The sequence below is a fragment of the Schaalia sp. lx-100 genome, assembly GCF_021083625.1.
Taxonomy (GTDB): Bacteria; Actinomycetota; Actinomycetes; order Actinomycetales; family Actinomycetaceae; genus Pauljensenia.
This window is the reverse complement of sequence record NZ_JAJNRP010000001.1, coordinates 1-115,343: the sequence shown is the minus strand read 5'-3', so window position 1 is coordinate 115,343 and position 115,343 is coordinate 1. Positions and strand designations below refer to the sequence as shown.

The following is a 115,343-nucleotide window of genomic DNA, read 5'->3' as shown; positions in this document are numbered from 1 at the left end:
TGCCGTGGTGTCTCACTAAAAGTACAGGCACCACGGCATATGTGTCATATATACGACTGGAGAGGCCGTCGCTTATCAGTCTTTCAATCCCTGATTGTGAACAACAGAAACCGAACGGGCACGTATAAGGCGAGCAACACCTACAGCAACTAAGAGAGCCGCTATACACCAACCTGCCATATGTGCCCACACAGACTCAGCAACGAAAACAAGTGCCATAGCTACAAGAACTGGAGCAAGCAAAGACAGAGCATGAACGATGTAACGGCCAAAAGTAGGCATTGGAACACCATCAGCTTCAGCTACTGATTTCACCATGAAATTAGGTCCATTACCTATATAAGTGAGAGCTCCGCAGAAAACTGCTCCCAAAGAAATAGGAACAAGGTAAAGGAGCGGAACCCCTGCAATAAGAAGGTGATCTGGTGTTGCAAGAACTTTCGCCATCTCAAAGAAAGTGAGGTAGGTAGGTGCATTATCTAAAACAGAGGACAAACCACCGGCGAATACAAAGAACGTCACACGGTTCAAAGGTAAAGAAGGAGCGACTTGTTCGAGGAATTTCAAAGCGGGTGCCATAGTCGCAAAAATCCCAATAAAGAGGATGCCGACCTCTGCTATTGGGGTCCAAGTAAAGCCATTATCACGGAAACGAATGTCACGTGAACCAAAGACATAGGAAGCCCCGGCAGCAGCAAGCATGACAATTTCACGCCACGGTATAAGGGCAAGGCCGTGGACATGACCTGCAGCCGCCTCATGTGCATCAACAGAAGGAATAAAAGCGACAGAAATGATAATCAGAGCAAAAAAGATGAGATTAATTTTTCCGTCTAGGCGTAGAGGAGTGATTTCAGCACGGTCCTGTTGGATGGCTTTTTTAGTTTCAGCAGCGTAGTACAAAGAATCTATTGAATAGTAAGTGAATAAGAGCAAAGCGAGGACAAAAGCCCATTCTTTCCACAGGTTGAATGTCCACGTGAACGGCACGCCCTTGAGGAAACCCAAGAAAAGAGGTGGATCACCAAGTGGGGTGAGTAAACCACCGCAGTTAGCGACAATGAAAATTGTGAAAAGAACAGTGTGAACCCTATACGCGCGTTCTTTATTCGTTGCCAGGAGCGGGCGAATCAGGAGCATAGCGGCCCCTGTTGTGCCAATGAAACTGGCAAGGAAACCGCCAATAGCCAAGAAAATAGTGTTATTACGCGGTGTAGCCTGAATGTCACCTGCCAAGTGGATTCCGCCAGAAACCACAAAAAGTGCAAAAAGCAGCGTAATGAACTGGAAATAGTCAATTGCAGTTAAGGTGAAGGATTCAGCTCCTGCGTGAAAAACCATCCAGAGAGTTGTTGGGACACCTAAAGTTAACGCGACGATCAGCTGACTAGAATTACGCTCCCACCAGTGCGAAGTAGCAGGAATGATAGGGAACAAAGCAATACTTGCCAGCATAAAAATGAAAGGGAGGAGAACCCACCACTGATACGTCACTTCATCTTCCTTATGTCTACGAATATGAACTTCATTAACTCTACGGGTTGTCGCAGTCCATGCCCGTACTGGTCCGTGAGTTGGTACCACAGAAGATCAGCGGTACGGGGAACGCGTTAAAGCAAAGAACAAGCAGCGCTACAAGAAAACGACCCACAGTAAGAACGCAAGTTAGCCCCTTAGGTGAGTTTACGGCCAGACACGTTGAGTTTACGGCCAGACACGTTGAGTTTACGGCCAGACACGTTTCAAGCTGAAAAAAGAAGTGCCCCGAACAGGATTCGAACCTGCGGCCTTTCGCTCCGGAGGCGAACGCTCTATCCACTGAGCTATCGGGGCCAACGTCGGGTTAGTTTATCAGTCTTTTTGCTTGAAAGTACAAAACCACGTCACAAAGTTCATTTTTCCTATGAAATCTTTTTCGGATCGATAAGGAAAATAAATACTGCAGGTGCTGCCTGAACAATACTCATGAGCAACACGAGGAACGAAAATGGAATGAATCCTTAAAAGAACTGTGAATATTGACATGCCACAGGCTCGTGTACGTGGATGTAGTAGCCAGAAACGGGCGTATCATTCTACGATTTACAGGTGACTCCTGAAGAACTTGCTGCTTTAATTCGTATAACACTTGTCGATGCCCTCCACGCGGGGACGCTTTCTCTTGACGAAGATGACATTCCTGCCGCGGTAAAAGTTGAACGTCCACGCAACCGCGATCACGGTGACTGGGCCACCAATATTGCTATGCAAATGGCAAAGAAAGCAGGGATGGCTCCCCGCGATTTTGCAACCCTCCTTGCAGATATGCTTTCGAGCCACGAGGGAATTGACAGCGTAGAAGTCGCAGGACCAGGTTTTATCAATATTCGTCTTGCCGCAGCATCAGCTGGTGAACTTGCCCGCACAATTGTCCAGCTTGGCAACGAATACGGGCGCAACGAAAGCCTCAGCGGTACGCATATTAACTTAGAATATGTGTCCGCAAACCCCACAGGACCTGTTCATTTAGGCGGTGCACGCTGGGCAGCAGTTGGTGATTCACTGGCCCGCTTAATGATGGCATGCGGCGCGCACGTGACCCGCGAGTATTACTTTAACGATCACGGGTCACAAATTGACCGCTTTGCCCGTTCACTTCGCGCTCGTGCTTTAGGACAAGACGTTCCTGAAGACGGATATGGCGGACAATACATTACGGATATTGCCACCCGAGTCCAAGCTGATGCAGCACAGGCTGGTGAAGCAGACCCCGCTACTTTGCCTGAAGCAGATTCTATTGAAGCTTTCCGTCGTCGTGGTGTGGAACTCATGTTTGATGAGATTAAAGAACGTCTGCGCACATTCAATTCAGAATTCGATGTGTTCTTCCATGAGGATTCTTTACATGAATCTGGTGCAGTAGCACGCGCAATTGATGTGCTCCGTGAACGCGGAGAAGTTTTTGATAGTGAAGGTGCTGTCTGGTTGCGCACAACGACATATGGTGACGATAAGGACCGAGTCCTCATTAAATCCGATGGACAAGCAGCCTATTTTGCCGGTGATGTCGCCTACTACTTGGATAAGCGCTCGCGTGGTGCAGATACAGCAATTTACCTGCTGGGAGCTGATCATCATGGGTACATCGGGCGAATGATGGCGATGTGTGAAGCATTCGGTGACCAGCCGAACGTCAATATGCAGATCCTCATTGGACAAATGGTGAACCTTGTGAAAGATGGGGAACCTGTCCGTATGTCTAAACGTGCGGGAACAATTGTGACCCTTGATGATCTTGTAGATGCTGTGGGTGTAGATGCGGCACGCTACGCCTTGGTTCGCGTATCAATGGATTCAAATTTGGATATCGATGTCAATCTTTTAGCATCGCGTACAAATGATAATCCGGTGTATTACGTTCAATATGCTCATGCGCGTACCTGTAATGTGGCGCGTAATGCTGCTGAACATGCTGTGACTCGTTTAGCTGGTTTCGTTCCTGCTGCTTTGGACACGGCAGCGGATGCTGAGCTGCTGGGGGTTTTAGCGCAATTTCCTGCGCAGATCGCGCAAGCCGCTCAACTACGGGAGCCTCATCGTTTAGCTCGATACTTAGAATCTGTCGCAGCGACCTATCACACATGGTATGGGCAGTGCCGTGTAACTCCGCGTGGTGAAGACCCTGTGGAAGATTCTCATGTGGCACGCCTGTGGCTTAACGATGCGGTGACGTGCGTACTTCGTTCAGGTTTAGATTTATTAGGTGTGAGTGCTCCTGAGCGAATGTGACCAACTGACGGATGGTACTGACCGGTGAAATAATTCTGACCTCCTGAAAGGGATGAACCATGGGTGAGGCTCTTACCGACGGTGATCAGTTTCCTGTAGGTTCCTTAGTGTGTCCAGAGCCGACAGAGCGCCCTGATCTGTGGCCTTGGAGCGCTGTACGTGATTCCGAGGGCGTACTTTCCATTGGTGGAGTGCGTGTGAGCGATATTGCGGAAAACTTTACGACCCCCGTTTATGTGGTTGATCGTGCTGATGTTCGTGAGCGTGCACGTATGTGGGCGCATGTCATGGCTGAGGAATTCTGGGAAGGCTACGGCATGAATGGAGGTGATGCTTTCTATGCGGGGAAAGCATTTCTGTGTGCCGATGTTATCCGTGAAGTAACAGCAGTTGGAATGGGCGTGGACACTGCTTCCTTAGGGGAACTCACATGTGCTTTGCGTGCAGGCATTCCTCCACAAAACATTGGATTACATGGAAATAATAAAACGGATGAGGAAATTCGTGCAGCTTTATCTGCGGGGAATTTATCCGGTATTGAGCGTATTTTCATTGATTCTTTGCATGAAGTGGAACAGGTGGAACGTATTGCCAGTGAACTTCACGTAAAAGCGCGAGTCATGGTTCGTGTGAAAACAGGTGTTCATGCAGGTGGGAATGAGTACATTTCAACCGGTCATGAAGATCAAAAATTTGGTGTTGGAATTGCTGACGGGCAATTAGATGCGGTGATTGAAGCAATCCAAGCGAGTTCTCATATTGAGCTGCGCGGCTTGCATAGCCATATTGGGAGCCAAATTTATGGTGCAGAGGCTTTTGTGGAAGCTGCACGTATCATGTGTGCATTAACTGCACAGGTCAGTAAGCGTGTGGGCTATCCACTGCCTGAATTGGATTGTGGTGGGGGAGTTGCTATCGCTTATTCGGGACATGATGCATGTGCGCCGTCTGTTGCTGAGGTTGTGCGTGCTTTAGCGATGGCGATACGTGATGAATGTGCGCGGCATGATATTCCTGTTCCGCGTGTATCCGTTGAGCCGGGGCGTTCTGTTATTGGGCCGACAACAGTGTCGGTGTACCGTGTCGGTGCGACAAAAGATGCGACCATTGATGATTCTGGTGCGGTGCGCCGTTATGTAGCGGTTGATGGTGGAATGTCTGACAATATTCGTCCGGCTTTATATGGTGCGCGCTATACGGCAACATTGGGTCAACGCGTATCGGATGCCCCGCTTGTGCGTTCCCGTGTGGTGGGGAAGCATTGCGAATCCGGTGATGTCATAGTATGGGATGTTGATTTACCTGCGGATGTGCGTGCTGGCGATCTGTTAGTTGTTCCTGTAACTGGCGCATATGGTTACTCGATGGCTTCAAATTACAATATGATGACTAAACCGGGGGTTCTTGGTGTAGAGTCCGGTCACGCACAGTGGATGATATTTCCGCAGACTTTAGATCATATGCTGTCCTTAGATGCATCTATGTAAGTTTTTTTAAGGAATTAGATAAGGTCTTTCATGGTGAAAGAATAATCGCCGCATTCCCGTGCGATTTTTGTGTGAGGGAGGCTGTTTCACACGTAGTTCCTTAGTGAATATGGCCGCGGATACTGAAAGAAAGTGTGTGACTTTCACCTGGCTGCAATTCGATGACATCTATCCCTGAGTTAAAGGCATTTGGAGGGCAGGTCATTGGTTCAACTGCAATGCTGCGGCGTCCGAGTTTCTCAGCAGAATACACTTGGACCCATGGTGTTGCCGCTTCAATTTCAACCCATTCATCCTTTTCCGGTAAAGCCAATCGCACGGCCCATTTTTCGTTGGGAAGTCCTGTGAAAGCATGGTCGATAGATTGAGTGCTCACCAGACGTGGAGTGCGATAATCAAGGTCTAATTGCTTGGCTGCGCACAGGCCAACAGGTATGAGGTTGTCATCAGTTTGCGCTACGTGGGTTGCTGGGATTGACAGTACGTACTCATCTGCTGGTGTCAGTCCAATTGTGAGGTAGGGGTGCGATGATACGCCATAAGGAGCAGTTTCCTTACCCGTATTTTTCGTTGTGATGGAAACAGATAATCCAGTATCTGCGTGCAGGGCATAGGTAACCCAGCATTGCAGTGTCCACGGGTATTCATATCGAGGGGCAATGAACGCTCCAAGGGTTGTTGAATCGTGGTCGGAATGAATGATGTGCCAGTCAGTCCACGCCATGAGGCCATGTAAAGCGCATCCTGTGGTCGGTTCATTGATGGGCACATCGTAGCGCGTGTTTTTCCAAGTATATGAGCCCCCTGCAATACGGTTAGGCCACGGAACCAGTGTTTTTCCGAGATAGCCGAGAGGAACTTCATCAACGGAATGTGGGTGGACCAGATCTTTTCCGTTGAGTGTGAGTCCAGCAATGCCTGCGCCGACACTGACAATACGGGCAGTGTATTCACCTGAAGTGAGTGTCACTTCTGTTCCTGAAGCAGCGGGAGTCATTTTTCCTCCAATGGATACGTCCTTTCCTTCTAGTGTCTCATGTCACCCTTGCGTTTGAGTGCAGCTAAGTGATGTGTGCTGAGAAGCTACCGTACTTATTTCTTGAGAAAAGTCTTATTTTTTGTTTTTGCCTCTCTTGACCTTCACCCTAGTATGTGATTCTCCTCATTTTTTCTTTGTGTGGTGAGGATCTGCATATCACATCATCAGCATATGGCCGCTATTGTCGGAATATGACCATTCTTCCCATCACGATTGTTGGTGAACCAGTTCTGCATACGAGCGCACAAGAAGTGTCCTCTATCGATCAACAGATACATACTCTTATTGACGATATGCAACAGACGATGCACGCTGCGCCAGGAGTGGGTTTAGCTGCTCCTCAGGTAGGAGTAGGGCTGCGAATATTTACGTGGCATTATTCTGGGTCACACCCTTATGATCGTTTTTTACGTCGCCATGCTGGTATTGATATTCCAGATCAGGGCCGTTCCGGAGTAGTTATCAATCCTTCACTTGAATTATCTGATTTTCGTGAGGAGGCGCTTGACCGTGAAATTGAACGAGAAGGTTGCCTATCGGTACCCGGTTATTCTTATCCTCTGAGACGCGCAGATCATGCTATTTTGACAGGATGTGACGAGCAAGGAAATCCTCTGCGTATTGAAGCCTATGGGTGGCTTGCACGCATTTTTCAACATGAATTCGATCATCTCAACGGTACTTTGTACTGTGACCGTGTGAACGCGCCCTACGATGAGGTGGTAAGTCGTGCCATTACTCGTGAAGGCTGGGGAAAACCCGGTTTGACGTGGGTTCCACCCAGCCACTGAGGAAATATTTCACTGCGCAATACTTGGATACGCGGCCGGGATGATGTGACAGATCCTGTTTAGTAGACAGTAAAACCCCGGTTACGGAAGATACGACGAACCTGATCGGTGCGTTCAGCTGAAGGGGGACGCACATCTGTGAGTGCGTACTCTAAACCTAAAGAGGCCCACTTATCCATACCCATTTGATGGAAAGGAAGCACTTCAACGCGGCTGACAGATGACCAGCGTGAAATAATGTCGGCAACTGCTTCAATATTTTCAGGTGCGTCTGTGAGGTCAGGAACAAGGACGAAACGCGCCCAGATTTCAATTCCTAAAGAGGAGAGACGATCACCGAAATCAATGGTGGGTTGCAATTGTCGACCGGTGACTTGTGTATATGTTTCTGGAATGCCGGATTTAACGTCTAAAAGAACTAAATCAACATCCTGAAGCATTTCATCGGATGCGGCAGCACCTAAGAAACCGGATGTATCAATTGCTGTGTGTATCCCCATTTCTTTTGCGCCGCGGAGAATACGCGCTGCAAAAGCTGGCTGCATGAGGACTTCGCCACCAGAAAGCGTAATGCCGCCTCCTGTTGTGCGAAAAATACGACGATAACGACGGATACGCCCTAAGATTTCGTCGGCTTCGACAGGATGACCGTCACGCATGCGCAAAGTGTCAGGATTGTGACAGTACAGGCATTGGAGGGGGCAACCATTGAGGAATATGGTCAAACGTGTACCGGGGCCGTCAACTGCAGTGACGAGCTCCCATGAATGAACTGACCCGAGGGTTCCGGCCCGCATACGTTCAAGTCGTTCGGTGCGTTCAATATCGGTCAGTTCAGTAAGGCCTTGTGTTCCAGCACCGGAAAGACGCGCTGTCGGTGCTTGGAAATTCTGGTCGCCCATAACAGCTGAAGCATCAATAAAAGTGGCGGTCATATTTACGGAACTTCCCTCAAAAATACGGACGGGATGAGTGTGGCGCCGACCCACTCATAGGACGGCGCCACGAGGATATCATTCAGAAATCAGGCTGAGTGATGGAAGGTACGGGACAGAACATCCAGTTGCTGTTCGCGGGTGAGCTTAACGAAGTTCACTGCGTAGCCTGAGACGCGAACAGTGAGGTTCGGGTACTTTTCGGGGTGCTCAATAGCATCCTCAAGTGTGGCGCGATCCAGCACATTGATGTTGGCGTGGTATAAGCCAGCACGGTGTCCGCGTTCTTCACGAGCAGCACGCATTGCAGCAAGGCGTTCTTCGTAGGTCTTGGTAGCCATGATTTTTCTCTTTTCTTCAGTGGGTGTATAGGGAATGAATATCAGTTTTGGACGGTGCATTCGCAGCTGTCGTCTGGGACGAAACCTGCATCGAGAATTCCCACGAGGTTGGTTACTTGTTCGTCTTTTGTGCGACCAAGACCGGAGGGAGTAATCGTGTTGGTGAGCGAAATTCCGTCAAGAGCATCGTTGTAATCAAGTTTACCGACGGACAGCATAGAAGCGACCATGCCGTGCGTGTCAATGCCATTTTCAGGGTTTGCACCGGGCGCGAAAGGTGTTCCTGCGCGGTGTCCTGAAGGGAAGTTACCTGTTGCTTTTCCGTAGACAACATTGGATGTAATCGTCAGAACGGACTGCGTGGGAATGGCATCGCGGTACATGGGGATAGCTTTGATCTTATCCATAACGGTATGGACAACTGTCGCGGCAATATCGTCAGCGCGGTCATCGTCATTACCGTAGGTTGGGAAGTCGCCTTCTGTCACGTAGTCAACAATCAAACCGGTTTCATCACGAACCGGTGTGACCTTCGCGTATTTGATAGCAGAAAGTGAATCAGCAACGATTGATAGACCTGCGATACCGCAACCCATGGTGCGAATGATCTCAGAATCGTGCAGGGCCATTTCAATGGATTCATATGCGTACCGGTCATGGCAGTAGTGGATAATGTTGAGAGCTTCAACATAGGTGCCAACTACCCAGTCAAGCATTTCTTCGTACTTGGCCCAGACCTCATCAAAATCAAGTGGCCCATCGCCTTCAACAGGTGCGTATCCTGTGACGATTTGCTTACCTGACATTTCATCACGGCCACCATTGATGGCGTATAGCAGTGTCTTTGCTGCGTTTACGCGAGCGCCAAAGAACTGCATTTGCTTGCCGACGCGCATCGGAGAAACACAGCAGGCAATGGCTGCGTCATCGCCCCAGTGTTGGCGAATCTGTTCATCTGCCTCGTATTGGATGGAGGAGGTTTCAATGGAAATTGCTGCGCAGAATTCCTTGTACCCATTTGGTAGATTTTCGTCCCAGAAAATCGTGATATTCGGTTCGGGTGCAGGGCCGAGGTTGCGCAGTGTTTGCAGCAGTCGGAATGAAGTCTTGGTGACTAGAGTACGTCCGTCCTCACCAAAACCAGCATCTGACCATGTTGCCCAGTAGGGGTCACCAGAGAAGATCTGATCGTAGTCAATGGTGCGCAAGAAGCGTGTGATACGGAGCTTAATGACAAGAGCATCAATGATTTCTTGAATATCAGATTCAGTTACTGCTCCGCTGGCTAAGTCGCGTTCAAAGTAGATGTCAAAGAATGCTGAGAGGCGGCCGATAGACATGGCTGCACCATCTTGTGATTTCACAGATGCGAGGTAGCCAAAGTACGTCCACTGCACAGCTTCTTGGGAGTTACGAGCTGGTCCAGAAATGTCGAAGCCGTAATCAGCGGCCATTTTCTTGAGTTTCTTCAGGGCTTTAATTTGCTCTGAGTGTTCTTCACGGTAACGTGCCCAGTGTTCTGAGAATGGTTGATGAGCAACAGCATCTTTATCTTGTTGCTTCCATTCAATGAGCTGGTCAACACCGTAGAGAGCAACACGGCGGTAGTCACCGATGATACGGCCTCGGCCATAAGCATCAGGTAAGCCGGTGATGATATGTGAGGAACGTGCCGCACGGATGCGGGGGGTGTAAATGTCGAATACCGCGTCGTTGTGTGTTTTGCGGTACTGGGTGAAGATTTTCTTGACTTCAGGATCGACTTCTTTGCCTGCTTCTTTAATGGCGGTTTCCACCATGCGCCAGCCACCGTTTGGCATCATTGCGCGCTTGAGAGGGGAGTCTGTTTGTAAACCAACGATGACATCATCATCTTCGCTGATATACCCGGGAGCAAAAGCGTCAATGTCTGCAGGTGTGTGGGTGTCAACGTCGAGGATACGTACTTTACGTTCAGCGCTGAGGTACTTGTCTTCAAGAGTTTGCCATACGCGCTGTGTCTTTTCGGTTGGGCCGGATAAGAAACTGGCGTCGCCTTCGTAGGGTGTGTAGTTGCGCTGAATGAAGTCGCGGACATCCACTGATTCTGTCCATGGACCGTATTCAAAGCCTTCCCACGCAGCGGCTGTGTCTGCTGGAGCGGTCTGCTCTGTCATGATTCCTCTTCTCAGATGTTCCCACGTTCTATAGGTGTAAACGTCGGTACGTGTGGCCGGTCGGCACTTGTAACGTCCTGTAAGACGTCTATTCCAGTGTGGCGCTCTTTCAAGGTAAAAGAGGGAGAAAAAGGGAAAAAAATCTATGCGATCGGTCACCGTCGTTGGAAGTGTTAAAACAAATAATTAACCGCAGGGACATTAGTCCTAATATGTGTGTGAGTTGTTAATCTTTACAGGAAAATATGCGCATCGCTACTTGAGAGAACAAAAGCAAAACACTCACGCACACTTACATGGAAAGAGTCTAATATCATGGCGTAGATCGCTTGATATGACCGTAAATAGTGACCTGGAGGAAAACGATGTCTGAGACTTCACCTGTGCTGGATGTAGCTGTCCTTGGCGCCGGAACAGTGGGATCGCAGGTTATCCGCATACTGGGGGAGCAAGCTGAAGAACTTGCAGCACGTTCGGGTGCTCGTATGCGCGTAGCATCAGTCCTCGTTCGTCGCCTCGATGCTCCTCGTGATGTCACTATTGATCCAGCTCTTTTAACAACAGATCCAGCCCAAGCAATTGATGGACGTGACATTGTTGTTGAACTTATTGGCGGCATTGAACCTGCGCGCACATATGTTCGTCGCGCACTGGATCAAGGTATTTCAGTGGTGACAGGCAATAAAGCGCTTCTTGCCGCTCACGGTCCTGAACTGTATGAGGCTGCTGCTGCCAATGGTGCCGATTTGTATTACGAGGCCGCTGTTGCCGGGGCAGTTCCTGTGGTCTATGGTCTGCGAGAATCGCTTGCAGGGGACCGTATCACTCAAGTGATGGGCATTGTTAATGGCACAACGAATTTCATTTTGGATGCGATGAATTCTACGGGTGCTTCATATGAGCAGGCATTAGAACAGGCACAAAAACTTGGTTTCGCTGAAGCGGATCCAACTGCCGATGTGGAAGGCTTTGACGCTGCAGCGAAATGTGCAATTCTTGCTTCCTTGGCTTTCCATACTCGCGTCGGTATCGAAGATGTTGCTGTGGAGGGTATCACCTCAATTACTGCCGATGATATGGCACAAGCACGTGAAACAGGCCAGGTTATTAAGCTCCTTGCGATAGCTGAGCGCCATGTGACAGCAGAAGGAACAGAAGGAATTATTGCTCGCGTTCATCCTGCTCTTATTGGTGCTGATAATCCGTTGTCAACGGTGTCAGGGGCCTTTAATGCTGTGGCGATTGATGGGGAAGCAGCAGGACGTTTGATGTTTTACGGGCAAGGTGCCGGTGGTGCTCCTACCGCCTCAGCAGTTTTGTCTGATCTTGTAGCGGCTGCTCATCATCGTGCTTATGGTGGTCATGCGCCGCGTGAGTCTGTGTATGCGCAATTACCGATTCTTGAACCTGGTCTGGCTCATACCCGTTATCACATGCGTATTGAAGTGGAAGATCGTGTGGGGGTTCTTGCTGAAGTTGCCGGCGTATGCGCACGTTATGGCGTATCAATTCAGTCGGTGAATCAACGCTATGATTCTGCTGATGCATGTACGACAATTACTCTGGTTACTCACAGTGGAAAAGAATCAGATTTACGAGCTGTGGTCAATGATCTGAAATGCTGCGACGCGGTACGTCAAGTAATTTCAACATTACGTGTTGAAGGAGAATAGTCCACATGCAATTACGCAATGATTTCGTTGCAGTTCAAGTTCCTGCAACAACTGCGAATATGGGGCCAGGTTTTGACAGTATGGGAATGGCCTTAGATGTGTGGGATGACGTTTCTGTTCATGCAACATCAGGTCCTACAGAAGTTGTCATTGAAGGAGAAGGTGCCGGCACTGTAGAAACCGGTGAAGACAACCTCATCGTGCGTGCTTTGCGTTTTGCTCTTGATCGTATGGGAGCGCCACAGGTGGGTATCCGCATGCGGTGTATGAATAGGATTGCGCACAGCAGAGGTTTAGGTTCTTCTGCTGCTGCGATTGTTGCGGGTTGCGGTCTTGCTCGTGCTTTAGTTGGTGATCCAGAGGCACTTACCGAAGCGGATATGCTTGATATTGCAACAGAATTAGAAGGTCATCCTGATAATGTGGCGCCTGCGCTTTACGGGGGTGCCACGATAGCTTGGATGGAAAATGGGCGTCCGGGTATGGTTTCTGTTGGTGTGCCACAGCGCCTACAACCGGTGGTCTTTATCCCAGACTTTGAGCTTTCTACATCACGTGCTCGCGCTGCTTTACCCGCCACAGTGCCGCATGGGGATGCGAGCTACAACGTGTCTCGCGCTGCGCTTTTAACTGCTCTTTTAGGCACAAATCTTGTGGCCTCAGCAAGTGGGGGGCGTATGTCACCAGATTTCCACGAATTGTTGATGATTGCTACAGATGATCGACTTCATCAAGAACAACGGCGCTCAAATATGGAACCCTCTTTGGCGCTTGTGGATTGGTTACGTGCAGCTGGTATAGCGGCTGTGATTTCTGGGGCTGGGCCGACAGTGATTTCTTTGGAATCAGTGCCAGCAAAAATTTGCTCAGATGCGCGAGCAGCAGGGTGGCATGTGGTGAATGTAGGTATTCCTCATCGTGGTTTAACGGTGACACGTGGGCAACTGAAAAGCACGTCGCATGAACGTTAATTGATGCGTGTGCCTCAGTAATAAAAAGAGGGTATTGCAAACGGCGGGCTGACAATTTGGGATATTCATCCCCAGTGTGTGCGTATGAAATAAAAAGGTAGGGCTTTGAAGAAAAGCGCTCCTTTACTTCGCTTTGCCTGTGTGGTGCGAGGTATGTTTTTCGTAAAAACGCACGTATTTTGTCATTGTGATGTATTTGTGACGTATCTGTATTTTTGAATATTTTCCTATAAGCAGCACTCAATAAACGTGTGCTGCGTGATTTCCTCCGCGTAGGCCGTGAATAAATCAAAGCGCATAAACTGTGAAAAATTCAGATAAAACACGCAAACACTACTCGACAAAGGCGAGTAGTGATGAATGCGATAAGGAAGTTTTCGTGTCCTGCCTTACTCATTAAAAGAAAGATGCGCTGATTTTTGGTCAGAAGAAGGGCTTGACTAAATCGGTCGGGGGGGGGGTAGCGTCATTGATGAGCGCTTTGCGCTTCCCTTTACCACTGTGCGTATGTACATAGATCGAAGCTAGGAAATGACATGAAACAACTGAAACGCTCATCAGCAGCTTTAGCTGCTGGCGCTGCTCTTGCGCTGGGAGTTTTTACTTTGCCCGCTTTCGCTGATGGCGAGCCACCTGCACCGGGACCAGAAGCTGCGGAAGAAGTACAGCCTCCAGCACCTGAGGATTTTGATTCAGGTTCTTCTATGAATGACCAGGATGGTTATGGCAGGGCATCTGATGCTGAAGCAACACACTCATCCGCTGAGGAAGAATTCAGTTCAGGTCCTTCTGTAAATGACCAAGATGGCTACGGGGCTGACTCTGATGCTGCTTACCGCGCTGAGCATGACATTGAAGCAAACTGGGATTCAGGTCCGTCTATGAACGATCAGGACGGTTATGGCCTTAACTCTGATGCTGCTTACCGTGAATCTTTGATGAGTACAGAAGATGAAGCAACTGAAAGCGACGAAGCGCAGTCTGAACCCATGCAAGCTCCCGAACAAGAAGGAAAGGGCGGTAAGCTCGCGGAAACCGGTGTGGCTGCAGGAGTTCTCGGCGGTGCAGCGGCTATTTTAGCTCTCGGCGGAGCTATGGTAGTTGCACGTCGTTCATACATTCGATGAGTGAGGAAGAATCCTGAGGGATTTTTATTTCATCACACTCGCATGCGGTGGTTTTGTTTATGCGAAGCCACCGCATGAGTATCAGTTGAATATGGTTGAAGAAAAAGATCTAAAGTAAAGATTTATGCGAGTAAACCTCGTGTGTAATTTTAGAATATTTAGGTATGTTAAGGTATAAAGTCAGATTTTTGAAAAATATCTTTCGTTAGAGTATGCCTTATGTAAAGATATTGCACATTATTAGTCACATTCGATGAATGTGTGCTGTAGTGCATAAAAACCTTCTTTTTGTCGATGTGGACAACAAGGGGGTTATTGTTGCTAATATGTGGACATACAGGTCGAACGTGACCTTGCCGATTGTCGGTAATTCAAGGTGACCTGATTTCATTACATTCTTGGCTTACTATTCTCACAGTGCGTGAGTGTAGAAGCTCCCACATTCCCCTGAACGGGGCATATCCAGATGAGGATTAATCCTTGAGCAATGACACAAGCGCCGCAGTGACTGGAAAAGACCTGCAGGCCCTCAAACTGTCAGAATTAAAAGCACTCGCATCCCGTATGGGACTTAAAGGTGTTTCCACTCTGCGTAAAGGTGAGCTCGTTGCTGCACTTGCGGCAGCACAAGAAACACGTGCCCCCTCTGAAAAGCCTGTTGCACGTCGGCCGCGTCGCGCGGTTTCGATGCCTGAGGCCGAACCGGTTCTTGACCTTCCTCAAATAGAGGAAAAAACTGAATCAGAACAATCGGTCCGTAAAGGCCGTCGCCGTCGCGTAGTTTCCACAGAATCCGCCGAGCCAGCACATATTACTTTGGATCTTCCGGCTCGCGTATCCCATGAAGATGACGGCGGCGAGCAGCTTCCTGAGCTGGAAGAAAAAACCCAGCGCAGCCTTGACTCTATTGAACTTCCTGAAGGGGACGATACGGAAAACCGTGGTCGTCGTCGCGGCCGGGATCGTCGTCGCGGCCGAGAGCGTACTGATCGGACCGAGCGCCGCGATAACCGCGATCGAACTGATCGGCGTGAGCGTCCCCGTGACAACATGGAATTCCAATTACGTGAAGACGACGTTTTAGCGCCTATTGCCGGTATTCTTGACATACAAGAAAACCATGCTTTTGTTCGTACATCCGGGTACTTACCTGGCCCAAATGATGTATATGTCACATTGGGTAATGTGCGCCGTTGGGGTCTGCGTGCAGGCGACGCAGTTGTCGGTGCAGTACGTCAGCCACGCGAAGGTGAACGTCAACGTCAAAAATACAATGCTCTGGTGCGAGTTGATGCTGTCAACGGCATGACCACAGAAGAAGCTGCAGCTCGACGTGAATTCGGTAAGCTCACTCCTTTATATCCCAATGAGCAACTGCGAATGGAAACCTCCGCTAAGGCTTTCACACCGCGTGTTATTGATTTAGTTGCTCCAATTGGTAAGGGACAGCGCGGTCTTATCGTTTCCCCGCCTAAAGCAGGTAAGACCATGGTGATTCAACAAATCGCCAAAGCAATCGAAGTGAATAACCCTGAAGTACACCTCATGGTTGTTTTGGTTGATGAACGCCCAGAAGAAGTGACCGATATGCGCTCAATCGTTAAAGGTGAGGTGATTGCCTCCACCTTCGATCGACCCGCAGCAGATCACACAATTGTTGCTGAACTTGCAATTGAACGCGCGAAACGACTGGTCGAACTCGGACAAGACGTTGTGGTTCTTTTGGACTCACTGACCAGACTCTCACGCGCCTACAACCTGGCAGCCCCAGCCTCGGGCCGTATTCTTTCCGGTGGCGTGGACGCCTCAGCACTGTACCCGCCAAAGAAATTCTTCGGCGCAGCTCGTAACCTCAAAGAAGGCGGCTCATTAACGATTATCGCCTCTGCTTTGGTGGAAACCGGCTCCAAGATGGATGAAGTCATCTTCGAGGAATTTAAGGGCACTGGTAATATGGAACTCCGACTTTCACGTCAACTGGCTGATCGTCGTATCTTCCCTGCAATTGATGTGAATGCTTCAGGTACACGACGCGAAGAAGTTCTTTTCCGACCCGAAGAACTCCGCATTATGTGGAAACTTCGTCGCGTTTTGGGCACACTTGACCAGCAGAGTGCTTTGGAAATCATCCTTGAAAAGCTCAAAGAAACTCAGTCAAATGCAGAGTTTTTGATGCTTGTGCAAAAAACAACACCGACAGTTGACTAAAGCCTAGGCTGAAGTAAGAAAATACGTGCGAAAGCTTGTGAGGTATCCCGAAAAAAATCGAGAACCTCACAAGCTCACCACTTTTAGACTGTATGTCGGTGTTACGTTTCACTGCGCATGATGCCTTTCTCTGTGGACCTGACGGCTCAAGAGTGGCACAATATCAACTGGTTCCGGTTCACCTCTTGGTAAAGTCCTTGGGGACCCGGCATCCTCGAATTCCTTAAGGAGAACACCATGAAACAGGGCATTCACCCTGAATACGTTGAGACAACCGTTACCTGCACATGCGGTAACTCTTTCCTTACCCGTTCCACCATCACCTCAGGTGAAATGCGCGTGGACGTGTGCTCAGCTTGCCATCCTTTCTATACCGGTAAGCAGAAGATCCTCGATACAGGCGGTCGTGTGGCACGCTTCGAGGCTCGCTACGGCAAGCGTGTGCGCCCCAGTAAGTGACTTTATCAGCGGTGCCGGTAACCACTACGGTTACCGGCACCGCTGCGCATAAGCCTATGCATCATGATTCTTTATCTGTGAGTTCTCTAGCCAGAACAAGACAGCATAACCTTTCGCAAGGGAATAATGAGTCGTGATAAAACACTGCGATCCCTATAACCTGATGAGACTGCGAAAATATCTGTAGACCATACGGACCGCATGAAATAAAGAAAAACTACCTGCAGCTTACTTGCAAGCGGCATAATTGTATGACGGCACTTTTCCTTCCCAACTTGTTTTTGCCTGAGGAGACATCATTCCTATGCCAGCAACACCTACACCAGAAAGTACTTTTACAGCACTGGAACCGCTGCTGGAAGAATACGCTCAAGTCGAAGCGCAAATGTCAGATCCTGCAGTACTTTCAGATTCTGGAATGTTACGTAAAGTCGGACGACGTTTTGCTGAACTCTCACGTGTCAAAAGCACCTATGACCGCTATTGCGCGGCCCTCGCCGACCTCAATGCCGCCGAAGAACTTGTCGCAGAAGACGAATCTTTCGCAGAAGAACTACCAGAACTACGTGAAGCCGCGGATAAAGCAAAAGCAGCGATTATTGACGTCCTTGCCCCCCGTGATCCAGATGACGCACTTGATGTAATTCTTGAAGTAAAAGCTGGTGAAGGCGGTGAAGAATCAGCACTATTTGCTTCAGATTTAGCACGTATGTACGCGCGATATGCCGCAACGCAGGGATGGACCGTTACTGAACTTTCCGCTACTCACACTGAGCTGGGTGGATATAAAGACATCACACTTGCTATCCGAGCGAAAGGAACGCCAACCCCAGAAGAAGGCGTATGGGCACACCTGAAATATGAAGGCGGTGTGCATCGAGTTCAACGTATCCCAGTCACTGAATCACAAGGTCGGATTCATACGAGTGCAGTAGGCGTTTTTGTGATGCCGGAAGTAGAAGACGACGAGGAAATCCAGATTGATCCTCATGATCTACGTATTGATGTTTTCCGCTCCTCAGGACCCGGTGGGCAAAGCGTGAATACAACTGACTCTGCAGTACGTATCACCCATATTCCCAGTGGCATTGTGGTATCCATGCAGAACGAGAAATCGCAGTTACAAAATAAAGAGGCAGCCTTGCGCGTTTTAGCCTCTCGTTTAGCTGCTGAAGCACGAGCAAAACGTGAAGCAGAAAACAGCGCCCAACGCCTCAGCCAAGTACGTACAGTTGATCGTTCTGAACGTATCCGTACGTACAATTTCCCTGAAAATCGTATAGCTGACCACCGCACAGGTTTCAAAGCGCATAATCTTGACCACGTACTTGAAGGTGCTTTAGGGCCAGTCATTGCTTCAGCTATCGAAGCAGATGAAGCTGCGCGACTTCAACAGGACCACGTCCAGTGAATGACAGGTCATTTTCGACCGGACATAGTGTGCCTATGCGAGAACTTATGCAATGGGCACGACAACAGCTCACATCTATTGAGGGGGCACAACCAGCGCGCGAAGCCTCAATCCTCATGGAATGGGCTTTAGGGACCGATAATTTGTGGACAGCACCGCAAATCCTTTCCCCCCATACGGCAGAACGTTTTCGTTCCGGTGTGCATCAGCGTCGTGCGCGTATCCCACTGCAACACATTATCGGTCGTATGTGGTTTAGAAATCTCGAACTGTACGCTCGGCCAGGAGTTTTCATTTGCCGTCCTGAAACCGAGGTTGTTGCCGGTGCTGCTATTGATGAAGCTCACCGTTACTCATCCGCAGAGCATGAAATACGTGTTGTGGACTTATGTACGGGTTCAGGTGCAATTGCTTTGGCCTTGGCAACGGAAGTAGAACACGCTCATGTCTATGCTGTTGAGCTCATGCCCACGCCCTATGACACTGCTGCACGTAATATTCATAAATATTGCCTAGAGCACCGTATCCACTTACACCAAGGTGATGCAACAGACCCTCAAGTATTACGCGAGATAGACGGAACAGTAGATGTACTGATCTCCAATCCACCATACATTCCTGAACGGGAACCCGTGACACAAAAAGAAGCACTCTACGATCCATCAACAGCGCTATACGGCGGAGGAGAAGACGGTATGGTTCTGCCGCGAGGAATTATTCACCGCGCATGGAACCTACTGAAATCTGGTGGAGCTCTTTTCGTCGAACATGCCACCAGCCAAGCACAGGAAATGCGTGAGAGCGCGAGAAGCTGTGGTTTTATTGATGTGCATACGGGTGTCGATCTCACAGGTCGTGACCGCTATCTTTGTGCGCGTAAGCCATGACTGTAAACTATGGAAAAGAAAACCTGCATGAGCAGCACAGGGCCTGGCTGGCTAGATACACGCATCCAGACAATGGATACCATGCCAAAGCTGGCACCCACACGTGCATCGACACAGATAAAACGTGAAAAACACACGATAGCCTCACGAGAGGACCAATCGCAATGAGAATCATTGATTCTTCTGCACAGTGGGATGAAGATGTGCGCGACAGCATCGCTGCTGAAATTACTCAGGGCGAACTTATTGTGATCCCTACAGATACCGTATATGGCATCGGATGCCGGGCCGATGACCCTCATGCGGTGACTCGTCTACTGGCCGCAAAAGGACGTGGCCATCATATGCCACCTCCCGTTCTCATAGCGGATCCAAGTGATATACAACGGATAGGCACAAATGTCACTGATGTTGCTATAACCCTTGCACAGAATTTTTGGCCGGGTGCTTTAACTTTGATCGTGCAGGCACAGCCGGAACTTGGATGGAATCTGGGACAAACCCGCGGAACCGTCGCTTTGCGTATGCCTGATTTGCCACTGATGTGTGATTTACTGCGTGTGACAGGTCCTCTTGCTGTTACTTCAGCAAATCTCACAGGACAAGAGCCTGCAACTACCATTACCCGTGCCTGTGAGTATTTTGGCGAAAAAGTAGCAACGTATATTGACGGTGGACCATCTGGCTTAGCAATTCCCTCAACAATCCTTGACGTGACCGAAGAAACACTTCGTCCAATTCGTGAAGGAGCCATATCCTTAGAACAGATTATGGAAGTCCTACAAGGCTGATCCAGTGAATAGCAACGATACGAAAAGGGACGGAGGATACAAAGCGGCATGAAGGTTTATATCCTTTTAGCGCTCATCGCAGCCGCTTTAACACTGATCCTCACTGCTTTGGTGCGGTGGTGCTGTCTGCGGTGGGGGATTCTTCCGCCTCTACGTAACCGCGACGTACAATCTGTCCCTATTCCACGCCTTGGCGGGGTCGCAATGACTTTGGCGTTGCTGCTCACGATGCTCCTGGCCAGCAAAATTCCCTATATGACTCCCCTTTTTGCAACGACAGTCCCGTGGGCCCTGATGGGTGGAGCCGCGGCGATGTGTATTTTAGGTGTCGTTGATGATCTGATAGAGCTGGATTGGGTTGCAAAACTTTCCGCGCAGGTCCTTATTGCTGGTCTTATGGGACTTGGAGGCGTACAGCTTGTTTCGTTTCCGATTTTTGGCCTGACAATCGGTTCGTCACGTCTATCTTTAGTTCTGACAATTGTTGTTATCGTCGGCATTATCAACGCTGTGAACTTTATTGATGGTCTTGATGGTCTTGCAGCTGGAATCGTTGCTATTGGTGCTGGCTCTTTCTTCATATACTCCTATATTTTGACCAGGATTATGGGAGCACCTTCCTATGCGACCACTGCTTCGATGACCGTAGTGATTTTAATGGGCGTATGCGTTGGCTTTTTGTGGTACAACTTCCATCCCTCATCCATCATGATGGGAGGCGGGGCTGAGACTTTAGGTTTGCTTCTCGGCGGTGCAGGTATTGTTGTGACAGGACAAATTGACCCTGCGCTTTTGGGGGATGGGCAAGTATTTGTTGGCTTGTTACCAATTATTTTGCCAATTTCTGTCATCCTTATACCAATCGGTGATCTGGTAGTAACATCCATCCGGCGAATGCTCAAGGGGCGTAGTCCCTTCCATGCAGATCGTTCACATTTTCATGATCGATTATTAGCGAGGGGACGCGGGCACCGTGAGGTAGTAGCCATTTTATGGTTATGGACTGCGATTATTGCACTCCCAGCAGCCGCTTTACTGGTTTTTTCTGTATATAAGGTTGCTGCGGTTGCCCTACCGGTTCTTGCAATCACAGTGTTTTTAACATTCTACGAATTTCCGTTTTTGCGGGGGAGACGGCGAAAAAACCTCCAGGAGGTACCTGCTCATGACAAGTCATGATGGCAATTTTTTATCTGATGACCACCGGAAAATAACAGCAACTTTGTTGCCGGTCATTGCAAAGGTATCCCGCGTATTGTGGCTTTGTGCTGTATGCGTGATCTGCACTGAGGTTATGGCTGCTTTTCTTGGAAAAGTACATTGGAGTTCACTTGTCTTATCACTGGGAGCTACGTTCTTTTTGGTGGGAATTCAGGTATTTACACTCCGTTTTATCGCACGTGATCCACAGAGGATAGTGCTCGGAATCGGTGCCGGATATATTCTGAAAATTACAGTACTTCTTACCTGCGTGCTTTGTGGGCGTGCCTTGGATCTACATACGTTTTTTATTGGCTTATCAATCATTGTGACAGTGATTATTGTCATGGTCGCAGAATTTTTTGTTTTTATATCACTGAACAAGTCGGCAGCGGGTAACTAAAGGCATTTCTTTTTCTGTTTACCTCACAGTTCTGGAGTCACTTTTCCTCTTTCTTCCTGCTATTATTAACGGGTTGGTTTGGCCAGCTGCGACCGTTTATCGATGCTGAATAACGAATCTGTGGAGGGCATCCTGTCTACTTCGACTGTTACAGAGGCAACGCCTCGTCGCGTGTATAAGACACCTGTCTGGTACTGGGTGCTTGTCGGTATTTTGGTATGCATCATGCTGGTGACAGCAATACCGGCTTTTACCATGGCTCCGCACCAGCCAAGTGTGGAGGATTTTTTCCCGACACCCATCTTTGGGGGAGGGACTGCTTTTTCCTTTAACCGCTTGGCGCTTGCACGAATCATCATGGCGACTCTCCTGTGTGTGGTTGTTGTGATTGTGGTGCGTTCGCGTTCACTTATACCAAGCAGAGGTCAAGCCCTTCTTGAACTTGCCGCTGAATTTATCCGCGGTGACATAGCTATAAATATGCTTGGCCCGGTGCGTGGGAAACGTTTTGCTCCGCTGCTCACCACCATTTTCTTTGCCATACTGTTGATGAATCTTTCGGGTGTGATCCCCGGAATCAACATTGCAGTGACTTCTGTGATCGCTGTACCTATGGTTTTTGCCGCGTGCGTCTATATCACATCTATAGTTGCAGGTATCCGTGCTCAAGGCCTTGGCCATTATCTACGTTCGCAACTAATGCCCCCAGGTGTTCCGAAGATCATGTACGTGATCATCTCACCGATTGAGTTCTTATCGAATTTTGTTATTCGTCCTTTCACGCTCACACTTCGTATCTTGTGCAATATGATCGCGGGGCACTTGATTCTTGCGCTCACATACTTTGGAACGGCTTTGCTGCTTTCTCAGGTGAATGCACTGAGCTCTTTAGGTTTGCTCACAGGAGCTGCCATGTTCATCATGACCTTTTTTGAGGTCTTTGTGGCTTTCCTGCAGGCCTACATTTTCACGATCCTATCCACTGTCTACATTAAGCTGTCCGTCGAAGCACACTGACGGTTCTCTCACCCACAGACACCTTGCCGGTGTCCCGAATGAAAAGGAAACCTACATGGGTATATCGCTTGCCTACATTGGCTACGGCATTGCAACTATCGGTCCTGCTATCGGCATTGGTTTGCTGGTGGGAAAGACTCAGGAAGCAACTGCGCGTCAGCCTGAGGTTGCTGGCCGTTTGTTCACGAATATGATTATTGGCGCTGGTATGGTTGAAGCTCTTGGCCTTATCGGATTCGTCATGCCGATGATTATTAAGTGATGAATACACTGCTCGTTGCTGCAAGCAGCCATGCGGCAGGGGAAAACTCGGTTCTGTTACCGCCGTTATTTGAAGTTTTTCTGTCTGCCTTTGTGCTGCTCATCCTTGTTTTAGTTGTTGGTAAGTACGGCTTACCTAAGATCTATGCAATGCTTGATGAACGTGCACGCCTCATCGAAGAAGGGCTTCACGCAGCGGATAAAGCAAAAGCAGATGCTGCTGCCGCTGAACGTGACCGTGAGGACTTACTTCGTCAAGCAGCGGTAGAAGCACATGCAGTACGTGAAAAAGCTACCGATGATGCACGTAACATTATTGCGGCCGCACGTGCTGAGGCCAGTGCTGAAGCAGCTCGCATACTTGATACTGCTCAACGTCAGATTTTGGCTGAGAAACAAGCCGCTCAAATTACCTTGCGTACAGATGTTGGCTTGCTTGCTACTGAGCTTGCCGAACGCATAGTAGGGGAGCATTTGGCGGATACAGCTCTTACCGCTCGTGTGGTGGATCGTTTCTTAGATGATCTGGAGTCGCGTACAACGGTCACGGAGAATATCTGATGAGTGATCTCACGGAGTTGCTGCCTATCACAGTTCGCACGACACTGGATGATGTCCTTTCGGCTTCGGAAGTGGATGTGATGCGCCTTGCGGAGGATCTTTTCGGTGTAGCTGACATACTCCGCGCTGATTCTCGACTGAGACGTGCCCTGTCAGATCCAGCGCGCACAGTTAGTGACAAAGAGGATTTGGTATCACACGCATTTGCAAGATCAGTGGAATCTTCCACATGCTGTGTTCTCAACTCCATGTCAGCCGTGCATTGGTCACAGCCAGATGTGTTACCAGATATCACTGAAATGTGCGGTATCTACGTGACACTGATGGCTGCCAAACGTGCTGATGCTCTTGAAACCGTTGAAAATGAGCTACTACGTGTTCAAGAGATTCTTTCAGATAATCGTCAGTTGCGGATGAGCTTGTCAGATATGGGCACAGGAACGGCACATGAGCGTGCTGAACTTGCACACGCAATCTTTCATGCGCATCTGTCGCCTTATACAATGCGTCTGATTCGTCGTGCGGTAGGACGTACTGTACATGGGCGTCTCTTATCGAAACTACGCATGTATGCTGAAACGGCAGCGCTCGTTGATACGCGCGTACTTGTCACTGTGGATGTTGCTGCTCCGTTGAGCCCAGAACAGGCTGCACGGTTACGTAAAGTTATGTCAGAGCGTCTAAAATCTGACGTTACTCTTGCTGTAACGGTTGACCCTCAGGTGATGGGTGGGTTCCGTTTACGTGCAGGAAATGAATCAGTCGATGCGACAATCTCTGCACGTTTAACTGAACTACGACGCGCTCTTGCTGGCTCGTCATCTTTTTAGAATCACCCCGTTTAACAAAAGGAAGACTCAATGGCTGACTTATCCATCAGTCCCGAAGAAATCAGGGCTGCTTTGGACTCTTTTGCCCAGTCCTACCGTCCCTCGGAGGTTGCCACCGAAGAAGTTGGTCGAGTGACGGAAACCGCTGACGGTATTGCTCATGTTGAAGGTTTACCTGGCACTATGGCCAATGAACTTCTGCGTTTCGCAGATGGCACCTTGGGCGTAGCAATGAACCTTGACCAGCGTGAAATTGGTGCTGTTATCCTCGGTGACTTCGGCAACATCGAAGAAGGCCAAAGCGTTCATCGTACGGGCGAGGTCTTATCAGTGCCTGTGGGTGATGGCTACCTCGGCCGCACAGTTGATCCACTGGGTCGGCCTATTGACGGTCTGGGCGATATAACAGATCTTGTTGGTCGCCGTGCTTTGGAATTACAAGCCCCCGGTGTTATGGCACGTAAATCTGTCCATGAACCGCTGCAAACGGGTTTGAAAGCAATCGACTCAATGATTCCTATTGGTCGTGGGCAGCGTCAGTTAATTATTGGCGACCGCCAGACCGGTAAAACAGCGATCGCTATTGACACGATCATGAATCAGCGCGAAAACTGGTTGTCAGGTGACCCCAACAAGCAGGTGCGTTGCATTTATGTGGCAGTCGGTCAAAAAGGCTCCACGATCGCGGCCGTACGTTCAACACTTGAAGCTGCCGGAGCCTTGGAATACACAACAATTGTGGCTTCCCCCGCATCTGATCCTGCAGGCTACAAATATATGGCTCCCTACACAGGTTCAGCTATTGGTCAGCACTGGATGTATGAAGGTAAGCACGTTCTGATTGTTTTTGATGACTTGTCAAAACAAGCGGAAGCCTATCGAGCTGTGTCATTGCTTTTGCGTCGTCCTCCGGGGCGCGAAGCCTATCCTGGCGATGTTTTCTACTTGCACTCACGTCTGTTGGAACGTTGTGCGAAACTTTCCGATGAACTGGGTGGCGGTTCGATGACAGGCCTACCGGTCATTGAAACAAAAGCAAATGATGTGTCTGCTTACATTCCGACGAACGTTATTTCCATTACCGATGGTCAGATCTTCTTGCAATCCGACCTATTCAATGCGAACCAGCGTCCAGCGGTTGATGTTGGTATTTCTGTGTCGCGCGTTGGTGGTGCTGCACAAATTAAAGCAATGAAGAAAGTCGCCGGTACATTAAAGCTCACCTTAGCTCAGTACCGCTCGATGGCTGCTTTTGCGATGTTCGCTTCTGACCTAGATGCGGTTACACGTCGTCAGCTCACACGCGGTGAACGTTTAATGGAGCTGCTTAAACAGCCTCAGAATTCGCCATATCAGGTGGAAGATCAAGTAGCCTCTATTTGGGCTGGTACACATGGTTTCCTTGATGATTTGGAAGTTTCAGATGTGCTGCCCTTTGAAAAAGGCTTACTACAGCATCTGCGTGCGCACTCAGCCGTTCTTGACACTATTAAAGAAACCGGTCAGCTGAGTGATGAAACTGAAGCTGAGCTGCAAGAACAGGTGAGTGTTTTCCATGACCAGTGGATCAGTGCTGGTCGTGGTATGGATATGGCAGATAATGACGAGGTTGAAGCTGAGTTTTCGCGCGAAGAGATTACTCGTTCACGTCCCGGTGGAAAGGCCTGATATATGGGAGGCCAGCAGAGGATCTATAAGCAGCGTATCGCTTCAACGCGTACGCTGGGTAAGGTCTTCCGCGCGATGGAGATGATTGCCGCATCGCGTATCGGTGCGGCGCGTCGTGCAGCGACAGAAATAGGCCCGTATGAAAAGGCACTTTCTCAGGCCGTGGCTGCTGTGGCTGTGCATACAGATATCGATCATCCCCTCACGAGAGAACGAGAAGATACTTCACGAGTTGCTGTCCTTGTCGTTGCCTCAGATCGAGGTATGGCAGGCGCATATTCTGCGACGATTCTGCGTGAAACAGAAAAGTTGCTTGACAACCTACGCACTCAGGGAAAACAGCCTGTACTCTACACCTGTGGTCGACGTGCTCAGTCATATTTCCGCTTCCGAAATGTGCCTATCGAGCACTCATGGGAAGGTGAATCTGATTCACCTTCACCACAAATGACACGGCACATCGCCTCAGAATTACTGGGACGCTTCTTACACAAAGACTTGGAACAGGCTGTATCTGAAGTGCATTTGGTATACACACGTTTCAAGACGATGGTGACTCAAATTCCTGAGGTACGCCAGATGCTGCCGCTATCTGTGGTGGATGCCCCAAGCTCTGATGAAGAACGCCAAAAAGAGCGTGGTTTTTCTGATGAACCAGATCAGGCTTTCCCAGAGTATGAATTTGTGCCATCTGCTGAAAGGGTTCTGGATGCTGTTCTTCCACTGTATGTGGAAAGCCGTATTCACAACGTTTTGTTGCAATCAGCAGCTTCTGAACTTGCGGCTCGTCAGCGTGCCATGCACACCGCAACAGATAACGCTGAAGAACTCATTACGAAATACACGCGCCTGGCCAACTCGGCCCGTCAGGCGGAGATCACGCAAGAAATTAGCGAGATCGTCGGTGGGGCCGACGCTTTGGTTCAGGGCTGAAAGCCCACGCTCATGGAGAGAGAAGATATGTCACATACATCCACTGGCGGTCAAGGGCGCGTCGCGCGAGTCGTCGGCCCTGTTGTCGATGTTGAATTCCCGCCAGACAATATTCCGCCCTTATACAACGCACTGCACGTTGACGTTGATTTGTCAGGTCAAGGAGATGCCGCCGGCACCTTCACAATGACCCTTGAGGTCGCTCAACACTTGGGTGATAATTTGGTGCGCACAATCGCGTTAAAACCCACAGACGGTCTTGTGCGTGGTGCTCTTGTGACAGACACAGGATCCCCGATTACCGTTCCCGTTGGTGACGTGACCAAAGGACATGTATTTAATGTGACCGGTGAGCCTTTGAATCTCAAAGAAGGTGAAACACTGGAAATCACCGAACGCTGGCCAATTCACCGTCAGCCTCCGGCTTTTGACCAGCTGGAAGCTCGAACAAAAATGTTCGAGACAGGTATTAAAGTTATTGACCTACTCACACCCTATGTGCAGGGCGGAAAGATTGGTCTTTTCGGTGGCGCTGGTGTCGGTAAAACCGTTCTGATTCAGGAAATGATTCAGCGAGTTGCTCAAGATCACGGTGGCGTGTCGGTTTTTGCTGGCGTTGGTGAACGTACTCGTGAAGGTAATGACCTCATTCATGAAATGGAAGAAGCTGGTGTCTTTGACAAAACAGCTTTGGTCTTTGGTCAGATGGACGAGCCACCAGGGACTCGTCTGCGTATCGCTTTGACGGGTCTGACAATGGCAGAATACTTCCGCGATGTGCAGCATCAGGATGTTTTGTTGTTCATTGATAATATCTTCCGTTTTACCCAGGCAGGTTCGGAAGTATCAACTTTGCTTGGTCGTATGCCCTCTGCTGTGGGCTACCAGCCAAATCTCGCTGATGAAATGGGTCAATTGCAGGAACGTATTACATCTGCTGGTGGGCATTCCATTACCTCACTTCAAGCAATTTACGTTCCGGCAGACGACTACACGGATCCTGCTCCCGCCACCACATTTGCGCACTTGGATGCTACTACAGAGCTTTCACGTGAAATTGCTTCTCGTGGTCTGTACCCTGCGGTTGATCCATTGGCTTCAACCAGTCGTATCCTTGATCCTGCTCTGGTGGGACGTGAACACTACGATGTTGCGACACATGTGAAAGCTATTTTGCAGAAAAACAAGGAACTCCAGGACATTATCGCCATCTTGGGCGTGGATGAATTGTCCGAAGAAGACAAGATTACGGTGGCACGTGCCCGTCGTATTGAACAGTTCTTGTCGCAGAACACATATATGGCTGAGAAATTCACCGGCGTTCCTGGGTCAACTGTTCCTTTGTCTGAAACAATTGAAGCATTCAAACGAATCGCTGAAGGTTACTACGATGAGGTTCCTGAGCAGGCATTCTTCAATATCGGTGGTATCGACGATCTTGAACGTGCTTGGCACGAATTGCAAAAGGACGCCTGATGACCAAGTCTCATCTACAAGTCGAAGTTGTTTCGCACGAGGGACGTTTATGGCACGGAGTGGCTTCGCAGGTTCAAGTTCCTGCAGTTGATGGGCTTCTCGGTATTTTGCCGGGGCGTCAGCCTCTACTTGCTATGTTGGCGCAGGGGCAAGTCATTGTGCATACATCTGAGGGACAACATTCATTCACAGTAGATAACGGGGTTGCCTCTGTTGATTCAGGCTTCGTCACTATTGTGGTAGATCACGGTTCTATTGCTTAGGGAAAGGCAGGTGAAGTTATTCTTCACCTGCCTTTTTCGTTGCGCGTACGAATAGCGGTAACATACAAAGAAAGAATCAGAAGGAAAGAGGTGGAAGGAAAATGAATATTTTCCTAACCGTGTTGCCACGGGTTTTTCTGTTCCTCCTCATTATTGCATTGTTATTATGGATAATTCTTAATATTCGTGCACGTAAGTTATCCAATGAATTCGGTTCTTTCCGATGCTGGGCTCGCCCGGATATTCAAGCGGGATGGACCTCAGGGATCGGAATGTATGGAACCGAAACTTTGACTTGGTATCGTCTGGTTGGTTTTTCCCGTAAGCCTGTGTACACATTGCCACGTCGTGGTTTGGAAGTATCTGCGCCACAGCCTCATTGTGCAGATGGAAGTATTGTTGAAGTTCGTCTTGTTGCAGACGAGGAACGTTTATTCGTATTAATTGAGCCGAAAACGTATAACGGCTTGGTATCGTGGGTTGAATCGGGGCTACCTGCTGAACATCGGTAGCAGCTGTGCTTTTGGGGAAGCTACTGGTAGTCTCGTGCCGTGCGTATTCTTATTGCCACCTGTACGGTTGATTACTCAGGACGTTTAAGTGCTCATTTAGATCCGGCTCCTCGCGTCATTATGTGGAAAGCGGATGGATCAGTTCTCATGCATTCTGACGGCGGCTCATATAAGCCTCTGAATTGGATGACTGCGCCATGTGATCTCACTATTACGCTCCTGAATCCTGAAGAAGAAGCGGATAGGGCTACGCAAATATGGACAGTTCAAGCAGCAAAAACGGATGATCGTCTGGATATTCGCATATATGAAATTTTCAGCGATGTATCACATGAACTAGGAATTGATCCCGGCCTTGTAAAAGACGGTGTGGAAAGTCATCTTCAGGCGTTACTTTCGGAACAAATTCCTCAACTTTTAGGAAAAGGATGGGAGCTTGTTCGTCGGGAATATCCCACGCCTGTAGGTCCTGTGGACCTCATGGTTCGTGACCCGCAGGGACTTCCTGTTGCAATTGAAGTCAAAAGACGAGGAGGAATCGAAGGGGTCGAGCAGTTGACCCGATACCTCCATTTGCTCTCACGAGATCCCTTATTAGAAGGGCTCCGAGGAATATACGCTGGACAGGAAATATCTCGGCAAGCACGAACACTTGCGCACGACCGTGGAATCGAATGTCTGATATTGGATTATGACGCGATGAGGGGTCTCGACGATCCTCATTCACGTCTTTTCTGAATTCGTATGTCATACGTGTTCTTATCGCGCTCAAGCACAGAAAATATGATTCTCTTACACGGGGAGCGTGTCTTTGCCTTATGGAACCTGATAGCTGCCTGTAATGATGAGTCGTGATTCCAGTCATTTCCTGCGTGAAACTCTGCGATTTATGACATAAAAAGAGAGAATAGCACTATGACAATTTCAATGATCCTGCGCGGCCGCATCCTTGTGGATGATCGCTTTATTGACGATGGTGTTCTTTTATGTGAGGGGGATCGGATCAAAGCTGTAGGGGAGAGGGCTGATATCGAGAAGCGTTTCCCACAGCTAGTTCCTGATATTGACCAAGCGGATCAGTATGAGGGTACTTTCATACCGGGACTCGTTGACGTCCACTGTCACGGAGGGGGAGGGGAATCTTTCCCCAATGCTGAAAGCCGTGAACAAGCGATGACAGCAATCATGGAGCATCGCCGTCACGGGACGACCTCTTTAGTGGCTTCATGTGTGACAGCTTCGCCACAAGTCCTGATGAAACGAGGGCGCTTACTTGGGCAACTGGCTGCTGAAGGGCAACTCGCCGGTGTGCATTATGAAGGGCCTTTTGTTTCTCATGAACGTAAAGGCGCGCAAGATCCGACGTATATTGCTCAGCCCGATCCGGAACTCACCCGTCAGCTTATTGAGGTAGGCCAAGGATATGTTGTCACAATGACATTGGCCCCTGAAAAAGAAGGTGCGTGGGGTCCAAACTCGGTTGCGGAAGTATTGATCGAAGGGGGAGCTGTACCTTCATGGGGGCATACAGATGCGGCTCCCGAAGCAGCACGTCACGCCTTAGAGTTTTCGCGTCAGAGCTTGGCTCGTGTCAGTGAAGAAGTACGTCGGTGTGGTCGAGCGACAGTGACACATCTTTTCAATGGGATGCGGCCGCTGCATCATAGAGATCCAGGGCCGATTATGGAATTTATCTCTGATGCTGCTCGTGGTGGCGCCATTGTGGAGATGATTTGTGATGGCGTTCACTTAAATCCGCAGATTGTTCGCACTGTATGGGAAACAGTTGGGCGTGATTCATGTGTGTTAATTACTGACGCTATGGCTGCGGCTGGTATGGCTGATGGAAGCTATGAGCTGGGATCTCAAGCAGTTACCGTAGCGGATGGGGTTGCTCGTTTGACACATGGCGGTTCCATTGCCGGAGGAACCGCGCACCTGATTGACTGTGTACGTACAGCCGTTCAGGTTGCTCATATTCCTTTGGAAGATGCGATCTATATGGCTTCCGCTCAGGGAGCGACCATTGTGGGCAGTAATGATATCGGTGCTTTACGTGAGGGAACATATGCCGATATCGTTTTGATTGATGAGGACATCCGACCGCTTGCAGTATGGCATAGAGGCGAAAAGGTCGAATGAGTCGACGTTCATCTAAACGTCGCTGGTCTGAGCGTCATCGTGAATTAGATCTTTCACGTATTGCCGGGATTCGTCACAGTGAGATGGGGCCAGGAGGCGTGCTCTATCAAGTACAACAGGTAGCTGCTTCTCAGAAAAGTTACATATGCCCTGGCTGTTCTGGCACGGTACTTGGAGTTCCGCATATTGTGGCCTGGCCCGAGGAAGCTTCCTGGGGACATGAATATGGCCCTCAATCGCGTCGTCATTGGCATAGTGAATGTTGGCGCAGACGTTTGCGACCGCAGTAAGTGCCTGCAATGAGTAAGATAGCGACGAAGGGTTTCGTCTTGGGCACATTCTTCATATCCTTGATGGGTAGTGTGTGCCTCTCATGTGAGGGGGATTTGTGAAACGCTTAAAGCAGTTCTCTGTGGCCGCCATTGTTACTCTGATGGCTGTGGTGTGTGTGCTTACTGGGGTTCTTGCTGTGACGGTTTTGCGTCCTTCACAGGAAGTACGCGCCCAAACGACAGCTTCTGCACCTTTTGTGACGACACGTGATGGTGTTTTTACTTTAATTGGTTCATCAGCAACGGTAACTGTTACTTCACCTTCGGGTGGTCCTGTGGCTGTGGCCTTAGGCAGTGTGACAGATGTTAATGGTTGGATTGGCAGTGACGCTTATACGGAGATCATCGGTGTTGCTTCTGATCGAAAAAGTCTGAAAGTAGAAGAACATCCACAAATCCCTCAAGTGCAACACGAAAGGCGCGATACTGGTCAATCAGATGAACAAGAAAGTGCTGCTGAAGCGGAAGAAACCTCAGAATCTTCCGCTGAAAGTACGCAAAGTAGTTCCTCATCTGTAGAGATTGGCCAATCTTTTGATACAGCACAGTCTGCTTCGATTCTTTCTTCTGACATGTGGCTTCAACAGGCTTCAGGTACGGGAACTGTAAGTTTGGATATTGCCAATATTGGTCAAGGTAAATCTGTCATTGCCTCTGCTGACGGGAAAACGACAGCACTGACTGTGGATATTGTGTGGCATATACAAAGGACAAATTTCCTTGCCTTGTCAGCTTTCTTCATTGCAGGTGTTTTGCTTCTTATCGCAATCATTGCTTTGATACGTCAACTGGTTGCTCAGCGTGTGCCTACAGGAACTGAAAGTGTTGCCCTTGCTTTGGGCATGCAAGAACAAGAAACGGAAGTTGAAGATGCTCATGACAATGAAGATCATGAGGCAATGCCGTTCTTTGTTCAGGAGGCGACGGAAACCTTCAAAGAATCAGATCATGAAGGATCTGAGAATGCTGATGAGCAGACCTCGCATATTTCTGAGATTCAAAATGAGGGAAGCTCCGATCAGAAAGTTGAAGAAACGGTGGAGCCTTCCGAAGAATCTGTTGAATCTTTTGCTGAAAAAGAAACAGAAATAAGTGATGGAATCTTAGATAAAGAAAAGAGTGAACCTCAAGGCCGTCATGCGGGCGCAAACGCAGATGACAAGCCGTACACTCGTGCTCCATCAACTGATACGGGAGTGATCGATCTGTCGGCTGTACGCCCAGGGGCGGTTTTCCCCAGCCGCCGTGCAATACGTGAAGCCCGTGAACGAGGTGAAGAACGACTCATCATTAACGGGCATGAATTTGATACGGGTCTTATTCCGATTCTTCCTCAGGCCGCCGATAAAAAAGAGGAAAAAACTGAAGAATCTTCATGGGCCTCAATTATGACAGCGTGGCAAGACCGTAAAAAGAGGGATAAACGATCATGAGACGTTCACTTGTTGCCACCTTTGCGTGCGTATGTGCCCTTATGCTTTCAAGTTGCGCAGGTCAAGATATTGTGGCGCAACCTGTGCAAACACCTCAATCAGGGCCTGTCATTGAAACGGGCAAGGTCGAAAATATTCTGAAAGAAATACAAAGTGTTGTTGACCATGCAGATGCGACCGGCGAATTAGGTCCATTGAACGGGCGACTTCTTGATCCTGCTTTGCGTATGCGACATGCTCAGTACTCACTGGCACAGTCAATGAATTCAACGGTGACACCGTTAAAAATGGCTGCTGGTGATATTGCTTTAACGGATACAGCAACATGGCCGCGTGCGGTAGTCAATATTGTCAATAATGGGGAAGCATCCTTACCTACTGCATATGTGCTTATGCAGGATGAGGCCCGTTCGCCATACCGTTTGCATTCATGGGCGCGTATTTTGGGGGGAACTACTTTCACAATTGCTTCAGTGAAGAAAGGGTCGCCCACACTTGCTGAGGATTCTCCAGGTTTTGTTAGTACACCAAAAGAAGCAATTGAAGCATATGTGAATATGCTGAATGAAGGTAACGCAGGAAACACTGTTTTTGCTACAGATGAATTTGCCTCAAATTACCTTCAGGATGCACGAACACTTAATGAAGCAGTCCAAGCGGCAGGTTCTGTGAGCGCAAAAGCTACCCTCACAGATGCTCCAATTACAGGGGTGGTACTTGAGGATGGATCTGCACTGGTGGCAGCTTCTTTCACATACACGCTGACCTATGCGAGGACAATAGCTCGATCAACAATGCGTTTAGGCGGAACAACAGCAGCTATTGCACCGCGCGAAGACGTGAACGTGAAAGGGAGCGCAACTTCCCATTACATCGCCACCTTGCTACTGCGAGTACCAACAAAACAAACCGGCGGCAGTATTTCTGTTGTCGGAGCTGAACGAGTCATTGAATCTGTAGACTTTGACGATTCAACCGATCCCGATAACTAAAATTTCACCTCATCCATACAGAAAAAATTGGAGGAACGGTGTCTATTCTTGACCCCTCATCTGCATCAGCGCATCAGCCCGTATCTGATTCTCAGCCAGAGGAAACCCAGTCGGCTCAGGTGTATCTTGAGGTCCCGTTAATTCGAGAAGCTGATGAATCCTCTTTTGATGATGTGGTATCAACATCACGAGCGGTACCAGTCATCATGGTTTTATGGGCAGGACAAGCATTGGAGTCTCGACCTGTTCTGGACATGATGGCAGACCTTACGCGTGAGCGTGCCGGGCAGTTTCAGCTCGTAACAATTGATGTAGAAAAAGCTCCTGCACTTATCCAAGCGTTACAAATACAAGCCTTACCAACGGTTATTGCTTTACTGGGAGGACGACCTGTTCCGCTTTTCCAAGGTGAAGCGACAAAAGAGCAGGTACGCGCTCTGTTGGATCAATTACGAAACGTTGCCGAACAATTGGGAGTTACTGCTCAGGTAGCAGTCAAACCTGAGGATACGCAAGAACCTATTCCTACGGAACATATTCCTGCACGTGAAGCGCAAGAAGCAGGAGATTTAGAAAACGCACGGAAAGCATGGGAAAAAGTTATTGAACTCAATCCTCGTGATGAGGTAGCGAAAACCGAGCTAGCAAAAGTGCTTCTCTTGTTGCGTTCGCGTGAAAATACGGCAACTGATGACCCTCAATCGCAGGCAGATGCTCTTTTTGCCGCAGGGCAACATGAGGAAGCATTTGACATCCTGTTACATGCTCTGCGTGACGCTTGTGACGATGAGACTCGTGACGCTGTCAGAACACATGCATTAGATTTATTCCGTGTTGCTGGTAATACGCCACAGGTGCGTGCAGCTCGTCGTCGTTTAACCACATTACTGATGGTCTAGTTCGATAACTGACATCATGCTGTGACGGAAAACGGAAGTACGAATATCCTGATTTTTCTGTCATATGACAGTGAATCCGCCTGTGGAATTGCTATGTGCTCCACAGGTGGACATTATCTGTCGTAGAGGTCATCCTCACGTAGCCTGTATATATGAGTCATATTCCTGCGCGCATTTTCGGTTCACTGGCACCAGCCCTTGTTACGCCTTTCCATAAAGATGGGTCTATCGACGTGGACTCGGCTGTGGCTTTAGCTGTGCGCCTTGTCGAAGATGGATGTGACAGCCTCGTATTGTCAGGGACGACAGGTGAATCACCGACCACCCACCAGCCGGAAAAAAATGAACTTACGCGCGCAATAGTTGAAGCTATTCATGATCGTGCACGCATTATTTGCGGCGCTGGATCAAATGACACAGCTCATGCGGTTCGTATTGCCGAAGGCGCTCAGGAAAGTGGCGCTCACGGTCTTCTTGTTGTCAGTCCGTACTATAACCGTCCCAGCCAGCGCGGACTATGCGCTCATGTACAGGCAATTGCTGAGTCAAGCGACCTACCAATTATGCTTTACGATATTCCGGGACGTACAGGTCTAGCTTTTTCTGATGGCACATTAGATATTTTGGCTGCTCATCCTCGAATTGTCGCTGTTAAAGATGCGACGGGTAATGTTGAACAAGGTGTTGAACGCTGCCATCGTACAGGCCTTGAATACTACTCAGGCGATGATGCACTGAATTTTGCGTGGATGACAGGTGGAGCATCGGGTTTTATATCTGTCGTTGCTCATGTTGCCGCACGTCAGTATCGTCAGATGATTGACTTATTGGACGCGGACCAAGTGTGGGAGGCGCGCGAACTTTCTCATTCACTGCGACCATTGGTGGCTGCCATCATGGGAAGTGGTCAGGGAGCAGTATTGATAAAGTGGGCTTTGTACATGCAAGGGATCATTTCGACACCAACGGTTCGATTGCCTTTGGTTGAACCTGAAAAAGAAGAAATGACACGCTTAGAAAAAGTTCTGCGTTCCTACGATTTACTGTAATACGCCTTCCAAGACCGCGTTCTGACTGTCATTCACCTGAGGAACATGGGACACTGGAATTATGAAGCCCCTGTATGAAAATTTAACTGAACCTGAACCATTAGCGCCGGGTGCCCTGCGAATCATTCCTCTAGGAGGACTAGGGGAAGTGGGGCGCAATATGAATGTAGTTGAATATGAAGGAAAATTACTCGTTATTGACTGTGGAGTTCTTTTCCCAGAGGAATATCAACCGGGTGTTGATCTGATTTTGCCTGATTTTTCCTGGATCAAAGACCGTATGGATGATGTGGTTGGTCTTGTACTGACACATGGGCATGAGGACCATATAGGTGCTGTTCCTTACCTCGCAATGCTACGCGAGGATATTCCCACGTATGGGTCAGAGCTGACGTTAGCTTTTACAGAGCCAAAACTGCGTGAACATAAACTACCGGTACCGTTATTCCACGTGGTTACTGGGGGGGATCGTGTAAATATTGGTCCTTTTGATGTGGAATTTATATCGGTTACCCACTCAATTCCCGATGCCTTAGCGGTATGTGTACGCACAGGAGCAGGGACCGTTTTGGTGACAGGCGACTTCAAAATCGATCACGTGCCATTAGATCACCGGCCGACAGATCTGCAACGTTTGGCGCGTATTGGTTCTGAAGGCGTGGATCTTTTCATGGTGGATTCAACGAATTCAGAGGTTCCTGGTTTTATTCCGGCAGAACGTGAAATTGGTCCAGTCCTCAAAAAAATAGTTGCAGATGCTACAGGGCAGGTAGTTGTTGCTTCTTTTGCTTCGCATGTACACCGTGTACAACAAGTGGTGAATGCAGCGGCAGCAGCAGGGCGTAAAATTACTTTCGTTGGTCGTTCAATGGAACGAAATATGCGTATCGCGCAAGAAAAAGGCTATTTGACGGTTCCAGAGGGCCTTATTGTTGATGCCGCACATGCCCAAGAACTTTTGCCGCATGAACGTTTGTGGATGGCAACTGGTTCACAAGGCGAACCAATGGCCGCTTTAGCGCGTATGAGTGTCGGCAACCACCGTCATGTTTGCCTTGATAGTGGGGACACTGTTATTTTGGCGGCTTCGCTAATCCCGGGTAATGAGATTGACGTGAACCGCGTAATTAATGATTTGACTCGTTCAGGAGTCCACGTATTCCATCAGGGTAATGCTCGGGTTCATGTGTCGGGCCATGCATGCCAAGGCGAATTACTTACTTTCTACAACATTGTTAAACCTCGTCATGTTATGCCGATTCACGGTGAAATACGGCATTTGATTGCGAATGGGAAATTGGCTGCAAGTACCGGTGTTCCTGAAGATCATGTCATCCTTGCTGATGCTGGCCTCACCGTGGATCTGTGTGATGGTCAGGCGCGTATCAGTGGACAGGTTCCATGTGACAGGGTGTATGTGGATGGTCGTTCTGTTGGTGAAATATCTGAGGATGAATTGGCTCAGCGTCGCACTTTAGCGGCAGAAGGTTTTGTCTCAGTTTTTGCGGTGGTAGATAAAGAAATGGGGCAAGTGTTGTCAGCGCCCTATATTCGCGCTATCGGGATGGCAGAAAATCCGGAAGTATTTGATGAAATACTGCCAGATTTGACTGCTGCTCTCGAAGAAGCCGCCGCGCCAGGCGGAGTGGATTCATACACTTTGCAGCAGGTGATGCGTCGTGTCCTTGGCCGTTGGGTAGCACGTCGGCTGCGTCGCCGTCCAATGATTGTTCCTGTGATTGTTCAACAATGAAAGGACCTGCAATGAGCGGACGTTTTATTTCTACGCACTCAGTAGTGCTTGTTCTTCCTTTGAATATTCATACATTGCCTGAACGTGGTGGCTCCGTGAAAGCTGCTACAGCTATGTCGCGGCCAGGTGGTGGTTTCACCACTTTATCGGCTGCTGCATCTATGGGAGCACATGCGGCCCTTGCTTCTCCTTTGGGTACTGGACCTAATTCATCAACCGTTCGCCAACAGTTAGCTTCTGCCGGTATTCAACTGCTGACTCAGGAACTGGTAGGTGATATTGGGGTTGCTATTCAACTGTTAGAAGCTGACGGCTCAATGACTTCTGTGGTGACCGCGGGGGTAGAATCTGAACCTTCGCGCGCAGCTTTGGACTCGTTAGTATTGAAACCAGGCGATGTTATCCATATTTCCGGTGCAGACCTTGCAGTGCCTTCCGCTGTTTCTGTTCTTGCTGGCTGGGGAGCAGCTTTACCTGCTTCAGTGACCCTTGTATTATCCATTGCCCAGGCAGTAGAGCAAGTCCCTGTATGGGCATGGAAACAGCTACTGCGTCGCGCAGATGTGGTGACAATGAATGTTCGTGAATCACATGCCTTACAACGAAATTTGAATGCAAGCGAACCAGGAACAGATATTCGTCATCTGATGCGTCCAGATGCTTCATTGGTGCGTCGAATAGGTGCGAAAGGCTCCCAAGTGCATGTTAACGAGGACGCGCCTTTTATTGACATTCCTGCATTTTCAGCAGTTACTGTTGATACGGCAGGTGTGGGTGATACGCATATTGGAACAATGTGTGCGGCCCTTGCGCAAAAACACTCTCTGGAAGAAGCATGTCGCTGGGCTAATGCTGCGGCTGCTATTGCGATCTCTCATGAGTCAGCTTTACCGGTTCCTAGCCGCGCTCAGGTAGAGGACGTGTTGAATACCGGAAAGGTACAGCCGCTCAACCTATGAGGCCAAGAAAATCACCGCGTACCTATGTTGTGAAGGGAACATGCAGTGTTTTGTGTGAGCCTCAGTGTCTTTCATAGGTATGAAAGCGCACTTGTGTAGTTATAAGAGGTGATTTTTTGCATCCACATACTCACTTACGGCGAGGTGAGTAGAATCTTGCACGTGCGCCGCGTAGCGTGAAAGTATCATGGCTCAGAAGTCTTCATCGAAAAAAACATCACCTCGACAGGGGGCATCTTCTCGTGAGATGGCACCCGGAATGCTTGCACGTATTTTCTCTGCTATTGGCCGTGCTTTTATGAGCGCAGCACGTGCATGGCGTGCAACTGACCCTCAAATTAAACGTGATGCGCTCGCATTTGTATGTATTGCTGCGGCCATACTTGTGGCTTTACGTGAATGGCTGAATATTTCAGGTCAAGCAGGGAATTTTATCCACCATATTTCTGCCGGGGCAGTGGGAATTTTCTCTATTGTTTTACCGTTGGGACTGGTAGGTTTCGCAGTTGAGCTTTTCCGTGCTCGATCGGGTAATTCTGCGCTCCCGCATCATGTTGCAGGCGTGACAGGTGCGCTTGTTGCTGTTGCTGGTCTTGTGCATGTTACTCAGGGTAATCCTGCTTTGGATAGCCTCGAATCAATTGAAAAAGCTGGGGGACTTATTGGTTGGTTTATTGCTCGCCCACTAACACAGCTTTTATCTGCTTGGGGAGCGGGGGCAGTTCTTTTACTGCTGTTCATTTACTCGATTTTATTGGGAACACGTACTCGTGTTGCTGAAGTGCCTGAAAAAATTCGTTTTCTTTATAGCCGTTTACGTGCGCCCTATCATCGTGACGACGAAACAGAAAACTTGGATGAGTCTGAACGTTCGGCACGTGACCGTGGTCGTGACATGCTAGCAGCGGGGGATGATCCTTTCCTTGATTCTTATGAGGCGGATGAATCTTTCCGTTCTCCAGTTGAACAAGGAACTCAGGCACTTCCAGTAGCTCCGCATACAGCTTTGCCAGAAGAAAGTCATGAAGCTGTGCAGCCGATCCTACCTCCTGTTGTTGACAGTATGCCCACAGAGGCGCTGGCACCTATTCCTGTGCCTGTGCCGCAATCTGAGGAGCCTCATCCTTCTGTGCCTGCACATGAACTTGCAGCACCACCACAAGAGGAAGTTTCTGTACCTGCGCCGGAAATGACGGCAGATACGGATCAGCCTTCAACGTATATTTTGCCTGCTGGTGATCTTTTGTTGCGTGGGGCGCCGCATAAAACACGTTCTGCTGTGAACGATCAGGTCGTGCAATCATTGCAGCAGGTTTTTGCTGAATTTAATGTTGACGCGCAGGTAACAGGATTTTCGAGGGGTCCTACGGTTACTCGCTATGAGGTAGTCCTTGGCCCTGGTGTCAAAGTGGATCGCCTAACTAACCTGTCAAAGAATATTGCCTATGCGGTAGCTTCTGCGGATGTGCGTATTTTGGCGCCTATTCCAGGTAAGAGCGCCATCGGTGTTGAAATTCCTAATGCTGATCGTGAAATTGTGGTTTTAGGTGATGTCTTATCTTCAGGGGCAGCAAAACGTAATCCGCATCCATTGGTTGTCGGTGTGGGTAAGGATGTTGAAGGCGGCTACGTTGTAACGAATTTAGCAAAAACACCGCACTTATTGGTTGCAGGCCAAACCGGTTCAGGTAAGTCAAGTTTTGTAAACTCGATGATTACCTCCATTATGATGCGGGCAACTCCGCAGCAAGTTCGTATGATTTTGGTTGATCCTAAGCGTGTGGAACTGACAATTTATGAGGGAATTCCTCATTTGGTCAGTCCTATCATCACTGACCCTAAGAAAGCGGCTGAGGCTTTGGAATGGGTGGTACGCGAAATGGATCGTCGATATGACGATCTTGCGACATACGGTTTCAAACATGTGGATGATTTCAATAAAGCAGTGGAGGCAGGGCAAGTACAGGCATTACCTGGCTTAGAGCGTAAACTTCGGCCGTATCCTTACCTCCTTGTTGTTGTGGATGAGCTTGCTGATCTTATGATGGTTGCCCCACGTGATGTGGAAGCCTCAGTTCAAAGGATTACACAGCTTGCACGTGCAGCAGGTATTCACTTGGTACTGGCAACCCAGCGACCATCAGTTGATGTGGTGACAGGTCTGATTAAAGCGAATGTGCCTTCTCGTTTGGCTTTTGCGACTTCTGCTTTAGCTGATTCACGAGTCATTTTGGATCAACCTGGCGCAGAAAAACTGATCGGGCAAGGTGATGCTTTGTATTTACCTGCTGGTCAGGGAAAACCTTTACGTGTGCAGGGTGCGTGGGTGACAGAAAGCGAAATTCATCAGATCGTGCAGCATGTGAAGTCGCAAATGCAAGTCTCCTACAGGGATGATGTGGTTTCTGCTGCTCCGCAAGTGAAAGTAGCTGAAGATATTGGTTCAGATCTTGATGACTTGTTGCAGGCGGCAGAATTAGTTATTTCCACGCAACTTGGTTCAACATCGATGCTGCAACGCAAACTGCGTATTGGCTTTGCGCGTGCAGGTCGTTTGATGGATTTACTAGAGTCGCGCGATATTGTCGGCCCTTCTGAAGGCTCAAAAGCTCGTCAAGTTCTTGTTCAACCTGAACAATTACCGCAGATCCTGGCTATGTTACGCGGGGAAGCAGCCCCTCCTGAGCAGCCTTCAGTATCACCGGAACTTCCTGCACCTTCTGTGGAAAATAAGTCGGATCATATTCCTGAGGGAGTAAATACTGCTCCGATTCCACCTTCTCATGGGGAAAATGAACCGCGTGTAATGACGGGACTTCCTGTACCTGTTATTCCATCAGACAACGTGGTGGCTGACGATGATCCTGACCCCTATGCTGGCCATGATTTTGGAGGTCGTGGTCATGGCAATTGGGATGATGATGAGGAAACAGATGAGGATGCGTGGCAACTCACCGGACGATAGTGTTGATTTATCTTGTGAACGAGTAGGATCAAAACATGGCAGGCAATGTTTCACGCGCACAAAGTAAGGATGAACAGCGTTCGCCACTGAATCTTCCCAATGCGCTCACGGTTCTTCGTTTGATTCTTGTTCCGATTTTCCTTGTCCTTGCTTTGCAGGACAATAGTATTGCGCGTTGGACAACATTGATTGTCTTTTGTGTGGCGGCAGCGACCGATCATTTTGACGGTAAAATTGCCAGGTCTTATGGAATAGTGACTGATTTTGGTCGGATTGCTGACCCGATTGCTGATAAGGCGTTGACACTGGGGGCATTTGTCATTCTTTCGGTGACTGAATTTGTGCCGTGGTGGTTTACTGTCGTTATTGCAGTACGTGAACTGGGTATTACTGTGATGCGCAGTGTTTTTTTGCGCCGAGGTATCGTTGTTTCTGCGAATATGGGCGGCAAGCTCAAGACTGTTTTGCAGATGTTCTTTATTTTCTTACTTCTGATTCCGTGGGATCTTTTCCTGTCTTATTCTGTCGTTGAACTTCTTGCCATATATTTCATTTATCCCGTAGGCGGTGCTGCGCTCTTTATGACCGTGTGGTCTGGAGGAGTTTATGTGTGGGAAGGCATTGCTTTACGGAAGAAAAATCATTCAATGATCTGAATTCCGGTACGCACGTAGCAAAAACGCGTATGAATACGACGAATGCTGAGGCAGAGGATCATGCTCAGGTTCTTCCTGCTCAAGCCCGTGAGAACGATCAGTAAACTGCCTGTGAAAGGGATAAAGAACTTCCCTCATGTGTGGAGCCTTATGCTGATGCTCATTTCAGAGTGATACTGGACTGCTCATTCGTTCCTTATCAGTTTTATGTGTGGCTATCGTGCGTAAATGACAATGCGATGTGTTGCACTCGCTCATACAGTGATTCACATATGCGTGCTGGCAATGAGTATCTTAAAGTAGAAGTATGAAGAGCCTTTACACCACTCAGCCTTTACTGCGTACCGTAATAGGTGACGTGCTTCGTGGGCTGCGTCAAACGCAAGGTCGTACTTTGCGTGAAGTGTCATCGCAGGCTCAAGTGTCTTTGGGATATCTTTCCGAAGTGGAACGTGGGCAAAAAGAAGCATCATCTGAGTTACTTGAAGCAATTTGCACAGCACTGAATGTGCCTTTGTGGTGCGTGTTGCGTGAAGTTTCGGATCGGATGTCGCTGACAGATGGATCACTAGTTCCTGAAGCTGCTCCGGTGCCTTTTGTTCCGGTGACTTTGATTTCCTGAGTTACACGTGATGCGTCTCTTTGAGTTCTGGAAAGCTGTAGATGACGTATATGGAGTAACTTACGGTCGCTCTTTAGTTGCTGATCTGTATTTGACTTCGCTCAAAGGAACAGCACAAGAAGCCATTGACCGAGGGGATGATCCTGATAGCGTGTGGGCTGCCCTCATCAGTGAAACTGAACAGGATGAACGCGCACGTTGGGTGCATCGGATTGACCCGAAAGAACGTAAAAAACGTGCCTAAAACTTATTTTCCACATACGTGTGCGGTGAAATTGACCTCACCTGCCCATCGCTTTGGCAACTCTCCTGCACCCTGACGTAGAATTAGTGGGTTGTCGTGTGCCTACCTGAGGTACACCCGCTGATAAGACGTTGGAGAGTACCCTGTGAAGAGCACCGTTGAGACTCTTGAACCCACGAAGGTTCGTTTGACCGTTGAAGTTCCCTATGAGGAACTCGCTTCTGAGATGACCAAGGCATATAAAGACATCTCCAAGCAAGTCTCCATCCCCGGTTTCCGTAAGGGGCACGTGCCCGCACGTATTATCGATCAGCGTTTCGGTCGCGCTGCTGTGATCGAACAGGTCGTCAATGAAGTTTTGCCGCAGCATTATTCTGCCGCTGTTGCAGAAAATGAGCTTCGCCCTATGGCTCAGCCAGATGTTGAGGTTACTGAAATCCCTCAGACAACCGGCGAATACGGTGGCATCCTTATTTTCACCGCTGAAGTAGATGTAGTTCCTGATTTTGAACTCCCAGAATTAGGTGAAGATATTACTGTTCAGGTTGATACAACCGAAGTAACCGATGAAGATGTTCAAAAAGAACTCGATGATCTGCGCGGGCGCTTTGCGACTCTGAAAGTAATCAATCGTAAGGCTAAAACCGGTGATTTTGCGACTATCGACCTGGTCGCCACAATTAATGGTGAGCAAGTTGATTCGGTTTCTGATGTGTCCTACGAAATCGGTTCAGGTTCGATGCTGGATGGCCAAGACAAGGCATTGCGTGGAACAAAAGCTGGTGACGAAGTAACATTCACTTCTACCCTGAAAGGCGGCGAGCACGAAGGGGAAGAAGCTGATGTGACATTGACTGTGAAATCAATGAAGGCTCGTGAACTCCCAGTAGCCGACGATGATTTTGCGCAGATGGTGTCTGAATTTGACACGATTGAAGAACTTACCGAGGACCTGCGTAAACAAGCTGGCGAACGTAAATTGGCAGATCAAGCGCTGCAAGCTCGTGATCGTCTCGTTGATCTGTTGCTTGAAAAAGCTGAAATTCTTTTGCCGGAATCTGTTGTCACCGCAGAGGTTGATCGTCGTGCAGGTGAAGGAGCTTCTGCAAAGGCAAAGAAAGAAGCACGTCAAAATGTTGAACGTGAGCTGCGCACAGAGCTGCTTTCTGAAACTTTGGCAAAGAAACTGGATGTTCAAGTTGGACAGCAAGAACTGATTGATTATGCCATTCAGATGTCCCAGACATATGGTGTGGATATTAACCAGCTTTTCTCCTCTCCTCAGCAAATGTCTGCTGTTGTTGCTGACCTTGGCCGAGCAAAAGCGCTGATCGAAGCCTTGCGTCAGATTACAGTCACGGATACCACAGGTGCTCCAGTGGATTTGTCTCGCTTCCTTGGTGATGTTCCTGAGGAAACTGCGCAAGACACGCAGGAAGAAAGTGAAGACGGCACGCAAGATGACGCTCAGTAATGGCGTATGTGTGACGTATAAGCCTTTATAGGCTGAAGGCTCGGTACTGGCATGATACGGTGCCGAGCCTTTTTGCTGCGCCGTCAGCGAAATATTCTTTTTCAAGATGAGGACTACAGGGGAAAACCGCTAGGTTTATACCAGTGATACATCATTGCCTATAGGGAACATGAAGTGGAGGAAGCACATGAGCATTGAGCCAACTGCACACGAGGGCCAACAAGTTGGAATCGGTTTAGGAGATGCTGTGTATCAGCGTCTTTTACAGGAACGTATTATTTGGCTCGGCGGTGAAGTCCGTGACGAAAATGCGAATGCTATTTGCGCGCAGATGCTTTTACTTGCCGCAGAAGACCCTGACAAAGATATTTACCTGTATATCAACAGTCCAGGTGGTTCAGTCACTGCTGGTATGGCTATTTATGACACGATGCAGTACATCAAACCTGATGTGGTGACAGTTGGCATGGGTTTGGCTGCTTCAATGGGACAGTTCTTACTGACCGCTGGCGCTCCAGGTAAGCGTCTTATTACGCCGCATACACGAGTGCTTTTGCATCAACCTCTTGGCGGAGCAGGCGGCTCTGCAACGGAAATCCGCATCAACGCTGACCTTATCTTGAAGATGAAACATGAGTTAGCTGCGATCACTGCTGAACGTACAGGTAAATCTGTGGAGCAAGTGGAAGCTGACGCTGATCGTGACCATTGGTTCAGTGCATATGAGGCTTTGGAATATGGATTTGTTGATCGCGTAGTGGAAAATCCCCAAGAAATCGGTCGCCGCGCGGAGAATGGAGAGAACTGATGAGCACAGGTGCATATTTTGAAGCTATCGCTCGCCAATTACCTGAAGCTCGGTACATCTTGCCGAATTTTGAAGAACGCACAGCCTATGGTTTTAAGCGACAAGACCCTTACGCGAAACTCTTTGAAGATCGCATTGTATTTTTAGGCGTACAAGTGGATGACGCCTCAGCAGATGATGTGATGGCTCAGCTTCTGGTCCTTGAATCACAAGACCCAGATTCCCTCATCACAATGTACATCAATAGTCCGGGTGGATCTTTTACTGCAATGACTGCCATATATGACACAATGCAGTACATTAAGCCACATATCCAGACAGTCTGTTTAGGGCAAGCAGCTTCTGCAGCAGCAGTACTACTTGCCGCAGGATCAAAAGGGAAACGTTTAGCATTACCTAACGCGCGAGTTCTGATTCACCAGCCAGCGATGGAAGGAATGCACGGACAAGCAAGTGACATTCAAATCGTGGCAGATGAAATTGACCGTATGCGCCTGTGGCTAGAAGAAACTCTAGCAGCACATTCAGGGACACCGATTGAGCAAGTACGTCGTGATATTGAGCGCGACAAGATTCTCAGCGCCGGACAAGCCCTCGAATACGGTCTGATCGATCAAGTTCTTGCTTCACGTAAGAACAACAACAACTAAAACACTTCAGCGGGGTGACTCTTTCACTGTGAGTCACCCCGCTTGTGCATATGCGCATGTGGAGATTGATACGCAAAAGACGGGGTGGACTTGGTGTGTCTGCGCGTGCCGATGAGTGCGTATACGTGAGGCGTATTATGCTTGACTCCACAGTGAGATCCTTGTAATCGCAATGTCCCATCAGGAGGAAACCTGTGAGTCGACTGACTGACGGAGCCGAACTGCTTAAATGCTCTTTTTGCGGTAAAAGTCAAAAACAGGTACGTAAACTCATCGGTGGTTCAGGTTCATACATTTGTAATGAATGTGTGGAATTGTGTAATGAAATTATTTCTGAGGAATTACACGATGAACCGGTGACAGACCACACGCCTTTACCTAAGCCAAAGGAAATTTATGCCTATTTGGATTCATGGGTGATTGGGCAAGAACGCGCAAAGCGAGCACTTTCTGTTGCCGTGTATAACCATTACAAGCGTGTACGTTCACGTGAAGCCGGTAATGAAGAAAATATGTTGGGAACTAAATCCAATATTCTTTTACTTGGCCCCACAGGAACAGGGAAAACACACCTTGCGCGATCATTAGCATCTTTACTGCGTGTTCCTTTCGCTATTGTCGATGCCACAGCTTTAACTGAAGCAGGTTATGTAGGTGAGGACGTAGAAAATATTTTGCTGCGTTTGATCCAAGAAGCAGGAAATGACATTAAAAAAGCAGAACGCGGCATTATTTATATCGACGAAATCGACAAAATTGGTCGTAAGGCTGAAAGCGCTTCTATTACACGCGACGTCTCAGGTGAAGGTGTACAACAAGCACTGCTGAAAATTATCGAAGGCACAGTTGCCTCAGTACCTCCACAAGGCGGGCGTAAGCATCCTCATCAGCAGTTCTTAGAAATTGATACGTCCGGTATCTTATTTATTGCTGCAGGAGCTTTTGCCGGTATTGAAGAAGTCGTGAAAACGCGACTGGGACAACGTTCAACAGGCTTTGGTACTAATTTGAAGTCAACAGCTGAAATGGGAGATCTTTACGAAGCTGTTACTCCAGAGGACTTGCATAAGTTCGGTATGATTCCAGAGTTTATCGGTCGTTTGCCTGTACTAACTTCAACAAAAGAACTATCTGAAGAAGACCTCACGCGGGTACTCACAGAACCACAAAATTCTTTAGTAGGCCAGTACCAGCATTTATTTGAATTAGATGGGATTGAACTCGAATTCACCCATGATGCACTTTTAGCAATTGCTGCTCAAGCAAATGTGCGTAAAACAGGAGCGCGTGGTTTATCCGCTGTGATGGAAAAAACCCTAGCGGACCTTATGTTTGAGTTACCGAGCCGTCAAGATATCGCACGTGTCGTCATTACACGTGAGGCCGTAGAAGAAGAAGCTCAAGCGAATGTGTACACAACCGATGATTCGCATATGCGTAGCGCCTGAGAGAAAGAATACTCGATGAATGAGCATACTCGTACCTCAGAAGGAACATCCGTAGCTTCAAGTGAAGAAAACACGCAGTTACCTGCTGAGCTTGTCAGAGCGCGCGCTACCATCGACAATATTGATGCGGCGTTAATTCATATTCTGGCGGAACGTTTCCGCTGTACCCAATCTGTCGGCCACATTAAAGCACAGTATGACCTACCTCCTGCTGATCCTGAACGTGAAGCCTACCAAGTAATTCGGATGCGCACTTTAGCGGAACAATCAGGGCTAGATCCAGATTTTGCGGAAAAATTCCTGTCATTTATGGTGACCGAAGTGATTCGCCACCATGAAGATATTAAAGATTCGTATTCGCGGGACACAAAACACGTTAACGGATAACAATAGGGGAGTGGGGACACTCCGTTTTCTACGCTGATCTTCCCAGATTCATAGCCTGACTTCTCTGTGAAATATGACCGTATAAACAGAGGAGGGACACCCTTATGCGAGTGCCCCACCTGTCATGACGAAAAGTATTTACCCTTGCATATCTTGCACAGGTCCACCGTAAATTTCATCAATCGCTTCAGAAAAACGTTGTAATACGAGGGAACGTTTCACTTTCAATGAAGGCGTGAGCAAACCATTTGCCTCTGTGAAATCTGTGGTTAACACCTTGATTTTACGAATTGCTTCCGCACGGGACACATGCTGATTTGCTCGCTCCACAGCCTTTTCAAGAGCCGTGAGAACTTCAACATGCGTGGATGCCTCACTGACCGACATTGCCGGCAAACCATGGTTTTTCAACCAGCCTTGAAGCATATCTGCATCCAAGGTGATAAGTGCTGAAATGAAAGGACGCTGATCGCCAACTACAACAACCTGAGAAATCAAAGGATGCCCCCGCAGAGGATTTTCCAAAGACGCTGGAGCAACATTTTTCCCGCCGGCTGTCACAATGATTTCTTTCGCGCGACCAGTGATACGCACATAACCATCACGATCCAAGGCGCCTAAATCACCTGTTTTGAACCAGCCGTCAGGGGTGAAAGCTTCAGCAGTTGCTTCAGATTTATTGTGATAGCCCTGGAAAATAGAGGGGCCTTTCACCAAAATTTCACCCTCATCACTGATTTTGACGGAAAGAGGAGGAAGCGGAGGTCCTACCGTACCTATTTTTGATAGGCGAGGCGTATTCACTGAAATAGGTCCAACAGTTTCTGTTAAACCGTATCCTTCAAGAACAGGTAAACCCAGACCTGTGTAAAAATGCGCGAGATGAGTAGAAAGAGGAGCGCCACCAGAAATAATAAATTTCGCATTTCCTCCGACAAGCTGCAAAATTTTTGAGAAAACAAGTCGATCAGCTAACGCCCGCTGCGCGCTGAGGGCACGTGAAGGACCTTCAGGGGTTTCGAGAGCATGCGAATAGGCAACTGCAATGGATGCTGCCCAACGGAAAAGTTTCTTTTTAACACCGCTCCCAGCTTTCGCATCTGCAGAGTTGTAAATTTTCTCAAGAACACGAGGAACAACAAGCAGGTAGGAGGGGCGGAAAGAAAGTAAATCAGGGAGCAGGTTTTTTGTATCAGGCGTATGCCCTAGAATGCCTTCGCCTGACATTTGGAAAACCTGCAAGAAACGTGCAAAAACATGTGCAAGAGGTAAAAAGAGGAGAAGACGTGAATCCTTCCCCATAGCAACTTCAGGCATCCACGCATGTGAGTTCACGGCAAGCTCTGTGAAATTCCCATGTGTGAGTACTGTGCCTTTAGGCTGACCTGTAGTTCCTGAAGTATAAACAATCGTGGCAATTGAGGATGTGAGGAGCTGATCTGTACGTGCTTGTACTGCCGAACGCGCAACAGTCATACCCGCGTCTTGGATAGTTTGAATAGCTTCAGTATCCAAGGAGAAAAACTGCATATCATCTTGTTTCAGACGCCGACATGCATCGCGTGCAAGTTCAAGCTGAGTAACAGTTTCTGTCACGATGGCGCGCACATGCGCATCCTTAATGATGAATTCAATTTGCTCGCCTGAAGAAGTTTCGTAGATGGGAACAGGAATTAAACCTGCAGCCCATGAAGCAAAATCAAGTAAAGTCCATTCGTAACGTGTACGCGCCATAATCGCAATAGCATCGCCATGTTGTAAGCCAAGAGCAATAAGGCCAGCAGCTGTGGAACGTACTTCGTCATAAAAAGCTGCGGCGGTGATATCACGCCACGTGGTGCCCATGGAATCTTTAACAGCGATGAGAGGGCGTCGAGGGCTGCGTTGTACTCGTCGTTGTAATAGGTAAGGGATAGTCGTATGTTCGTCAATACGCACAAGGACAGGGGCATGCCATTCAAGCGCCTGTGTATGTCCATCAGAGTCAACAGAAGCGCCTTCAGGGGCACTTCCTGTCAATCCTGCTGCTGACAAAGTGCGACCATCGGTTGCTTCATGAACGTCAAGAGGAGTGTCATCACTCATGGGAGGTAACCTCATCTTCCTTTCGTAGTGGCCCGAGGGCTTACGCGACTACTCTAAGCACAAAAGAGACACTCATAGAAATAAGGCTCGCCTAGGGAGAAGAAAACAAAAGAGTCCCTGCTCACGAAAAAAAGAAGCATACAAGAGAAGGAAACGCGCTCACATAGCTCCAATATAAGGCGCATGTGGGGCCACAATAAGTGTTTAACTTACCTGACCCACACATGCGCCTCATTTGAGCCGATGTGAAAAGCACTCACCCTTTGTGGCGAGCTGGTGCTTCACCTAGTTCATAAGCCGATACGACAACGTGAAGATCATCATGACCCGCAAGTGAGCGGAATACGGGGCGTGATTCCATGCGGGTGGCAGCTGACAAATCTTCAACAATGCTTTCGAGTAACGGCAGCGCATGAGCTGATACGTCAATCTGAGTAGAAAGGAAAGGCGTACGCGGTGAGACTTTTGCTTCGGATTTTACGCGACGTAAAACAATCAAAGCCGCTGAAGCTGCCGACAAAACCTCCCGGTCACCGTCAATTCCATCAAGCTCATCCACATGAGGCCAAAGCGTCGTGTGGACTGATCCTTCACGGTACCAGGACCATACTTCCTCTGTAACGAAAGGCAAATATGGGGCGAGCAAACGCACAACTGTATTGATAACAATTGCTAGAGCGGTACGGGCCGATTGTGCCTGAGCAGCGCTCCATTTACCTTCGTGGTTATAAGCCCGTTCTTTTACAAGCTCCAAGTAATCATCGCAGAAGGTCCAGAAGAACGATTCAGTTGTTTCCAAAGCCTTCGTATGATCGTAGGCTTCTAAAGCCTCACTTGACAGGCGAATAACATTGCGAAGCTCAGCAAGGATTGAACGGTCCAATGCCTCAGTCACATGCTGCGGATTGAGGTCAACAGGCGTGTCCTCCCCACCCATTGATAAGGCGAATTTTGAGGCATTCAAGACTTTAATGGCTAGGCGGCGTCCAATTTTCATCTGCGCTTCATCAAAAGTAGCGTCAAGACCCAGACGTGCCGAAGCAGCCCAGTAACGCACAGCATCCGAGCCGTACTTTTCGAGTAAGCCCATGGGGGTAACAACATTACCTTTAGACTTCGACATTTTCTTGCGGTCAGGATCAAGAATCCATCCAGAAATACCCGCATGTTTCCACGGTAAACCATTGTGTTCTAAATGAGCACGTACAACCGTTGAGAAAAGCCAGGTGCGAATAATATCTTGACCTTGTGGGCGTAAATCCATGGGGTAGGTGCGGGCAAATAAATCATCATCTTCAAGCCAGCCACAGGCAATCTGCGGTGATAACGAAGACGTGGCCCACGTATCCATAATGTCGAGTTCTGCTGCGAATCCACCTGCGACACCGCGCTGATCAGCAGTGAAATCTTCCGGAACATCAGTGGAAGGATCAATGGGTAATTGATCTTCGGAAGGAGTCAAAATTTGTTCGTAGTCAACTTCCCCATGCTCATTGATGCGGTACCACAGAGGGAATGGGACACCGAAGAAACGCTGACGGGAAATAAGCCAGTCATTGTTCAAACCTGTGACCCAGTTTTCGTAGCGCACTCGCATGAAATCTGGATGGAACGATAATTCATTCCCACGGCCAATGAGTTCTTCACGTAAATCCTGCCCAGCATTGGGACGGGTCCACTTCTTACCGCCATTTCGGATATACCACTGGCGTGAAGTGACGATCTCTAAAGGTTTATCGCCTTTTTCAAAGAAGTTTGTTTGACGAACAGTTTTTACTGGTTCGCCTCGCATTTCACCGCTGGCTTTCAGACGTGAAACGACTGCCTCGCGTGCAGAAAATGTTGTTTTACCTGCGATTTCCTTGTAGGCTTCCACGCCCTCAGCGCAGGTAATCCAATCAGGAAGCTCAGTATGAATACGACCATCTTTACGTAGAATTGCACGCAAAGGCAGGTCCAGATCGCGCCACCAATCAATATCAGTGGTATCGCCAAAAGTACAGCACATGGCAATGCCAGCGCCCTTATCCATTTCTGCTTGAGGATGAGCTAAAACAGGAACTTCCACACCGAAAACGGGTGAGGTCACTGTGGTTCCGAATAAGGGGGCATAGCGAGGATCATCAGGGTGAGCAACAAGAGCCACGCATGCAGCCAGTAATTCTGGTCGAGTGGTTTCAATGCAGACATCAACACCGTTTTCAATAGGTGCTCCCGCTGCGGCTGCCGTAGCAGCAGCTTCAGGATCACTCAGATGGAAAGCAAGACGATGGTAGAAACCAGGGTATTCGCGTGATTCCAGCTCAGCTTGAGCAACGGCTGTTTGGAAAGTGACATCCCACAAGCCAGGGGCTTCGCTTTGATAGGCCTCACCTCGGGCTAGATTACGCAAGAAAGCAGCTTGAGCTACTTTACGAGCTCGTGAGCCAATGGTTTGGTAGTGCTGTTTCCAGTCAACAGACAAACCAAGGTAACGCCACAGGGCTTCAAATTGTGCTTCATCTTCCACGGTGAGGCGTTCGCACAGCTCAACAAAGTTTTTACGTGAAATTGGGAGCTGATCTTTCGCTTTAATAGATTTACCTTCGCCACCAATATGCGGAGGAACAAAGTCAGGGACATAAGGCAATGTCGGGTCAACACGGACACCGAAATAATTCTGCACGCGGCGTTCTGTTGGTAGCCCGTTATCGTCCCAACCCATCGGATAGAAAACAGATTTCCCCTGCATACGTCGATGTCGCGCAATGACATCAGTATGCGTGTAAGAGAACACATGCCCTACATGCAGTGAACCAGATACGGTTGGGGGTGGCGTGTCAATGGAGTACACCTGCTCCCGTGTGGCGCTGCGATCAAATGCGTAAGTGCTGTGTGTTTCCCAAGCGGTTCCCCACTTATTTTCGAGGCCTTCGGCACCCACTGTGTCAGGCAACGTGGGAGCAGGAACAGAAAGGGGAGTTGAGGGGGTACTCATTGTGAGCGTCTCCATCCGAGTCGTGGACATCCAACCTTCTAAGGGTACGTGTTGAGCCTATGTCAACACAATATGAAAGAAACGAATGCGGGTATATCTCACGTGCATATACGTTCTTATGCGCCTCTGATAGATAAAACAGTGCATAAGAGCGTATGCGTGCGTTAATTCACTTCCGCGTAGGTAACGAAAGAAAAAGAAGGAAAACCTTAGGGGAGAATATGTGAATTAATGATATGAACAATAACTTTTTTCAGTAAAACATAAAATCTAGGCTGACTGTGCTTGCAAGTCGTATCACTGAATATTCTCAAAGAATCTGTTCACATACGACCAACAAATGATTCATCGTGCAGGCGATACAGATATGATTATGCTTTTCCTTGGCCTTTCATGGTCACACACAGAACGATCAACGATCTGTCAGAAAATACACACGACACATTTTCAGGAGGTCGAAGCATGTCCGGTTCACGTAAATATGTGCGTCATTTGAGCACTCTCGTGACATTTTCAGTTGCCACACTGGTCGTAGCCGCTTGTGCGCCGACCTCTGCACCATCAGGAGCTGTGGCACAAAGCAATCATACTGATTCAGTGCTCACCGTCGGACTACCCGGATCCTTGTCCACTCTTGACGTAGCCCACGAAGCAGGAATCCTCAACTACTACGTTGCTCAAGTGAGTTCTGAAGGACTTCTGGGAGTCGATACAGAAGGAAAAATAGTTCCTGCACTCGCTGAAAAATGGGAAACAACAGACGGTCGAACATGGGTTTTCACACTGCGTGAAGGCGCAAAATTCCAAGACGGAACGCAGGTCACCACAGACGATGTCCTCTTTTCACTCGACATAGCGCGTGACCCTGAACGTTCACCCTCAACTGCGGTGTACTGGGCTGAAGGAACTCAAGTGGAAAAAACAGGGGAACGTGAAATTACTATTACCCTGCCTGAACCATCCGTGAACTTCGACTGGACCGTGACAGCCAGTGGAGGACTATGGATTACTTCACGCGCCTTCTACGAAGCCGCACAGTCATATGGTTCCTCCTCAGATCTCATTATGGGAACCGGCCCCTACCGTGCCGTGGAATTTCAAGCAGATTCACACGCCACTTTTGAACGCGTCGATACGTGGTGGGGAAAAACAAACGAAAAAGCTCCGAAAAAAATCGAATTTGATTTCTTCTCTGATGAATCCACTCGGTTACTAGCCCAACAATCAGGAAAACTTGATATTTCCTTGCAAATTCCTGCCTCACAGCAACCTCAATATGAGGCACTTTCGAACACACAAGTGACAACAGTGACAGACCGCTCCTATGTCGGTCTTACTTTTGATACGGCTGTGGCTCCATTTGATGACATCCACGTGCGTCGCGCCATTGCCTATGCTGTTGACCGTAACTCCATTGTCTCATCTGTTTTGAATGGGAAAGGTGAAGTCGCAACATCAATCGAATCACCTGAACAATTAGGGTCACACATTGGTGTTGAGAGTGCGCGAAGCTTGATTGCGCAAAACCTCGCAGACATTCAAACCGCCTCTTTCGATATGGAAGCTGCCCGGGCAGAACTTGCGCAATCAGTGGTGCCACAGGGCTTCAGCGCAGAACTGTTGTACCCCACTTCTATCCCAGAATTAGGGACTGCGGCCTTAGCGATCGCTGAAAATCTCAAATCTTTAGGGATTGAACTGACAGTTACCGGTAAACCTGTGGAACAGTGGATTACGACTTTAGGAACTGGCGAATATGGTCTTTCCTACATGTCTTACACACCGACAACTGGTGATCCTGCTGAAATCACAGGATGGTTACTGGGAGAATCCAACCCAGCACGCTATAGTCAATCCGATGTGCGTCAGCTGATTACAGAGCAAGCAGGCGAAGTAAATGATGCTGCTCGCGCCACAAAAATCCTTGAAGCAACAAAGATTGCGCTCAATGATGTGATTTACTCCCCAATCTGGTGGGGTAAAAACACGACCGCATTTGCTTCACGTGTCCTACACCCAGAAATAAACTCATATTTCTTTATGAGCGGATGGGCCAGCCAGATCGGCCTGACAGATTCTCAGAACTAAAACTCTGAGCATGTTTCTGCACTCCCTTTTTCTGTAGGACAATACGGGTTTCCCAGTACGGCCTACAGAAAAAGGGAAGAAACGTGATGATCGTCCCAACCCATTATTTTGAGGGAAAATTACTCTAAGACCTGTCCTAGTCTTATCTGTATCCCTAAAAACCACTTCCTTGAGATATGCAGGAAGGAGTCGGATGGCACTGAAGCAGGTGATGTCACGCATCGCGCAATCACTGGTCGTTTTGTTTATCCTGTCGTTCCTCGTTTTTTCCTTGGCACACCTTGTTCCAGGCGACCTCGTGAAAACGCTGGTAGGGAACCGTAAAATAACAGAAAACGTGCGTGCGGCCATTACCTCGCAATACCATCTTGACGAACCGGTATTTCTTCAATACCTACACTGGCTTGGCAAAGCTGTGCGCGGTGATTTTGGAACATCCATTCGCTCACAAGTTCCCGTGATGACCCTCCTGTATGAACGTACCCCTTTGACACTCATCCTTACGATGATGGCTTTTGCTATAGCCTTACTTATCGGTATTCCTCTGGGAATATATGCGGCCCGAAGGACAGGCAAAGCTGCAGATCGCATGATCGTTGGATGGGCTGTTGTTGGAATTAGCGCCCCAGGTTTCGCATTAGGTCTGATTCTGCTGTACGTATTCTCAGTCATGCTGGGATGGTTCCCCATATACGGTACAGGTGAAAGCCTACTTGATACCTTGTGGCATCTGACCTTACCTGCTCTCGCGCTTGCTGTCGGCGTGTGCGCCATGATTATCCGTGTCACACGTGCATCTGTCTCCTACGAAAATACGCAAGATTACGTGACTTTTGCTCACTCCCGTGGGTGCGAACCTGCGCGCATCAGGTCCCTCATTATGAAAAATGCTGCAATACCAATTATGACTTCAGCAGGCCTGATTCTGGGAACCCTTTTCGGTTCAACGATCCTTGTTGAACAGACATTCGCCCTTCCTGGACTTGGACAGCTACTTGCTGATTCCATTACGTTCAAAGACATACCCGTTGTTCAAGCCATCGTATTACTTGTTGCCGCAGTGATCGTGATAACAACCCTACTTGTGGATATATCTGTGCTCATTGTGGATCCCTCAACTTCCCAGCGTAGGACAAAACTCTGATGAATACTTCGCCTACACACACCCCTCACGCTGAAGCTTCATCGCAGAAAAACCAGCCCCATCCGAGCGAAACTACCCGAAAAGCAACAGCAGGAATGGCAGATACCATTGATCGGCGCAGCATGCGTACACTATGGCAAAAATATCTACGTAAAGTGACAACTTCACCCCTATCAGTTGCAGTATCGGTGCTCATCCTCGTATTTTTTACCGCAATTACCCTCATGACTCCGCTTATTGAACCTATCGGATTGGCACAAAATCTTGCTTTAGGTGTGAGCCCTGCCGGAAGCGCAGGACATATCCTTGGGACAGATAATTTAGGACGAGACGTACTTTTCCTTTCTCTGGCAGGAACACGATCGGCTCTGATCGGTCCTTTAGTTATTGCTGCAGGATCAATGTTGATCGGCTTATTTTTTGGCGTCACCGCCGCTTGGCGAGGAGGACTATGGGACAGTACAGTTTCACGAACCTGTGAAATTCTTTTGGCAATGCCGGTAACTTTGCTGGCAATAGTTGTAGCAGGCATTTTAGGAGGCGGCTACTGGGTGACAGTCGCTGTGCTCATCCTTCTTTTTGCTCCCTCAGATATCCGAATGGTACGCGCTGCCACACTGCAACAAATACCTAAACCATACATCGAATCTGCACTTTTACTTGGAATACCAACACGTCGTATCCTCGCCGTACACATCGTTCCAAATATCACCCCGATTGTGTGGGCAAATCTTTTCCTTAACGTGGCTTTCGCTCTTGTATCTTTGTCAGGTCTGTCATACCTCGGCTTCGGAGTTTCCGCACAAGCAGCTGACTGGGGACGACAATTAGCAGATGGTCGCGCATTCATTTACCAAAATCCCGCAGCAACGCTAATCCCAGGAATCCTTATTGTCCTAGCAGCAGCGGCAATTAACATCGCGGGTGATTACTGTGCTTTACGCGCTGAAGAAAGGACAAAAATATGACCCTGCCGGCGCTTGAAGCACATGACGTGACCGTATCTACTATTGACGGAAAACTGCTGGTTGACCACCTGAATATACGTGCCTACAGCGGTCAAACCTTGGTGATTGTCGGAGAATCAGGTGCAGGTAAATCTTTACTCTCACGCGCACTGTGCGCACTTTTGCCTCCACAATTAAAAGTAACAGGTAGCCTCACCTTAGCCGGTATCACCAGTGACCTTGCGACACAAAAAACACATGTACGTAAGCAGCGTGGACACGGTATTGTGTGGCTCCCGCAGGATCCTTTTACCTCCCTATCACCAGCTCATACATGTGGCCAACAGATTCTGACTCATCGACCACGTACAGCACATGACCACGCCCGCATCAGCGAACGACTAAAAGAAGTAGGACTGCCACCGCGTGTTGCGCATATGCGTCCTCATGAGCTTTCTGGAGGAATGCGTCAGCGCGTCGCTATCGCCGCTGCCATTGAAACTCACGCTCATGTCCTCATTGCTGACGAACCAACAACAGCATTAGATGTGACAACACAACGTGAAATACTTGAGCTGCTAACAGGTTTATGCCGCGATCATGGGATGGCACTCATTCTGATTACTCATGATCTTGCTGTTGCGCGTGAATTCGGTGATGACGTCCTCGTGATGCGTGCCGGTCGCATGATTGAGTACGGGAATATCACTGAGGTTTTACGCAAGCCCCAACACGCATATACGCGACATCTTGCCGCTATGGAACCACGTTTAGACGGCGAAAATCCGCGAGCACATATTTCTGCTCCTGCACTGCAACAATCGAGAACCGATCCCGCCGAACCAATTCTTTCTTTACGTGGAGTGACAAAAATCTTCCGCTCATCGCGGCATGAAATACATGTCGCACTTGAAGGTATTGATCTGGATATTTATGCCGGAGAAGCTGTGGGACTTGTCGGTGAATCTGGATCCGGTAAAACAACACTTGCGCGTTGTATCGTTGGCCTGGAACGCCCCGATTCAGGCCAGATCCATACTCATATGGCGCATGATTATCAGAATTTTCCGCCCCTGAAAACTTCACGTCGTGGATGGAAAGTGCCACCGGTAGGCTTAGTTTTTCAAAACCCGTATTCTGCTTTGAATCCTGCGTTGACAATAGGACGTACCCTATCAGAAGCATTACAGGCGATAGGTCGTGATAGCGGGGAAATTGATGATCTATTAGATTCTGTAGGACTCCCAACAGCATATGCGCGTAGGTTGCCGCGTGATTTATCTGGAGGCGAACGCCAACGTGTAGCTATTGCACGTGCTATTGCTACGCAGCCACGTCTGCTTGTATGCGACGAACCTGTTTCTGCTTTGGATGTGTCCGTTCAAGCACACGTTCTTGAACTTCTTGAATCTTTACGTCAAGAACGCGGGTTTTCTTTGCTTTTCATTACTCACGATCTCGCTGTTGCGCGGGCAGCATGTGATCGTTTAGCGGTAATGAAAGACGGTGTGATCGTTGAACAGGGAGCAACCTCTGACATACTTCACCATCCGCATCATCCCTACACTCGACTCCTCCTTGAAGCTGTTCCAGGACGAGCAAGGAATGATATCGAAGAAAACTCACCCTCCACAGCACAGGGAAATGAGCAATGATAGAAGAAAAAACAGCAGCACAATACCTCATACGTCATCATAATGTGTCTGTTGAAAAGGAGGCGACAGAATACCTGATGAGTCTTGGCGTACCTGAACACTATGCGAAAATCTGGGGTCAAAGCGGAGGTAAACGACAAGCAACGCTGTGGACTGCCGCAGGCCTGTCACCGCGTCTACCTGCACAAAAAGATGCTGCTGAAGTGCAAAAACTGCAAAACGAGTATTCGTATGAGGGTCCTACGCGTGAGGAATTCCCCGGAATAAGTGCGTTCCCTCATGCGGAATCTGAAATACTGCCGCAGCTTTTCTTATGGGAAGTTCATCGACGTATCGCCGAGCAACGCACAATAGTTGCTTGGTGCCTTAACAGTGCGGAGGGATTCACGGAATCTGAAATATCGGATGCTTTGAGAGCGCTTATCCGTGAGGTTATTCGGGAAGCTGAAAATCAAGGCGCATGTGTGGTGAAAGCTGCCTGTATGCCACAGGATCACATCCTGCGTCATATTGTTGAAACAGAAGAATTTACCCAGCTTGCAGACCCTTTACGCGCTTTTTCTGCTGCTGCGAAGCAGGAAGGTCGAATCCTGCCAACTGGGTGGATACGTCCATGCCAAGGGCTGAGCATAGACGAATGTGGGATTTCAATTGCGCCTCCCTATGAAAGACAGCAAAGTGATTTCACCTGCGGGCCAGCAAGCCTTATTATGGCGCTGAATTCTGAGGAGTTCTTGGGAACAGCCGCAGCGACAACAAGCGATCATTTTGCGGATACGTACCGCGGTGGTGGATTTGCTGCTGAAATGAAAATCTGGCGGCAGGCAACATACACCTACGGCTCGGGTCATTATGGTCTGACCGCTGTAGCAGCATCGTTGGGCGTACCGGTTCTAGTGAAATCTTCCGCGCCTGGACCTTTAATTGGCTGTGAAGCGCCACATACCATGGTGGATACTTTTTTACGTCAAAAAATTTATGACGATCATCGGAAAATTGCGCTTGAAGCGGGGGCGCAAGAATACATTGGCCCTTTGAGTTGTACTGATATGAGTGACGCATTACGCGAAGGTAAACGAGTCATTCTGTTGGTTGATTTACAGCCCCTGAATGGTGAAGACGTACCGCATTGGATACTTGTATGGCGTGAAATACCTGATTTTTACTTCATACATGATTCATGGTGTGACGAAAATGAGGGTGAATTGTGGGTCGAAACAGCTTATATGCCGGTTGCTGCTCGCAAGTTGTGGGATGAGTGTGCCTCATGGTCAGAAAAACCTGGTAGTAATCGTGAAAGAGCAATGATTATTTTGTGAGGCATACACTGCAGATCCCTTGTAGTTATAGGCATGTACATGTTCCCCGTACCCTGCGAAATGGATACGGGGAACATGTATAAAGGGCAGTGTTGGCTTTATTTACAAAACAAGTGCAGCAAGCCATCCTGCAAGCAACAAAGGCACATTGAAGTGGAGGAATGTCGGAATCACAGTGTCTTTCATGTGATCGTGTTGCCCGTCAATATTAAGGCCAGAGGTTGGGCCAAGAGTGGAATCAGAGGCAGGTGAACCAGCATCCCCTAGAGCGCCAGCTGTGCCGATAAGAGCAACGGTTGCGGTGGGGGAGAACCCCAAGGCAATACAAAGCGGAACGTAGATAGCAGTGATAATTGGCAGCGTGGAAAAGGATGATCCAATCCCCATTGTGATAATGAGGCCAACTAGGAGCATGACAAGAGCCGCACCTGCACGATTCCCGTTAAAAAGTGCGGCAGATTGAGCGACAAGAGGCTCAATTGCTCCGGTAGCTTTCATTACTGAAGCAAAGCCATTAGCGGTAATCATGATGAGGCCGATAAGGGACATCATTTTCATACCATCTGTAAAAACTGTGTCCGCTTCATTCCATTTCACCACGCCGGTAGCGATGAAAAAGAGTAAGCCAATGAGTGTGCCCACAAGCATTGGATCAGCGTCAGAACCGTTGAGGGCTAACCATGTTTGCAAAGCAACACACACAATAATTGCTATGACAGCAACGATAATTTTGCGCGTATCAATGCGCTGCTGTTCATGACGATCATCAACTGCACGGTATGTGTATTCACGAGGAGCACGGTAGGTGACAAAAAGGGCAATGAGTAGGCCTGACAACATACCTGCTGCTGGAATGGCCATAGCGATCAGTGGGTTAACCCCTGATACGTCAAGACCTGCCTCTTCAATAAATTTGTAGAGCAAATCGTAAATGAAAATACGGCCAAAACCGATGGGAAGAAACATGTATGTGGTGACTAAACCAAAAGTCATTGCACAAGCAACAGCGCGGCGATCTACTTTCAGTCGTGTCATGACGATCAAGAGAGGGGGAACTAAGAGGGGAATAAAGGCAATGTGAATAGGAATGAGGTTCTGGCTCAATATCGCCATGACAACGGTTCCTGTGAGGATGCCCCATTTTGTCCACCGTAAGGTTTTATTTGAGGTTGATTCTTGTTCCCGATCAAGACGACGAATAATCCAGTCTGCAAGTAAAGCAGGTAAACCAGAGTGGGCCACAGCCATAGCGAAAGCGCCAAGTAAAGCGTAGGATAAAGCAATTTTTGCTCCGCCAGCAAGGCCATCCTGAAAAGCAACCATTGTAGCGTTAAGGCCAAGGCCTGCAATTAATCCGCCAACGAGAGCGCCGATAAATAAAGAAATAACAACATGGACGCGAAGTACTGCCAGAAGTAACATGACAAGGACCGCGATAACAACAGCATTGACAAGCACAAAAACTCCTACATGGAGGTTAAAAAGGGTACAGGGGAAAGAAAAATGACGCTGCCGGAAAGGGTTCAGGCAAGTTCAGCATCGCGCGCAACGGCAGCGTCGACGGCGTGGAGAAGGGCCGTACTGAGGCCCGCCTCCTCTGCTGCCAGTAAACCGGCAATAGTTGTGCCACCGGGGGAGGTGACGTAATCGATAAGCTGGGTGGGCACTATGCCTGATTTTTGAGAGTGAAGTACAAGCTCAGCAGAGCCGCTGAGAGCTTGTGCGGCAATAGTGACAGCGTCGTATTTTGTGAGGCCGTATTTGAGGCCAGCGCGTGCAAGTGCCTCAATGATGGAGTAGACCCAAGCGGGGGAGCATCCGGCAAGAGCTTGGAAAACAGGGAAATCTTTTTCGTCAAGAGTGACTGTTTTGCCGATGCTATTCATGAGGGTGGTCACGGCTTCTACCTGTTCATTGGTAGCGCCGCGCGCATATAGTGCTGTCATGGAACGGCCTATCTGAGCATTCACATTCGGCATGACGCGGATAATAGGGATAGGGGCGACAAAATCAGCGGCAATGGAGTCTGTGGTGCGGCCTGCGGCAATCGAAACAATGCACACGTTACATTCGATAACGGTGGGCGCAATCATTTCAATGACTTCGGTCTGCATATGCGGTTTAACGCCAAGAACAACTATGTCAGCTTCGTGAACTAGCTGCGTATTGGTGGGAACGAGACGAAGCCCTAGTTCATCGGCAAGAACTTGCGCTTTATCAATATGACGATTTGTTACAACGAAATCTGCAGGGTTCATCCCATTGGTAACAGCGCCGCGCACGATAGCCGATACCATGGAGCCGGTACCGATGAAGCCTATGCGCATGGTGTCCCCTTGAAGTCGTTGTGTTCTTAACGGAAGAACACTTGTACTTTAATAACTTTTTGCCAATAGTGAAAGCGTGTACGTCATATGTCTCAATATGCAGTATGCGGCATATATAGCAGTAGATATGACATGTAGCTGTCTCATCCACAAAAGGCATCGCATAGACATAAGTTATGCACAATTCACTGAGCAAAAGAGTTAATGCTGCCCCTGCTTCTTATAGTTCACATATGGGCTACATTGATGATCTGAAGCGACGCTTATCGACACATGCGGTGTATGGTCTTGAGGATCAAAAACAGGAAAATATCCTTCACGACCGCATATCTTCATTCAGTAAAGCGTCTTTACATGGGCGATGGCGTTTACTTCCGACAATGCCGATTGTTTTATTTATTTGTGCCCTGCTGCTGATATGCGTAGCTATTGGTATATGGAGACACCACAGCAGTGTTTTGAGTGCTGATTTACTGAAAGAACAATCATCTTTCACAGAAAATTCTGCTGCAAATGATGAGGAGACCTCACAAAAAGATGATGAGCACGTTAGTCAGAGCTCAGATGTGCCTCAATCTGATGGGAAAATATTCCCCTTAGGATATGCCCATGAGGTGGCCTCCCGTAATGCCAATGGAAAGCAAGATATTACGGTTTATGTCAGCGGAAATGTGATACACCCAGGCGTGGTGACGTTAGGTGGACATGCTCGTGTCTATGAAGCAATTGATTCTGTAGGAGGATTAGACAGTGAAGCAGACCCTTCCAGTGTGAATCTTGCGCGGGAATTGGTCGATGGAGAGCATATTATTGTTCGTCCCAAAGGGTACGCGGGTGCGGATAGTGGCTCAAAAGAAAATGAGTCGGGGACGAAAGAAACTTCTCCCTGCGTGGACCTGAACAGTGCCGATGCGAGGCAACTTGAAGAACTGGACGGGGTAGGCCCTGCTCTTGCACGCCGAATAGTGAGTTATCGTCAAAAGAACGGAGCTTTTTCTGCTTTAGCTGATGTCGATGCTGTTCCTGGAATTGGAGCAGCCATGTTGGAAAAGATTGCTACCAAAACATGCCAACGATGATGCCTGTGCAGGTAGGCAAACCTACAAAAGCAACACGTAATATACGGCATAAAGACCACGTGAACACATACGATATTCGTCTTTTTCCGGTTGCTATCAGCGCATGGATTGGAAGCTGGTGGGGAACTTCCTCCTTTGCTTTGTATATGAAGGAGCAACCTGTCATCCATATATGTATCGTGACTGCTATTGTCTTGAGTATCCTCGCTTTGTTTACGTCGTGGCGCTGTGGATATCAGCAGAAAAAAGGCCGACACCTTCGTGCCCAACCCGGATCGACTCGTTTAGCCCTTGCGGTAGTGCTCCTGTGCGTTTTAGGAACATATATTGTGGGATACTGCGCATTATCGGCACGAAATAGCGATCCACTTTTTATACAGGCGCAAACACAAGAAAAAGAAAGGGTGAATGTAGAAGCGACAGTGCTCACTGACCCACAAGAACGAAGCTTAGCTTGGGGCGGTACGTACTGGACTGCATGGGCACGTAGTCACCTCATTCATCATCCTGTGCAGCAGGAAAAGGGAAACTGTTACACGCATCCTTCCTCTCACACAGATGAATGTGTCAGTTCAGCATTATTTATTCTTCGAGGCAGTGGCACACCTCGTATTCTGCGTGGCGACACGGTACACATTCGCGGGCGCATCATACCTGCTGGTCTTTCAGGAACTCAGGCTGTAGGAACCATATTTGTCTCACACATATCTGTTACCTCGGTGTCGACCGGTTGGGACGCATATGTACGTCAACTTCGTGCGGGCTTACAGGAAGTGACACGTGTTTTTCCTGCGCATACACGTGCTTTGGTTCCAGGAATGTCTGTGGGAGATACCCGAATGATGGACGAAAAGCTCCGAGCAGATATGCGCACGGCTTCTTTAAGTCACCTTGTTGCTATTTCAGGTAGTCACATGGCAATCATTATGGGTGTATTATCAGGGATTTTACCTGCACGTGGACGTGTGCGCCTCATTGTATGTGCCCTAGCTGCTGCTGTGATGGTGTCAGTGGTCGGTCCACAAGAATCACTGGTGCGTTCAGCTTTGATGACAGGCATTTCATTAGGGGGCATGTGGATGAATCGAGCAGGACAATCACTGGCTTCATTGTGGTGCGTGTCAATCGCCATGCTTGCTGAAGATCCATGGAATTCACGTTCTTTTGCTTTTGCTCTTTCAGTTATTGCAACGTGGGCGGTAATTGTTCCTGCCCAAAGGATTATGAGCGGGATACGTCAGCACGGAGGAAAACGCAAAGGATGGAGGGGGCGGCTCATTGGAAGTGTCTGTGAAGTTCTTGTGGTTTCTGTGTGCTGTCAGATTGTGACAGGGCCACTGATTGTTCACATGACGGGGGAATGGCCCCTTTGGGGTGCTGTTGCAAATATGTGTGCGGCTCCAGCGGTTGCGCCTGCCACTTTGCTGTCTTTAGGTGCGGCTGTCACAGCAATTCATCTGCCGGGCCTGTCACAGGTTTTTGTCTGGTGTGCAAGTATTTTTACCGGATGGATCGCTTATGTTGCGCATCTTGTGTCACAAGCGCCTTGGGCGCGTGTGAATATTCCTGGAGGATTTATTACATGTGGAGTATTCGTATGCGGTATGGGGATTGCCTGGTCAGGATGGCTGCTGGCTAGCGGGCGACGTGTTCTTATGTAAAAACAACGGAACACACGCATATGGGGGAGCAGTTTCTCGTAGCGTGCCCCGGCTTTTGAGGCCCTGACGGAACATGCATACGGGGGAGCAGCACTCTGGTGAGTTTAAGGCCTCACAGCACATGAGAGCAGGGGTTGATAGCGCTGCTGTCCGTTACTTGGGGTTTATTTTTGTGAATCAGAGCGCTTATCGCGTGAAATCGCTCGTATACGCATAAACCAGAGAACGCAAAAAGCTAAGAAAGCTCCAGCGGCTGCGATAAGTAAAAGTACTGAGAAAACCTGCGCAACGATTGTCTGTGAAGCAAATGTATGCAAAGCCTTAAGGCCGAACAGTAAAACCATTGATACAAGCAAAGCCAGTAAAGCAGAATTACGCAGACGCGGATACTTATCGCCAAAAAGGGAGTTCATTCCTCCATCCCCTCAATACTGCGCAAAAATTCTGAGAGTCTATTCGCTGCTGCAACTACTGAAGGGCCATGCTGACGTCCGGGTTGACGTCCCATACGTTCAATAGGCCCAGAAATCGACAAAGCTGCAATGACACGTCCAGAGGGGCCACGTACCGGTGCAGATACTGAAGCCACGCCAGGCTCCCGTTCACCTACGGACTGTGCCCACCCTCGCCGACGTACTTGGGAAAGCATCGTTGCATTGAACGAAGCAGAGTATAAGCCTCTGTGTAAACGATCGGGTTCTTCCCAAGCTAGGAGCACTTGGGCAGCAGAACCAGCTTTCATAGAGAGCGCAGCTCCGACGGGAATGGAATCACGTAGTCCCATTTCACGTTCTGAGGCTGCCACACACACTCGATGTTCCCCTTGACGGCGGAACAGTTGAGTGGATTCTTTCGTATGATCGCGCAGGGCCACAAGGACAGGCATTGAAGCTGAAAGTAAACGATCTTCACCTGCCGATGAAGCGAGTTCTTGTAAGCGTGGGCCTAAAACAAAGCGACCCTGCATATCACGTGCCACCATTCGGTGGTACTCTAAGGCAACCGCGAGACGGTGCGCAGTCGGTCGTGCTAAACCTGTGGCGGAAACGAGTTGGGCAAGTGTCGCAGGTCCGGCTTCGAGTGCGCCAAGGACCATTGCGGCCTTATCCAAGACGCCTACTCCGCTTGATGACGAATCCTCCATGCCTGACATTGTGTCATCTCATGGAGTGAGATGGCAAATCTTCACATCGTGGAACTGGTAACGATTGATATGGATGCGGTGCAATAGAGAGAATTTTTCTGTTTCATGCTGCCGCTGAAAGAGGAGATTAAAACCTGTTTTATCAGGGAAAACGAAAAGGAGGACTGAGTCGCATGGCCGGAACAATGGCAGAAAAAGTCTGGCGAGATCATCTTGTGAAAAAAGGTCAAGACGGTGCACCAGACCTCCTATACATCGACCTGCATCTCGTCCATGAAGTCACAAGCCCGCAAGCATTCGAAGGCTTGAGACTTGCAGGGCGGCGCGTGAGACGTCCCGACCTGACGATTGCCACCGAGGACCATAACACCCCGACAGTCGATATTGATTTACCTATCGCTGACGAGACTTCACGTATCCAAATCAATACTTTGCGTTCCAATGCCAAGGAATTTGGCATTCGACTGCATTCATTAGGTGACGCCGATCAAGGTATCGTCCACGTTGTCGGTCCTCAGCTTGGACTTACTCAGCCAGGCATGACGATCGTATGTGGTGATTCTCATACATCAACGCACGGGGCTTTCGGTGCCCTCGCATTCGGTATCGGCACCTCGCAAGTCGAACACGTTCTTGCGACACAAACACTCCCCATTGCCCCTTTCAAAACAATGGCAATCACTGTGAATGGGCAACTACCTCCAGGATCAACAGCAAAAGACATCATCCTTGCTGTTATTGCCAAAATCGGCACAGGCGGAGGACAAGGATACGTCCTCGAATACAGGGGCGAAGCTATTCGCAGCCTGTCCATGGAAGGACGTATGACAATCTGCAATATGTCCATTGAAGCTGGTGCGCGCGCAGGTATGGTGGCTCCGGACGAAACAACCTTTGCCTACCTCAAAAACCGCCCTCACGCTCCCGAAGGAGAAGAATGGGATAAAGCCGTTGAATATTGGCGCTCATTAGCAAGTGACGCAGACGCTACCTATGATGCGGAAGTCATCCTCAACGGCCCCGACATTGAACCCTACGTCACATGGGGAACAAATCCAGGACAAGGCGTGCCACTATCATCTTCGGTACCGGTTCCCGCAGACATCGCAGATGAAACTGAACGCCGTGCAGCCGAAAGCGCCCTCGCATACATGGGACTGGAAGCTGGTACCCCCATGCGCGATATTCGCATTGACACAGTTTTCCTTGGTTCTTGCACCAACGGTCGTATCGAAGATCTGCGTGCCGCCGCTGAAATCCTTCAAGGCCGAACGAAAGCTGAAGGCCTTCGTATGCTCGTGGTACCAGGATCAGCGCGTGTACGCCTACAAGCCGAAGCTGAAGGACTCGATAAAATCTTCCGTGATTTTGGCGCAGAATGGCGTAATGCCGGATGCTCCATGTGTTTAGGTATGAATCCTGACACCTTAAAACCAGGTGAAAGATCCGCTTCGACTTCAAACCGCAATTTTGAGGGCCGCCAAGGAAAAGGCGGACGAACTCACCTCGTATCCCCGCTGGTTGCCGCTGCCACAGCTGTGAAAGGCTCCCTATGTGCTCCCGCTGACCTGCAGGCCCTTGAAACACACTGAAAACGACGTACAGGAAGGTAAGAAAATGGAGAAATTTATCACCCACACCGGTATTGGTGTTCCTCTGCGTCGTTCAAATGTCGATACAGACCAAATCATCCCAGCTGTGTACCTTAAACGTGTCACCCGCACAGGTTTCGATGACGCGCTATTTGCTGGATGGCGCACAGACCCTGATTTCGTCTTGAATCAGGAAGCCTACCGCTCGGGTTCGATCCTTGTGGCTGGACCAGACTTTGGTACAGGCTCCTCACGTGAACACGCGGTGTGGGCACTGAAAGACTATGGTTTCCGAGTGGTTCTGGCTCCAAAATTTGCTGATATTTTCCGAGGAAACTCAGGGAAACAAGGTCTGGTAACTGGAATCATCACACATGAAGATTGTGAACAACTGTGGAAAATGATGGAAACAGACCCAGGAATCCAACTCACTGTTTCCTTAGAAGATTGCACTGTCACATGCGGTTCCTTTACCACCACATTCGACATTGATGACTATGTGCGGTGGACCCTCATGGAAGGACTTGATGATATTGGTCTGACTCTCCGTGATGAAGAAGCAATCAACACCTATGAAAAAGAACGCTTCTCATTCAAACCGCAGACATTACCTGCACGAAGCCTGCCAGCTGTTGAAGTGGTATCCGCACGTCCGGTGACTGCGTTGGGTATGCCGACTGTACGATAGTTCCGTATTCTTTATCCCATGCGGTTTTATGTCTTGAGGCATAAAAATCGGATAAAACAACGACACATACACATATGTCACCTACAGCAGGAACCAAGTGAAAAATGCGAAAGCCTGAGCTGATCCTGCAAGATGAGGAATGTGTGTCACGGTCAGGAGCTGCACGATGCATTCGGTTCTTTCCGTTGAGGGAGGACACCCCCTCCAAGGGACGATTACCGTCCGAGGAGCAAAAAACTTTGTTCCCAAAGCGATGGTAGCCTCACTGCTAGGCGAAACACCCTCACGGCTTGCAAATGTTCCTCTGATACGAGATGTGGATGTAGTTTCACGTCTACTGGGATTACATGGAGTTACCGTTGATTTTGACCAAGATCGTGGGGTAATGACACTTGATCCCAGTAAAGTGCAGTATGCCCGCAGATCCGATATTGATGCACTAGGCGGGACTTCGCGTATTCCGGTTCTTTTCTGTGGCCCGCTTTTACATCAGCTAGGCGAAGCATTCATACCGGAACTTGGCGGTTGCGCGATTGGTGGCCGTCCCATCGACTTCCACCTCGATACGCTACGTAAATTTGGTGCCATCGTCGATAAACAAAGTGATGGTATCCACATTACTCGGCCAGCTGAAGGCTTACATGGCGCGGTTATTGATCTACCATTTCCTTCCGTAGGAGCAACAGAACAGACGCTGCTCACAGCAGTACGCGCAGAAGGAATAACAAATCTGCGCGGCGCAGCAGTTGAACCAGAAATCATGGATCTCATCAATGTGTTACAGAAAATGGGCGCCATTATTTCTGTAGACACAGATCGCAGTATCCGAATCGAAGGAGTCGAATCACTTCGCGGATATACCCACACGGCTTTACCTGACCGTATCGAAGCAGCTTCATGGGGTGCCGCAGCCCTTGCTACAGGGGGAGACATCCGAGTTCTTGGCGCGCACCAGCCGGATATGACTACTTTCCTCAACGTGTTCCGTAAAGTCGGTGGCGCTTTCGATATTGAAGATGACGGTATTCGTTTCTATCATCCAGGTGGCGAGCTTCGTTCCATAGCCTTGGAAACCGCAGTACACCCTGGATTTATGACAGACTGGCAACAGCCACTGGTTGTTGCACTCACCCAAGCCAATGGCCTGTCGATTGTCCATGAAACGGTGTACGAAAATCGTTTCGGTTTTACAGGCGCACTGCGACAAATGGGTGCCCACATTCAACTGTATCGTGAGTGTTTAGGCGGAACCCCGTGTCGTTTTGGGCAGCGAAACTTCTTCCATTCAGCAGTTATCTCAGGCCCGACTCCGCTGCATGCAGCCTCTATTGAAGTTCCCGATCTACGCGGAGGCTTTTCTCACCTCATTGCAGCACTCGCCGCTGAAGGAACCTCAACAGTGTCAGGTATTGACGTGATCTCACGAGGATATGAGCACTTCACAACGAAACTTCGTCAGCTTGATGCTCGTGTGGAATACGTAGACTAAGGTGAATCGGTATGCGCGAAATGCCACATATACCTGATGAAAAGATCGACAGCGCAGATACTGACGGCACTGCTGAAAAGGAAACATCCCTAAAAGCGTCCGCGCTCGCTCAACCACAGCATATGGAATTGCTCGTATCCTCCATGTCAGCGCATGGAATCGCAGTTACCGTTGGACGGAAAGTTGTGTCATGTTTACGTGAAGGCGGATGGGATGTTTCCGTTCGCGTCACAACCCCAGATGAGGACCCTGAAGAAGTCGCCGCCGCATCCCAAGCGCCCCTGCTTGGAGCATTAGGAGGAGACGGCTACCTGTCAGCAGTAGCTTGTGGTGTGCATCGCTCAGGAGCGCTTTTTGTCCCATTCCCAGGGGGACGAGGTAACGATTTATGTCGCGCTCTGGGGATTGGGACAGATGCGGTAGCCCGCGCACGTTCTTTACTCAAAGGTTTTACTGAACAAGAACTTGACGGCATACGGATTACCGATCCTCACGGAAACAGTCGTATTGTCCTTGGCATTGTTTCTTTCGGCTTTGATGCGCTGGCAAATCGGATTGCCAATGACACCTCATGGCTACGCAGAGGGAGTTTAACTTACGCTTACGGAGCCTTATCTGCTTTACGTACGCACCGGCCCACCCCGCTTCTTGCGACGGTAGATGGTGTAGAAGAAGATTTGGGTGGCTGGCTAACCTCTGTTTCCAACTCTGGATGGTTTGGCGGAGGAATTAACCTTGTTCCCTCATCACGTATCGGTGATGGGCAGATCGAACTGGTGCATATCGGCCCGCTACCTATGCGACAAGCCATTCGAGTCCTCGCTCAAGTACTTGTGACACGTGGTGAAAACCCCGCAATGACGGTGCGGTCCGTACGTGAAATCACCGTACATACACCGGAAGGTGTGATCGCTATGGCTGATGGTGATTACGTAGGTGAAACTCCTCTAACAATGACTGCTGAACCGCATGTTGCGCGAGTCCTTGTGTAATTTTCGCTATCCTTGCCGCTACACTCACACAGTATGACGCAATGTGCAGACCCGGTGAGAGGTTTTCATCGTTTCTCCCGTGGGGTCCTCAATATTTTTCTTACACCGTGGATTTGCCTGCGCGTGCGCGGTGAAGAAAATCTTCCGCAATCGGGTGGATATGTACTGGCATGTTCGCATACCTCCCCTTTAGATGGAATTTTAGCTTTTTGGTATATGGCTCGCCGCGGGGTGCCACTGCGTATTATGGCTAAAGCCGAACTCTTTCGCCTTCCTGTCGTGGGGGCGATTTTTCGTGCGCTTCACTTGGTTCCTGTTGATCGAAAAGCACAGAACCGTTCAGATGCTTTAGCGCCCGTATGTCGTGCTATTGATGAAGGCCAATGCGTTGCTATTTACCCTGAAGGCACTTTTACTGAGGACCCTGACGTGTGGCCGATGCGCTTAAAAACAGGTGTTGCACGTGTAGCTTTGGATACGCGAGCACCGGTTATTCCTTTGGCGTCGTGGGGCGCGCACATGATTATGTCCTCTGGAAGGATTGTTGACCTACGACCTGCGCGGACAGTGAATTTTCTTATAGGCGAGGCAGTAGACCTCAGTGACCTGTACTCCGAGCTCGGATCAGCCGACAGGAAAGCTGTTGAAGAAGCAAATCGCCGTATCTACCGTGCTCTCTGTGAAGGTCTAGCGCAGTTGCGCGCTGAAAATCCGCCTGAAAATATGTGGTGGGATCCGCGAGAAGAACGCAGAATCCCCCTCATTTCTTCAGATCAATGACAATGCGTGTTGGTTGTGTCAAAACGGCAATTTGATGTGGGCGTTGTGAGTCCAAGCCCAAAGCAATATGCGTATGTGATTCAAAAGTGCCGTCAACAGCAACAGTGACACCGTTTGACGTGAATGTGCGAGGTCCTGAATAGTATTGCGCTTGCTGTGCCTGGTCGATAGGCATAACGGTATTTGTGAGGACAACGTCAAGAATTGCGGGATCTTTCAGAGGCAAAGGCATGCCGCGACCCTGCTCATGAGCCTGAGTAACCCATTGAAGCATCCAACCCGTATCGCCTTCACCTGCAAATTCAATGACAACACGATCAAAACCCTCATGGTGACCAACACGTACATCATGGAGAACTAAAGAGCTTTCGTGGTCACTTACTTCTCGTGAATCTGCCAGAGGCTTCCAGTCATTGCTAGCAATAGGGGAAGCGTCGGCTTCTGAGTGAATAGATTGCGCACCAGAAGCACCACTTTGCAGCAAAGATGCTGATGATTGTGTGGCAGAAGTCGAAGTAGCTGCTGAGGAAACTACGTCCTGTGCTGACTGTGAATGTGAGCAACCGGCAAGGGACAACGCAAAGAAAGATACGGCGGATGCTGCAACGAAGCAGCGCAGTGAACGTGACATTCTGTAAGCCTTTCTGCTGTTTGGTCTTAACCCTCGTAGTCTCAGAAACTGTGAACAATATTCACTCAGAACAAGTAGCACTCTGAAGACGTGAAACTCAGGGGACACCCTTTCTTTTCATCCTAGCGGAAGGAAACCATCATGTAAGGGGCAGGGAAGGTTATGCGATAGTTTTTGATCTATTAACGCACTTGAAAACAGTGAGTATGTCCCAGAGGGTATCTGTTGTCCTCGTGTATTTGTGTAACGCGTTAGCATATTTTTGGCATATCGGGTGAATTTCGTGAGCTTTTTCGTTCCCGCCTGCGCATGTGCCTTTAAGATTTCGCAGTCTTCAAGGGACACCATGAGGAAGTGAAGTAAGAACTTTGGCTATGCGGCATAGGATGAGGGGTATGAGTGATTTTCAACGTCCACGTGTCCTTGTCGTTATGGGAGGGCGCTCCAGTGAACATGAGATTTCATGTGCAACTGCTGCCGGTATTCTTCGTGCAATAGATCGAACAATGTGGGATGTTATTCCGATAGGTATTACCCCTGATGGGCAGTGGGTGCGTGTAGCGGATGACCCTCAAGCTTTAGAATTTCATGAAGGGCGTGGGCAATCTATTCAGGCCTCTGAATCTTCAGTGATGCTCGTGCCGGGGACTCGTCGCCTTATTGAAGTGACACGCAGCAAAGATGGGATGCAGGTAAGTGACCTCGGTAATGTTGACGTGGTTTTCCCATTACTGCATGGTCCGTATGGTGAGGATGGCACAATTCAAGGGCTTTTTGAAATGTCCGGTGTGCCCTACGTGGGATGCGGGGTAAATTCCAGCGCCATTTCAATGGATAAGCATTTAACAAAAACAGTGCTCGCTGCGGCTGGTATTGATGTGGGGCGTTGGGAATTAGTGACAATGCGCCAATGGAATGAGGATCCTCACGAATGTAGCAAACGTATTGATGCTTTAGGATATCCGGTCTTTGTGAAACCTTGCCGAGCTGGTTCTTCTATCGGTATTACGCGAGTGGATAAGCCAGCGGACCTTGCTGCCGCAATAAAAGAAGCGGGAAATAACGACCCGCGTATTATTGTGGAGGCGCGTACTCCTGGTCGTGAAATCGAATGTGGCGTACTAGCGCGCTCATGGGGGAGTGCCCCTCAAGCGTCACCACTTGGTGAAATAGTTGTCCCAGAAGGCCAGTTCTACGACTTTGCGTTGAAGTATTTTGATACAGAAGGCGTGTCTTTAACATGTCCGGCAGATGTGGAACCGCAGGTAGCTGAACGTATCCAAGAAATCGCTGTTCGCGCATTTGACACATTGGAATGTGAAGGCCTTGCGCGTGTGGATTTCTTTTATGACCCGCAGACAGGCTCTATTGTTGTGAATGAAGTGAATACCATGCCAGGTTTCACACCTTTTTCCATGTACCCGCACATGTGGGCAAAAGCAGGTATTGATTACACTCAGCTACTCAACGAGGTGCTGAATGAGGCGCTTTCGCGTCCGTCAGGTCTGCGTTAGCGCATTTTTGTCTTGAATATCCGGTAACGTGGAGCCATGACGAAGCCTAAGGTCACTTTAGTAACTGCAGCCGATATGCCTCATCTTTATCGTGGTGAGGAGGGCTTGCTTGATGCATTAGCTCAGAGGGGGCTTGACCCTGCTATTCGCGTGTGGAATGACCCTGATACGGATTGGACAGATGCAGGGATGTGCGTTGTCCGTTCAGTAACGGATTACGCGAAAGACCGTGATTCTTTCTTACGATGGGCGCGTAGTGTTCCACGTATTTTGAATCATTCAGATATTTTGGACTGGAACACAGATAAACGGTATTTAGCCGCTTTAGCTGATCGTGGCCTACCAACGATCCCCACATCATGGCTTGATCCTGCTCATAAGCTGTCGAAACATCAGATCCACACTCGTTTCCCGGCTTTCGGTGATTTCGTTGTGAAACCGTCAGTGTCGTCGGGAGTGCGTGACATTGGGCGTTACAGTTCTATTGACACGTATCAGCGTCAAGCAGCTATTGCGCAGACGATGGATTTATTGAATCACGGGCGCTCTGTTATGGTGCAACGTTATCTTGAAGAAATTGATGTGCATGGCGAGATTTCTTTGGTCTTTTTTAATGGTTTGGTGTCTCATGCTGTTGAAAAAAGACCGGCTTTGCACCCTGCGTCTGTTACTGATCCGTCGCGTCATGAGGCTGTGGTGACTGCTCAGAGCGCCGATAGTATTGCGTGGAAGTGGGGTGAAGAAATCCGTCAGGTACTTCATGGCTATGTGCGTTCGCGTATGGGGCGTGATGAGCAGTTCCTATTTAACCGAGTGGATGTGGTTCCTGATGGGAAAGGTTCTTTCCACGTGATGGAAGTGTCTCTGGTTGATGCGGATTTGTATTTGACGGCCACACCGCAAGCTTTGGATAATTTTGCAGACGCTATTGCTATGCGTGCTTTTTGGTGAACCTGCTACTTGAGGGTGCGAAAATAAGGAAAATATCGGCATAAAGTGTCGCAATGTATAAAAGAGTGTCCTATGCCACCTAAGAATGGCTTGTGTCGATTTTTCGCTCAGCGCTCCCTCTGGTAAAGTTTTCTTCGTTGCGTTTCGTACGCAGCGGTGGTGGCTGTAGTTCAGCTGGTAGAGCACCTGGTTGTGGTCCAGGACGTCGCGGGTTCGAGTCCCGTCAGCCACCCCATAGGATTTGGTTACCTTTGGATTTATTTTATTTTCCTTTCTTTTCGGTTTAGTTCATTGTTTTTACTTATATGTGACATGTGTTAACGGGAATGTCATGATCGTGAATATGGCCTTGTGGTGTAGACAGTTGAAAAGCCATTGATCTTACTTCGTATTTCACGGATATACCTCACAGATAATCCATGTTTCCACAACAATCAGACAGGTGAACACAGGTTATGTTGACGCCACTAAACACTTTAACCTCATCGCCACGGGGATACATTAGGGTGCGCGGAGCACGCGAAAATAACCTACGCAATGTGGATGTGGATATTCCCAAAGGTAAACTCACCGTATTTACTGGTGTTTCAGGCTCAGGTAAGTCTTCATTAGTTTTTGACACTATTGCCGCTGAATCTGAACGTTTACTGAATGAAACACATTCAGCTTTCATTCAGGGGTTTCTGCGCACACCTGTGCGTCCCGATGCGGATAAGATTCACGGAATTACAGCCTCCATTACCGTTGGGCAAGAGACGATGGGAGCAAATCCTCGTTCCACCGTGGGGACAGCAACAGATGTGGATGCAATGCTGCGTCTTCTCTTTTCTCAATGTGCTTTCCCGCATATTGGTGGCCCTCAGGCCTACTCTTTCAACATTCCGACAGTAACTGGTGCTGGGACTGTGAAAGTGGAAAAGGGAACGCGTACTTTGACAGAAAAGAAAACTTTCACTCAGGTAGGCGGTATGTGCCCGACCTGTGAGGGGCGTGGCACAGTATCGGATCTCGACATGGAACAGATCATCAACAAGGAACTGTCATTAGAGGAGGGCGCTATCCTTGTCCCCGGATATAAAGTGGGCGGATGGGCTGTGCGTCAATTCAGTGAATCTGGATTCTTCCCCTCTGATAAACCCGTGTCAACTTTCACGAAACAGCAAATGGAAACCCTTTTATACTCTGATCCGAAAAAAATTGAAATTGCCGGTATTCGTATGACCTATGAGGGTCTGATCCCAAAAATACGTAAATCTATCTTGTCGAAAGACATTGAAGCCTTACAACCGTATATGCGTGCTTTTGTGGAAAGAACTGCCACATTCTCCCTGTGCCCCCAGTGTGAGGGAACGCGGCTCACACAAGCGGCTCGAAGCTCCTACATTCAAGACAAATCAATAGCTGATTTAAGCGCCATGGAAATACGTGACCTTGCCCAGTGGATTGCTGCGATTGATGATGATGCTATTCAGCCTCTATTAGAAAACGTCGCCTTAGTACTGCAATCAATGCTGCGCGTGGGGCTGGGCTATTTGTCGTTAAACCGGGCGACGAGCACCTTGTCAGGTGGTGAAGCACAACGTATTCGCATGGTGCGGCACCTAGGGTCAGCTCTTTCAGATGTGACATATATTTTTGACGAACCGACAAGCGGCCTGCACCCGCATGATGTCGAACAAATACATCAGCTTTTAATGGAACTGCGTGACAAAGGTAATACAGTCCTTGTTGTGGAGCATGATCCTGAAACCGTTGTTTTAGCTGATTATGTGATTGATATGGGCCCAGGTGCCGGTGAAAAAGGTGGGCAGATTATTTTTTCTGGCACTCCCAATGAACTACGTCTTGCTGATACGCCTACAGGACGGGGCCTGTCATCTTCTGTCAGTCTGAAGGAAACCGCTGCTATTCGTACACCACGCGGTAGCATCCAGATCCGCGGAGCGAATGTACACAATCTGCGTAATGTGGATGTAGATGTGCCACTAGGAGTTTTGTGTGTGGTTACTGGGCTTTCTGGTTCTGGTAAGTCCTCCCTTATTCCAGGTTCCTTCCCGAAAGGAACACAGGCTACTGTGGTGGATCAAAGCGCTATCAAAGGATCATCGCGTTCTAATCCTGCGACGTGGACGGGCATATTAGAGCTGATCCGTAAAGCTTTCGCTAAAGAAAATGGCGTAAAACCTGCACTTTTTAGTGCAAATTCTGAGGGTGCATGCCCGAACTGTCAGGGCTTAGGGGTGATACGTACAGAATTAGGTTTCATGGAAACAGTGACAACTCCCTGCGAAATATGCGAAGGACGTCGTTTTGATGATTCCGTTGTGCAATACACTCTGGGTGGTTTAAGTATCGTGGATGTCCTTGGACTGTCAGCGCATGACGCTGCACAATATTTTGCTCGTCCAGAGGTGAAAATCCCTGCTGCGCAGAAAATATGTGAGGCTATGTGCGCGGTTGGCTTGGGCTACTTACCGCTGGGCCAGCCTTTGAATACGCTGTCCGGTGGGGAACGCCAACGCCTGAAATTAGCTGTGCATATGCTGGACCCTCAGGTTTCTCTGATGATTCTTGACGAACCAACAACAGGTTTACATATGCAAGACATTACCCAGATTCTCACCCTGATGGATACTCTGGTGGATAGCGGTAAATCAGTGATCGTGGTGGAACATAATGTTGCTGTGATGGCTCATGCTGACTGGATTATTGATATGGGTCCAGGGGCTGGTTCCGATGGCGGTCAGGTGGTTTTTGAAGGAACACCCATGCAGATGCTTGCTGATGTTGCGGCGGGCTGCGGGACGCTGACAGGGAAATATATTGCTCAAGCCTTAGGGCATAGGCGCTCAATCAAGGATTGATACATAAATCAGGCTTTTTATATGCGTTCGGGGGTGCTTTTGTTGAAGCACCCCCACTGCTAGCGCATGGTGATCTGTCTAAGAAGTAGTGCAGATCTAACCGAATAGTTACCCAATTTTTCGGATATGCCCACGTGGACTCATAACGAATCCGAGAATCATGGTGACAATTGTGGCAATTCCAAGCAGGTAATACCCCGAGGAAAAAAGCGGAATGTTGAGTGTTTGTTCAAGTGTGAGCAATGAGTAGCATGTGATGCCTGCTCCTATGGATGTAATACACAGAGGGATTGCCGCAAGATAGGCAAAGAAAAGTCCAAGAGGAGAACTAATAAAACGCGGAATCAAACACAGCAGGCGTGAGGCAGCATCTGCCGTGATAACTGTCAGTACAGCAAGTAAGAGCTGGGAGGGCAGGGAGATCTCATGCGAGAGATCAAAAGGACCATGCTTTTCAAAGTAATGCAGGGGCAAGATAGCAATGAGTGTGATTCCGAGCAGGAAAAGTGTGCTGATATAGGATGCGCCTACTGCTTTCCAGCGGCTAAGGCCAGATGTCATGATTTCACGCATATTCGAGGTAGCGAATATGTAGGTCATGATGAAGGTTGAAATGGAAGCAATGAGGATCCACGATTCTGTAAGAAATACCTGTGGAGGAGTGCGCAGAATGAAAGAAAAACTCAAGTTGATGGCTAGTTGAATGAAGGGGATGCCCGCAGCTATCCCAATGATGGGTAGTACATGAGATTTCATGTGAACTAAAGTGAGCCGCATAAAGTGAGTGTTTTGCTGTGCTGCTGGGGAATGAGAAGTCATCATTAGGCGTCCTTGTGGATAAGAGAAAGGAATGTGTCTTGTAGTGATGCGTAGCGCGCAAGTAGGCCGAAAGATTCAGCTATGACAGGGGTGAGGTCGCATGTGCGTAGGTCAATTGTGATTTCCTGTGTAGGCCCAAGTGTGCGTTCAGATAACACGTGAATGTCAGGGTGGTGTGCAAGGAGATCAGTGACTGCCTGAATTGATCCGGTGAGAACTAGCGTGCGGTGTTGTAGATCCTCGGTGCTTTCTTCAGTAAGAATGTGCCCATTGCGCATGATGATGATGTTGTTTGTGAGGTTTTCCAACTCAGAAACCATATGCGAGGAAATAAGGAATTTTCGTTCGGGATGTTTTCCTTCAATGATGTCAGCGTTGAGTTGCATGATTTCTTCGTAGAAAGCGTAGCGATGGGGAACATCAAGAGTTGCTTGGACCTCGTCAAGTAAAGTCAGAGGTGCTCCGGAAGCTAAGGCGAGGGCACCGCTGAAAATGGCGCTTTGCCCAGATGAAACTTTACCGAGTGCTTTGCGTGAAACTGTGATGTCAAAACGTTTCAGGTAATGGGTGAAAAGTTTTTCATTCCAGGTGGGTCGGCATCGTGCGTAACCGAGGAGGTCTTTCATATGTGCGAGTGTGAATTCTCGTCCGCTGTTTCCTAGCGCGGTGAGTGCGGTGAGTTCTGCGCTGGTAAGTTCTTGTCCGTTATATGTGATGCGACCTTCTTGGATGGGGAGGAAGCCTGTTAAAACTTCCATAAGAGTGCTTTTACCGCACCCGTTGGGTCCGATAAGACCAGTGACAGAGTTGGGTGATAGTGTGCATGTGATTTCACGTAGTGCGTGTGTTTTTCTTGCATAAGTATGACTGAGAGATTCAATGTGGATCATGAGTTTTCTCTTTCATGAGGGGAGTTGTTTGCGTTTACGAGGGCTGTGATGTCATGCAGTGTGAGTCCGAGTGCAAGTCCTGCGTCAATAGCAGGTTTGAGGACATCAGTGAAGTATCTTTCGCGCCTGCTTGCTAGAAGGGCCTGTTGTGCGCCGGCGCGTACAAACATACCGATACCTCGACGTTTTTCTACAAGTCCTTCGCTCACGAGTTGCGTAAATGCTTTTCCTACGGTGGCGGGGTTGATGCGGTAAGTTGTGGAATATTCGGTTGTTGACATCAGTTGGTCGCCTTCAGTTAGTGCTCCACGGATGATGAGATTGCGGATTTCTTCGGCAATCTGCATGTAAATGGGGGTGGAGTCTGTGAAATGTTCTGTCATTTTCACCTCCTCGGAGTACAGCTAAGTTGCTTTATCGGTTAATTACATGACTAATTAACCATGTAGCCGTGAGAATGTCAAGTGTGCAGAGGAGAAACATACGGTTGCAGGCCAGTGAATATGAAAAGTGAGTATAAAAGTGGCGATAGTACCTGCAATTTTTGTCAATGGTGAGGGATCGTTTATTGCGATGCTTCGTGCGTCTTTGCTTGCCTGTGTTGGTATTTTTTTTTGAAGGCTTACTGTGATCGAATATCTGCGGTAACGACAAAGTTGCATCATGTGGAGTCTGAATCTCATCGCAGTTGTGCTGTGGAAAGTTTGGTTTCTCAAATTTTCGGAGTGAGTCTGAAAAGCTGCTGAGGATAGGAGTTTCTCATCATCAAAGTGTTAATCAGTGGCTTATTGGGGGTTATTGGCCAAAACGTATAGGCCGCTATTTTTATCAGTGAAATATTGCCTACATATGAAAAACAAAAATCTCAGGAAAAGTGTATTTCCTGAGATTTCATGGTCGGGGTGACAGGATTTGAACCTGCGACATCCTGCTCCCAAAGCAGGCGCGCTACCAAACTGCGCCACACCCCGATGCCGGAAAAGCATTACCCAGTTTACATCATGTGCTGCTGTGCTCCGAATTAAAAAACCTATTCCAAGAATGGCTATTCTCACATAGATCTATTCCGGTAGGTCATGCAGATGTGACCGCGCAACCAAATGCCTGCCCTGTATCGCCCACTTTCTGTATATACCCACAAAAGCAGCGCGTGTAGTGGTGATTATTTCTGAGGTATTTCCGTTTTCTTATAAGCAGAATAGGCGTAATTGCGTGTTTCTCTCATATCTTCCGGTACGGATTCGGCAGGTAGTTCGCGTACTTTTTCTTCGCTGCCAAGCTCAATTGCTGTGCGGTAATACCAAGTTTTGTAGATGAGCATAGCTTGAACGCGATGGAGTTCTTTAATCTGTTCGTCAAGTATTTTCTTTCGGTCACTCAAGAGCTGAAGGCGTTTATGTAAGGTGTCGTCTCCTTGCTCACACCAGTGAATAAATTGTTTTATTTCCTCAATAGACAGGCCAGATGACTTGAGGCAATCAATGACATGGAGGGTCGCAATCTCACGTTCACCAAATACTCGTTGCCCGCCAACTCGCTGCATACGTGGAAAGAAACCTTGTGAATCGTAATAACGTAAAGTAGAAACCGGTAATTGAAAACGCTGAGCAACTTCCCCAATTTTCAGACGCATACGTATTTGTTCTTTCATGCAGTTTTGTGCTTGAGCTAAAGCTCAGTTTAGCTTGCAGGCAACCTCAGGGTCAGTTTAGGTTCCGCCGGGGCGATTCCGCGAAAGAAAAGTTGTCACGTACACGCAGAGGGAAAAGAATACAAGGAAAAATTATTAAGAATCCGTTTGTCAGACATCAGACCACAAAGTTGATAGCATGAGTAAGCTTCTTGTTTTCATATGCAACGATGTAAAAGAAAACAAGGTCACCGTTGACCGAACTCTCCGTTTGAAGCTAAGTAAAAACAGAAGGAAGCACTCATGAAAAAGGAAAAATCAGGGTGTTGGTTCACAATGCGACGTCGAAAGACTGTCGTGATACTCGGGTCCCTACTGGCGATGACAGTATCGGCAATTTCCCCTGCTCTAGCGCAAGAACAACCGAGTCCCGCAACCATCACCCTCGAACTGGCGAATCCGCAACCACAAGGACACGTATGGATGGTAGGCGACTCAATGAGTTTTGATGTGCACGTCACAAATAACTCAGAAATGCAGAAAGTATTCGTTCCTACAGCCTCGAATCTGGAAAACTTTGCGGCCTGCCAACTCACCATCAACGCGCATGACAACGGTGTGTGCTCAAACCGAATGACTCACATACTCACCGCAGATGACGTGACAAATGGAGGATTTACCCCCACAATCACGTACACGATGAAAGAATCAACTGAATCATCTGAATCAGTTGCCCTACCAACAGCCCAAGGAAACACAACAGTTATTGATGTGGATTCCTACAGCGAAGCAACAATTGTTCCCACTCAACCCAAAGAAGTCTGGAACGTAGGGGACAGAATCAACTACACTGTGGCATTCCGTCAGTTCACAGGAACAACCCGCGGAATGCGGCCCGCAGAATCAAACCTCACGAACATTGACACATGTCGTTCAATGAGAACATCAGCAACATGGATCCAATGTATTGGGCACGCCTACCACATCGTCACCGAAGACGATTTAACACACGGAGGTTTCGCCCCATACGTGAGATACGCACTGTACCGTTCTGAAAATTACAACGGAACGACAACTCCTACGAATCTGACAGAAGGCTCCTCAGTGCCCGTGAAACCTATAGTCGTGAATTTCGTTGAAATGACACAAAAGCAACGGGGGGGGGGGGAAGCTCAAAGTAAATACGCGGTAGGGGATACGCTCTCATTTGATATCCGCTACGAAGCAACAGAAACATCCAACCCCCGTTCGGTGACATTCAAACCAGACGACAGCACCTTCACCGAAGAAGAACTCGCGACTTGTCGTGGGCAACTCGCCGACAATGAAAACAAAACCTGCACAGTGACGCACGCACTGACAACCGTTGACCTTGAAAGCGGTACATTTGTTCCATCACTCATGATGGAAGTACGTGTTGATGGAGAACTCTTCCAACAAGCAAAAATTGCCTCTACCCCCGTTTCGGTTCCTGGAACCTGGGATGAAGCAACAGCTGGTAGCTATGCAAATGCTGATCCTTCCCTTCCTGCTGAACGAGGCGAAGATCAAGTTCTTTCCGTCGGAAATACTCCAGCGGGTATGTACTACCGGATTCCATCACTGACAAAAGCGCCAAACGGTGACCTCCTTGCCGCCTATGATCGTCGGCCAGGATCCGCTGCTGACTCACCTAACCCGAACTCAATTGTTCAACGTCGTTCCACTGACGGCGGAAAAACCTGGGGAGTACAAACCGTTATCTCACAAGGACAAAGCGGGGCGCAGAAAAAAGGATACTCTGATCCTTCTTACGTTGTTGACTACGAAACAGGGAAAATCTTTAGCTTCCACGTGCTCTCATATGACAACGGTTTCTGGCAAGGAAACTATCGTCTCACCCAAGGTGTTATTGCAGAAAACGACCGTACAGCAATGCACCTCCATGTTGCAGAATCAACCGATAACGGGCACACATGGACTAGCCGCGACCTTACAAATATGGCTATCCGTGACCATGTGGGAACCCTCAAATCAGGTTTCGCAACATCAGGTAACGGCCTGCAAATCCAACACGGCCAATACAAAGGCCGCTTGGTTCAACCCTATGCTTTCCAACTGACACCAGCGGCTGGTAGCACTATTCACGCGGCTGCCCTGTACTCTGATGACCACGGTCAGACCTGGCAGCTCGGAAACTTAGCGCGTGTGGCTCAAGGAGTAAACCGTAACTTTGATGAAACAAAGATGGTTGAACTGAGTGACGGTAGCCTCATGATTAATTCGCGTTCACCAGGTGGAAACCGTCTGATCGCCACCTCACATGACGGTGGCCTGACGTGGACACCAGCAACACTGGAAACACAACTGACTGACCCAGTAAATAACGCGACGATTATTCGTGCTTTCCCCACGGCAACTGAAGGGACAGCGAAATCGAAAGTTCTTCTTTTCTCTAACACATTCAACGCGCGTGCTCGCACGAATGGTTCATTGTCAGTGAGCTGTGATAGTGGGACTACCTGGCTTGATGAAAACCGTCGTGAATACCGTTCTGGTTACACGGGCTACACGTCAATTGCAATCCAACCTGATGGTCGTATCGGTATTTTGTACGAAATGGATGGGAATGGTATTGGTTACACTAACGTGACGTTGAACTGGGTACGAGAAGGAATATGTGACCTCCCGACACTTACCCTCGCCTCCATTGCGGATAAGACCATGATCGAAGGTAGGCCTATTGACGCTATCCCATTGGAAGTTGCAGGAGGCGACGAAAAAGCCAATCGTGTTGTTGAAGTGAGTGGACTTCCTGAGGGATTGTCTTTTGACCAAGAAACGATGGCGATTTCTGGTACTCCGACTCACCTAGTGGAAAACGCTGAAGTGCAGGTGAGCGTCACCGATAAGGACGGCACAAATACACCTGCGCGTGCAACAACATCCTTTAGGATAAGCGTACTCCAGCAGGCTGCTCTGACCGGCCCGGAAAAACCTGTGAGCGTCGCCGAAAAAGCAGTAGCGCTGACAGGCTCTCACTTCGCGCCAAATGAGGAAGTAACCCTCAGACATGATGAGGCAATCGTGACAGAAAATGACACGGTTGTTGCTGATGAGAACGGGGAAATTCGTTTCACTGTTGATATTGCTGAGGGCGCGCAAACAGGAACGCATACCGTGACAGCTACAGGGGCCGTTTCGTCAAAGAATGCGAGTTTTGATCTTCGTGTTGTACCTCAGACAACTTTGAGACGAGCAGAGGGAGCTAATCTAAGCGTCAAGCCAGGTGCGGAATTGACGTTGAAAACCAGCGGATTTGAGCCGCGAGAAGCTGTGAACCTTACTCATGAGGCGCCGGTGTCCTTAGCATCAGTGGTTATACCGCTTTTCCGCTCAGTGGGTACTCCGACGGATGCTTTTGAGGGTCGGAACGGTTTTACCGCACTTGCAAATTCTGAGGGGGTCGCTGAATTCCGTTTACGGGTAAACTCGGATGCGCACCCAGGTGATTACGAATTTACTGCGACAGGAGCAACATCGGAACGAGCAGCAAATCTGATGCTGACAATTGAAACACCACCAGTAGAAGAAACACCTGATCCATCAACTGAGGAGACAACTTCAGAGGGCACGAGCGCTCCTGCGGTTGGCGATTCGAGTTCAGATGGACCGAGTGGCCCAGCAGCGGGTAATGAGTCTGCTTCGGAAGGTCCGACCGGTCCTGTGGCTGGTGAGTCGAGTTCAGATGGAGCAAGCGATTCTGCGGGCAGCACCTCAGGGGCGGAAGAAACAACGACTCCAACTGGCGATACAACAGTTGTTCCGCTCCCGCCTCATAAATCAGAAGAAGTAGAACAAACGGACAGCGATACGACGAAACAGAATGATTCGCGAAGCATTACAACACAGACTCGGATAAAAGGAAAACGTAATCTTGCGCGCACAGGCGCCTCTTTGGGAATACTTTTCCTTGCTGCACTGGGATGTGCCGGAATTGGTGTGGTAATCAAGAGAAAGGAAAACGCATAATCTGGCGTGACGCTTAGGCGTATAGGCCAAAGCCCATATGAAAAAGACCAGTGGAGGCTGGGAATAGGTCAAAGACCTAGCCTCCACTGGTTTTTATCAGCGCAACAGGGGGTGCCTCCTTAAAGGAGACGCGCGACATAAGCGGGACGCATGGTGCTAGATCACATCCTGGTGCTCTGATATATCAGTGCGATTCATCCTTGCTCGTCACAGCAGAACGTGCGGCCACCCGACGATGAAGCAATGAAATGAGAAGCGCGCTACCTACTAAAACGGCCGCGAAAAGATAGCCATAACGTGAGCCAGCGATGAAGCCCTGTGCTGGATCGCTGACAGAAAACACTCCGAAACCAAGAAGGCATGTTGCCAGAGCTGTTCCAACTGCGCCGATTACCTGCTGTAATGTATTAAGAATGGTTGAGCCATCGGATGCGCTTTGTCGAGGCAAACTCGCTAATGCTGCTGACTGTGCAGGCTGCTGAATGAATGGGATGCCCACCATGATGACGATGTGTGACATGACGAAAAAGAACATTGATGTGCTTGTTCCAATCATCATGAACATGACGATACCGATAAGTGTCATCACGCCACCGAAACGAATAAGGGGAGCAGATCCTAACGTGTCGTAAAGACGGCCCGCAGCAAATGAACACAGCGCGTTAACAACACCGGCAGGTAGCATCATGACACCCACATATGAGGAATCTAAAGCAAGTCCTCTTTGTAACTCCAAGGGGACAATGTACATACACACAAGAGTGCAGGCAAAAGACAAAGTAACAATGAGGGCAGGTGTCCTGAAATCACTGCGCATAAGCAATGAAATATCCATGATCGGATGATTGATACGTAATTGTCGCTGTGAATATAAAGCAATACTGGTGATACCTAAGATAATGAGCAGGATAACAAGGGGCGATAGTCCTTGCTCACTTATCAAAGAAACACCGCAAATAAGCGCTCCGAAACCGATGATCGATTCAGCAACGGATACTGCATCAACACTTTGTTTCATTTGCTGCAGGGGATTAACAAATCGTAGCGTTATCAACGCTAAAGCGAGTGCAGCAACAATTGCGAAAACAGCAAAAAGTGAACGCCATGAAAATACGCCAACGAGGATTCCTCCCAAGGTAGGGCCTATGACAGGTGCAAGCATGATTGTTAGGCCTGCAACTCCGTTCGCGGCTCCAATTCGGTGAGGAGGGAAAATGTGAATAATCGCAGAGAACAAAGTGGGCAAAATAATGCCAGTTCCAACGCCTTGGAGCATGCGCCCAGTTAATACCAGTGCAAATGTGGGAGCGCAGGTTGACAGAATCGCCCCAATGAGAGAAATAGCTAAAGCGCATTGAGCAACAACTTTGGCATTAAAAGATCGCAGAAGCAGCCCAACAAAAGGTAAGACGATGCCGATAGCGAGCATGTAGCCGACAATCATCCATTGAGCAACACCCGCGCTGATCCTAAAATCGTCCATCAAAGCGGGCAAGGCAATACTCATTGCTGTTTCAGAAAGCATCCCAAGAAAAGCGCCAAGGTAAAGTCCTGACATTGTCAAGTGAGGGCGAGCAAAATGGGGAAGTTCATGCTGTTTGTGGATAGGTGTGGCAGATGGTTCCTGCACAATTTTTGTCAAAGTGGACAAAAGAGCCTCTCTTAAAAATCAAATGGCGCCCAGTCCACTCCGTATCAGGTAAGGAGGCACCTTAGCCTTCCGGAACGGAACACTCGACAAATTTTTATCGTAGTGCTGACGCCAGCGTTACGATAACAGTTTTACGGATTGCTTCGTAAGTTCGAAAGATGTTGGAAATGTCTCGTCGTTATATGCGAGGACAGGTATTCAGATGCAGGGCTGTGAATTTCTTACTCGCGCTCCTCATCACTTCCGTTGAGCTGCATAACATAGTCACATTCTTTAGCCACATGTGGGTCGTGAGTAACAATGATGAGGGTTTTGTGGTGCTCATGTTGCAATTCAAGCATTTGCTCTAGGACTCGACCTGAGAGTTTCCGATCAAGGGCGCCGGTTGGTTCATCTGCAAGTATGAGGTTGCCAGGTTTGAGAATGCAGCGAGCTAAAGCTAGGCGTTGCTGTTCCCCTCCAGAAAGAGTGGATACTCGCTCATCTTTCACATGGTAAAGCCCGAGCTTTGCGAGGATTTCGTTGATACGTGCAGTTTTTTCCTCTTTGCTTATAGGAGCATAGTGGAGGCCCAGCATAGCGTTATCACGAGCAGTAAGGTCACTGATAAGCGCGTAAGACTGAAAAAGGTAGTTAATCTGTTTGCGCCTGAGTTTCGTTGCTGCAGTGGAGTTAATAGCGGGTAAAGGTTTACCTTCAAGCATAATGCTGCCCTGAGTGGGGGCTTCAAGCATACCGATGATATTGAGCAATGTGCTTTTCCCGCATCCAGAGGGTCCGGTGATTGCTAGGCTGGCCTCTGCAGGAACACGAAAGCTGAGATTGTCAATGACGATACGCTGACCAAAGATTTTGGTCAGGTTCTGCACGTTAAGAATGTCTGACATGATGATTATTCTTTCTGCTGAGGTATTTATGCTGATTTGATAAGGGAAACGATTCCTTCGAGGCTGGCTTTCTTTGCTTGATAGAAAAGTAGAAGCATTTGGAGGGCGCCAAAAATAAGGACAGTTGTTACTCCGCTTGTGCTCCGCAGAATGAAAGCGGTCAGTGTACATAAAATGCTGGTAGAAATAACGAGGAGAATTGGTGGTAGGAAAATATGCGTCAATGGATATCCCATGAGGCGTTTAACTGCGATGTGTTCTCGTTTAGAAAAGGCAAAAATCTTGACTAATGAGGAGATAATCACCAATTCAAGTAATGCGACAAGTGCTATGACTATTCCGAAAAGGCGGATAGTTTCGGTCAGAGTTTTCTGTAATCCGGCAATAAAGTCAGAAACCAGCAGGAATTGAGGATGATTGTCATCTAATCCGTATTTTGCCAAGTAGCGGGGGTCAAGGTATTTCTGTGTGGCTGTGCTATCGAGTTTTATATAACTGTTGTCGAGTCCTTCCGCCCAGAGGCTTTCTGATTCAAAAGGAGTCATGTTATCCGTTGTTGCCACTAAAATAACGGGATTTTTCACAGTATTTGGCAGGCTCGTATCTGTATTCCAGATGAAAATTTCATCTGAAACATGGTAGCGCTGGAAGACCAGTTGCTGATTCTTTGTGAAATCATTGCGAATGGGACTTTCGCGTTTTTGCAGCGAGAAATCCGTCAAGTAGCCTTCTACGGCTGAGCTATCAGCAGGGCTGAGGGTATCCGGCAGGAGGTATAGTCGCTTTCCTTGCATGGCTTGCTGCACAAGTTGTGGGTCAACTGTAATGCCGTGGTCTGTGAGGTAATTAGGGGAGGCGACGAGTTCCCAGAAAGAGGAATTGGGAACGTGAGGGTAGATCTGATCTTCGCGCCATCTTTCAAGTAAGTCGTCACTGTAGTAGTTTGTGTGAACGATGTACGCGCCTTTTTCTCCTTCAAAGGAACGGTACCAGTTATAGTATTCAACCGAATGTTCAGCTTCCTGCCCTGTAAAGGAGGCGGTATTATTACCAATTTGTTCTTTGTACAAGATTGCGAGATCAGAATGTTCCGCCCAGCGTTGTTGAACTTCACGTATATGGGTTACTTCATATAAAGGGCCATCAAGATAAAACATTGCGTAAACGACAGTGCCTGAAGAAAGTACGTAGAAAATAAGCAGGCAGGTAGCCATAATTTTTGACGAAACACGGTTTCGTATCGCGCCCACGGGACTTACCTGAAAAATGACGAGGGAAGCAAGCGCTACCGCGGTTATTGTTAATCCAACTGCTGGGGTACCGGAAAGTAAAGCCTCAGTGATGAGGGCGGTAGTGTAGGTGAATCCTTCTAAACCATAAAGGTGAATCCCGCAGGAAAGAAATATTCCACACAGGGAAACCGTGAGTAATGGGAAGAATACTTTGAGAACATAGCGTGTTCGTGACCAGCCCAGTAAAACGTGGACTCCAAGTAAGGATATATTTTGATATGTCACGAGGATACAGACAAATACGAGGGTGAACCAGGTGACAACGACTGCTCCTAAAGCAATGCTGGTAAGTAAGCTGTCGTAGACGTATTTACCACTGAGTGGGGTGGTTATTGCGTGCGTGTCAGTGTCCAGTAGAGCAGCAAGATCTGTAGTGAGGGAGCGAAAGTCTTGGGGAGTAATTCCGATAATCCGATAGGTGCCGTTGACTGTTCCTGAGCTGTCCAGTAGATCAGTGAGTTTGATGCCGATGACTTTTGGTCCAGCAAATATTGAAGGTAGTGGAGAAATTTGATCGGCTTGTGATTGGTCAAGGCCTAAAGTGGCACCTTTATCTGCTTTGAGTAACAAGCCGATATTTTCCTTATGAAAAATTCTGGTACCTAAATATTCCAATTCCAGTGTTTGCGCATTTGTGTGTATGTCACCGTAAAAGCCGAAACGGTATCCAGCGGAATCACCGTCATTAGTGAGTAGCATGTCGCCGCGGATAATGAAGCCGTTATGCGCATCTACTTCTTGCAATATGGTTGATATTGCTGACTGTGCTTTATCTTCGGGAACTTGGTGTAGGTATATGACAGTCCCATTGTGTCCGTATTGATCGAGGGTATGTAAAAAACTGTCGCCGGTAGTTGTAATGGAAATTAAACCAAAGAGAGCGCTAGATAAAAGGGTTAAAATAAAAGTGAATAAGCGCAGAATTTTACCCATAAGAATTCACCACCGCTTTTCGTTTACTTCAATGAATGTGTACGAGCATGGGTAAGGATTAGCGGCAATCCCAGTATGCGCTTGCAGGTGATGCGCCTATGTACTGCTTGGCATATGCGCGAACTCCAGGTTTTTTCCATCCGGATGTTGTGCTATTGGCGGTGGCAGCGTGTTCAAAATATTTTGTATTTACGTCAGAGTAGCTGTAAATAAGCAGTGTGCGACCGTGGTCCCAGTTTACGGCTAGTCCTTTGTAGTACACTACCTCAGCATGGGCTATGCCTATGCTGCCGGTGAGAACGATGAGTGACAGTAATACTGCTGCACTTGTTTTCTTTACTTTATGAAACATGGGTCTTTCCCTTCGTTGGGTAAAGCGGTGGCAAATCTTATGAGTCTTGGGGTACATCTTTGTTGGAGCAATGGGTATCCCAAGACTCAATCTACAATGCGCAGAAATCGCTCGCAAGCGCTTTTTCAAATTTTGTCTTATATTCCTTAAAAATTTTCCTATTGAATTGGTGATAATAGGACGGACGCCTATGTCACTGAAATTGTGCTTTTACGCTGATAAGCGCTGCTCGTGCTCATTGTCACTTCCGTTTCTGATCCTTGACCGTATCACCCATGAGGATGATGGCAGGAATACCAGCGATAATTGCGATGGCACTCGCATAAAAAGCAGGAGCAAGCACATGCCCGGTACTTTGGACAAGCCACGTGACCAAAGGCGGAGTCAATCCACCGAAAATTACAGTGGCAAGATTGTAGCCAATGGCCATTCCAGAATAACGACCTTGCGTGGGAAACTGCTCAGGAATAGCGCTCGCAGCAGCAGCACTCCACCCGGCAGCGGGAATTGCCAGTACAGCCACCGCTCCTGCAAGAATAAGAATATTCGGTGAGGTCAGCAGGCTATATCCGGGGATGGCCAGTGTAATAACTGCTACGAGCAACACTGTAAATGAGCGTCGCCTGCCAATAAGATCCGACAAAAGGCCAAAAAATGGTGTGACAAGGATTGCTGACACTGCCGCGATAATCCCGTAGTTGAGTGCCATCTGACTGTCACCAGAATCAACGGTTTCAATATAGGTCGGCAAGTAGGTAATGGTAAGGAAATAGGTCGCTGAACCGACGGTAGAAATAAGAAAAGTTACCAGCATTGAGCGTCGCTGATGTTGCAGAACATAGGTGAGTGGACCTTCTTTCTTACCGACAATTTCACTGCGCATTTCAGTTGCTTTTTTGTGCATGGCAGGACTTTCCACCATGAATTTACGTAAGGGCAGCATGATGGCAGCAAGTATCGCTCCACATATGAAAGGAATACGCCACGCCCACGTATTAAGAGCAGCAGAACCTACGATGGAAGTTGTAATCGCAGATGAGCCAACTGCTAGCAAAGCACCAATTTCTGAATTAGCAGCTGCCCAGCTAGCGGTTAAAGCACGCCGATGAGGACGAGCGCTTTCCATCAGGTACACCATGATTCCGGTGTACTCTGCCCCCACCGAAAAACCTGCGAGAGCACGCAAAAGAAAGACCGCTACACCACCCCAAATTCCTATAGTGTCATATCCAGGCATCAAAGCAATGCCAAGCATAGAAAGCGACATTAACCCCGCTGAAATCACTAACGAGACAGTACGGCCTTTCGCGTCCCCGATATGCCCAAAAACAACCGCGCCCAACGGACGAAAAAGGAAACCCACTGAACCGGTCCCTAACACAATGAGCAGGGAAGAATCCATTTCTGGATAGAAAGTATGACTCAAAGACATTGCAAGATAGAAAAAGAGCGAATAATCAAACCACTCAATGATGGTGCCGCTGGCGGCAATAAACATGGAAAGGCTGCGTTTACTGTATTCGGTCCTCATGATACGTTCTCCACAAGTGAGGGGCGGGGCAAAGAGTCGAGTTTTTCGCGCTCGCCCGTGCCAAGTACGGCGAAGAACTGCTCTAGTGTATGGAGCGACAAGCTTTGCACACGGAAAAAATATGCTGCAATAATCTTTGTTTCCTCCGATAGTGAATTATTGGCAATAATCCATATAAGGAATCGTGTCATGACAAGTGAGGTCAAGAGGAGCAGCATATTACTTTCCACGAAAAGTAATTTAGCATCCAGTCGAATGTGATGCTTCATTAATATATTGCTTCTCACTTCTTCAATATTTACATTTTCTGGCGATGTGACGTTTCAGATCAGAATGCGAAAACTTGAAATCTAATTATTGTACGCTTTTTGATCTTTCACATAATATTTGTGAATTTTTGTTCATTACGATGGCTTATGAGCTGAAACTTTCAGTTATTTCCTCAAATCCTTGGTGGCAGGCCAAAATTTACCCGGTGGCAATATCATTGCTGCCTGTTTGAAAAACGGCAGCAATTTTCTGTACCTGCGGAAATATGAGGCGGATATGCTCACCCTGTCACCTCCTCAGTTTTCGCTGTATTACTTGTATATCTCTTTTTATTTTTTAGGCGAGACAAGGAAATGCTCTTGTGTGTCGAGCGCCCCGTCATCCTTTTATTCCCATAAAACCTGTGATAATTAACAGAATCTACGTTACTATTTCTGTGTGCGTTCCCGCACTGGTCAAAGAAGATCACGAAAGGTAACAAAATGACAACTCACAAACGACTCACAGACGGGCCACTCGTTGTCGCAGTAGATTCCTCAACACAATCAACGAAAGCAATCATCGTTGATGCAGACGGAAACGTATGGGCAACAGCTAAACGTCCCATCCCACTTTTGACCCCAGCTATGGACTTCTACGAACACGATCCGCGCCTATGGTGGGAAACAACCCACGAAACCATCAGCGAAGTCCTCGCATCACTTGACCAACGTGACCGCGACCGAATCTGCGCAATCGGCCTGACACATCAACGTGAAAGTTTTGCTCCCTTTACAGAAGACGGAACCCCACTGGCTCACGGAATCCTCTGGCTTGACGGGCGCGCAATCGACCAGATCGCTGAATACGGCAACAGCCACATACACCAACTCTCTGGTAAACCCGCAGGCGTGACACCAGCAATCTACAAAATGGCTTGGCTCAAAGAAAAGAAGCCCGAAATCTTAGAAAAAGCCGACCGCGTGGTAGACGTCCTCGGCTACATCTCCTTTAACCTGACCGGCCACTGGCTATCCTCCACAGCCGCTGCTGACTCACTGGGACTCTTTGACATCCGAGCACGCACCTGGTCCAGCGAACTCCTTGAAATCGCCGGAGTGAGCCAAGAACAAATGCCTCAACTGATCCCTCCAGCAACAAAAATGTGCAAAATCCGCACTGAACTGACAAAAGAATGGAAACTCTCACACGACATTCCTGTAATCGCAGGTCTTGGTGATGGTCAAGCCGCAGGAATCGGAGCAGCCGCTGTAGATCCAGGCGTGGGCTACCTCAACATGGGTACCGCAGTAAATGCTGGTATTGAATCCGACCAATACATTTATCACCCGGCATTCCGCACCCATGTTTCAGGCATTCCCGACCACTACGTGATGGAAGTGCTGCAATCATCAGGATCCTACCTAGCTGACTGGGTGCGCAAAACTTTCGCCGACCCCGACAACCCCGGCAACACGGACGTAGCACACGAGGACCTCATGGCCTCAAAAATTACCCCAGGCGCAGAAGGCCTACTCACTTTGCCCTACTGGAACGCCGTCCAATCCCCCTACTGGGACGCAAAAGCTCGTGGCGCTGTTATCGGCTGGCGAGGAACCCACGGACGCGCACACCTGTATCGTTCAGTGATGGAATCAATCTGCCTTGAAATGCGTCGTAACCTCGATTTCCTTGAATCAGCCTCCGGCATTCCAATCACAGAACTACGCATCATGGGTGGAGGCACACGATCACCACTGTGGCGACAAATGATGGCTGACGTGGTAGGGGTCCCACTCACCGTATGCATAGCCGATGAAGTTTCCGCACTCGGCGCCGCCGTACTCGCAATGGCAGGCATTAACGCGCACTCATCTGGCACTGATAGAGGACTACCTGATGTCGCAGCCTCAGCAAAAGCAATGGCTACCTTTGGGCAAACAATTGAACCCAACATGGACAATCATGATGCCTACCGGAAAATCGGAGCAATACAAGCCAAGATTTACCCCGTACTACAAGAACTTTTCACCGAACTCGATGGCGTTGTCCGACAAGAAGAAAACAGATCATAAAACCAGAAAAACAGCACATATATGCACATCTCAAAGTAGCCGCAATATATGCAGGCTGAGCCTTGAGTAAAAACATGAAAGGAAAAAATTACAATGGCAACTATTACTATCTTAGGTGCTGGAGCAATGGGCTCAGCACTGTGTAAACCTCTGGTTGATTCCGGTTGGAACGTGCGTTTATGGGGAACCTGGCTTGACGATCACCTCATTGACGCAATCGAAGAACAACGCCCTCACCCGCGCACAGGCGCAATCGTACCCGCCGCTGTCACAACTTTTCGATCAGATGAAATTGAAACAGCCCTTGCAGGCAGTGATGTCATCGTCATGTCCGTGGCCTCGGTAGGTGTACCCCACGTAACAGAGCTAGCACTTACGAATATTGCGAAAGCAAAAGCCCTATGGCTCACATCAAAAGGATTTTGCCCAAATGACGAGGGAGTGATTCAGCTACTTCCAGATGCTATTCGCTCTATCGCAGCGAAAAAAGGCATCGAAGTCCCACCAATTGTTGCCATTGCGGGACCGGTGAAAGCAAATGAATGTGCTGAGGGAATGCCTACAGCCACAATCTTTGCTTGCCGTGATGGGGCGCTCGCTGAAGATTTTGCCGCCAGAACCAGCACGCCACTGTACTCGATTGCAAGCAGTGACGATGAAGTGGGTGTGGAAGTGTGTGCGCCAATGAAGAACGTGTACGCGATTGCTTTAGGTATCGCAGATGGTCTTGGGGAAGCTACGGGTATTCCTCACCATAACCTCAAAGCAGCAGCTTTTGCTCAAGCCGTCAAAGAAATGTCTTTACTTGGTCACAGTCTTGGAGCTAAAGCAGAGACAGCTTTTGGTTTAGCCGGTGTGGGTGACCTAGAAGTTACGGGTTTATCTGGGCGTAATAAGGTGTACGGTGTGCGATTAGGCAAGGGAGAGAACCCTCAGGAAGCTCTCGCTGAAATGGAACGCTTGGAGCAGACTGTGGAAGGCGTGCCAGCAGTTGGCTTGGCTCTGACTCTTGTTGAGCAAAGCGATGTGTTGACCTTGGAAGATATGCCACTGCTTCGGGCTGTTGCTGGCATAATCGACCCGCAAGAGCTCCTTGATCCATTGACAGCGATTCAAGAGGCTGCATTACCTCGCCGGATAAGCAATTGTTAGCTGGCAGGCCATAGCACTCAATAAGTGTGAATTTCATACAATGACGAATGTCAATAAGTGGTGAGATCAGGACTGAACGTGATCTCACCACTTAGTTTTTGTAGGTCGAATGAACACGCAAAAGGCACCCGCCAGAAAATTCACTGACGGGTGCCTCGTGTAAGTAGCTGGGAGTATCCAAACCCCGGTTCTACTTGCGTGTCTGGTAGCTCATATCCTCAAGCTCAACGCCCTTTGTTTCAGGAATATGACGGACAACAAGCCAGATGAGGATAGCGCCCACAACCGCGTAAGAGAAGTAAGTGCCGGCAAGTCCAAGGTGCTCCATAAATACAGGGAACAGCATTGTGACAAGCGTGCCACCAATCCAGTTACCGGTAGTAGCAAGACCCAAACCTGCGGTACGGATCTGGTTGGGGAAGATTTCACCGAGGAATACCCACAGCACCACGCCCCATGTTCCGCAGAAAATCACATAAACGGCGTGAACGGCAATAAGAGCAACAGCAGCCCACGGGCCAGTAAGGTTGAGGGTGCCCTCCGGGGTGAGTGTTCCTTGAAGGAAAGCAATACCGGAAGTCAGCATAGCGGCAAACATTCCAACCGCGCCCCACAGTAGGAGCGGGCGACGGCCTACCTTATCGATAACAGCCATGCCGATGAGTGTCATCACGATGCCGATAATCGAAGTGACAACGGGAATAAAGACAGCAGTGTTACCTGTGAAGCCAACCGTTTGCCACAGCTCAGTGGCGTACAGGAGTACGTTGTTAATACCGGCCATCTGGATGAGGAAACCAAAAGCCAGAGCAACCCACACCACGGGACGAAGACCGTATTTCGAATCCTTGAGGTCAGAAAAGCGTGGGCGATGGTCGGTGTCCAGTGAAGAACGGATTTCGCGTACACGACCAGCAGGGTCCTTATCTGCGCCGGTGGCAGCAATGATCGCTGCTGCTTCATCTTCCTTACCGATAGAGACAAGGAAACGCGGGGACTCAGGAAGGCGTAGAACGAAAAGTCCATACAGAATCGCTGGGAGCAGTTCAACAATAAACATCCAACGCCAGGTTGTAAGTCCAAAGAGGCTTACCGCGTCGGCTGAACCTGTGATTTTCACAAGAACGAAATTAGAGATGAAAGAGCCGAAAATACCAACGGCGATAGCGAGCTGCTGAAGGGTGCCGAGTCGTCCACGCTTATCAGCCGGGGCGATTTCAGCGATGTAGGCCGGAGCGATAACGGCGGCAATGCCGACACCTAAACCACCAAGGAGTCGCCAGCCGATAAGCTGCCACACGTCGAAAGAAAGACCTGACATGAGCGCAGAAATCGCAAAGAAAATCGCTGCAGCAATCATGACGCGGATACGTCCGAAGCGGTTAGCGGCACCACCTGCTAAGAGAGCGCCTACAGCGGCACCAAGACTCACGATAGAAACAACAATTCCTGTCATGAGAGAGGACAGGCCGAAACCAGTTGCTGTGCCTGAGAAAGATCCGATCGTACCGTTGATAACGGCAACATCGAAGCCAAAGAGGAATCCACCCAAAGCCGCCGCAATGGAGACTTGGAGGAGTTTGTTAGATGAAGATGTTGACATATTTATTCTCCTAGTCCCGCCACATTCGTGGTGAGGAAGTGGGAAATGAGCGAGCACAGATGTGCCCAGGTTTGTGAGCCGAGCGTGGCTGGAGTACCGTGGATTGTCCCCATAAGCATGTGCATTTCTACGGCTACGCCTGCGTCGGCCAGGTCGGTTGCCCACGCGATTCCTTCATCGCGTAAGGGGTCGGTTGGATTCACAACAACGAAAGTCGGTGCCATGAAGTCAGCAATCAGGTTCACTGAGCTGTGAACCTCATATGGATGTGCCGTGCCAAGATAATGTGCCCAGGCGTGTTTTGCTGCCTCGGCGGTCCACAGTGGCCCTTCCTTGCAGGTGCGGTATGAATGAGATGTCATCTGCGGGTCAATACATGGTTCGATAGAGATAACGGCATCTAGGCGACGTTCAATGCTCTGTGAAGCATCCGTGGCCGGGCCGCCAGCGCGTTTGCGAGCAAGTGCTGTGATGCATTGGCTGACAAGGCCAGCACCAGCACTATCACCGTAAAGAATTACGGGCACGCCGGGTGCTTCCTTTTCGAGGTATTCCCAAGCAATTAAGCAATCCTCAACCCCAGCAGGGAAGGGATGTTCTGGCGCAAGACGATAATCTGGACTGACGACAAGCGCGGAACCGATGGCATGGGAGAGTTCTCCGTTGCGAGTATCGTCAAAGCGTGCGCGTCCGGCAATAAAACCGCCGCCATGGATGGAAAGTACTGCTGCACGCACTGGCCCTTCAGGGCGATGTACCTGCATTGGCACGTTTTTGTATGTCACGCTTTCACGTGTGATGCCTTCGACTTCGGGTAATTCTTCGCCGAGTAGGTCATCGCCGCGTTTGCGCAGTGCGGGTACGTCCCATGTGGTTTGAGGCGGTGTCGCACCGGGAACATGAGCGAGTTCATTGACGATAAAAGGTGGGCGGCGCTCAGGTAGGTTGAGTGAAGCCAGGAAATCATCGGCGCGTTCGTAGAAAGTGGCGGGAGCGTCACGGCGCACGGTATGCGTGGTTCCGGGTAAGAATACGCAGTGAATGAAAGGATTGTGGGCTTCTTGGACTTTTGAGAGGCCTTCAGCGCCGAAAAGAACATCGTCGGCGTCTCCGGTGACTAAAAGGGTAGGAACGTTCAGTTCATTGAGGATATGTGCGCGTGGAGTTCCGACAACTCCTGTGCGCACGAAATCACGATCAACTTGAACTTTTCCTTGTGCCCATGCGCCGTATTCTGAAGGAGGCCAGGAGGGATAGTTTTCCATGAGGCCGACGATTGCTTCGCCTACGTGGGCGCTGACAAGATCTTGACGTGCGGCGAGTTCGTTGGCAGAAGAAGCGTAAAGTTCGCTTTGTTCATCGGTCAGGAGTGCGGGGTCCTCAAGGATGAGTGCGCTAACGAGTTCGCTGTGACGGTGGGCAATTGTGGCAGCGATGGCTCCGCCAAGGGAATGACCGTAGAGGACAACGGTTCCATCAGCTTCACGTGCGGCGGCGGCTACTTCAGTGAGGGCTGCGCGGTAGAGGGATTCAAAAGGGGAAGTGAGTTCATCGCTTGTGAAAGCGGGGGAGAGTCCGTGCCCTAGGGAATCTAGGCAAATCACTTCCCATTCTGTGCTGTAGTGCTGGGCGAAATCGGAAAGAGAAGCAGCGTTGTCAGTGACGCCGTGCATGGCGATCATTGTTCCACGCTGAGGATTTCCACTTACGATACGGGAAAGACGAGGGTGTGGCATCATTACCTCCACTATGCAAAACACCTATGGTTTACGAAAATTACCCTAGTGTTATTCTTTCTGCTTTGTCAAGTGAAGCGATAGAAGATAAAAAGCCTATTTGCGCCGGTAAAATGCGGTTTGTCCTGAAGTGAAAGCGTAGGGTAATGTGGTGCTGAGAAGGCGGCGATGCTTTTTCCCGATGAAGTAACGATGCTCATTGTGTGTTGGGTTTGTGGATGTGAAATGGAAAGATGAAGCCAAAATATACAGCGGTGTACGAGGCACTCTTGCAACGAATTCAAAGAATGAACCCCGGCGATAAGCTGGAAAGTGAAGCCAAACTTGCCGAGAATTTCAAAGTCGCTCCGATGACAGTTCGTCGCGCCCTAGAGATGCTTGCAAATGAAGGACGAACCATTGGTCAGCGAGGGCGAGGTACTTTCGTCGTTGACCCTCTTACCTTGCAAGGCTCTGGAATTGACGTACTTAAAGGAGCAAATGCGCGCCTTATTTCTGCGACAATCGAAAGTGCGGGGAACCCCTTTGAACAGATGGGCCTGAGTGGAGAAGAATTTGTCTATCGCATGGTCCATACGCGCTTTGTAGGGGACAAAGTAGTGGCTGTTCAAAACTCGATGCTGGTTGCCTCAGCTTTCACAGGTTTGCTTGGTCGTGACCTTACACGTAGCCTGTCCGATATTTTGGCTGAAGACGGATTGAGTATTACAGAGACGGATATCGGCATGGGCCTACCTGATATGCGTGAAACTCAACTCCTTGAACTCGATGAACCTCAGGCATGTTTGAGTATCACTCAACGGTGGGGTAAAGACCCTGTGCGTGCAATTAGTGTAACTCTTGTGCGCACAGATCGTTGGACAATTCGACTTTAGGGAACTTCTTTCGCTGCGTATATTCGTGTATTCCACTTTGTTCATTTCTTCTTGTTCCCATGATTAAGCGTGTGCAAGTGGATGCACAGTAAAGGCCATATGTCAAGGCCTGAAAAGAAAGAAAAATACTTATTCAGATGTTTGTCACAAATTTTTGTGTCAGTAGGTTCTCTAGGGAAGCGGGACTGTAGACTGAACGCATGATGAAAAAGCAAAGACGAGTGACCTCATGGAGACGCATCACTGCGATCATTACCCTGCTTGTCTTTTTCGCCTCATCATGGGGGATATGGGAATGGGGCCGCCGAGAGGAGCACTGGGGAACCTCCGACAGCATTTCCCATCTGTCACAACAGATAATGGCTATCAAAGACAGTGACTTCCACACTCGCATAGTCGATCGATCTGCGCACCGATCCATCTTTGGAAAAAACCACCCACAATGGGTTGAAGCGCAGATTTTACCGGCTCCTAAATCCCTGAATCCCTATCAAATTGACGCGCTCTCGCAACGGCTGCACACAAAAGTAACAAGCGAGGGCTGGGCCATTGACGAAAAGTGTGCCCCTGATTTCCTGTGGTGTGCACGCCGCATGGATGACACCGGAAAAACCTTGTTCATGACAGTAAAACCTGAGCAAAGCTCAGAGCTGACGAATTCAGAAAGGATGAGCGGCGAGTCCGAAGACCCCGATGATAACTCGGTTGTTCTTCGCCTTCGTATGCAATACCTCTAAGGATGAAATCTATGTTCAAGAAGCTTTTGAGTGGCATTATTGCCATATTTCTAGTCACGACAGCGCTGACGCCGGCAGCACATGCCGATGACACGGGCAAATACCTTACGTTATCCCTCATCGGGGACTCATACACAGCTGGTAATGGCGCAGGCTCCTACTACGGCCCCAAGGCTTCGCTTAGGTCGACTCGGAACTGGGGACACACCTACGCAAACTGGCTGAATCGTCAAGGCATTCACACGACGATTCGTAATTATGCGCACTCAGGCGCTGTGATTTCAGATGTTTTGAACACGCAACTGCCTGCTCTTGATCCTGAATCCGATATTGTCATGCTGACAATCGGTGGTAATGACATTCAATTTGAAAATATCGTGCGCTCCTGTTTTGCTCCACTTTTTTCAGGTCCCAATTCCTGTAGGAAAGCAGTAAAAAACGCGAAAGAACAGTTTCCGATAGTGGTCGAACAGATGAAAGAACTGCTAGGGAAAATTGCAAGCAAAGTCCGTACCGGCGCTCAAATCGTCCTCGTTGGTTACCCTCTGCTCAGTGTAGAAAATACTACCTGGACATTGAAACCCTTCTTTGGAAATGACTCCTACCCTGCAGCTCAAGAAATCCGCCAATTCGGTCAAGAAGCAACCCAAGGGCAGCAACACCTCTCAGATGAATGGGATCCTGCACAACACAACAATGTTGGTCTGACATATATTCCCGTTGAAGTGCTTTTCGCAGGGCATGAACCTGACCCGGACCCGTATAAGAAGAATCCGACACGTTGGATCAATGAATTTTTTGAAACTGAAGGAAAAACAGGTGCGGACGGAAACACTACATCCAAAGGAACAGGCCTCACTGAAATTTCCCACTGGTACCATCCCAATATCACAGGTCACGAGGAAATAGGTAAACTCCTCCAAGAAAAGGTCGGAATCCCACAGTCGGTGCGCACCACTCGATCCTTCTCAAAGGATGTCGATGTTGTTTTCGTCCTTGAAGACTCCACTGAGACAAAAGATTCCTTCAATGACTTGAAAAAACAAATCCGTCGTATCAGCACTGAAGTTACGCGAAAAGCCACTGAAGGCGGAAAGAACGCAAGGTTCGGCCTCATCACTTTCCGTAATACTGATGACCCTCATGCCGCAGTGACTCAAAACGGGGTCTTTTTCTCCAATGCTGACGAACTAGTAAGCACATTAGAAACAGTGACAACCACGAGCGAAGCTGGTGGCGGCCTGTCCACATACACTGCTCTCGAAACAGCTGTTCGTAGCCCTTGGAATGCCGATGCGCGAAAAGTTGTCATCCTGCTAGGTGATGCAGAAATTAACGTTGACGAAAATTCAACGCCAGATTGGGATGCGATTCTCCGCAGCGCTTTTAATGCGGATGTTGTGGAGTTCCTCGTTATCGACCCAGATGAGAACACCGATGAGTCGATAAAGAACCTCGCCTTGAATACTGGTGGACACGTCACGACAGCACGGACACTTAAACCTCTTATCGTTGAGGCACCAACAGCAAATATTACATCCATTGCGCCCGCGCGAATCGGTGAAAACATCGAATTTAACGCTTCTGGATCATTTGCTGCTGAAGGTCCGATTGTCTCTTATGAATGGGATCTTGACGGTGACGGCGTATTTGAAGTTATCAGCAGAACAGATGCTGGAAATACGGCCCAACCTATTCACTCCGCGCTTTTCACTGCTCCGGTCAATACCACCATCACTTTGCGTGTAACCGATAGCTATGGAAAGACAGCGACGGCCACTGCGCCGCTGATTGTCACACGTGACGGTGATCTGATTGATGATGCCGCTGATAACTGCCCTGCGCACCCTAATGAAGACCAGGCTGATTCCGATGGTGACGGAATTGGTGACGTGTGCGATGAGTTTCCTTATGGTGAACCCAAGCCTGCGCCTTTGCCGCAGGACGATCCCAAGCCAGCACCGTTACCTCAGGACGATCCTATGCCTGCGCCTTTGCCTCAGGACGATCCCACGCCAGCACCTTTGCCTCAGGACGATCCCACGCCAGCGCCTTTGGCTCCGGTCAGTGTGATGACCTCACTGCCTCAAGTCGAGGTCGGATCAGATATCACTTTCACTGCACACGGTTTTGCAGTAGGACAGGAAGTGACCTTCACTGTTCACTCGGAGCCGCATGTCGCTGGCACAGCTCATGTGAGTGCTGATGGTACAGCCGTATTGCGCTGGGCTGTTCCAAAAGATTTCCCATTAGGCAAACACCGAGTGATCGCTTCAGCACAGAACGGACAACAGGCCGAGTACACTTTTGAAATCCTCGCTCAGTCTGATCCTGAGCTTTCTGCGCAGGACACGCACAACTTAGGAACATCAGTAATTACACCAGAGAACCACGCAGAGAAAACCAATACACGCATACTTGCTCATACTGGTAGTACCCCTCTGTTAATTTCTGCTGTAGCGCTTTTGATCTTCTCTACAGGTTTTGTGCTTCACGCGAATAGGAAGCGACAAGGCATGTAGGTGCTTTGCGCCTTGAGAAAGTAATGGGGGTATGAAGAAAAAACTTCATACCCCCACACTTGCATGATCGCGTATTATCATGAACGCCGTAACCCTAGCTGATCGGAATAAACACATGAGTGATGCTGCACGACACTTCAACGAATCCCTGAGTGTTTCCCGCAAAAACAGCGTTTCTGTTGACACAAAATCCGCGCAAGCACACCGGCAATACGAATTCGATGTCATCAGAGCCCTTGCCATTATCGGTGTAGTTGCAGTTCACTCGCTTATCCTCATCAGTAACTCCACGTCACGACCGCTACAGCTTCTCTTTATCGGCTCACAAACACTTTTCTTTATCGGAAACCCACTGTTCTTCCTCATGTCAGGTCACTTCAACATACGTGCCTATGACACAAAAGAAAAACTCACACATTTTTGGTATGCGCGAGCAAAAGGCATCATCATTCCCGTGGCCTGCTACCTCGTTATACGCAGTATCTACAACGTCCTCATGTACGAAGGAATACAGAACATAGGGAATGTGCCCCGATATTTCCTGAAAAACCTGCTACTCAAAGAAGGATTCACTGCGACAGAATACTGGTTCATCTACGTACTTATCGGCTACCTGCTCATGACACCTTTCGTATCGAAAGGATTGAACACACTCACGCCTTTCGCGCAAAAATCTTTACTCATCATCGGCTTGGCTTACCAAACAGCAGCAACCCTATTCACAAATCTTGGATACCAATTCAGCCTTAGCTTGCCTATCAGTGGTTTCTTTTTCGTTTTCTGCATAGGAGCTTTTGTCAATACCCTTTTCTGTGAAAGAAAATATCGAATAATTCTCTATATCTGTGGAATCGGGACCTACCTTCTGGACTGCTACCTCATACTGCGCGGATACAACATCAACGCGCAAGACACTTCACCCCTCTTTATCATCACAGCCCTCGCAGTTTACGTATTTCTTCTGAATGCCTGCGCGAACATAAAAGAAAACAGGCTCATAAGTTTCATCGCCCGACATTCATTTGGTGTCTACCTTTGTCACATGATGGTATTAATTCCAACAGCCCAATATCTGGAAACATACACCGATACCAGTGTGCTCAAAGTTGGCGGATGCGTCATCCTGTGTATTTTCGTACTTATTGTTTCACTCGTATTCTCAGTTCTTGTGAATAAAGCGCTTGTTACCCCTGCACAACGCCTCATGGACGCTATAAAAGAAACATTGAATAAAAGAACACGCCTCAACTAAATAAGCCCCATATAAATACCCCCCATAAGTAAGTGGAAAAACTATCAACCTTCAATGCGTCGAATATGCGCATGACTGGTATTTTCACATTCTGCCAACAAGCCATTTGATTAGGCTGCTTTCATCGTGTTAGATGAATGTTATGAAAACCTTTTGTCAAAAATGGTGGCAACGTGTCATCTCCGTCGATATGCTTCTCGTTGCTGTCATCACCTTCCTTGCATCCATAGCAGGGAGCTATGCGAAAAGGTTTCCAGTATTTTCCTTATTCGGTGCTCTTATCGTCGCCCTGCTGATCGGTATGCTGCTTCAATTTCCCGTGCGCAGATGGTACACCTCATCAAAATCTGTGCGACAGCTGGGTGTTAAAGCCTCAGCAGGTTTAATAGCAAATAAACTGCTGCGCTTAGGCATTATCCTCCTCGGATTCAAACTCAACCTTCATGTCCTCTTCACACAAGGACTCAGATCCTTACCTTTTGCTGCGGCCATTGTTGCACTGACAACGATCGGCACATACGCACTAGCTCGGGCTTTGAAAGTCAGTCCACTCTTAGCTGTCCTCACCGCTGGTGGGACAAGCATTTGCGGTGCAGCAGCAGTCATGGGCATATCAGGCTCTATTACTGTTCCTGCAGACCAAGCAGATGAAAAAGAAAATAATGAAGTAATGGCAGTTGCGACTGTTGCCATTATGGGAACGCTTTTTGCCCTCATTGATATCCTCATTTTTCCCTTACTTGGACTTACTGAGCAGCAGCAAGGCATAGTAGCAGGGGCAAGCTTGCATGAAATAGCTCATGCTGTAGCAGTGGGTGGAGCTTTTGGTGAAACAGCTTTAGCTGCCGCAACGATTATGAAACTCAGTCGTGTCCTCATGCTTGTTGTCGCCGCAATAGCTATTGCGCTGTGGTGGGATAAAACGCAGGTCAAAGAAAAAAGCTCCACAAAACGCAAAATCATGTTTCCCTGGTTCATGCTGGGCTTTATTATTGCCTCAGTTTTAGGAACATATGTGTCTGCGTTGCATACGCACGCCTCAGCTTTTGTTGATGTCGCATATATTGTCCTTGGTATGGCGATGGCTGCTCTTGGCATCAACGTGAATTTCGGAGCGATCCTACGTGAAGGTGGGCGAGCTGTTGTGGCGAGTTTCCTGGCTTCATCGCTTTTACTGGTGCTGACAATTCTGGTGACGCAAACATTCTTCTAAGCGAGTGTGCTTTTGTAAAAATGCCGAACTTTGTCACGGCGATTCTGTGAGGCGTTTATGTGAGCACATATATATGGGGGAACACATGATTCATCTCACCACGTTTCCATTTGTGGAGACTTATGGACTCAGAGTAGTCTTAATCCTACCGACGCGGGGTGGAGCAGTTCGGTAGCTCGCCGGGCTCATAACCCGGAGGTCGCAGGTTCGAATCCTGTCCCCGCTACCAGAAAAGCCCGGTATTCAAGCGAAAATTCGCTGAGATGCCGGGTTTTGTTTTGCCCTAATGGGTTGCTTTTCGGCCTTATTCCCTGTTTTTTGACGGCTTACAGGCCAAAACGCTGTCTCAAGCCCAACTTTCGTCAGAATCTAGAGTCGGATCGAAGGTTACGGTAATCAATACCATAAGAGGTAGGGAAGTAGCAATGTGTCCTTTTTCATGCTTGTGTGAAAGAGTGCTATTTTAGCGGAAAAACTACGCATAACAGCGACGCAAACTTAAAAAAGTAAATTTATATTATTGATCTTCCCTCTTAGTCAAGCGCTGAATAATCTCATCATGTATTCTGCTCACAGGGCCGTATAAATTTTTATGAATTCTTTCAAGATCGCTGCTGTATTACGAAACATTCATATTTACACGGTTTTGATGTCTGCGAAGGCTCCTGCATGATGCAAGCGCTTTCGACAGGATTTGTTGGAGTGCCACTGAGGAATACAGGGTGAAGGAATGAAAATTTTGAAGCGTCTGCGCGGCGGAATCGTTGCGATTCTTGCAATGGGGTTGCTTGCGAACACCTGGCTGACACAATCAGCATTAGCTGACACCGGTGATGAGAATGCAGCAACAACAGGACCAGGTGTTATTGAAGCAACAGTTAATCGGGTCATTAACCCTTTGATGGATGAAAACAACACCCTGCTAAAAAATACTGGTTCCACAATCGCTGAATTGGGAATTCCTCGTATCGGTGAACCTCTGGCAGTATCCCTCCTTGACGGGACAGGTACTGTCCTAGAAACAAAGACCCTTGAGAACGGTGTCGTACGTTTTGATAACCTCCCTTACGGAACATATAAACTGCGTATTTCCCGTGACTTCGCAGGAATCACAGATTACCTTCTTCAATTCCCTGCAACTACCGCTAACCGGATTGATAACGGAGTTCGCCAGCAAATTCTTGAAGACGAAAGCCCCGCTATTGAAGTAACGCAAAGCAATCCAGAACACACAGAACAAACAGATTCTTCTTTAGCCTGGTACTTGATCTACAACATGGTAGGCGCTTCTGTTCGTTCAGAAATTGGCCACTATGGTGACAATGAAACAACAAAGAGCGCTACCATCTTCCCTGATGGCGGCGGCTTAATTGTTGATGAAAATGCTGGGGAAACCCGAGCACTGCTGAACGGTATCCTGTATGCATCCAGCCTGAACAGTATGAAACTTTCCTTAGCAGGAGTGCGTCCCACACTTTCACCTGCCGAACAAGCCTACGGATATAAATTCGTCGGCTGGACTTTGGATCAAGAAACCGAAAAACTCGTATTCCCAGAAGGCAGCGTTTCAACTGAAACTCAGGGCATATACGATGACGCTTCAGCATCATCAATTGTGGTAAGGCCAGGATCAGGCGATTTACACTACCGAGCCGTGTGGTCCTACCCTGTCAACAAAATGAACTTCGTGACCGAACAGGATAAAGGCACCCTCACTGCTTTTAATGAAACTGGAGTAACAGCAACCTACCCAATTGAAGGAAACGTAGATTCAATCGCTTCTAAAGGCTGGACCCTGCCAACAGTGCAAGCAAAGCCCGGCTACAAATTTGTTGGATGGATCGCAGACCTATCCATGAACGTGATCTCTGATGATGAAATCCTCAACAGGAAAGCTTTCGGTACGCGCACACTCTATGCGAAGTTCGTTCCAGAAGCAGCAAAACCAACCGTCTCTTTTGAGGTTCCAGGCGATTACGGATCACTGACAGGCACCACCGACTTGGTGAAAGAAATCCCCTTACCTGAAGCAGGCAATAGCCTCAACGCTGCAGGCGTCACCACTTTGCCTCAAGTAACCCCTAAAGAAGGCTACGAATTCCTCGGATGGTTCGACACCCCAGCACTCAATGTGGTTCCTGACAATAATATTCTTTCCACACCACACACAGCAGATCACCGTTACATCGCAAAATTCAAGAAGATCGAATCAGGTGAACCCAAAAAGCACAACGTAACCTTTGACCCACGTGAGGACGGAGAACTGCCCGGTGAAAGCATGATTTCACTGAAAGAAGGCTCCTACATTCCTGAACTACCGATGGTCAACCCCAAGCCGGGCAAGAAATTTGTTGGCTGGCGTGACGTTGCCGGTGTGATTTACCCCGATGCTTTCAGCTTGATTGCACGGAACATCGTAAACGGCGACCTCAAATTTGAAGCTGTATATGAGGACATGCCGATACTCCCTCAAACAGGTGGGCAGCCGGAAGGTCATCCTGTACCGACTGTTGACGGCAAACCAGTGACCGATCCAGCGGCACAACCAACAGATCCTTCCCCTCAGACTCAGACCTACGGTGGCAAACAGGGAGGACTAGCCAAAACAGGTATCCTCACCGTGCCATTGATGCTCGGTGTTCTGGGCGCTGGCTTAGTACTTGGTCGTTTCATGCCGCGTCGTAAGGCAAGCGAGTAAAAATAACCGATCAAATCATGCGGCACACATAGCCACACCAACTCAATACGGATATGGGGTGCGATAGAGAAAAACTCTACGCGCCCCACATTCGTATCCTTCACACCCTCAAACCCTCACAATCTGCTGCCAGTAAGCAATACACCTATGGCGTACAATGAAAAAATGTCTTCTGCTGATCAAATACGAGTACACATAGCGGCTCTTACTGACAGCGACATTATGAAAAAAGTCGGCCCAGCTACATGGGGAAAAGGACTGCGAGACTACACCGGTGAACGTGTCCTCGATATGACAGACACCCCAGAGGGAAAAATACGAGGACGTGTACGTGGTCCAGGACTGACCTACAGTGCATGGGTTGCTCTCGACACGACGAAACACCACCTCAACCTCACATGTGCCTGTCCGTTAGGACAAGATTGTCGCCATGCAGTTGCGCTTACATTAGCCATACGGGACGCAGAACGCCGCGCAACAGAAAAAGCTGCAGAATCACATAACCCCAACGAACAAGCCACCCACATATGGCGCAGGTGCCTAACGGATCTCGTCGGTTCCCCTTCAGGCGCTCAAGGCCAACCAATGGGCTTACTGGTTGATACCTCTGACCCACAGCACATCATCGTGTCTCCACTGCGTCAAGGACAAAGAGTTGATTGGACAACAAAACGAGCAAGTTGGGCAGATATCACCACTACTCAATGGGAATCAGTCACGCTCGACTTGAATCCCACTCACGTGGCACTCCTACGTGAAGGATACGCAATCGCTCATCAAGGGAATCAATGGAAATCACGCAACGATGTATCTTTGAATGATCTAGGTGAAAAAGCATGGGAATGGTTATGTTCCCTACAACGATCCGGCATGACACTCCTTGGCAGCCTCACACCACCAGAACCGTTACATTTATCGCCTGAACTATGGGAAATATGCTGCGACGTATCACTTTCTGAAGAAGCCCTGACTTTACGCAGCGCCGCAACCCATAAGGACCAGTCACGCTCAGCAGCCTGTATCAATACGGACACACACCTGATCGTCCTTCAGGACCGTTATAGCCTCGCACGAATCGCTGTCAATGAAGCCTACAAAAAATTCAGCTCACAGCAGCTAAAAATTCCTCTGCGCGACATCCCAGAATTTCATTCGCAATGGTTACCCATACTTACCTCATATATTCCCGTTATTAGCACAGATAACACATGGAATTCAGAATCCATTACCCACATTCACGTGATAGCTACCCTGCGAACTGACACAGAGGGCAATATCGTGATCCGATGGTGGTCTGAATACGAAATCGCTGGACAAAGCTTCAGAAGCCCCCTTGAATCGCAGGTGAAAGATCCTGAGCTTTCCAGAATTATCTCAACAATTACTCAGCGTGGGCGCGCACTATGCCCACCAGATTTGTGGGAGGAGGAACTACGGGAACGTAAAATCCCCGGATGGGAAAAAGACCGGTACATGAATGAAGTAGTCGCACGTATACAAGACCCACATCTGACATGGGATATAAGCCAGGACATCCACAAACTCACCCTTGATTCCCCTGAAGCACTCACCCTTCGTGTCCATCTTGAGGACTCAGAGACACGCGATTGGTTTGATCTACGAGCCACCATCGACGTGTACGGATATGAAATTTCCTTATCAGAAATCCTCACAGCGCTCAACAACGGTGAAGAACATGTGTACAGCAATGGGCACTGGGTGTCGTTACATCACCCGAAACTTGAATACCTTCAAGAACTCATTGCAGCAGCAGAACTCTTAACACAAGCAGAGGCGCCTGCCCCCGCATTACGCATGATCCATGTGGGGTTGTGGAATGAAATAGAAGAACTCGCTGACTATATTGAAGTATCAGACGAATGGCAGCAGCGTGTTGCTGCATTACGTACAGAGAATACGGCCGAGGCTTCGCTTAAGCCGCTACCACATATTGCTGACGTATTACGCCCCTATCAAATACAAGGGCACGAATGGTTGACTTCACGGGCACTTCTTGGCCTAGGCGGAATACTGGCTGATGACATGGGACTAGGGAAAACTATGCAAATGCTCTCCGCATTTGCTGCCATATGCGCCCGTGTTGATACGGAAAGCCGCAGGCCAATACTTGTCGTAGCTCCGACTTCAGTGGTTCCCACATGGCGTAACGAAGCACAGCGATTCTTCCCTCAGCTTGCTGTGGAAACCATTACCTCAACACGTCAAGTCGATAAAGACAGCATAAAAGAAACAACAGCAGATATTGTTGTCATGTCATACACGATTATGCGTTTGAATGCTGAAATATGGGCGCAACACCAGTGGGGAGGGCTTGTCTTAGATGAAGCGCAGGCAACGAAAAACCCCACAACAGCGATTTACCGTGCCCTGAGAAAAATTCACACTCCTTGGTGTTTCGCAGTAACAGGTACCCCTGTGGAGAATTCTTTAACGGATCTGTGGTCTTTACTCTCGCTGACCTGTCCTGGCTTGCTGCCGGCACGTAAAATTTTCGATACGAAAATACGACGTCCTATTGAAAATGGTGACAGCAGTGACGTGCTTACACATTTACATGCCTTGACTCAGCCATTTATTTTGCGCCGAACAAAAGAAGAAGTTGCTGAGGAACTACCAGAAAAAAGCATGAACCTCATTTCGCTTCAGCTGGGTGAAGAACATCAACATATTTATGACCAGTATTTGATGCGTGAACGTGCTCAGCTTTTGGGGTTGATGGATGATTTTAACTCGCATCGAATGGATATTTTGGCTTCGATTACGCGATTGCGGCAACTGGCTTTAGATCCTGCTTTGGTTGATCCTGCATTGTCATCTGTAGGTTCGGCAAAAATTGAATTTTTAACAGAGCGTTTGGATGAGATCATTCCACGTGGGCATCGAGTGCTAATTTTCAGTCAATTCACATCATTTTTATTGAGGATACGTCAAGCCGTGGAGCGCCGAGGCTATCAGGTTGTTCAATTAGATGGGGGAACACGCCATCGTGAGGAGGTTATTCAGCGTTTCAGGGAAGGCGAGGCTCCTGTGTTTCTTATTTCACTGAAAGCTGGTGGAACAGGCCTGACTTTAACGGAAGCAGATTACGTATTCCTCATGGATCCGTGGTGGAATCCTGCAGCTGAAGAACAAGCAATTGATCGGGCACACAGGATCGGTCAGACAAAGAAAGTACACGTGTATCGTTTAGCGGCCAGTGGAACAATTGAAGAAAAAGTCGTTGCCCTGCAAGAAAAGAAGCGCAAACTGGTGAGTGCCGTTGTTGATGGTGGAGCATCAGGTGCGCGTATCACAATGGCTGAGCTGAAAGAACTGATAGGTGTTTTCCCTGATGGGAAATAAGAGAAGTCGTGATGAGCCTCATCAATGGAATCTGATACATACTTATGTGCGCCTCACCTTTCTTTCTCACATGAAGGACTGGACGTAAAAGTAAGAGAAGTAGCAAATGAGGGGAGCTGCTGTATGTGTTGGATTGAAAGAATGAGGGGATTTCATGTACTACTCCCTGAAGGCGGCATATACTGATGGTCCTATTTTTGGGAATCAAATAGTGTAATTCATGAAAGAAAAAGAGAATTTCTGTGTGTGAACAGAACAAAATGCGTGAAAATTAGGTAACTTTACCCTATGTCACCTGAAAAAGAACGTACATGTATGGATATGAAAAGTAGTTCACCCGATGGGCACTGTGATGCTCGGTCTCGAGCTTGGCATACTTTCTTTCGGGCAACAGTATGCCTGCAAAATGCCCTTGAAGACCGATTGAAAAAGAAGCTGAGTATTAGTCTTGCTGACTACAACATTCTCATTGCTTTGCATGCAGTCCCAGATCGTTCGATGCGGATGGGGCAGCTAGCCGCCCACGTGTACTACTCGCCCTCACGCGTCACTTATCTTGTCACGCAATTAACGAAAGATGGATATATCGCTCACGTTCAAAGTCAAGAGGACGCTCGCGCAGTTTTGGTGTCGCTAACTGAACAAGGCATGGATGTCGTACACCGTGCTTACGAGCTGCATCAAGAACTTGTACGCGAACTCATCATACGTGAACTTGAAGAAGACAAAGTAGATGCCTTGGTGGATATTTTCAATGATATTGAAGGGCATTTAGCTTCTGTTTATGATGAGAAAGCTTAGGGTTTTCTTACGAAAGCACTGATACTTTCTGATATATCGACAGGTGGGGCCTAAAAACATGAGTGTTTTTGGGCCCCACCTTTTATGTGCCCGGAATGTTATGCCGCTCCTTTGATTGCTGGCGGACTGAATCTTTTGGCTTGAACAATATAAAAGGGCGATTCTGGGATCTATGACTTGCGCTTGATACGCAGATACTGAAGTTTTATGCGCGTTGGGCCTGGGCTTACAGGTGCGTGCGATTTGTTTTTTGGGGAGGGGGAGTGCATGAGGGCGTACGGTGGGTATGTCAAAGAAAATTTTCGCTGTCTCAAATACGCTGCTCGCCCCCTGAGATATGCTGTGATTTTCAACAAATAAATTAAGGCGGGGGGGGGGGTACTTTTTCTTTTGCTTGAAAATTAGCCATTTTCACTTGAGGGTTTCGCCTGTTTCAAAAAATGCTGGTCTAGTAGATTTTTCAAAATCTTGAGTCGGGGGGGGGTAACTGTAGTCTTTGCCTCATGTATAAAATGCCTCGCTTTATCCGTATGCCTCTAGTAGCTATTGCTGTGACTTTTGCAGTACTGGCTCAGCCCTTATTACAGGGCTTACCTGGTGTAAATGTTGCACATGCTGATGAGACTCAGAACCTGAAACTGGTTCTTGACACGGTTGATTCTGCGCAGGGGCGCGAGAAAAAACTGGAATACTGGTCGGGCGAGATCATTAATATGTATCCGCAGTTCGCTGTTTCAGGTACAGGCGTGAATATTCCGAATGCCAAACTTGAACTGTGCGTGCCGAAATCTAACTATCTGGAGAAGCCAGGATTTGTGGACTCCTCACAGGCGCAAGGCTCAACTCGTCGAGAAACAGATGACGCCTGGTGTATTGATTACAGTTTCGATAAAATCACGGGTGGCTTGAAAACAGCGGTTCCATTTTCTTTTAACTTCAGAAACCACGTTACGCCTACCGGCATCACAGTTACTCCTACATGGAAACTGATTGGCGAAGATGGTCGAGTCATCAAGGAAGATTCAGTCACTTTCACTGCGAAGGCTGCTGATAAGTTTACTCCCTCAAAACGAACCATCTGGACCTGGGATCGGCACCTCGAAAAGCCGCGAGGTGCATTCTATTCCGAGGCAGATTTCACTTACCGTGAAGGCACCGATGATACTCATACGCCTGCGAATTGGAACAGGGTGTTCCAATATGAACTGTGCGTAAAACCTGCTGGCAATGAAGCTGCTCCTTCAGGTACCGGTCGCTTCCAACCGACAAAGGTAAAATTCGTCGATAAACTGCCAGAGGATGCAACTTTAGCTGAACGTTCACTTTCAGAAGGCTGGACATACGATGAGTCAAGCCATAGTGCCACGTGGGAAGGGAAAGCCTACTTCCAGAATGAATGTGGTGGCTACTACAAGCAGATTTTCTTGAAATTCAATAACGCGCGCGTGTACACAGATGCTACGAAAGCTGAACAATTAAAACACGTGAACACTATGGTAGCGACAGTTGATCCGGGCCTCTCCAGTGAGCAACAGCTACCAGAAACCACTGCCGCAGCTACATTTAGGCCTGTTCTGTATGTGCCACCGAAACCAGAGGGGCGCAACGAAATCTCGAAGTGGGTAGTTGACCGAAATTTCACCTACTACAATGAAAAGTTCTATCGCGGCACCGACAAAGAAGCTATTAATGCTGCAGATGAGCAGAAGGATCTTATCCGTTGGCGAATTGATTTCTCTAATATAAATAACAAGCTTGCGGAAGTTGATGGAAAACCAGCACAAGGCAGCGGTGTTAAGAGTTATTACCGTGAATTCCGTGACTATGGGCTTGACCCCAGAATGTACTACAACTCTTTCCGCCTGGATGAAACAGCGAGCTATTCAATTAATGATAATCCATTGAGCAAAGCTGATTGGATTGCAAAATTCAATGCTGTTTCGAATGTTTTATATGGTGTGAAAGATGATGATAGTGAGGTTGAGCTTGCCCGTGATGTGAAGATGGGGCAGCGGATTGAGATTGGCGACCAACAACGTCAGTATAAAGCCCTGCGTTTAGCTTTCACCACACCGTTGGAATTGGATAACGTTCGCTACCGACTACTTATTTCTGCTTATCCGGTAGCAGAAGAAGTAGCCAAGTGGAAAGCAGAAGGCTATCAAGGGCAGCAGTCCTATATTAATGATGCTGATGGCCAAGTGTCATTAGGTAGCCCAGATGCTTCCGTTGTCAGGATGACGGAACCAGGTCACTGGCGTTGGGATAATGATGTGTACATCAACGGCATTACCCCTACGCTGGGCATGTTCACTGGATCGCAGTGGGGCCTCGTTAATTCTGATATGTCGATTGTGTATGAGAATTGTGAGAATAAGAGGGATTCGAGTGGTGAGAATCTGACGGTTGCGACTATTACGCCGCAAAATTGTGGGCGTGTGCGTAATTATCATGTGAATTCGAATGTCTCTGGCAGGTGGGGTGCTCTAGATGAGCCTATCCGTAATGTGCGTCACCTGGTGGTGTTGCCTCCGGGTGTGAATTATCTGCGCACAACAGGTTCGTGGATGTATGGTCAGGCTTTGCCGAAGCCGATTGAGCCGACCGTTATACAGAATTTTAAGAATTCGGGTCGTACCGCGCTGGTGTATAACTATGGCGATGTTGAGTCACGTTACGGAAACGGTGACTGGTCATCCCTGGGAGTCCGTTCCAATTTTGATTTGGATACGACACTGTACGCGGAAATGAATCCCAAAGTTAACCTCGTTGAGTATTACACGTTGTGGGATAACAATGATTTAGTAAAGCCAGCGGGTAACACCTGGAACTCGAATACTTACACAGACCAGCTAGATCTGGACGATGATGGAAATACGAATGAGAGCTTCATGCGCTCCGAAATGCGTATTGTCTTTACTCCTCCGGCGGAGTTGGTTCCGAAGAAGTCGGTGTCTTTGGATGGGCATGGGTGGAGTTTGTCTGCTCCTGCTCAGGATTTGGGTGGTTCTGTTTTTTATCGGTATTCGGTGGCGAATACGGGTTTGACGGCTATTGAGGCGTTGACGTTGTTGGATGTGTTGCCGCAGGCTGGGGATCATAAGGTGGTGCCGAATCAGCGGGATGAGTATTTGCCTCGTACGTGGTTGAGGTCTGGTGGTGA

At 48.6% G+C, this 115,343-nt stretch carries 91 protein-coding genes and 4 tRNA genes; 69 read left to right on the top strand and 26 right to left on the bottom strand.

What is annotated here, in order from left to right; all coding sequences use genetic code 11:
- Window positions 1-75: 75 nt before the first annotated feature.
- The gene (locus LRP54_RS00470; protein ID WP_231234590.1) at window positions 76-1,494 is read right to left on the bottom strand and encodes a sodium:proton antiporter; all 1,419 of its coding nucleotides are present in this window, start codon (window positions 1,492-1,494) and stop codon (window positions 76-78) included.
- Between the two features lie 266 nt (window positions 1,495-1,760).
- A tRNA-Arg gene (locus LRP54_RS00465) sits at window positions 1,761-1,833 on the bottom strand.
- A gap of 255 nt (window positions 1,834-2,088) precedes the next feature.
- Between LRP54_RS00465 and argS the strand changes: the two genes are divergently transcribed.
- Both argS and lysA read left to right on the top strand, forming a co-directional pair.
- Window positions 2,089-3,768, top strand: coding sequence for an arginine--tRNA ligase (gene argS / locus LRP54_RS00460; RefSeq protein WP_231205331.1), 1,680 nt, complete (start codon window positions 2,089-2,091; stop codon window positions 3,766-3,768).
- 59 nt (window positions 3,769-3,827) lie between these two features.
- Window positions 3,828-5,255, top strand: coding sequence for a diaminopimelate decarboxylase (gene lysA / locus LRP54_RS00455; protein ID WP_231205330.1), 1,428 nt, complete (start codon window positions 3,828-3,830; stop codon window positions 5,253-5,255).
- Between the two features lie 100 nt (window positions 5,256-5,355).
- Here the strand turns inward: lysA and LRP54_RS00450 are convergent, their stop codons facing one another.
- A complete protein-coding gene (locus LRP54_RS00450) occupies window positions 5,356-6,252 on the bottom strand; it encodes an aldose-1-epimerase (RefSeq protein ID WP_231205329.1) in 897 nt (298 codons plus the stop codon).
- A 233-nt stretch (window positions 6,253-6,485) separates the two neighbouring features.
- On the opposite strand from LRP54_RS00450, the gene def reads away from it, so the two are divergent.
- Window positions 6,486-7,085 (top strand): peptide deformylase, encoded by a 600-nt coding sequence (gene def, locus LRP54_RS00445; protein WP_231205328.1) that lies wholly within the window; start codon window positions 6,486-6,488, stop codon window positions 7,083-7,085.
- Between the two features lie 59 nt (window positions 7,086-7,144).
- Here def and pflA read toward each other — a convergent pair whose 3' ends face one another.
- The 3 genes from pflA to pflB all read right to left on the bottom strand — a co-directional run bounded on the left by pflA (window position 7,145) and on the right by pflB (window position 10,517).
- Window positions 7,145-8,020 (bottom strand): pyruvate formate-lyase-activating protein, encoded by an 876-nt coding sequence (pflA, locus tag LRP54_RS00440; protein WP_231205327.1) that lies wholly within the window; start codon window positions 8,018-8,020, stop codon window positions 7,145-7,147.
- An 89-nt stretch (window positions 8,021-8,109) separates the two neighbouring features.
- Window positions 8,110-8,361, bottom strand: a complete 252-nt coding sequence (grcA2, locus tag LRP54_RS08370) for an autonomous glycyl radical cofactor GrcA2 (protein ID WP_269212659.1) — start codon at window positions 8,359-8,361, stop codon at window positions 8,110-8,112.
- Window positions 8,362-8,402: 41 nt separating this feature from the next.
- Window positions 8,403-10,517, bottom strand: coding sequence for a formate C-acetyltransferase (pflB, locus tag LRP54_RS00435; RefSeq protein ID WP_269212658.1), 2,115 nt, complete (start codon window positions 10,515-10,517; stop codon window positions 8,403-8,405).
- Window positions 10,518-10,882: 365 nt separating this feature from the next.
- Between pflB and LRP54_RS00430 the strand changes: the two genes are divergently transcribed.
- The 37 genes from LRP54_RS00430 to LRP54_RS00250 all read left to right on the top strand — a co-directional run bounded on the left by LRP54_RS00430 (window position 10,883) and on the right by LRP54_RS00250 (window position 47,981).
- On the top strand, window positions 10,883-12,190 hold the full coding sequence (locus tag LRP54_RS00430) for a homoserine dehydrogenase (protein WP_231234589.1): 1,308 nt from the start codon (window positions 10,883-10,885) through the stop codon (window positions 12,188-12,190).
- Window positions 12,191-12,195: 5 nt separating this feature from the next.
- Window positions 12,196-13,161, top strand: a complete 966-nt coding sequence (gene thrB / locus LRP54_RS00425; RefSeq protein ID WP_231234588.1) for a homoserine kinase — start codon at window positions 12,196-12,198, stop codon at window positions 13,159-13,161.
- Window positions 13,162-13,697: 536 nt separating this feature from the next.
- Entirely contained in the window at window positions 13,698-14,288 is a 591-nt protein-coding gene (locus tag LRP54_RS00420; RefSeq protein WP_231234587.1) for a hypothetical protein, read from the top strand.
- A gap of 480 nt (window positions 14,289-14,768) precedes the next feature.
- Complete coding sequence (rho, locus tag LRP54_RS00415; protein WP_231234586.1) at window positions 14,769-16,496, top strand: transcription termination factor Rho; 1,728 nt, start codon at window positions 14,769-14,771, stop codon at window positions 16,494-16,496.
- A 237-nt stretch (window positions 16,497-16,733) separates the two neighbouring features.
- Complete coding sequence (gene rpmE, locus LRP54_RS00410; RefSeq protein WP_231205322.1) at window positions 16,734-16,955, top strand: 50S ribosomal protein L31; 222 nt, start codon at window positions 16,734-16,736, stop codon at window positions 16,953-16,955.
- 304 nt (window positions 16,956-17,259) lie between these two features.
- A complete protein-coding gene (gene prfA, locus LRP54_RS00405) occupies window positions 17,260-18,366 on the top strand; it encodes a peptide chain release factor 1 (RefSeq protein ID WP_231205321.1) in 1,107 nt (368 codons plus the stop codon).
- 35 nt (window positions 18,367-18,401) lie between these two features.
- Window positions 18,402-19,253, top strand: a complete 852-nt coding sequence (gene prmC, locus LRP54_RS00400; RefSeq protein ID WP_231234585.1) for a peptide chain release factor N(5)-glutamine methyltransferase — start codon at window positions 18,402-18,404, stop codon at window positions 19,251-19,253.
- Between the two features lie 164 nt (window positions 19,254-19,417).
- Complete coding sequence (locus tag LRP54_RS00395; RefSeq protein WP_231234584.1) at window positions 19,418-20,044, top strand: L-threonylcarbamoyladenylate synthase; 627 nt, start codon at window positions 19,418-19,420, stop codon at window positions 20,042-20,044.
- Window positions 20,045-20,092: 48 nt separating this feature from the next.
- Window positions 20,093-21,223 carry an MraY family glycosyltransferase gene (locus LRP54_RS00390; RefSeq protein WP_231234583.1) on the top strand — a complete coding sequence of 377 codons (1,131 nt, stop codon included), beginning with the start codon at window positions 20,093-20,095 and terminating at the stop codon, window positions 21,221-21,223.
- Window positions 21,210-21,647: a hypothetical protein gene (locus LRP54_RS00385; protein ID WP_231205317.1), complete on the top strand. Its 438-nt coding sequence runs from the start codon at window positions 21,210-21,212 to the stop codon at window positions 21,645-21,647. The genes LRP54_RS00390 and LRP54_RS00385 overlap by 14 nt, the downstream gene beginning before the upstream one ends.
- Before the next feature lie 102 nt (window positions 21,648-21,749).
- Window positions 21,750-22,664, top strand: a complete 915-nt coding sequence (atpB, locus tag LRP54_RS00380) for a F0F1 ATP synthase subunit A (protein ID WP_231205316.1) — start codon at window positions 21,750-21,752, stop codon at window positions 22,662-22,664.
- A gap of 55 nt (window positions 22,665-22,719) precedes the next feature.
- On the top strand, window positions 22,720-22,926 hold the full coding sequence (atpE, locus tag LRP54_RS00375) for an ATP synthase F0 subunit C (protein ID WP_231205315.1): 207 nt from the start codon (window positions 22,720-22,722) through the stop codon (window positions 22,924-22,926).
- Window positions 22,926-23,486, top strand: a complete 561-nt coding sequence (locus tag LRP54_RS00370) for a F0F1 ATP synthase subunit B (protein WP_231205545.1) — start codon at window positions 22,926-22,928, stop codon at window positions 23,484-23,486. The genes atpE and LRP54_RS00370 overlap by 1 nt, the downstream gene beginning before the upstream one ends.
- A complete protein-coding gene (gene atpH, locus LRP54_RS00365) occupies window positions 23,486-24,316 on the top strand; it encodes an ATP synthase F1 subunit delta (protein WP_231205314.1) in 831 nt (276 codons plus the stop codon). Before LRP54_RS00370 ends, atpH begins: the two co-directional genes overlap by 1 nt.
- Before the next feature lie 30 nt (window positions 24,317-24,346).
- Window positions 24,347-25,984 carry a F0F1 ATP synthase subunit alpha gene (gene atpA, locus LRP54_RS00360; protein ID WP_231234582.1) on the top strand — a complete coding sequence of 546 codons (1,638 nt, stop codon included), beginning with the start codon at window positions 24,347-24,349 and terminating at the stop codon, window positions 25,982-25,984.
- A gap of 3 nt (window positions 25,985-25,987) precedes the next feature.
- Window positions 25,988-26,917, top strand: a complete 930-nt coding sequence (locus LRP54_RS00355; RefSeq protein ID WP_231234581.1) for a F0F1 ATP synthase subunit gamma — start codon at window positions 25,988-25,990, stop codon at window positions 26,915-26,917.
- Between the two features lie 27 nt (window positions 26,918-26,944).
- A complete protein-coding gene (gene atpD, locus LRP54_RS00350) occupies window positions 26,945-28,393 on the top strand; it encodes a F0F1 ATP synthase subunit beta (protein WP_231205311.1) in 1,449 nt (482 codons plus the stop codon).
- Entirely contained in the window at window positions 28,390-28,656 is a 267-nt protein-coding gene (locus tag LRP54_RS00345; protein WP_442984578.1) for a F0F1 ATP synthase subunit epsilon, read from the top strand. The genes atpD and LRP54_RS00345 overlap by 4 nt, the downstream gene beginning before the upstream one ends.
- 101 nt (window positions 28,657-28,757) lie before the next feature.
- Complete coding sequence (locus tag LRP54_RS00340) at window positions 28,758-29,168, top strand: DUF2550 family protein (RefSeq protein WP_231205309.1); 411 nt, start codon at window positions 28,758-28,760, stop codon at window positions 29,166-29,168.
- Window positions 29,169-29,207: 39 nt separating this feature from the next.
- Window positions 29,208-29,906, top strand: a complete 699-nt coding sequence (gene nucS, locus LRP54_RS00335; protein ID WP_231234580.1) for an endonuclease NucS — start codon at window positions 29,208-29,210, stop codon at window positions 29,904-29,906.
- 177 nt (window positions 29,907-30,083) lie between these two features.
- Window positions 30,084-31,310 (top strand): N-acetylglucosamine-6-phosphate deacetylase, encoded by a 1,227-nt coding sequence (locus LRP54_RS00330; protein ID WP_231234579.1) that lies wholly within the window; start codon window positions 30,084-30,086, stop codon window positions 31,308-31,310.
- The gene (locus LRP54_RS00325) at window positions 31,307-31,600 is read left to right on the top strand and encodes a hypothetical protein (RefSeq protein WP_231234578.1); all 294 of its coding nucleotides are present in this window, start codon (window positions 31,307-31,309) and stop codon (window positions 31,598-31,600) included. The genes LRP54_RS00330 and LRP54_RS00325 overlap by 4 nt, the downstream gene beginning before the upstream one ends.
- Window positions 31,601-31,698: 98 nt before the next feature.
- Window positions 31,699-33,075 (top strand): hypothetical protein, encoded by a 1,377-nt coding sequence (locus LRP54_RS00320; RefSeq protein ID WP_231234577.1) that lies wholly within the window; start codon window positions 31,699-31,701, stop codon window positions 33,073-33,075.
- The gene (locus LRP54_RS00315) at window positions 33,072-34,067 is read left to right on the top strand and encodes a hypothetical protein (protein WP_231234576.1); all 996 of its coding nucleotides are present in this window, start codon (window positions 33,072-33,074) and stop codon (window positions 34,065-34,067) included. Before LRP54_RS00320 ends, LRP54_RS00315 begins: the two co-directional genes overlap by 4 nt.
- A 38-nt stretch (window positions 34,068-34,105) precedes the next feature.
- Window positions 34,106-34,966: a tetratricopeptide repeat protein gene (locus tag LRP54_RS08450; RefSeq protein ID WP_231205303.1), complete on the top strand. Its 861-nt coding sequence runs from the start codon at window positions 34,106-34,108 to the stop codon at window positions 34,964-34,966.
- A 152-nt stretch (window positions 34,967-35,118) separates the two neighbouring features.
- Window positions 35,119-36,015: a 4-hydroxy-tetrahydrodipicolinate synthase gene (gene dapA / locus LRP54_RS00305; protein ID WP_231234575.1), complete on the top strand. Its 897-nt coding sequence runs from the start codon at window positions 35,119-35,121 to the stop codon at window positions 36,013-36,015.
- Between the two features lie 61 nt (window positions 36,016-36,076).
- Window positions 36,077-37,768 carry a ribonuclease J gene (locus tag LRP54_RS00300; protein ID WP_231205301.1) on the top strand — a complete coding sequence of 564 codons (1,692 nt, stop codon included), beginning with the start codon at window positions 36,077-36,079 and terminating at the stop codon, window positions 37,766-37,768.
- An 11-nt stretch (window positions 37,769-37,779) separates the two neighbouring features.
- Window positions 37,780-38,727, top strand: coding sequence for a PfkB family carbohydrate kinase (locus tag LRP54_RS00295; protein ID WP_231205300.1), 948 nt, complete (start codon window positions 37,780-37,782; stop codon window positions 38,725-38,727).
- Window positions 38,728-38,914: 187 nt separating this feature from the next.
- A complete protein-coding gene (locus LRP54_RS00290) occupies window positions 38,915-41,692 on the top strand; it encodes a DNA translocase FtsK (RefSeq protein WP_231234574.1) in 2,778 nt (925 codons plus the stop codon).
- A 35-nt stretch (window positions 41,693-41,727) separates the two neighbouring features.
- Entirely contained in the window at window positions 41,728-42,348 is a 621-nt protein-coding gene (pgsA, locus tag LRP54_RS00285) for a CDP-diacylglycerol--glycerol-3-phosphate 3-phosphatidyltransferase (protein WP_231234573.1), read from the top strand.
- Window positions 42,349-42,655: 307 nt separating this feature from the next.
- Window positions 42,656-42,970: a helix-turn-helix domain-containing protein gene (locus tag LRP54_RS00280; RefSeq protein WP_231205297.1), complete on the top strand. Its 315-nt coding sequence runs from the start codon at window positions 42,656-42,658 to the stop codon at window positions 42,968-42,970.
- Window positions 42,971-42,980: 10 nt separating this feature from the next.
- The gene (locus LRP54_RS00275) at window positions 42,981-43,214 is read left to right on the top strand and encodes a DUF3046 domain-containing protein (RefSeq protein WP_231234572.1); all 234 of its coding nucleotides are present in this window, start codon (window positions 42,981-42,983) and stop codon (window positions 43,212-43,214) included.
- A 145-nt stretch (window positions 43,215-43,359) separates the two neighbouring features.
- Window positions 43,360-44,688: a trigger factor gene (tig, locus tag LRP54_RS00270; RefSeq protein ID WP_231234571.1), complete on the top strand. Its 1,329-nt coding sequence runs from the start codon at window positions 43,360-43,362 to the stop codon at window positions 44,686-44,688.
- 187 nt (window positions 44,689-44,875) lie between these two features.
- On the top strand, window positions 44,876-45,496 hold the full coding sequence (locus tag LRP54_RS00265; RefSeq protein WP_231205294.1) for an ATP-dependent Clp protease proteolytic subunit: 621 nt from the start codon (window positions 44,876-44,878) through the stop codon (window positions 45,494-45,496).
- Window positions 45,496-46,146 carry an ATP-dependent Clp protease proteolytic subunit gene (locus LRP54_RS00260; RefSeq protein ID WP_231234570.1) on the top strand — a complete coding sequence of 217 codons (651 nt, stop codon included), beginning with the start codon at window positions 45,496-45,498 and terminating at the stop codon, window positions 46,144-46,146. Before LRP54_RS00265 ends, LRP54_RS00260 begins: the two co-directional genes overlap by 1 nt.
- 194 nt (window positions 46,147-46,340) lie before the next feature.
- Window positions 46,341-47,594, top strand: a complete 1,254-nt coding sequence (gene clpX, locus LRP54_RS00255) for an ATP-dependent Clp protease ATP-binding subunit ClpX (RefSeq protein WP_231205292.1) — start codon at window positions 46,341-46,343, stop codon at window positions 47,592-47,594.
- A 15-nt stretch (window positions 47,595-47,609) separates the two neighbouring features.
- Window positions 47,610-47,981 carry a chorismate mutase gene (locus LRP54_RS00250; RefSeq protein WP_231234569.1) on the top strand — a complete coding sequence of 124 codons (372 nt, stop codon included), beginning with the start codon at window positions 47,610-47,612 and terminating at the stop codon, window positions 47,979-47,981.
- Window positions 47,982-48,119: 138 nt separating this feature from the next.
- Here LRP54_RS00250 and LRP54_RS00245 read toward each other — a convergent pair whose 3' ends face one another.
- Both LRP54_RS00245 and valS read right to left on the bottom strand, forming a co-directional pair.
- Window positions 48,120-50,066, bottom strand: coding sequence for an AMP-dependent synthetase/ligase (locus LRP54_RS00245; RefSeq protein ID WP_231205290.1), 1,947 nt, complete (start codon window positions 50,064-50,066; stop codon window positions 48,120-48,122).
- A gap of 256 nt (window positions 50,067-50,322) precedes the next feature.
- Window positions 50,323-53,043, bottom strand: a complete 2,721-nt coding sequence (gene valS / locus LRP54_RS00240) for a valine--tRNA ligase (protein WP_442984577.1) — start codon at window positions 53,041-53,043, stop codon at window positions 50,323-50,325.
- A 462-nt stretch (window positions 53,044-53,505) separates the two neighbouring features.
- Here valS and LRP54_RS00235 point away from each other — a divergent pair, with 462 nt between their 5' ends.
- The 5 genes from LRP54_RS00235 (at window position 53,506) to LRP54_RS00215 (ending at window position 60,196) form a co-directional block, all read left to right on the top strand.
- Complete coding sequence (locus LRP54_RS00235; protein WP_231234568.1) at window positions 53,506-55,131, top strand: ABC transporter substrate-binding protein; 1,626 nt, start codon at window positions 53,506-53,508, stop codon at window positions 55,129-55,131.
- A gap of 193 nt (window positions 55,132-55,324) precedes the next feature.
- Window positions 55,325-56,275, top strand: coding sequence for an ABC transporter permease (locus LRP54_RS00230; protein ID WP_231234567.1), 951 nt, complete (start codon window positions 55,325-55,327; stop codon window positions 56,273-56,275).
- Window positions 56,275-57,243, top strand: a complete 969-nt coding sequence (locus LRP54_RS00225) for an ABC transporter permease (protein WP_231234566.1) — start codon at window positions 56,275-56,277, stop codon at window positions 57,241-57,243. Before LRP54_RS00230 ends, LRP54_RS00225 begins: the two co-directional genes overlap by 1 nt.
- The gene (locus tag LRP54_RS00220) at window positions 57,240-58,877 is read left to right on the top strand and encodes an ABC transporter ATP-binding protein (RefSeq protein ID WP_231234565.1); all 1,638 of its coding nucleotides are present in this window, start codon (window positions 57,240-57,242) and stop codon (window positions 58,875-58,877) included. Before LRP54_RS00225 ends, LRP54_RS00220 begins: the two co-directional genes overlap by 4 nt.
- The gene (locus LRP54_RS00215) at window positions 58,874-60,196 is read left to right on the top strand and encodes a peptidase C39 family protein (protein ID WP_231234564.1); all 1,323 of its coding nucleotides are present in this window, start codon (window positions 58,874-58,876) and stop codon (window positions 60,194-60,196) included. The genes LRP54_RS00220 and LRP54_RS00215 overlap by 4 nt, the downstream gene beginning before the upstream one ends.
- 102 nt (window positions 60,197-60,298) lie before the next feature.
- Here the strand turns inward: LRP54_RS00215 and LRP54_RS00210 are convergent, their stop codons facing one another.
- Together LRP54_RS00210 and proC are read right to left on the bottom strand one after the other, a co-directional pair.
- Window positions 60,299-61,654 (bottom strand): Na+/H+ antiporter family protein, encoded by a 1,356-nt coding sequence (locus tag LRP54_RS00210; protein ID WP_331274791.1) that lies wholly within the window; start codon window positions 61,652-61,654, stop codon window positions 60,299-60,301.
- 65 nt (window positions 61,655-61,719) lie between these two features.
- Window positions 61,720-62,523, bottom strand: a complete 804-nt coding sequence (proC, locus tag LRP54_RS00205; RefSeq protein ID WP_231234563.1) for a pyrroline-5-carboxylate reductase — start codon at window positions 62,521-62,523, stop codon at window positions 61,720-61,722.
- Window positions 62,524-62,756: 233 nt separating this feature from the next.
- Between proC and LRP54_RS00200 the strand changes: the two genes are divergently transcribed.
- Together LRP54_RS00200 and LRP54_RS00195 are read left to right on the top strand one after the other, a co-directional pair.
- Window positions 62,757-63,602 (top strand): helix-hairpin-helix domain-containing protein, encoded by an 846-nt coding sequence (locus LRP54_RS00200; RefSeq protein WP_231234562.1) that lies wholly within the window; start codon window positions 62,757-62,759, stop codon window positions 63,600-63,602.
- Window positions 63,590-65,263 (top strand): ComEC/Rec2 family competence protein, encoded by a 1,674-nt coding sequence (locus tag LRP54_RS00195; protein WP_231234561.1) that lies wholly within the window; start codon window positions 63,590-63,592, stop codon window positions 65,261-65,263. The genes LRP54_RS00200 and LRP54_RS00195 overlap by 13 nt, the downstream gene beginning before the upstream one ends.
- A gap of 164 nt (window positions 65,264-65,427) precedes the next feature.
- Here the strand turns inward: LRP54_RS00195 and LRP54_RS00190 are convergent, their stop codons facing one another.
- Both LRP54_RS00190 and LRP54_RS00185 read right to left on the bottom strand, forming a co-directional pair.
- Window positions 65,428-65,676 (bottom strand): hypothetical protein, encoded by a 249-nt coding sequence (locus LRP54_RS00190; protein ID WP_231234560.1) that lies wholly within the window; start codon window positions 65,674-65,676, stop codon window positions 65,428-65,430.
- Window positions 65,673-66,407, bottom strand: a complete 735-nt coding sequence (locus LRP54_RS00185) for an IclR family transcriptional regulator (RefSeq protein ID WP_231205280.1) — start codon at window positions 66,405-66,407, stop codon at window positions 65,673-65,675. Before LRP54_RS00185 ends, LRP54_RS00190 begins: the two co-directional genes overlap by 4 nt.
- Before the next feature lie 173 nt (window positions 66,408-66,580).
- On the opposite strand from LRP54_RS00185, the gene leuC reads away from it, so the two are divergent.
- The 5 genes from leuC (at window position 66,581) to LRP54_RS00160 (ending at window position 71,948) form a co-directional block, all read left to right on the top strand.
- Window positions 66,581-67,999, top strand: coding sequence for a 3-isopropylmalate dehydratase large subunit (gene leuC / locus LRP54_RS00180; RefSeq protein ID WP_231205279.1), 1,419 nt, complete (start codon window positions 66,581-66,583; stop codon window positions 67,997-67,999).
- Window positions 68,000-68,024: 25 nt separating this feature from the next.
- Entirely contained in the window at window positions 68,025-68,687 is a 663-nt protein-coding gene (leuD, locus tag LRP54_RS00175; protein ID WP_231234559.1) for a 3-isopropylmalate dehydratase small subunit, read from the top strand.
- 166 nt (window positions 68,688-68,853) lie between these two features.
- A complete protein-coding gene (gene murA, locus LRP54_RS00170) occupies window positions 68,854-70,176 on the top strand; it encodes a UDP-N-acetylglucosamine 1-carboxyvinyltransferase (RefSeq protein ID WP_231205277.1) in 1,323 nt (440 codons plus the stop codon).
- A gap of 11 nt (window positions 70,177-70,187) precedes the next feature.
- On the top strand, window positions 70,188-71,168 hold the full coding sequence (locus LRP54_RS00165; RefSeq protein WP_231234558.1) for a diacylglycerol/lipid kinase family protein: 981 nt from the start codon (window positions 70,188-70,190) through the stop codon (window positions 71,166-71,168).
- Between the two features lie 33 nt (window positions 71,169-71,201).
- Window positions 71,202-71,948, top strand: a complete 747-nt coding sequence (locus LRP54_RS00160; protein ID WP_231234557.1) for a lysophospholipid acyltransferase family protein — start codon at window positions 71,202-71,204, stop codon at window positions 71,946-71,948.
- Here LRP54_RS00160 and LRP54_RS00155 read toward each other — a convergent pair.
- Window positions 71,929-72,579: an AMIN-like domain-containing (lipo)protein gene (locus LRP54_RS00155; protein WP_231234556.1), complete on the bottom strand. Its 651-nt coding sequence runs from the start codon at window positions 72,577-72,579 to the stop codon at window positions 71,929-71,931. The two genes, LRP54_RS00160 and LRP54_RS00155, sit on opposite strands and share 20 nt — an antisense overlap.
- A gap of 395 nt (window positions 72,580-72,974) precedes the next feature.
- Between LRP54_RS00155 and LRP54_RS00150 the strand changes: the two genes are divergently transcribed.
- The 4 genes from LRP54_RS00150 to LRP54_RS00135 all read left to right on the top strand — a co-directional run bounded on the left by LRP54_RS00150 (window position 72,975) and on the right by LRP54_RS00135 (window position 77,908).
- Window positions 72,975-74,093 carry a D-alanine--D-alanine ligase family protein gene (locus LRP54_RS00150; RefSeq protein ID WP_231234555.1) on the top strand — a complete coding sequence of 373 codons (1,119 nt, stop codon included), beginning with the start codon at window positions 72,975-72,977 and terminating at the stop codon, window positions 74,091-74,093.
- 36 nt (window positions 74,094-74,129) lie between these two features.
- On the top strand, window positions 74,130-75,044 hold the full coding sequence (locus tag LRP54_RS00145; RefSeq protein WP_231205272.1) for an ATP-grasp domain-containing protein: 915 nt from the start codon (window positions 74,130-74,132) through the stop codon (window positions 75,042-75,044).
- Between the two features lie 159 nt (window positions 75,045-75,203).
- A tRNA-His gene (locus LRP54_RS00140) sits at window positions 75,204-75,279 on the top strand.
- 271 nt (window positions 75,280-75,550) lie between these two features.
- Window positions 75,551-77,908: an excinuclease ABC subunit UvrA gene (locus LRP54_RS00135; protein WP_231234554.1), complete on the top strand. Its 2,358-nt coding sequence runs from the start codon at window positions 75,551-75,553 to the stop codon at window positions 77,906-77,908.
- A gap of 108 nt (window positions 77,909-78,016) precedes the next feature.
- Here the strand turns inward: LRP54_RS00135 and LRP54_RS00130 are convergent, their stop codons facing one another.
- The 5 genes from LRP54_RS00130 to LRP54_RS00110 all read right to left on the bottom strand — a co-directional run bounded on the left by LRP54_RS00130 (window position 78,017) and on the right by LRP54_RS00110 (window position 81,268).
- The gene (locus LRP54_RS00130; protein ID WP_231234553.1) at window positions 78,017-78,730 is read right to left on the bottom strand and encodes a hypothetical protein; all 714 of its coding nucleotides are present in this window, start codon (window positions 78,728-78,730) and stop codon (window positions 78,017-78,019) included.
- On the bottom strand, window positions 78,730-79,617 hold the full coding sequence (locus tag LRP54_RS00125; RefSeq protein ID WP_231234552.1) for an ATP-binding cassette domain-containing protein: 888 nt from the start codon (window positions 79,615-79,617) through the stop codon (window positions 78,730-78,732). Before LRP54_RS00125 ends, LRP54_RS00130 begins: the two co-directional genes overlap by 1 nt.
- The gene (locus LRP54_RS00120) at window positions 79,614-80,000 is read right to left on the bottom strand and encodes a GntR family transcriptional regulator (protein ID WP_231234551.1); all 387 of its coding nucleotides are present in this window, start codon (window positions 79,998-80,000) and stop codon (window positions 79,614-79,616) included. Before LRP54_RS00120 ends, LRP54_RS00125 begins: the two co-directional genes overlap by 4 nt.
- Window positions 80,001-80,511: 511 nt before the next feature.
- Window positions 80,512-80,588: transfer RNA gene (locus LRP54_RS00115), tRNA-Pro, on the bottom strand.
- Between the two features lie 191 nt (window positions 80,589-80,779).
- Window positions 80,780-81,268: a MerR family transcriptional regulator gene (locus LRP54_RS00110; RefSeq protein WP_231234550.1), complete on the bottom strand. Its 489-nt coding sequence runs from the start codon at window positions 81,266-81,268 to the stop codon at window positions 80,780-80,782.
- Window positions 81,269-81,550: 282 nt separating this feature from the next.
- On the opposite strand from LRP54_RS00110, the gene LRP54_RS00105 reads away from it, so the two are divergent.
- A complete protein-coding gene (locus LRP54_RS00105; RefSeq protein WP_231234549.1) occupies window positions 81,551-85,258 on the top strand; it encodes a sialidase family protein in 3,708 nt (1,235 codons plus the stop codon).
- Between the two features lie 184 nt (window positions 85,259-85,442).
- Here the strand turns inward: LRP54_RS00105 and LRP54_RS00100 are convergent, their stop codons facing one another.
- The 6 genes from LRP54_RS00100 to LRP54_RS00075 form a co-directional block, all read right to left on the bottom strand.
- Window positions 85,443-86,909 (bottom strand): MFS transporter, encoded by a 1,467-nt coding sequence (locus tag LRP54_RS00100; RefSeq protein WP_231234548.1) that lies wholly within the window; start codon window positions 86,907-86,909, stop codon window positions 85,443-85,445.
- 221 nt (window positions 86,910-87,130) lie between these two features.
- Entirely contained in the window at window positions 87,131-87,796 is a 666-nt protein-coding gene (locus tag LRP54_RS00095) for an ABC transporter ATP-binding protein (protein ID WP_231234547.1), read from the bottom strand.
- Between the two features lie 26 nt (window positions 87,797-87,822).
- Window positions 87,823-90,021 (bottom strand): hypothetical protein, encoded by a 2,199-nt coding sequence (locus LRP54_RS00090; RefSeq protein ID WP_231234546.1) that lies wholly within the window; start codon window positions 90,019-90,021, stop codon window positions 87,823-87,825.
- A 58-nt stretch (window positions 90,022-90,079) separates the two neighbouring features.
- The gene (locus LRP54_RS00085) at window positions 90,080-90,373 is read right to left on the bottom strand and encodes a hypothetical protein (protein WP_231234545.1); all 294 of its coding nucleotides are present in this window, start codon (window positions 90,371-90,373) and stop codon (window positions 90,080-90,082) included.
- Between the two features lie 241 nt (window positions 90,374-90,614).
- Window positions 90,615-91,904, bottom strand: a complete 1,290-nt coding sequence (locus tag LRP54_RS00080; protein WP_231234544.1) for an MFS transporter — start codon at window positions 91,902-91,904, stop codon at window positions 90,615-90,617.
- The gene (locus LRP54_RS00075; RefSeq protein ID WP_231234543.1) at window positions 91,901-92,173 is read right to left on the bottom strand and encodes a hypothetical protein; all 273 of its coding nucleotides are present in this window, start codon (window positions 92,171-92,173) and stop codon (window positions 91,901-91,903) included. The genes LRP54_RS00080 and LRP54_RS00075 overlap by 4 nt, the downstream gene beginning before the upstream one ends.
- 483 nt (window positions 92,174-92,656) lie before the next feature.
- Between LRP54_RS00075 and LRP54_RS00070 the strand changes: the two genes are divergently transcribed.
- Together LRP54_RS00070 and LRP54_RS00065 are read left to right on the top strand one after the other, a co-directional pair.
- On the top strand, window positions 92,657-94,228 hold the full coding sequence (locus tag LRP54_RS00070; RefSeq protein WP_231234542.1) for a xylulokinase: 1,572 nt from the start codon (window positions 92,657-92,659) through the stop codon (window positions 94,226-94,228).
- A 93-nt stretch (window positions 94,229-94,321) separates the two neighbouring features.
- A complete protein-coding gene (locus tag LRP54_RS00065) occupies window positions 94,322-95,380 on the top strand; it encodes an NAD(P)H-dependent glycerol-3-phosphate dehydrogenase (RefSeq protein WP_231234541.1) in 1,059 nt (352 codons plus the stop codon).
- Between the two features lie 190 nt (window positions 95,381-95,570).
- Here LRP54_RS00065 and LRP54_RS00060 read toward each other — a convergent pair whose 3' ends face one another.
- Both LRP54_RS00060 and LRP54_RS00055 read right to left on the bottom strand, forming a co-directional pair.
- Entirely contained in the window at window positions 95,571-96,983 is a 1,413-nt protein-coding gene (locus LRP54_RS00060) for a sugar porter family MFS transporter (RefSeq protein WP_231234540.1), read from the bottom strand.
- 2 nt (window positions 96,984-96,985) lie between these two features.
- Window positions 96,986-98,719, bottom strand: coding sequence for an alpha/beta hydrolase (locus LRP54_RS00055; protein ID WP_231234539.1), 1,734 nt, complete (start codon window positions 98,717-98,719; stop codon window positions 96,986-96,988).
- 233 nt (window positions 98,720-98,952) lie between these two features.
- On the opposite strand from LRP54_RS00055, the gene LRP54_RS00050 reads away from it, so the two are divergent.
- The 10 genes from LRP54_RS00050 to LRP54_RS00005 form a co-directional block, all read left to right on the top strand.
- Window positions 98,953-99,594, top strand: coding sequence for a GntR family transcriptional regulator (locus LRP54_RS00050; RefSeq protein ID WP_269212656.1), 642 nt, complete (start codon window positions 98,953-98,955; stop codon window positions 99,592-99,594).
- Between the two features lie 200 nt (window positions 99,595-99,794).
- The gene (locus LRP54_RS00045) at window positions 99,795-100,331 is read left to right on the top strand and encodes a hypothetical protein (protein ID WP_231234537.1); all 537 of its coding nucleotides are present in this window, start codon (window positions 99,795-99,797) and stop codon (window positions 100,329-100,331) included.
- An 11-nt stretch (window positions 100,332-100,342) separates the two neighbouring features.
- Complete coding sequence (locus LRP54_RS00040; protein WP_231234536.1) at window positions 100,343-102,853, top strand: GDSL-type esterase/lipase family protein; 2,511 nt, start codon at window positions 100,343-100,345, stop codon at window positions 102,851-102,853.
- 115 nt (window positions 102,854-102,968) lie between these two features.
- Window positions 102,969-104,105: an acyltransferase gene (locus tag LRP54_RS00035; protein ID WP_231234535.1), complete on the top strand. Its 1,137-nt coding sequence runs from the start codon at window positions 102,969-102,971 to the stop codon at window positions 104,103-104,105.
- 142 nt (window positions 104,106-104,247) lie between these two features.
- Window positions 104,248-105,318: a YeiH family protein gene (locus LRP54_RS00030; protein WP_231234534.1), complete on the top strand. Its 1,071-nt coding sequence runs from the start codon at window positions 104,248-104,250 to the stop codon at window positions 105,316-105,318.
- A 152-nt stretch (window positions 105,319-105,470) separates the two neighbouring features.
- Window positions 105,471-105,547, top strand: a tRNA-Met gene (locus tag LRP54_RS00025).
- Between the two features lie 501 nt (window positions 105,548-106,048).
- Window positions 106,049-108,016, top strand: coding sequence for a carboxypeptidase-like regulatory domain-containing protein (locus LRP54_RS00020; protein WP_231234533.1), 1,968 nt, complete (start codon window positions 106,049-106,051; stop codon window positions 108,014-108,016).
- 165 nt (window positions 108,017-108,181) lie between these two features.
- Window positions 108,182-111,379 (top strand): DEAD/DEAH box helicase, encoded by a 3,198-nt coding sequence (locus LRP54_RS00015; RefSeq protein ID WP_231234532.1) that lies wholly within the window; start codon window positions 108,182-108,184, stop codon window positions 111,377-111,379.
- A 288-nt stretch (window positions 111,380-111,667) separates the two neighbouring features.
- Window positions 111,668-112,180: a MarR family winged helix-turn-helix transcriptional regulator gene (locus tag LRP54_RS00010; protein WP_231205248.1), complete on the top strand. Its 513-nt coding sequence runs from the start codon at window positions 111,668-111,670 to the stop codon at window positions 112,178-112,180.
- 503 nt (window positions 112,181-112,683) lie between these two features.
- The coding region (locus LRP54_RS00005) for a hypothetical protein (RefSeq protein ID WP_231234531.1) at window positions 112,684-115,343 on the top strand (2,660 nt) is incomplete at its 3' end.

Coding starts and splice junctions, on each gene's coding strand:
- LRP54_RS00390 (WP_231234583.1), top strand. CDS start 20,093: ATGAAGGTTTATATCCTTTTAGCGCTCATCGCAGCCGCTTTAACACTG.
- atpE (WP_231205315.1), top strand. CDS start 22,720: ATGGGTATATCGCTTGCCTACATTGGCTACGGCATTGCAACTATCGGT.
- LRP54_RS00385 (WP_231205317.1), top strand. CDS start 21,210: ATGACAAGTCATGATGGCAATTTTTTATCTGATGACCACCGGAAAATA.
- pgsA (WP_231234573.1), top strand. CDS start 41,728: ATGGCAGGCAATGTTTCACGCGCACAAAGTAAGGATGAACAGCGTTCG.
- LRP54_RS00155 (WP_231234556.1), bottom strand. CDS start 72,579: ATGTCACGTTCACTGCGCTGCTTCGTTGCAGCATCCGCCGTATCTTTC.
- LRP54_RS00450 (WP_231205329.1), bottom strand. CDS start 6,252: ATGACTCCCGCTGCTTCAGGAACAGAAGTGACACTCACTTCAGGTGAA.
- murA (WP_231205277.1), top strand. CDS start 68,854: ATGCATTCGGTTCTTTCCGTTGAGGGAGGACACCCCCTCCAAGGGACG.
- LRP54_RS00195 (WP_231234561.1), top strand. CDS start 63,590: ATGCCAACGATGATGCCTGTGCAGGTAGGCAAACCTACAAAAGCAACA.
- LRP54_RS00235 (WP_231234568.1), top strand. CDS start 53,506: ATGTCCGGTTCACGTAAATATGTGCGTCATTTGAGCACTCTCGTGACA.
- atpB (WP_231205316.1), top strand. CDS start 21,750: ATGCTGAATAACGAATCTGTGGAGGGCATCCTGTCTACTTCGACTGTT.
- LRP54_RS00275 (WP_231234572.1), top strand. CDS start 42,981: ATGCGTCTCTTTGAGTTCTGGAAAGCTGTAGATGACGTATATGGAGTA.
- LRP54_RS00030 (WP_231234534.1), top strand. CDS start 104,248: ATGAAAACCTTTTGTCAAAAATGGTGGCAACGTGTCATCTCCGTCGAT.
- LRP54_RS00160 (WP_231234557.1), top strand. CDS start 71,202: ATGACGCAATGTGCAGACCCGGTGAGAGGTTTTCATCGTTTCTCCCGT.
- grcA2 (WP_269212659.1), bottom strand. CDS start 8,361: ATGGCTACCAAGACCTACGAAGAACGCCTTGCTGCAATGCGTGCTGCT.
- prmC (WP_231234585.1), top strand. CDS start 18,402: ATGCGAGAACTTATGCAATGGGCACGACAACAGCTCACATCTATTGAG.
- LRP54_RS00075 (WP_231234543.1), bottom strand. CDS start 92,173: ATGAAGCATCACATTCGACTGGATGCTAAATTACTTTTCGTGGAAAGT.
- LRP54_RS00095 (WP_231234547.1), bottom strand. CDS start 87,796: ATGTCAGACATTCTTAACGTGCAGAACCTGACCAAAATCTTTGGTCAG.
- LRP54_RS00315 (WP_231234576.1), top strand. CDS start 33,072: ATGAGACGTTCACTTGTTGCCACCTTTGCGTGCGTATGTGCCCTTATG.
- LRP54_RS00260 (WP_231234570.1), top strand. CDS start 45,496: ATGAGCACAGGTGCATATTTTGAAGCTATCGCTCGCCAATTACCTGAA.
- LRP54_RS00035 (WP_231234535.1), top strand. CDS start 102,969: ATGAGTGATGCTGCACGACACTTCAACGAATCCCTGAGTGTTTCCCGC.
- LRP54_RS00010 (WP_231205248.1), top strand. CDS start 111,668: ATGTCACCTGAAAAAGAACGTACATGTATGGATATGAAAAGTAGTTCA.
- LRP54_RS00225 (WP_231234566.1), top strand. CDS start 56,275: ATGAATACTTCGCCTACACACACCCCTCACGCTGAAGCTTCATCGCAG.
- LRP54_RS00040 (WP_231234536.1), top strand. CDS start 100,343: ATGTTCAAGAAGCTTTTGAGTGGCATTATTGCCATATTTCTAGTCACG.
- def (WP_231205328.1), top strand. CDS start 6,486: ATGACCATTCTTCCCATCACGATTGTTGGTGAACCAGTTCTGCATACG.
- LRP54_RS00215 (WP_231234564.1), top strand. CDS start 58,874: ATGATAGAAGAAAAAACAGCAGCACAATACCTCATACGTCATCATAAT.
- rpmE (WP_231205322.1), top strand. CDS start 16,734: ATGAAACAGGGCATTCACCCTGAATACGTTGAGACAACCGTTACCTGC.
- LRP54_RS00125 (WP_231234552.1), bottom strand. CDS start 79,617: ATGATCCACATTGAATCTCTCAGTCATACTTATGCAAGAAAAACACAC.
- LRP54_RS00120 (WP_231234551.1), bottom strand. CDS start 80,000: ATGACAGAACATTTCACAGACTCCACCCCCATTTACATGCAGATTGCC.
- LRP54_RS00085 (WP_231234545.1), bottom strand. CDS start 90,373: ATGTTTCATAAAGTAAAGAAAACAAGTGCAGCAGTATTACTGTCACTC.
- LRP54_RS00290 (WP_231234574.1), top strand. CDS start 38,915: ATGGCTCAGAAGTCTTCATCGAAAAAAACATCACCTCGACAGGGGGCA.
- LRP54_RS00165 (WP_231234558.1), top strand. CDS start 70,188: ATGCGCGAAATGCCACATATACCTGATGAAAAGATCGACAGCGCAGAT.
- LRP54_RS00080 (WP_231234544.1), bottom strand. CDS start 91,904: ATGAGGACCGAATACAGTAAACGCAGCCTTTCCATGTTTATTGCCGCC.
- LRP54_RS00015 (WP_231234532.1), top strand. CDS start 108,182: ATGTCTTCTGCTGATCAAATACGAGTACACATAGCGGCTCTTACTGAC.
- LRP54_RS00105 (WP_231234549.1), top strand. CDS start 81,551: ATGAAAAAGGAAAAATCAGGGTGTTGGTTCACAATGCGACGTCGAAAG.
- pflB (WP_269212658.1), bottom strand. CDS start 10,517: ATGACAGAGCAGACCGCTCCAGCAGACACAGCCGCTGCGTGGGAAGGC.
- LRP54_RS00230 (WP_231234567.1), top strand. CDS start 55,325: ATGGCACTGAAGCAGGTGATGTCACGCATCGCGCAATCACTGGTCGTT.
- valS (WP_442984577.1), bottom strand. CDS start 53,043: ATGAGTACCCCCTCAACTCCCCTTTCTGTTCCTGCTCCCACGTTGCCT.
- thrB (WP_231234588.1), top strand. CDS start 12,196: ATGCAATTACGCAATGATTTCGTTGCAGTTCAAGTTCCTGCAACAACT.
- LRP54_RS00250 (WP_231234569.1), top strand. CDS start 47,610: ATGAATGAGCATACTCGTACCTCAGAAGGAACATCCGTAGCTTCAAGT.
- LRP54_RS00420 (WP_231234587.1), top strand. CDS start 13,698: ATGAAACAACTGAAACGCTCATCAGCAGCTTTAGCTGCTGGCGCTGCT.
- LRP54_RS00280 (WP_231205297.1), top strand. CDS start 42,656: ATGAAGAGCCTTTACACCACTCAGCCTTTACTGCGTACCGTAATAGGT.
- LRP54_RS00370 (WP_231205545.1), top strand. CDS start 22,926: ATGAATACACTGCTCGTTGCTGCAAGCAGCCATGCGGCAGGGGAAAAC.
- LRP54_RS00395 (WP_231234584.1), top strand. CDS start 19,418: ATGAGAATCATTGATTCTTCTGCACAGTGGGATGAAGATGTGCGCGAC.
- LRP54_RS00355 (WP_231234581.1), top strand. CDS start 25,988: ATGGGAGGCCAGCAGAGGATCTATAAGCAGCGTATCGCTTCAACGCGT.
- LRP54_RS00340 (WP_231205309.1), top strand. CDS start 28,758: ATGAATATTTTCCTAACCGTGTTGCCACGGGTTTTTCTGTTCCTCCTC.
- LRP54_RS00190 (WP_231234560.1), bottom strand. CDS start 65,676: ATGAACTCCCTTTTTGGCGATAAGTATCCGCGTCTGCGTAATTCTGCT.
- lysA (WP_231205330.1), top strand. CDS start 3,828: ATGGGTGAGGCTCTTACCGACGGTGATCAGTTTCCTGTAGGTTCCTTA.
- LRP54_RS00150 (WP_231234555.1), top strand. CDS start 72,975: ATGAGTGATTTTCAACGTCCACGTGTCCTTGTCGTTATGGGAGGGCGC.
- dapA (WP_231234575.1), top strand. CDS start 35,119: ATGAGTCATATTCCTGCGCGCATTTTCGGTTCACTGGCACCAGCCCTT.
- LRP54_RS00060 (WP_231234540.1), bottom strand. CDS start 96,983: ATGTCAACATCTTCATCTAACAAACTCCTCCAAGTCTCCATTGCGGCG.
- LRP54_RS00265 (WP_231205294.1), top strand. CDS start 44,876: ATGAGCATTGAGCCAACTGCACACGAGGGCCAACAAGTTGGAATCGGT.
- atpA (WP_231234582.1), top strand. CDS start 24,347: ATGGCTGACTTATCCATCAGTCCCGAAGAAATCAGGGCTGCTTTGGAC.
- LRP54_RS00330 (WP_231234579.1), top strand. CDS start 30,084: ATGACAATTTCAATGATCCTGCGCGGCCGCATCCTTGTGGATGATCGC.
- LRP54_RS00045 (WP_231234537.1), top strand. CDS start 99,795: ATGATGAAAAAGCAAAGACGAGTGACCTCATGGAGACGCATCACTGCG.
- prfA (WP_231205321.1), top strand. CDS start 17,260: ATGCCAGCAACACCTACACCAGAAAGTACTTTTACAGCACTGGAACCG.
- LRP54_RS00070 (WP_231234542.1), top strand. CDS start 92,657: ATGACAACTCACAAACGACTCACAGACGGGCCACTCGTTGTCGCAGTA.
- LRP54_RS00130 (WP_231234553.1), bottom strand. CDS start 78,730: ATGATGACTTCTCATTCCCCAGCAGCACAGCAAAACACTCACTTTATG.
- leuC (WP_231205279.1), top strand. CDS start 66,581: ATGGCCGGAACAATGGCAGAAAAAGTCTGGCGAGATCATCTTGTGAAA.
- atpD (WP_231205311.1), top strand. CDS start 26,945: ATGTCACATACATCCACTGGCGGTCAAGGGCGCGTCGCGCGAGTCGTC.
- leuD (WP_231234559.1), top strand. CDS start 68,025: ATGGAGAAATTTATCACCCACACCGGTATTGGTGTTCCTCTGCGTCGT.
- LRP54_RS00110 (WP_231234550.1), bottom strand. CDS start 81,268: ATGAAAGAACAAATACGTATGCGTCTGAAAATTGGGGAAGTTGCTCAG.
- LRP54_RS00430 (WP_231234589.1), top strand. CDS start 10,883: ATGTCTGAGACTTCACCTGTGCTGGATGTAGCTGTCCTTGGCGCCGGA.
- LRP54_RS00185 (WP_231205280.1), bottom strand. CDS start 66,407: ATGGAGGATTCGTCATCAAGCGGAGTAGGCGTCTTGGATAAGGCCGCA.
- LRP54_RS00200 (WP_231234562.1), top strand. CDS start 62,757: ATGGGCTACATTGATGATCTGAAGCGACGCTTATCGACACATGCGGTG.
- LRP54_RS00020 (WP_231234533.1), top strand. CDS start 106,049: ATGAAAATTTTGAAGCGTCTGCGCGGCGGAATCGTTGCGATTCTTGCA.
- LRP54_RS00050 (WP_269212656.1), top strand. CDS start 98,953: ATGAAGCCAAAATATACAGCGGTGTACGAGGCACTCTTGCAACGAATT.
- LRP54_RS00055 (WP_231234539.1), bottom strand. CDS start 98,719: ATGCCACACCCTCGTCTTTCCCGTATCGTAAGTGGAAATCCTCAGCGT.
- LRP54_RS00245 (WP_231205290.1), bottom strand. CDS start 50,066: ATGAGTGATGACACTCCTCTTGACGTTCATGAAGCAACCGATGGTCGC.
- LRP54_RS00295 (WP_231205300.1), top strand. CDS start 37,780: ATGAGCGGACGTTTTATTTCTACGCACTCAGTAGTGCTTGTTCTTCCT.
- atpH (WP_231205314.1), top strand. CDS start 23,486: ATGAGTGATCTCACGGAGTTGCTGCCTATCACAGTTCGCACGACACTG.
- LRP54_RS00220 (WP_231234565.1), top strand. CDS start 57,240: ATGACCCTGCCGGCGCTTGAAGCACATGACGTGACCGTATCTACTATT.
- LRP54_RS00325 (WP_231234578.1), top strand. CDS start 31,307: ATGAGTCGACGTTCATCTAAACGTCGCTGGTCTGAGCGTCATCGTGAA.
- LRP54_RS00145 (WP_231205272.1), top strand. CDS start 74,130: ATGACGAAGCCTAAGGTCACTTTAGTAACTGCAGCCGATATGCCTCAT.
- LRP54_RS00300 (WP_231205301.1), top strand. CDS start 36,077: ATGAAGCCCCTGTATGAAAATTTAACTGAACCTGAACCATTAGCGCCG.
- LRP54_RS00090 (WP_231234546.1), bottom strand. CDS start 90,021: ATGGGTAAAATTCTGCGCTTATTCACTTTTATTTTAACCCTTTTATCT.
- LRP54_RS00065 (WP_231234541.1), top strand. CDS start 94,322: ATGGCAACTATTACTATCTTAGGTGCTGGAGCAATGGGCTCAGCACTG.
- pflA (WP_231205327.1), bottom strand. CDS start 8,020: ATGACCGCCACTTTTATTGATGCTTCAGCTGTTATGGGCGACCAGAAT.
- proC (WP_231234563.1), bottom strand. CDS start 62,523: ATGCGCATAGGCTTCATCGGTACCGGCTCCATGGTATCGGCTATCGTG.